A 114,306-nucleotide genomic window follows, 5' to 3' on the forward strand; every position below is an offset into this window, starting at 1 on the left:
TCTCGCCGATGCGTTGCGTCGGTCCGACGTCGTCGGCACGTTCGCCGGGCTCCGGCCGCTGCTGACGGCCGGGCACGAGCAGGACACCGAGACGAGCGACCTGTCCCGGCGGCACGCGATCCTCGAGTCGGCGGACGGCGTGCTCACGGTCGTCGGGGGCAAGCTCACCACCTACCGCCGAATGGCTCAGGACGGCGTCGATGCGGCGATCGCCCGTCGCTTCGCACGCGGTGAGGCGCCGGCATCCCGCACCGCGTCTCTGCCCCTCGTGGGCGCGTGGCCGCGCGCCCGGTCGGCCGAGATCTCGGCCGCGCCGCGCCTGGTGCGACGGTACGGCGCCGAGGCGCCCTTCGTCGCCGCGCTGGCCGACGGGCCTGCCGCCGCTCGCGGGGTCACGGCGCAGGAGCTGCGCTGGGGGGTCCTCGTCGAGGGTGCCCTCACGGCCGACGACCTGCTCGATCGGCGCACGCGGCTGGGTCTGGTGGCCGAAGACCGGGCCGCGTCGATGGAAGCCGCAGAGGCCGCGCTCGACTCCTGACGGGTGTCTGAGGATCCGGCTAGGGTGAGCGGATGTCCCTGTGGAAGAACGCCCCCATCGACTCCCGAGCCCACGCCGCGGTCGCGGCGAACGGGCTCGACTACCGCGTGATCGACACCGCCGACCGAGCCGAGTTCGATCCCTATCTGCAGGCCGAGATGCGCGGGTTCCTCGCCGGCGAGCAGACGGACGAGCAGATCGGCGGCGCGCGAGACGGGCTCTCCTTCCGACGGTTCATCGGGGTGTACGACCCCGCGTCGGCGCACCCCGAGCAGCCGGTGGGCACGGTCAACTCCTGGGTGACCGATGTGACGCTGCCGGGCGGGCGGACGCTGCCGATGTGGGCCGTGAGCGGTGTGACGGTCGCCCCCACGCATCGGCGGAAGGGCATCGCCCGGGCGATGCTCGAGGGCGAGCTGCGCACGGCAGCCGACGCCGGGCTCGCGATCGCCGGGCTCACCGTATCCGAGGCGACGATCTACGGCCGCTTCGGATTCTCCCCGGCCACGTACGCGACCGACTGGAGGATCGACACGCGCCGGGCCGCCTGGGTCGGCCCGCGGCCGGACGGTCGGCTGGATTTCGTCAGCCGCGAGCGGCTCCGCGACGAACTCGCCGATCTGCACGGACGCATCCGCACCGCGCGCCCCGGTGAGATCGAGGCGTGGCCGGGGCTGTGGCGGCGCATGTCGGGTCTCGTGCCCGGACAGCAGGATGCCCAGAAGCTCCGCGCCGTCCGTTACGCCGACCCGGCGGGCGCCACCCGCGGGCTCGTGGTCTACCGCCTCGCGGACGAGGGCGAGGACTTCACCAAGCACGAGCTGCAGGTGCACTACCTGCTCAGCGAGACGGCCGATGCGTACGCGGCGCTGTGGCGATTCGTGCTCGAGCACGATCTTGTGAGCGTCGTGCAGGCCTCGCTGCGCAGCGTGGACGAGCCGGTGCGCTGGATGATCGCTGATCAGCGCGGGGCTCATGTCACCACGAGCGAGCACGGCTGGCTTCGGATCCTCGACGTGCCGACCGTGCTGGGCGCGCGCACGTACGCGTGCGCGGCGTCGCTCACGCTGCGGGTGACGGACCCGCTGGGCTTCGCCGACGGCACCTGGACGCTCGAGATCGACGGTGAGGGTGCGCCCACGGTGCGTCCGACGGATGCCGAGCCCGACGTGACCCTGAGCGTGAACGCCCTGTCGTCGCTGGTCCTCGGGGGCGTGCGCGCGTCCGTGCTGAGCGCGGCAGGCCTCCTCGCTGCGGAGCGGCACTCGGCGGTGGCGATGGATCGGGCCTTCGCGTCGGTGGACACCCCGTTCCTCAGCCTCTGGTACTGACACGACGAGCGGGGCACCGGAATCCGGCGCCCCGCTCGTCGTCGGACGTCAGAGGGTGAGGGCCTTGTTCAGGATCGCCGCCTGCTCGACCGCGTGCACCTTCGGTGAACCCGTCGCCGTCGAGGCCGCCGATGCGCGCGAGATCCGACGGATCGTCCGACCGTGGAGGTGCTTGACGACCTCGAGCGCGATGAACGGCCAGGCGCCCTGGTTCTCGGGCTCGTCCTGCACCCAGTACAGCTCCGCGTCCGGATACGTGTCCAGGACCGCGTTGAGCTCCTCGATCGGTGCCGGGTAGTACTGCTCCAGGCGCACGAGGGCGATCTCCGGGTTCGGGTTCTTCTCCAATTCCGCCTTCAGATCCCAGTGGATCTTGCCGGCGTGCAGAAGGACGCGCTTGACGGACGCGCGGTCCAGGTTCCGGTCGTCGTCCAGCACCGGTTCGAAACGTCCGCCGAGGAAGTCCTCGACCGGGCTCGTGGCTCCCCGCAGGCGCAGCATCGCCTTGGGCGTGAAGACGATGAGCGGCCGGCGCGGGCGGGCGTACGCCTGACGGCGCAGCAGGTGGAAGTAGGACGCGGGCGTGGACGGCCGGGCGACCGTCATGTTGTCCTGCGCGCACATCTGCAGGTAGCGCTCGATGCGCGCCGACGAGTGGTCGGGTCCCTGGCCCTCGTAGCCGTGGGGGAGCAGGAGCACGACGCTGGACTGCTGGCCCCATTTCTGCTCGGCCGAGGAAATGAACTCGTCCAGCACCGACTGCGCGCCGTTGACGAAGTCGCCGAACTGCGCCTCCCAGAGCACGAGTGCGTCTGCGCGCTCGACCGAGTAGCCGTACTCGAACGCGAGGGCGGCGTACTCGCTCAGCAGCGAGTCATAGACCCAGAACCGGCCTTGGTTCTCGCCGAGGTTCGTCAGCGGGATCCATTCCTGCCCGTTAGCGCGGTCGTGCAGGACCGAGTGGCGCTGCACGAACGTGCCGCGGCGGGAGTCCTGCCCGGCGAGGCGGACGGCCGTGCCCTCCACGAGCAGTGAGCCGAACGCGAGGAGTTCGGAGAAGCCCCAGTCGATTCCGCCGTTGCGGCTCATGTCCAGCCGCTTCTCGAGGAGCTGCTGGAGCTTGGCGTGCACCGTGAAGCCTTCCGGCTTGTTCACGAACGCGTCGCCGATCATGTGCACGATCTCGCGAGAGACCCCCGTCGTCTCCGGAGCCCCGACCGCCTGCTCGACCGCCGTGTCCTCGACGACCTGATTCGTTCCGGTCTCTGCCGCGTGCGTCTCGGCGAAGGCGATCTCCAGGCCGTTCTGGAAGTCTCGCTTGGCTTGCTCGTACTCCTCTTCGGTGATGTCGCCGCGACCGACGAGCGCCTCGACGTACAGGCGCCGGACCGAGCGCTTCGCCTCGATGAGGTTCGTCATGAGGGGCTGCGTCATCGAGGGGTCGTCCCCCTCGTTGTGGCCGCGTCGGCGGTAGCAGACCAGGTCGATCACGACGTCGCGGTGGAAGCGCTGGCGGTACGCGAACGCGATCTGCGACACGCGGACCACGGCCTCCGGGTCGTCGCCGTTCACATGGAAGATCGGCGCCTGGATCGTCTTGGCGACATCCGTCGCGTACACCGAGGTGCGCGCGTCCTGCGGCACGGTGGTGAAGCCCACCTGGTTGTTCACGACCACGTGGATCGTGCCGCCCGTGCGGTACCCGCGCAGCTGCGACATCTGCAGCGTCTCGACGACCACGCCCTGCCCTGCGAACGCCGCGTCGCCGTGGACGAGGATCGGGAGCCAGGCGAACGTGCCGATGGGCTTGCGGTCCTGCTTGGCGCGGACGATGCCCTCGAGCACGCCGTCGACGGTCTCGAGGTGCGAGGGGTTCGCGGCGAGGTAGACCGGCAGCTCTTCGCCGCGGTCGTCCACGAACGTGCCCTCGGTGCCGAGGTGGTACTTCACGTCTCCGGAACCGCTCTTGCTGCCGACGGCGACCGAGCCCTCGAATTCGCGGAAGACCTGTCCGTAGGTCTTGCCGGCGATGTTGGTCAGCACGTTCAGACGACCGCGGTGGGCCATTCCGATCGCGGCACCGTCCAGCCCGGCCTCGGCCGCGCCCTGCAGGATCTCGTCCAGGAGCGGGATGAGGGATTCGCCGCCCTCGAGGCTGAACCGCTTCTGGCCGACGTACTTCGTCTGCAGGAACGTCTCGAACGCCTCGGCCTCGTTGAGCTTGCTGAGGATGCGGAGCTGCTCGTCGTGGCCGGGCTTCTGGTACTTCAGCTCGACGTTCTCCTGGAACCACTGACGCTGCGTCGGGTCCTGGATGTGCATGTACTCGATGCCGATCGTGCGGCAGTAGGAGTCGCGCAGCACCCCGAGGATGTCACGGAGCTTCATCTGGCGCTTGCCGCCGAATCCGCCGGTGACGAATTCGCGGTCGAGGTCCCAGAACGTCAGTCCGTGGTTCTCGATCTCGAGGTCGGGGTGCGTGCGCTGCACGTACTCGAGCGGATCGATGTCGGCCATCAGGTGACCGCGGACCCGGAACGAATTGATGAGCTCCTGCACGCGAGCGGTCTTGTCCACGCGCTCGGCGAGGTCGACGTTGATGTCGCTGCCCCAGTGGATCGGGGCGTACGGGATGCGGAGCGCGGCGAAGATGTCCTCGTAGAAGTTGCGCTGGCCGATGAGGAGCTCGTGCACCTTCTTCAGGAACTCGCCGGAGCCCGCACCCTGGATGACGCGGTGGTCGTACGTGCTCGTCAGCGTGATCGTCTTGCCGATCGCGAGCTCGTTGAGGGTCTTCTCGCTCGCCCCCTGGAACTCGGCCGGGTACTCCAGGGCACCGGCACCGACGATGCAGCCCTGCCCCTTCATCAGACGCGGGACGGAATGGACCGTGCCGATGCCACCGGGGTTGGTCAGCGAGATCGTCGTCCCCTGGAAGTCCGCGGCGGTGAGCTTGTTGTTCCGGGCGCGCGTGACGAGGTCCTCGTACGAGGCCAGGTACTCGTTGAACGTGAGCGTGTCGGCGCGCTTCAGGCTCGGCACGAGGAGCGCGCGCGTCCCGTCCGGCTTGGGCAGGTCGATCGCGATGCCGAGGTTGATGTGCGCGGGTGCGACGACCGACGGCTTGCCGTCGATCTCGGCGTAGAAGACATTCTGACTCGGGAACTCCTTGAGAGCGCGGATGAGCGCCCACCCGATCAGGTGCGTGAAACTCACCTTGCCGCCGCGGGTGCGCGACATGTGGTTGTTGATCACGATGCGGTTGTCGATCATCAGCTTGGCCGGGATCGTCCGCACGCTCGTGGCGGTCGGGACGGTCAGCGACTCGTCCATGTTGACCGCGAGCGTCTTGGTCATGCCCTTGAGGACGGTGACCTTGTCTTCTTCCGAGTTCGCCGCTCCCGCGGACGGCGCCGCGGTCGGCGCCTGGGCCGGGATCGGCTGGCGGGCCGCGGGACGTGCCGTCGTCCGGGCGACCGGCTGACTTCCGACGACAGGGATCGGGGCCGTCACCGGGTGGGCGTCGCTCGGGGCGGCGCCCTCCGAGCGGGTCTGGGTGGGCGGGGCCGACGGGGCGGCCGCTGCCGGCTGCGTCGTGGATGCCGCCGGCGCGGGGGGAGCGGCATCCGGTGCCGGCGTCCCGTCCGCGGGCCGGTAGGCCTCGAGGATCGGCCACCAGGCCTTGTCTACTGAGTTCTTGTCGGCCGTGTACTGCTCGTAGAGTTCTTCGACGAGCCACTCATTGGCTCCGAACTCGCCTTCGCTCGACACCCCGACGCCCGTGACCTGGCTCGACACGCTCGATCGCCCGCTTTCGTGAAGTTCGTGGGAGCGCGCGGCACCCGATTCAGCGGCATCCGCGCACGACTGTCAAGCCTAACCCCATCGTGGGCGGCGCCGCCGGGACGAAACCGGTTGTGATACGCAGGATCGGGCATCGTTATGCCCGCGGAAAGAATCACTAATCTGGCCAGCATGGAGTTCTACGGCGAGCAGCCCGATGTCGATCTGACCTACTCCGATGTCTTCCTGGTGCCGCGGCACTCCGACGTCACCAGTCGCCTGGACGTCGACCTGGCGCCGAACGACGGCACGCCGGCGACGATCCCGCTCGTCTCCGCGAACATGAACTCCGTCACGGGCGCGCGCCTGGCAGCGACCCTCGCTCGTCGCGGCGGGCTCGGGGTGCTGCCGCAGGACATGCCGCTGCAGGAGCTCGACGCGGCGATCCGCTGGGTGAAGGACCAGCCGGTGCGCTGGGACACGCCGCTGGTGCTGCCGGGGGATGCGACCGTGGCGGATGCCGCGCGCCTGTTGCCCGCCACCGAGGGCCACGGCATCGTCGTCGCCGACACCACGGGCCAGCGCCTGCACATCGACGACGTGCAGGGGATCGTCCCGGCCATGCGGCTCGGATCGGCGCTGCCGGACGCGCGCTTGGGGGATCTCGTCCGCGGAAGGGCGGCATCCCTCGACGCCGACGACATGGAGAGCGCGCGGCACGCGTTCGACCTGCTCGTCGCCGCGGATGCCGAGACCGTCTGCGTCCTGCACCACGGCTTCGTCGTGGGGACGCTGTCGCGCCGCAGCGCGCTGCGCTCGACGCTGTACCGACCGGCCGTCGACGCGTCGGGGCGCCTGGGTGTCGCCGCGGCGGTCGGCATCAACGGCGATGTGGCGGCGAAGGCGCAGGCGCTGACCGCCGCCGGTGTCGACGTGCTCGTCGTCGACACGGCGCACGGGCACCAGGACGGCATGCTCCGGGCGCTGCGCACCGTCGCCGACCTCGATCTCGGCATCCCGATCGCCGCGGGCAACATCGTGACCGCCGACGGCGTACAGGACCTCGTCCGCGCCGGCGCGACGATCCTCAAGGTCGGCGTGGGGCCGGGCGCGATGTGCACGACCCGCATGATGACCGCCGTCGGCCGCCCGCAGTTCTCCGCCGTGCTCGAGACGGCGGAGGCCGCGCGCGTGCTCGGCGCGCACGTCTGGGCCGACGGGGGCGTCCGCTACCCCCGAGACGTCGCCCTCGCGCTCGCGGCGGGAGCGGCATCCGTCATGATCGGCTCGTGGTTCGCCGGGACGATCGAGGCTCCGGGCGAGCTCCTGGTCGATGAGGCGGGGCGCGCATACAAGGAGTCCTGGGGCATGGCATCGACCAAGGCCGTGCACGGCCGGTTCGGCCGGCTGGATCCGTACGAGCTCGCCCGCAAGGAGCTGTTCGCCGAGGGCATCTCGTCGTCCAAGATCTATCTGGATCCGCTGCGGCCGGGGCTGGAGGATCTGCTCGACATGATCACCTCGGGCGTGCGGTCCTCGTTCACGTACGCCGGCGCTTCCTCGGTCGCCGAGTTCCGCGAGCGTGCCCGCGTCGGCCTGCAGTCCGCCGCCGGGTACGAGGAGGGCAAGGCGCTCCCGGTCTCCTGGTAGCGCTCTCCCTCCCGCCCGCCCGCCCTCCTCCCGCAGATTGGCGACACCTTCCTGCGATCGCGATTCAGTTTTCGTAGGGCCATCGCAGGCATCTGGCGCCATCGATCGCGGACGGACGCTCAACGCCCCGGGCGGGGCGTGGCGCTCGGCAGGCCGGCGCGCGTCAGGATGTCCCACAGCTGTGCCGGCCGTTGCAGCTGGGGAGTGCGCCACCGGGAAACTCGGCGCACGATGCGCCGCAGCGCGTCCTCGCGATCCTTCTCCTCGATCAGGGCCTGCGCGGGGGTTCGTCCGCGCAGGATCGCCGCGTCGATGTACTTCCCGACTCCGTCGAACTCGCCCACGTGGTCCCACTCCTGCCAGAAGAAGTCGGTGCGCACGACCCGCCCATCGGGCAGGACGAATGGATGCTGCAGCTCCGGTGACGGGAAACCCAGCGCATCGATCACGATCCGGCTCTGCGACTCGCGCACACTGTCCGAGTCCGCGGAGGCGAATTCCGCCATGCGGCGCGCACGCACCTCGCCGCGTCCGCGGTACTCATCCGCTCCCGCACGCAGTTCGCCCAGGCTGAGCAGTGGGCCGCCTGTCCGCCGGGACCAGAGGGCTCGGTCGGCGACGACGACGCCCATGGTGAACGAATGTGCCGCCGCCATGTCGAGGATCGTCTGGCCGGGCGTGGTTATCCAGTGGTCGCCCCAGGCTGTGACCTGGACACGCGCCATGTCCCGGGTGTGCCGCCGCAGGTTGCCGGTCGTGCGTCCGCCGCTCGTCCGCTCCACGCTGACATCGACGCGGTCGCCGGCGTCGCCGAGCATGTCGATGCCCCAGAGCGCGCACGCCGCCGCGTGGGAGAAGACCGTGCCGCGCGATGTCCGACTCGCGGCTTCCCAGACGCGCTGCGCGTACTGATCGATCGGCTTCAGAACCGACCACGTCGAGCTCGTGACGAAAGACCCGGGTGCGACGCGGATGAGTTCGCCTCGCTCGATCCGGCGGGCGAGCCGCCGTTCGTTGACTCCGTCGATCGACTCGCGCCGTCGGTAAACGCGGTCCAGCGGGGGCTCGAGAAGGTTCGTCATCCGTGAATCCTCGGCGACGGTGATCTGCGCGGTGCCATGACCCACGCATGTGTGGATGGCACCGGTTCGCCCGACACCTGGGGAGGAGCCGGGGATGCCGCGCCGAGCCGCCATGGTCGGATCCCCGTTCGGCGCCACATCTCTGCGATGGCGGCTGAGGTTTCATAGGGCCATCGCAGTTCGGTGTAGCCAACGTGCGAATCGGAATCGCGGGCGTCGACGGGGAGTGCCTGCCGTAGACTGGGCGGCACGATGGACGACCCCCCCAGTAGACGCTCGCCCCACTGCCGCGCCTCCCGAGAAGGGGGTGATGCGTGATGGATTACGTCATGCTCGGCGTGGGGCTCCTGCTCACGGTCGGCACCGGTCTCTTCGTCGCCAGCGAGTTCGCGCTGGTCAACCTCGATCGCGCCGATCTGGAAGCGCGACGGGATGCCGGTGAATCGCGTCTCTCGCTGACGATCAGCGCTCTGCGCATCACCTCGACGCACCTCTCCAGCGCGCAGCTCGGCATCACGCTGACCACGCTCCTGACCGGTTATGCGATGGAGCCGGCGATCTCGAACCTGCTCCGACCCGTGTTCACCGCATGGGGCATGCCCCCGAGCCTCGTCTCGCCGCTCGCGGTGATCATCGCGATCACGATCGCGACCGTGCTGTCGATGATCCTCGGCGAGCTCGTGCCGAAGAACTTCGCACTCGCGATCCCGCGGCAGACCGCCAAGCTCGTCATGCCCTTCCAGGTCGCGTTCACGACGGTGTTCCGTCCCGCGATCGTCGTCCTCAACGGCAGCGCGAACGGCGTGCTGCGGATGATCGGGATCGAGCCGAAGGAGGAGCTCTCGGGCGCACGCACCGCCGAGGAGCTGTCGAGCCTCGTCCGCCGATCGGCTTCGGCCGGCGTGCTCGAGGAGGACACGGCCACTCTGCTGAACCGCAGTCTCACGTTCGCCCGGCTGAGCGCCGCCGACGTGATGACGCCGCGGCCCAGCATCCACGCGCTCTCCGTCGAGGATTCGGCCGACGACGTGATCCAGCTCGCCCGCCGCACCGGCCACAGCCGGTTCCCCGTGTACGACGAGTCGATGGACGACATCACCGGCATCGTGCACCTGAAGGCCGCCGTCGGCGTCCCGCGCGGGCGCCGGGCCGACGTCCCCGCCGCGGCGCTCGCGACGGAACCGCTGCGCGTGCCCGAAGCCGTGCACCTGGACACCCTCGTCGCCGAGCTCCGTGCCCGCGGCTACCAGATGGCGATCGTCGTGGACGAGTACGGCGGCACCGCCGGCGTCGTCACCCTCGAGGACCTCGTGGAGGAGATCGTGGGCGAAGTGCTCGACGAGCACGACCGCCGCCGCGCGGGCATCGTGCGCACCGACACGTCGGTCACCTTCCCCGGCGATCTCCGACCCGATGAGGTGCTCGATCGCACCGGCATCCGCATTCCCGAAGGCGACGTGTACGACACCGTGGGCGGCTACATCATGAGCGTGCTCGAGCGCATCCCGGTCGTCGGCGACCGGGTCGAGGTGGAGGACGGGACGCTGGACGTGCAGCGCATGGACGGCCGGCGCATCGACCGCGTCCGCTTCACGCACACCCCGACCGCGGACCAGCGCGAGGCGGCCGAGGCGGGTGAGCGCTCATGAGCGACTGGGCAGGCATCGCGTGGCTGTTCGTGCTGCTGGCGTTCAACGCGTTCTTCGTCGGGGCGGAGTTCGCCGTCATCTCGGCGCGTCGTTCGCAGATCGAACCGCTTGCCGAGAAGGGTTCGCGCGCCGCGAAGACCGCGCTGTACGCGATGGAGCACGCCACGCTCATGCTCGCGACGAGCCAGCTGGGAATCACGATCTGCTCGCTGCTGATCCTGAACGTCTCGGAGCCGGCGATCCACCACCTGCTCGCGGAGCCGCTCGGACTCACCGGGCTCGCCGAGGGCACCGTCGACGTCATCGCGTTCGTCGTCGCTCTCCTGCTCGTGTCGTACCTGCACGTCGTCTTCGGTGAGATGGTGCCGAAGAACCTCGCGTTCTCCGTGCCGGACCGTGCCGTGCTGATGCTCGCGACCCCGCTCGTCTGGGTCTCCCGGCTGTTCCACCCGGTGATCGTGTCGCTCAACTGGATCGCCAACCACATCGTTCGGCTGTTCCGCGTCGAGCCGAAGGACGAGGCCGCGTCGACCTTCACGCTCGAGGAGGTCACCACGATCGTGAACCAGTCGCGCATCGAGGGCATCCTCGACGACTCGGCCGGAACGGTGTCGGCGGCGCTGGAGTTCACCGACAAGAAGGCGAGCGACATCGCGGTGCCGCTCAGCCAGCTCGTGACCCTGCCCGAGACGGTCACCCCGGCGACGATCGAGAAGGCGGTCGCGCGGTACGGCTTCTCGCGGTACGTGATCGTGGATGCCGAGCAGTCGCCGGTCGGGTACGTCCACCTGAAGGACATCCTGCGTGCGGCGGAGGGGCCGGACGCGCCGGAGGACGTGGCGCGGTCGATTCCGAGCAAGCGCATCCACCAGATGGTTCCCGTGCTCGAGACGACCGACCTCGAGGACGCGCTCGCGCTCATGCGACGCGCGGGGCGCCACCTCGCGCGCGTGCGGGACACGGAGGGGCGGACCACCGGCGTGCTGTTCCTCGAGGACATCATCGAGGAGCTCATCGGCGAAGTGCAGGACGCGACGCGCCGCCGCGCGTGAGCGCAGAGCCATCGACGCGCCGCCGCGCGTGAGCGCGGAGATTCAGGGGCGGGCGCGGAGGTACTGGGCGGGCCAGTAGTCGATCTGTTCGCCCAGTTCGGTCGACGCGCGCAGGGCGAAGTGCGGGTCGCGCAGCCACTCGCGCGCGGCCAGGACCGCGTCGGCGTCCCCGGCCTGCAGGATCTCTTCGGCCTGCGTGCCCGAGGTGATCAGGCCCACGGCGCCGACCGGCACGCCGGCACCGGCCCGCACGGTAGACGCGAAGGGCACCTGATAACCGGGTCCGATCACGACCTCCTGGTGCGCGGCGAGTCCGCCGCTGGAGATGTCGGAAAAATGCGCGCCGTGCTCGGCCGCCCAGCCCGCGACCTCGGTCGTCTCGGGAACGTCCCAGCCGCCCTGCGCCCAGTCGGATGCCGAGAACCTCACCAGCAGCGCGACGCCGGGCGCGGCATCCCGAACCGCGTCGACCACGCGCAGCAGCAGGCGTGCCCGGTTCTGCAGCGACCCGCCGTACTCGTCGTCGCGCACGTTCGACAGCGGGGAGAGGAACTGGTGCAGCAGGTATCCGTGAGCGGCGTGGACCTCGATCACCTCGAAGCCGGCCTCGACGGCACGTGCGGCGGCGGCGGCGAAGTCGGAGACGACCCGATCGATCTGCTCGGCATCCATCGCCGCCGGCTCGGCATACCGGCCGAACGCGATCGCCGACGGCGCGAGGGTCGGCCACCCGCCCTCGGTCTCGGGCACCGAACCGCGGTGCCCCGAGAACGGCGACCAGGTCGAGGCCTTGCGGCCGGCGTGACTCAGCTGGATGCCGGCGAGGGCGCCACGCGCGCGGATCGCCGTCGCGATCGGGGCCCATGCGTCGCGCTGGGCGTCGTTCCACAATCCGACGTCCTCGGGCGAGATCCGGCCCTCGGGGGATACGGCCGTCGCCTCGGCGATCACGATTCCGGCGCCGCCGGACGCGAACTGCGCGAGGTGCGTGTGGTGCCACTCCTGCGGCACGCCGTCGATCGCGCTGTACTGGCACATCGGCGCGACCCAGAGTCGGTTGCGCGCCGTGACGGGCCCGATGGTCAGGGGTGAGAACAGGATGCTCATCGATCGACTCCCGAGGGTAGGGTGACGCCATGCTCGGACAGGACAGGCCCGCACCGTGGACGAGGGCGGACGCCGCGCGCGTCCTGCGAAGGCCAACCGACGAGGACGACAAGTATTCCCGCGGGGTCCTCGGCGTCCGCACCGGCTCCGAGCGCTATCCGGGAGCCGCGGTCCTCGGCGTGGAGGCAGCGTGGCGCACCGGGATCGGCATGGTCCGATATCTCGGCCCCGACCGGCCGACCGCGCTCGTGCTGCAGCGTCGCCCCGAGACGGTGGCCGCGGCCGGTCGCGTGCAGGCGTGGCTCATCGGCTCGGGAACCGACGCGGGTGACAGATCGGATGCCGAGACCGCGGCGCTCGCGGAGATCCTGGCGGGTGCGGAGCCGGTCGTCGTCGATGCGGGTGCCTTGGACCTCGTCGGACCGTCTCGTGCCCCGCGGGTGATCACCCCGCACGACCGGGAGCACGCGCGCCTGCGGGCGCGGCTCGGATTCGGGCCGGAGAAGGGCCGGACGGATGCCGAGCGAGCGGCATCCGCTCTGCAGACGGCGGCCGCGCTCGGCGTGACCGTCGTGCTCAAGGGCGCGGTCACGATCGTGGCCGCGCCGGATGGCTGGGTGCGCTCCGTCCAGGCGGGCACGCCGTGGCTCGCGACGGCCGGCACGGGCGATGTGCTCGCCGGCGCGATCGGCGCCGTGACCGCCGGGGCGGAACCGGGCACGACACCGGCCGCGGCCGCGGCGACGGGGGTCTGGCTGCACGGTCGCGCAGCGAGCCTCGCCGCCGGCCGTCTCGGGCCCGCGGGCGGTCCGATCACGGCGCTCGATGTCGCCGAGGCGCTTCCGTACGCGGTGGCCGAGACGTCGTCCTGACAAGGCGACCGTAGAATCGTCGCGTGTCCAGACGCGCGATGCTGTGGATCGCGTTCCTCGCGGCCCACGTCCTGGTCGCCGTTCTCGGCTTCACGCAGCCGAACCAGCCGATGGGCGACGTCTACAACGTCTACGAGCCGTGGTCGACGGTGGCCCTTCAGGGGCGGGGGATCGTCGGGATCACCGAGGCGTGGGTCTATCCGCAGCTCGCCCTCATCCCGATGCTGCTCGCTCATGCCCTCGCGTGGATCGCCGGCTACGAGGTCGCCTGGGCGATCCTCGTCACGGTGTGCGACGCGCTCGCCTTCGCGCTGCTGGTGGGGTCGGCGCGCTCCCGCGGCAGGGTCTTGGCCGCCTGGTTCTGGCTGGCCTTCATCGCGCTCCTCGGCCCGGTGGGGATGTACCGGCTCGACGGCATCACGGTGCCGCTCGCGATCACCGGATGTCTGTGGCTCGTCGGCCGCCCGCTGCTCGGCTCGATCCTGCTCGCGGTGGGCACCTGGATCAAGGTGTGGCCCGCCGCGCTCCTGGCCGCCGCGGTCATCGCCGTCCGCCGCCGGCTCGCGATCATCGGCGGGGCGGTCCTGGTCTCGGCGCTCACGCTCGGTGCGGTGGTCGCCGCGGGCGGTCTGCCGTACGCGTTCGGCTTCGTCACCGATCAGACGGGGCGCGGTCTGCAGCTGGAGGCGCCGGTGAGCGCGTGGTACCTCTGGCGCGCCGTGCTCGGCATCCCCGGCTCGTACATCTACTACGCCCGCGACATCCTGACGTTCCAGGTGATGGGCCCGGCCGAGCAGGCCGTTTCGGCGGCGATGACGCCGCTCCTGGTGATCGCCGTTCTCGCGATCGCCGGGCTCGGGCTGTACAAAGCGCAGCGGGGAGCCGGCTTCGTGCGGCTGTTCCCGCCCCTCGCGCTCGCGCTCGTGCTCGCGTTCATCGTGTTCAACAAGGTCGGTTCGCCCCAGTACATGACCTGGTTCATCGCGCCGCTCGTGGTGGGCCTCGTGATCGATCGTGATCGGTGGCGGCGACCGGCGCTGGTGGGCCTCGTGATCGCTGCGGTCACTCAGGTCGTCTACCCGCTGCTGTACAACGAGCTCTTGAACGCCCAGGTCCTTCCGGCCGTCCTGCTGACCCTGCGCAACCTGCTGCTGGTGGTGCTGCTCGTCTGGGCGGTCGTGATCCTCGCACGCGTGCGCGTTCCCGCTGTCCGCTCCGCCCGCCTGTCCGTCCGCGCACTGGACGCCTGAACAACCCGGAGGTCCATATGATCGTCGCCTTCTCCGTCGCTCCGAGCGGCGCCCCGACGGATGCCGCCACCGACGCGCCGGACGGGTCGGTGCACGATGCCGTCGCGGCGGCCGTGCGGGTCGTGCGCGCCTCCGGCCTGCCGAATCGCACGAGCTCGATGTTCACCGAGATCGAGGGGGAGTGGGACGAGGTCTTCGCCGTGGTCAAGGCCGCCACCGAGGCCGTGCTGCCGTTCGGCTCGCGGGTCTCTCTCGTGCTCAAGGCGGACATCCGGCCCGGATGGACCGGCGAGATCGACGGCAAGGTCGCGCGTCTGGAGCGCGCGCTCGACGACGACGGGATCTGAGTCGCACATCTCGCCCTCTCGAATCGATTCGACTCCCTGCGTCCGCCCGGCTACCATGACCGGGTGACTCCCTCGAACTCTCCGAGGGGTGCGGCGAAGTGGGCGCTCCTCTCCCTCGCCGTCGGCAGCTTCGGCATCGGCATGACCGAATTCGTCGTGATGGGCCTTCTGCCGGACATCGCGGCCGACGTCCTCACGCCCGCGTGGACCGCCGACCAGGCCGACGCGATCGCACAGGCCGGCTGGCTGATCACCCTCTACGCCCTCGGAGTCGTCGTGGGCGCTCCACTGATCGCCGGTTCGGTGGCCCGCTTCCCGCGGCACCGGGTGATGGTGGCGCTCGCCCTTGCGCTCACGGTGTTCAACGCGCTCACGATCGTGCTCCCGACCTTCGAACTCATCGCCGCCTCGCGCTTCCTGGCGGGCCTCCCGCACGGCGCGTACTTCGGAATCGGCGCGCTCGTCGCCGCCGACGTGCTCGGCCCCGGGAACCGGGCGAAGGGCGTCGCCTTCGTCCTCACCGGGCTCACCCTCGCGAACGTCGTCGGCGTGCCGCTCGGCACGTTCCTGGGTCAGCTCGCAGGCTGGCGCGTCGCCTTCATGCTCGTCGCGGGGATCTTCGCCGCCGCGACGGTGCTCATCGCCCTGTTCGTCCCCCCGCACTCGGGCGAACCCGGCCGCACGCTCCGTTCCGAACTCGGCGTCTTCCGCACCGTGCAGGTGTGGCTCGCCCTCGGCATCGGAGCGATCGGGTTCGGCGGCTTCTTCGCGATCTACAGCTACGTCGCCCCGCTCGTGACGCAGATCGCCGGGTCGCCGGCCTGGGTCGTCCCGATCGTCCTCGTGCTCATGGGTCTCGGCATGACCGTCGGCAACCTCGTCGGCGGGCATCTCGCCGACATCGACCTCAAGCGCACCCTCGTGGGCGGGCTGATCGGGTTGGCTCTGGTCCTGGTCCTCCTCGCACTGACCGCGCAGTGGATCCTCGCCCTCGGGTTCTTCGTCTTCGCGACGGGATTCGTCTCGTCCGTGCTGAGCCCCACGATCCAGACCCGTCTGATGGACGTCGCGGGCGACAACCAGTCGATCGCCGCCGCTCTGAACCACTCGGCGCTCAACATCGGCAACGCACTGGGCGCGTTCCTCGGCGGCGCGGTGATCGCGGCCGGCTTCGGCTTCATCGCGCCGGCCTGGGTCGGCGTCGCGCTCGCTCTCGCCGGCCTGGTGATCGCGCTCGTCAGCCTGCGCCTGGAACGCGTGCGTCGAACCGTCACGGTCTGAGCTCGTCCGGCGCCGGTTAGCATTCCGGAGTGACCTCGATCCTGCCGCGCAGCACGCCGTCCGCCCACGGGATCGATGCGGTCGGCATCCTCGATCTGCTCGACGCGCTCGAGCGCGCGCCCGGAGTCGAGACGCACAGCCTCATGCTGCTCCGTCATGGTCACGTCGTCGCGGAGGGCTGGTGGGCGCCCTACTCGCCGGACCGGCCGCACCTGGTCTACTCGCTGAGCAAGAGCTTCACCTCGACCGCGCTGGGTCTGGCCGTCGCGGAGGGCCTCGTCAGCCTCGACGACACCGTCCTCTCGCACTTCCCCGATCTCGACGCCGAGGTCACCGATCCCCGCGCCCGGCGGATCCGGGTGCGGCACGTCGCCGCGATGGCCAGCGGGCACCTCTCCGATACGATCGACGCCGCCCGCGCGATCGACCCCGACGACCTGGTCCGAGGGTTTCTGATGATCCCGCCTGACCGAGAGCCGGGCTCGGTGTTCGCCTACAACCAGCCGTGCACGTTCTCCGTCGCCGCCATCATCCAGAAGGCCGCCGGCATGCCGCTCACCGAGTACCTGCGTCCGCGGCTTCTCGATCCGCTCGGCATCGGCGAGGTCGGCTGGCTCACCGACCCGCGCGGCCTCGAGCTGGGCTTCAGCGGTCTGCACGCCACGACCGACGCCGTCGCGGGGCTCGGGCAGTTGTACCTCCAACGTGGGCGCTGGGAGGGGGAGCAGCTGCTGCCGCAGGCGTGGGTGGACGAGGCCACGCGCGCGCACATCGAGAATCCCCACGAGCCCAACCCGGACTGGCGTCAGGGCTACGGCTTCCAGTTCTGGATGGCCCGGCACGGCTATCGTGGCGACGGCGCGTACGGGCAGTTCTGCGTCGTGCTCCCGGAGGCCGATGTGGTGCTCGCGATGACGGGACAGAGCGAGGACATGCAAGCGGTCCTCGACGCGGTGTGGGAGCACTTGCTTCCGGCGATCGACCGAGCGACGACGAAGCCGGATGCCGAGTACCGGCTGCGGGATCGGTTGGCCGCCGCCGCCCTGCCGTCCCCTCCCGGCGGTCCGGTGACGTCTCCGCAGCGCACCTTCGCGCCGGGGCCGCAGAACGCGGTGCCGAGCATCACCGAAGTGCGAGTGACGCCGGGACCGGGCTCGACGGCGCTCTCGATCCATCAAGCGGGCGAGGAGATCACGGTGCACGCGGGGGTCGGTGCGTGGCACGACGCGGATGTCGTCGCGGCTGCAGGCGGGGAGCAGCAGTCGGGCGAACTCGCGTTCGATCTCGTCTTCGTCCAGACCCCGCACCGGCTCCGCATCGTGTGCGCGGCATCCGAGGATCTCTTCGCCGCGCGGTGGGTCACCGAGCCGCTGCACCCGCTCGCGCTGTCGGACATGCGGATGCCGCGTGGCTGACGACGACGCGGCGCTGCGCGCGCTCCGGGTCATCGCCGATGCCGCCGGGCGATCGCGACCGCGCACGGCCGCCGATTTCTCCGATCCGGACGTGCCGGTCGCGGCGACGGTCGTCCTGCTGCGCGAGGGCGATGCCGGGCCGGAGGTGCTCATGATCCGACGGCCCGACCGCGGCTCGTTCGGCGGTGCATGGGTCTTCCCGGGTGGCAGGCTCGACGCCGCAGACGGCGACCCGGCCATCGAGGAGGCGGCCGCGCGCGCGGCAGCGCGGCGTGAGACGCGTGAGGAGACCGGGCTCGAACTCGACGCCGGTGGGCTGGTTCCCCTGTCGTGCTGGGACCCGCCGCCGGGGATCGCGCTGCGGATCCGCACGTGGTTCTTCCTCGGGTCGGACCCCGGCGGTGAGCTGGCGCCGGAGCCGCAGGAGGTCGACGCCGTGGAATGGACGCGGCCGGCGGACGTCCTCGCTCGCCACGCCCGCGGCGAGCTGACGCTGTACCCGCCCACGTTCGTGACGCTGGACGATCTGGCCGGACACGCGGATGTCCAGGCGATCCTCGAGACGGCGCGGATCAGCGGCCTGAAGCGGTACGCGACGGTCGCTCGAGAGGGCGCCGGTGGCCCGATGCTCCTGTGGCACGGCGATGCGGACTACGAGGATGACCGGTCATCGGCCGTGGGCGCGGCATCCCGTCACCGCCTCGACCTTTCGCGACTGCCGTGGGTCTACACGCGGACCCCGTGAACTCAGGCGGCCGGCGCGTCCAGGAGCCGGCGCAGGTGTCGGCCGACGGCCGGTGTCTCGATCAGGAAGCCGTCGTGGCCGAAATCGCTCGAGAGCACGACGGCGCCGTCGTCGATCGTGCTGCGGATTCCGCGAGCAATGCGGTGCTGACCCTCCACCGGGAACAGCCGATCGCTGTCGATGCCCAACACGAGCGTGGTCGCGGTCACGCGGGCGAGGGCGTCCTCCACCCCGCCGCGATCGCGTCCGATGTCGTGGGAGTTCATCGCCTCGACGAGCGTGATGTAGCTGTTCGCGTCGAAGCGCCGGGTGAAGCGGTTGCCGTGGAAGTCGAGGTACGACGCGACCGCGAATCGCCCGCCGTGGCCGAGCGGGCTCACTCCCGACTGCCATGACCTCTGGAAGCGCTGGTTCAGCTCGGTCGGCGAGCGGTAGTTCAGCAGCGCCATACGCCGCGCGAGCGCGAGCCCGCGGTGGGGTCCGTCGCCGTCGCCGGAGTCGTAGTACTCGCCCCCCTGGAAGCGCGGGTCGATGTGAATCGCCTCCAGCTGCACCGAGTTCAGGGCGATCTGGTCGGCCGTGTTCACCGGCGGTGCGGACAGGATGCCGACCCGCGCGACCCGGTCGGGCTGGCCGACCGCCCACTCCAGTGCGTGCATCCCGCCCATGGACCCGCCGATCACGCCGGCCCACCGTTCGATGCCGAGGGCGTCGGCGAGCCGGACCTGCGCGTGCACTTGGTCGCGCACCGTCAGGTACGGGAAGCGCGACGCCCACTCGTATCCGTTCGGTGCGATGCTCGAGGGCCCCGTCGATCCCTGGCACCCGCCGAGCATGTTCGGGGCGATCACGAACCAGCGATCGGTGTCGATCGGGGCGCCGGGTCCCACGATGTCCTCCCACCAGCCGTCGGTGGGGTGCCCCGGTCCGGCCGTGCCGCGCACATGGCTGTCGCCGGTGAGTGCGTGCAGCACGAGCACCGCGTTGTCGCGCGCGGGGGAGAGCTCGCCCCAGCTCTCGTACGCGAGCCGATAGCCGGGGAGCTCCTGGCCGCCCTCGGTGCGGAAGGCGCCGAAGCTCGCGAAGCGGCGATCGCCGATCGGATCGCCGTCGCGCCACGCGCCGGTCGCGGGCGGGCGGCCCAGAAGCAGGCGGGCGTCCGCCTCGGTCACGGGCGCGCTCGGCACCGTGTCCTCCGAGGTCTGCCAGTCCATGCGTCTCATTCTCCCGTCCGCCGGGACCGGGTGCCGTCGTGTTACGCCTGTCGGCGCCGCGAGGAGGAGAAGCCCGGGAACAGACGAAGCGACTCGGAGACCCCAATCTCCGAGTCGCTCGGGATCATCTCGAGCGTGTCAGGCGATCACTCGCCGCACGCTGCCCGGGCAACCTCGTTCTTGCCCTGACCGCCGAGCAGCTTGACCGCCTGGCCGACGTTGTCGAGTCCGAGGAGGCTCTCGGTGTTGATGGCCTTGTGGATGCTGCCGAAGCAGGCGTTGGCGTTCGGCGCGGCGTTCGCGGCACCGGCGAAGCCGAAGACCGAGAGGGCGGAGATGGCTCCGATGGCGAGAATGCGCTTCATTGGACTTTCCCTTCTGACAGCGGGTGCGTTTCACCCGGCACGCTAGGTTCTTCCCCGCGGGGGGCGAGGCCGGATGCAGGAGCGGGCGACTTTTTCCGAACGGGATCCGGCCCTCGGGGTGGCCCTGGCGCACCAGAATGGCGGCATGGCGAGATTCCTGATCATCGCGGCGACGAGCGGCATCGGCTCGGCGGCCTGCGACCTGCTGCGGCAGAGCGGACACGACGTCCTCGCGACGGCGCGAGGGGCGGCATCCGGAGTCGACATCGTGCTCGACGCGACCGATTTCGACGCGGTCGACCGCGCGGTCGCCGAGGCGGGGCCGCTCGACGGCGTCGCGTGCTTCGCGGGTTCGATGCTGCTCAAGCCCGCGCACCTGACTTCGCGCGACCAGTACGACGACGTGATCGCCGCGTCGCTGACCACGGCGTTCGCGACGGTGCGCGCGGCGGGCAGACACTTGCGCTCGGGCGGATCCGTCGTGCTGGTGTCGTCCGCGGCGGCGATGGCGGGTCTGTCCAACCACGACGCGATCGCCGCCGCGAAGGCGGGGGTGATCGGTCTGATGCTGTCGGCCGCTGCCAGCTACGCGAGCCAGGGCCTGCGGATCAACGCGGTCGCCCCCGGCCTGACCCAGACGCCGCTCACGGCGGGGCTCACGGCGAGCGAGGGCTCCCGCAAGGTGTCGGAGGCGATGCACGCGCTCGGTCGTCTGGGTGAGCCCGCCGATGTCGCGCGCGGGGTCGCGTTCCTGCTGGATCCCGCGAACGACTGGATCACCGGCCAGGTCCTCGGCATCGACGGCGGCCTCGGACACGTGCGTCCCAAGGTGCGCGCATAGGTCGGAACTCAGTCGGGGCACGTGCCCGCTGTCGCGGCCCGTGTGGCAACACGGGCCGCGACGCGGAGCACGTGCCCCGAGCGTGGTTGTCGCGTTAGGCGCGCGCAGCCTCGCTGACCCGGCGGGCGGCCGCGAGCGCCTGCTCGAGGTCGGCCTTGAGGTCGTCGATGTTCTCCAGGCCCACCGAGAGGCGGACGAGCCCGGGCGTCACACCCGTCGTCAGCTGCTGCTCGGGCGTGAGCTGCGAGTGCGTGGTGGATGCCGGGTGGATCACGAGCGAGCGTACGTCGCCGATGTTGGCGAGGTGGCTGAACAGCGTGAGGGTGTTCACGAACTCGCGGCCGGCCTCCACGCCGCCCTTCAGCTCGAACGACAGCACCGCGCCCACGCCCTTCGGAGCGTATTCGTTCGCCTTGGCGTACCACGGCGAGGACGGGAGACCCGAGTAGTTCACCGACGCGACGTCGGACTGCTCCTCGAGCCACTCCGCGATCTCCTGCGCGTTCTGCACATGACGCTCGATGCGCAGCGACAAGGTCTCGATCCCCTGGATGAGCAGCCAGGCGCTCTGCGGCGAAATCGCCGCGCCGAGGTCGCGCAGCAGCTGCACGCGCGCCTTGATGATGTACGCGAGGCCGTCGCCGACGGCGGCGGTGTACGACGCGCCGTGGTAGCTCGGGTCGGGAACGGTGAGCCCGGGGAAGCGGTCGACGTTCTCCGACCACGCGAAGGTTCCGCCGTCGACGATGACGCCACCGATGACCGTGCCGTGACCCCCGAGGAACTTCGTCGCCGAGTGCACGACGATGTCGGCGCCGAACTCGAACGGCTTGATCAGGTACGGGGTCGCGATCGTGTTGTCGACGATGAGCGGGACGCCGGCTTCGTGTGCGACGTCGGCGACGAGGCGGATGTCGAGGATGTTGATCTTGGGGTTGCCGATCGTCTCGGCGAAGAAGAGCTTGGTGTTGGGGCGGACCGCTGCCGCCCACTCCGCCGCGTCGTCCTGGTTCTCGACGAACGTGACATCGATGCCGAGCTTCTTCAGCGTGTACTTGAAGAGGTTGTACGTGCCGCCGTAGATCGAGCTCGACGAGACGATGTGGTCGCCGGCCTCGGCGATGTTGAGCACCGCGAACGTCTCGGCCGCCTGGCCGCTCGCGACCAGCAGTGCACCGGTGCCGCCCTCGAGCGCCGCGATGCGCTGCTCGACGACATCCTGCGTCGGGTTCTGGATGCGGGTGTAGATGTTGCCGAACTCGGCGAGGGCGAACAGGTTCGCCGCGTGGGTCGTGTTGTCGAAGACGTACGAGGTCGTCTGGTAGATCGGCGTGGCGCGGGCCTTCGTGACCGGGTCCGGCTGGGCGCCGGAGTGGATCTGCTTGGTCTCGAAGCGCCAGTTCTCGGGTGCGGACATGTGCGTACTCCATCGGGTGTCGTCCAGGCGGCGGCGGACGCTGCGGCCTGTGTCGAGAGTAGGGATGCCGTCCTCTGTCAACAATCGACGGGAAATGTGACGTAACACCGGGTGTCGGTAGCGTGGAGGCATGGTGACACGGCGCGCAGTGGTGACAGGGGCGAGTTCGGGGATCGGTGAGGCCGCGGTCCGCGCGCTGCGCGCGAGCGGCTGGGATGTCGTCGGTGTCGCACGGCGTGCCGACCGTTTGCACGCTCTCGAAGAGGAGACCGGAGCCGTCGCGTTCGCGGCGGACCTCACCCGCCAGGAAGACGTGGATGCGCTGTCCGCCTGGCTCGCTGAGACCGGGCCGGTACATGCCCTCGTGCAGGTCGCCGGTGGCGCGCGCGGCACCGACCGGGTCGAGGATGCGCGCCCCGCGGACTGGCAGTGGATGTTCGATGCGAACGTCCTGTCCAGCCAGCGCCTGGTCGCCGCGCTCCTGCCGCACCTGCGCGGCGCCGCCGCGGTGGACGGGCACGCGGACACGCTCTTCGTGACCTCGACGGCGGCGTTCACGCCGTACCCAGGCGGTTCCGGGTACAACGCGGCGAAGGCCGCCGAGGCCATGCTCGCCCACGTCCTGCGCCAAGAGCTCAACGGGGAGCCGATTCGCGTCACCGAGGTAGCCCCGGGAATGGTGTTTACAGAGGAATTCACGCTCAATCGGTTGGGTGGCGACCGGGATGCCGCGGAGCGCGTCTACGAGGGCGTCGAGAACCCGCTCACCGCCGACGATGTCGCCGACGTGATCGCGTACGCCCTGAACGCGCCGGGGCACGTCAACCTCGATCTCGTGACGATGCGACCGGTCGCGCAGTCCGCGCAACACCTGCTCGCCCGCGGGCCGCTGCGCGTCCGCGGCGGCGTCGACTGATGGCACGCACGCTCGCCGAGCTCGCCGCCGACGGACTGATCGATCCGGCGTGGGCGGACGCCCTCCAGCCGGTGGCCCCTCGGATCGCCGCGCTGGGCGACCGGCTCCGCGAAGAGGTCGCGGCCGGCCGCGGCTATCTCCCCGCCGGCGAGAACGTGCTGCGCGCGTTCCGGCGCCCGTTGGCGGAAGTGAAGGTGCTGATCGTCGGGCAGGACCCGTACCCCACGCCCGGGCACCCGATCGGGCTGTCTTTCGCGGTCGACTCCCACGTGCGCCCACTGCCGCGCAGCCTCGGCAACATCTACCGCGAGTTGAACGACGACCTCGGCATCCCGCCGGCGGCCCACGGTGATCTGTCGGCGTGGAGCGACCAGGGCGTCCTGCTCCTGAACCGCGTGCTCACCGTCGCACCCGGCGCCCCCGCGTCACACCGGGGGTGGGGATGGGAGAAGGTCACCGAGCACGCGATCCGCACGCTCGTCGCGCGCGATGCGGCTCTCGTGGCGATCCTCTGGGGGAAGGATGCCGCAAGCCTGCGTCCCCTCCTCGGATCGACGCCGATCATCGAGTCGCCGCACCCGTCGCCGCTCTCCGCGAGCCGTGGCTTCTTCGGTTCGCGTCCGTTCTCGCGCGCGAACGCGCTCCTGGATGAGCAGGGCGTGCCGGGCGTCGACTGGGCGATTCCTGCGCGCGTAGGCTGACGGCATGCTCGAGGAGGAATACGACCGGGATCGCCGCCGCCTTCCCCGGCACCTGCGCAAGCCCGCGCCGCCCGAGCCAGGCTTCTCCTTCACGATCAGGCCGTTCCAGGAGCGCGACCTGCCGGATGTCCGTGAGATCTACAACTACTACGTGACGAACTCCGTCGTGACCTTCGACGAGAAGAAGTGGACGCTGACGCAGTGGCGCGAGAAGGCGGCGCTCCTGCACAAGCTCGGTCTGCCGTTCCTGGTGGCGGAGTCCCCGTCCGGTCAGATCCTCGGGTACGCCCTCGTCCAGCCGATGTCGAGCAAGTCGGCCTATCGGTATTCCGTCGAGAACTCGATCTACCTCGGTCACGCCGCCGCGGGCAAGGGCCTGGGCAGGGCCCTCCTCGAAGCGCTGATCACGGCGTGCGAGGAGGCCGGCATCCGCGAGATGGTGGCGGTGATCAGCGACAAGGGGGCCGAGGCGTCGATCGCCCTCCACGAGAAGCTCGGCTTCGTCGAGGTCGGACGGATGGGCCGGGTGGGCTTCAAGTTCGGTCGGTGGCTCGGCACGATCTACCTGCAGAAGCACCTCAAGCCGGTCAAGAAGAGGAAGGGCCTGTTCGGCCGCTGAGATCGTCGCGCACGGCGCGCACCGCGTCGATCAGTTCGCGCCACGGTCCCTGCACCTCGGTGTCGGGAAGCGCCGCTTCCCGCGCGGTCGGTCCGCAGACCGCGCCGACATGCCACATGAAGCGGTCCGCCCCGGTCGGGACGATCGGCCGCGCCGGGTCCGCCGCGTCCCACGGGCAGCGGTCGATCAGCTCGGCCCAATGACCGGCATCCGCCGTCTCGGGCTGCGCCTGCCACGTGCGCTTCGCGCCGGCGATGCCGCCCGTGCGGGTGACGGTCACCGACAGCCGATTCGCGCGCGCAGGCTCCGCATCAGGTCGTTGCTGCTCCGTCATCCATCACGCCGACGCCGATCCAGCCCCTCCGGACCGCGTCGAGGACCTCCGAGTCTTCACCGTACTCCGCCGCGGCCGTGGAAACGGTGGCCCGGGCGAAGGCGGCGAAGTCGGCCGTCGGCGAGAGTGCGCCCGAGGTGAGTGTCAGATACCAGACGCGCCCCGCGCGTTCCCAGGCCTTCCCGCCGAGCCGCTGCGCGGTCAGATAGAACGCATGGTTCGGGATGCCGGAGTTGATGTGCACGCCCCCGTTGTCGTCCGTGGTCTGCACGTAGTCGTCCATGTGCGCCGGCTGCGGGTCGCGTCCGAGCACGTCATCGTCGTAGGCCGTGCCGGGCGCCCGCATCGATCGCAGCGCCACGCCCTGGACGGCGGCGGTGAAGATGCCCTCGCCGATGAGCCAGGACGCGGCATCCGCATCCTGCCCCGCCCGGTGCTGTTCGGTCAGCGCGCCGAACACGTCGGACATCGACTCGTTCAGCGCCCCGGACTGCCCCTGGTACTCCAGCCCGCCCGCGAACTCGGTCACGCCGTGGGTGAGCTCGTGCGCGATCACGCTGAGCGAGCCGGTGAACCCGACGAACACCTCGCCGTCTCCGTCGCCGAACACCATGCGCTCGCCGTTCCAGAACGCGTTGTCGTAGTCCCGCCCGTAGTGCACGGTCGCCAGCAGCGACCCGCCGACTCCGTCGATGCCGTTGCGCTGATATGCGTCCCAGTAGAAATCGAACGTCGCCCCGAGCCCGTCGTACGCGTCGTCGACGGCGGCGTCGGAGGTGGGCGGGTCGTCCTCGCCGCGGACGCGCGTTCCGGGCAGCTGCTCGCGCTGCTGCGCGTCGAAGATCGTGCGATCCGGCGCCGGTGCGCCCTCGAAGACGAGGGTCCCGCCGTCCTCGACCGACATGCGGATGCGCGATCGCGTCGGCCGGTATGGGCGCGGGGTCAGCAGCGTCGCCTGTGCGGCCTGCGCCGCGTGCGCCCACGCCGGCTCCTGGACGGCGGCGATCCGCGCGAGCAGATACGGGGGGATGATCGCGTGCGTCATGCTCAGAGACTAACCGCCCCCGCCGACGCCCGGATCGATGACGGGTATCGAGGCGAGCAGTCGCCGCGTGTAGGCGACTTGGGGGTCGAGGAGCACCTTCTCGGTGGGCCCGTCCTCGACGATGCGCCCGTCCTTCATCACGATGACCTCGTCGCACAGGTTCTGCACGACGCCGATGTCGTGGGAGACGAGCACCAGCGTGAGGGCGTCTCGGGAGCGCAACTCCGCCAGTAGCTCGAGGATCTGCGCCCGCACGGTGACATCGAGCGCCGACAGCGGCTCGTCCCCGACGAGCAGGGCCGGGCGGTGCACGATCGCGCGGGCGATCGCGATGCGCTGTCGCTGCCCCCCGGAGAACTCGTGCGGGAAACGGTCGGCCATCTCGGCCTCGAGCCCCACCTCGGTCAGCACCTCGCGGACGCGGGCGCGCCGGTCGCCCTCGATCCCCAGTGCCCACAGCGGTTCCCCGACGATCCGGCCGACGCTCATCCGCGGGTCCAGGGACGCATACGGATCCTGGAACACGATGCCGGTCTGCCGGCGGAGCCAATGCAGACGCCGCGCCGCGGCCGCGGCATCCACCGGCTCGCCGTCGAACTCGACCGTGCCGGCCGTCGGCGCGTCCAGCCCCAGGAGGAGGCGCACGAGGGTCGACTTGCCCGATCCGGACTCGCCGATGATCCCGACCGCCGAGCCGCGGCGGACGACGACGTCCGCGTCCTCGAGTGCGGTGGTGAACGTACGAGGCTCGAACAGGGTCGTGCGGGGGACCGGATGCCGCCGGGTCAGGCCTCGGGCGCGGACCAGGATCTCGCTCATCGGTCACCCCGATCCGGAGACCACAGCGTCGCCGTGGCATCGCGCAGAAGACCACGGGTGACCTCGGATGCGGGCGAGGTCAGGAGCGTGGAGATCGGACCGGTCTCCACGACCCGGCCGTCCTCCAGGACGACCGCGTGCGTGGCGATCTGCGAGAGCACCGCGAGGTCGTGCGTGATGAACACCAGGGACATCCCGTCGTCCGTCACGAGCGAGAGCAGGAGCTCCAGGATCTCGGCCTGGATCGTGACGTCCAGAGCGGTCGTCGGTTCATCGGCGATCAGCAGGCGCGGGCGGCAGGCGAGGGCCATCGCGATCGCGGCGCGCTGTCGCTGGCCGCCGGAGAGCTGGTGGGGATAGCGCGAGACGATGCGCGCCGGATCGGGCAGGGCGACGCGCGCCGCTTCGGCGACGGCGCGTGTGCGCACCTCGGAGCGCGACAGGCCCTCGTGGATGCGAACCGACTCGCCGATCTGCCGCCCGATCGTGCGGATCGGGTTCAGCGCGGTCTGCGGCTCCTGGAAGACGATGCCGATCTCGTCGCCGCGCAGGTCGGCGAGCTCCCGGTCGGGCAGGCCGATCAGTTCGCGGCCGTTCCAGCGGACACTCCCTCCCGCGACCGCCGCGTCCGGCAGTAGCCCGAGGATCGCGAGAGCCGTCAGGGACTTGCCGGATCCCGACTCGCCGATGAGCCCCACCCGCGCGCCGTCCGGCACATCGAACGAAACGCCGTCCACGACGCGGCGGTCGCCGATGTCGATCGTGAGGCCGGTCACCTCAAGGCTCACGCGACCACCTCCGGCACGTGGCGGATCGCTCCGCGCGGCGGATGCAGCCGGTCCCGCCCGCGGGAGAGCGTCGGGTCGGTGGCCTCCCGGAGTGCGTCGCCGAGCAGGTTCAGTCCGAGGACGGTGAGGGTGATCGCCAGGCCCGGCCACAGCACGGACAGCGGGTAGACGCTGATGTACTGCTGCAGCTGTGCCAGGAGAACGCCCCACGACGGCTCGGTGATCGGGGCGCCGAACCCGAGGTAGGACAATCCCGCCTCGGCGAGCACCGCCACCGCCATGCCCCACGAAAGCTGCACGATGAACACGGGTGCGACGTTCGGCATGAGGTGCCGCCACAGGTTCTGCAGCGGGGTGAGACCGGACGCGCGGCCCGCGAGGACGAAGTCGCTGTGCAGGACCCGGCGCAGCTCCGGTCGGGTGACTCGAGCGATGTTGACGCCGAATCCGATGCCCACCGACCAGATGACGACGCCGAGCGATCCTCCCCACACCGCGCTGATCATCATCGCGATGATCAGCACCGGGAACGCGATGAGGATGTCCACGAGCACCGCGACCGACTCGCGCAGCCAGCGGGCGGTCAGTGCGCCGAGCGCGGCGAGCGCCACGCCGATCACGGTGGCGATCGCCCCGGCACCCACCGCCACGAGCACCGTCGTGCGCGAGCCCGCCATGAGGAGACTGAGGATGTCCCGGCCGGTGCCGTCGGTGCCGAGCGCATGCGGCCAGCCGGGAGCCGCCCAGCGCTCGGCGATCGAGACCTGCTGCGGGTCGAAGGGCGTCCAGAACAGGGAGACGAGAGCGGTCAGGGCGACCACGGCGACGACGATCAGGCCGAACCGGCCGGTGGACAGCGCCCACAGCCTGCGCAGCCACGGTGTGCGCGGCGTGCGCGCGGTGTGTCGGGCCATCAAGGCGCCTCCCTCTGGCGCGGGTCGATCACGCGGTGCAGCAGGTCGACGGCGAACCCGACCACGAGGACGAAGCCGGTGAGCACGAGCAGTTCACCCTGCACCTTCGGCAGATCCCGTGCGCTCACATCCGCCACCAGCATCCGTCCGATCCCGGGGAGCGAGAAGAGCTGCTCGATCACGACGGCTCCGACGATGATGCCGGCGACCTGGAGTCCGAGGACGGTGATGACGGAGAGGGCCACGTTGGGAAGCCCGTGACGGATGAGCGCCGTGGTGCGGGTGAGGCCCTTCGCGGCGGCCGTCCGCACGTAGTCCTGACCGATCGCCTGCATCGTGGCGCTGCGGACGAACCGCATGAGCATCGCCCCCTCGACGATGCCGATCGTCAGCGCGGGGAGCAGCAGGGAGCGGATCGCGGCCGCCGGGTCGTTCCATCCGCTCCGCGGAAATCCCTGGGCGGGCAGCCAGCCGAGCCAGACCGCGAAGACGACGACGAGCATCATTCCGGCCCAGACGACGGGAACCGCGGCGAGGGTCTGCGCGCCGATGCTCAGGAACGTGCCGTCCCCGTGGCCGCGGCGCATCGCCGACAGCACGCCCAGCGGCACGGCGAACAAGACCGCGATCGTGAGCGCCATCAAGCCCAACGGCACCGTGACCTGCGCCTTCTGCGCGAGTTCGGCCGCGACACCGGACCCGTTCAGGAGCGACGTACCGAGATCCCCGCGGAAGATTCCGCCTATCCACTCCAGATACTGGAGAGGGAGCGGCTGGTCCAGGCCCAGCCGCTCCCGGATCGCGGCCACCTGCTCGGGCGTGCCGTTCGTGCCGGCGATCAGCTGGGCGATGTCACCGGGAAGTACTCGCAGGGACAGGAAGATCAGCACGCTGGCGACGAGGAGCCCGAGCAGAAGCAGGGCCGCCCGCGTCAGCGTGTACTTGATCACCCGTTGCTCTTGGTGAGCTCTGCGAGGTTGAGGCGTTCGTTGACGTTGATCGAGGGAAGGCCGGTGAGGTTCGTGCCGACGGCGACGACGGACGCGCCGTTGTAGAGCCAGTCGCCGGCGGCGTCTTCGGAGACGATCTTCGCTGCCTGCGCGAGGAGGTCGGCGGCTTCGGCTTCATCCGTCGCGGCGAGGGACTGCGCGAACAGGTCCTGCACCTGCGGGTTGTCGTAGGTGAAGTAGTAGTCCGGGTTCGCCCAGTTCTCGAAGTCGTGGGCCTCGGTGTGCAGGACGAAGCTGAGGTCGTAGTCCTTGTTCACGTAGACGTCGTTGATCCAGGTGGGGAAGTCCACCGAGTTGACCTCGAGGGTGATGCCGACCTCGTTCAGGTCCGACACGAGGATCTGGGGGATCGTCGTGGAGTAGAACGAGGGGATCGTGAGCTGCAGGGTGAGGTCTTCCGCTCCGGCCTCGGCGAGCAGCGCCTTGGCCGCGTCCGGGTCGTACGGTGCGACATCCGACAGGTCTTCGTACCCGGGATCCAGCTCCGGGATCGGCCCATAGAGGGTCTGACCCGAGCCGAGGGCCTCCACCAGGGCGTCGTGATCGATGGCCTGCCGGATCGCCTGCCGGATGCGCTTGTCGGCGAGCGGGCTGCCCGGTGCCTGGTTGAACGCGAGCGTGCCCTTGTCGGTGGACGCGCCGAGGACGAGCTCGAAGTCACCGGTCGCCTCGACCTGCTCCTTCAGGTTCGCGTCGAAACCGGTGACCGCGTCGACCTCGCCGGCGAGGGCGGCATTCAGCGCCGCCTGGTTGTCGGGGATGTAGTCGAACACGACCTCGGCGATCTTCGCGGGCTCACCCCAGTAGTCCTCGTACCGGTCGAACGTGATGCTGTCGCCCTGCTTCCACGACGAGAGGGTGAAGGGCCCGGTGCCGTTGGCCTTCGTCTGATAGTCGACCGTGTCACCCTCCTTCAGGATCAGTCCGGCACGGCCGGTGAGGTTCCACAGCAGCGACGAGTCCGGCTCGGTCAGGGTCAGGGTGATCTCCTGCCCGTCCGCCGTGATCGAGGACACGTTCGCGAGACGCGCCGAGTCCGACCATTCCGGGGTGTCCTTGCGGGTCTGCAGCGACCAGACGACATCCTGCGCAGTCAGCTCCTGACCGTCGTGGAACGTCACGCCCTCGCGGAGCGTGAACGTGTACGTCAGACCGTCGTCCGAGACCTCCCAGTCCGACGCCAGCGCGGGAACGATGTCCTGCTCGGGCGTGCGCGAGACCAGCCCCTGGTAGATGTTGTCGACGAGGATCTGATCCAGCGCCGCACCGGCCGTCTCCCGGATGTCCAGATTGCCCGGCTCCAGCACCAGCCGGATCACCGCCGACGCATCCGGGTCGGGAGCGGTCGTCGCCGTGGGATCGGGTGCCGCGCCACCTCCCGTGCATGCGGACAGCAGCAGGGCGCCGGCAGCCAGCACGGCGGCAGCGGCAAGGGAGGTACGGCGGAACATGGGGGTCCTTTCGAAAGATCACCCGCGATACGGATGTCTCAGACGGCGACTCGGACGAGATCGGGTCGATCCGGTAGTCCAGCCTAGAGAACGCCCGCACCGAGGCATGCGCCCGCTACACGGAACGCAACACAAGCGTTAACCCTTCCCGGCGATCTCCCGCAGTCGAGCGCCGAGTTCGCGGGGCCTCTCCTCCTGCACGTTGTGGCCGGTCGGCGCGATCTCGACGCTCGCTCCGGGCAGGCGGCGGGAGAACTCCGCGGCGTCGGCCTCGGTCACGTAGCCGCGGTCTCCCCGGATCAGCGTGATCGGGGCGGCGACCGCGGCCAGGTCGTTCCAGCCCAACGCCGACAGGACGTTCGCGACCGCGTCCTGCCGCGCGGGCGCGTCCGCGGCCCGGTCGGGCGCGGCGGCAAGATGCGCGAAGTGGTGCTTCCACTCGACCCGGCCGTCCGGACGGATGCGCGAGTTGAGGAACACCCCGCGCTCGGCGGCCGCCCGCGTCCCTCCGAGGCCGAAGGCGAGTGCGCGGTCGACGAGCTCCTCGCGGGTCGCCCAGTCGGTGGGGCCGGCGAAGAACTCCCGTATCTGCGTCGGACCCGCGTTCGGGTCGACTCCCGGTGTGATGTCGATCACGACGAGCTGCGCGACGGCGGCGGGGGCGGATGCCGCCACCGCGGCCGCCGTGAGGCCGCCGAGCGAGTGACCCACGAGCAGCTGCGGCCCGTTCGTCCACTCCCGCAGCCCGGACACGACGTCGGGAGCGAGCACGCGCGCCGTGTAGGCGGCGTCCTCGCGCCAGGATGAATCGCCGTGGCCGGGGAGGTCGATCGCCAGCGCGGGCAGGCCCAGCGCGAGGATCGTCGTATCCCACGTGTGGGCGTTGAGTCCGGCACCGTGCAGGAACGTGACGGCGGGCGCACCGTCGCCGTAGCGCAGCGCACTGAGCGTGCGTCCGTCCTCGAGCGTCACGTCCACGCGTTCGCCGCGGGGGAGAGGCGGCGCGACCCCGATGTCGGCGGCCTGGGCCGGAAGGAAGGAGAACTCGTCGGTGGGTGCGCTCACCCTGACATCATGCCCGCTCCCCACTCCTCCGACGCGGTGCTGGGTAGGCTGACGTCATGAGCCAGCCAGCGCGCGTGCACCTGTCGAAGTCGGCGCCGGATGCCTACAAGGCACTCGCCGCGTTCTCCAAGACGGTGGGCGCGATCGCCGACGATGCAGGCATCGACGAGCGACTGAAGGAGCTCGTCCAGATCCACGTGTCGCAACTGAACGGATGCGCATTCTGCGTGCGCGTCCACGTCGAGCGGGCGGCCAAAGCGGGGATCTCCGCCGACACCATCGCCCAGGTCGCGGTGTGGCGGGAGTCCGGGGTCTTCTCCGAGCGGGAGCGGGCCGGACTCGAGCTGGCAGAGTCGTTCACGTTCATCTCGGATGACGGCGTCCCGGACGATGTCTACGACCGTGTGGGCGGCATCCTGAGCGAGCCCGAGTATGTGGGTCTCAGCTGGATCCTCGTGGCGATCAACGCATTCAACCGGGTCGCGATCGCAGGGCGCTACAGCACGCCGCCGCGCGATGACCTGGTCCGAGAGGATCACGACGCCGCATCCGGCGCGGCCTGGTGAGCGCGGGCGCCGATCCGTCCCGCCCGCTCGTCGCGGGTGCCGTCAACTTCCGCGACACCGGCGGTCTCCCCGTGCGCGATGGTGGTGCGACCCGTGCCGGTGTGCTGTTCCGCTCCGGCAACCTCGCTCAGCTCGAGCAGCCGGGTGTGGACGCGCTCCGCGAGCTCGGCATCCGTCGGATCATCGATCTGCGCGCCGATGACGAAGTCGATCACGCCCCGAGCCGCGTGGCCGGGCTGGACGTGCGCACGCAGCGTGTTCCGCTCTTCCTCGGCTCGGTGGCGTCCTTCTTCGCCGACGACATCCCCCTCTCCGAGATGTACCGTCGCCTGACCGACGACTCGGCGACCGGTGTCGTCGAGGTCGTACGGGGAGTCCTGGCCGATCAGCCGGTCCTCGTGCATTGCACGGTGGGCAAGGACCGAACCGGGGTGACCGTGGCGCTCACGCTCGCCGCCGCCGGTGTCGACACCGACGCCGTGGTCGCCGATTACGCCCGCACCGAGTCGCTTCTGCCGCAGTGGCGCAACGAGCGGGTCGTCGGGATGCTGCGTCGCATGCATCCGGAAGCCGTCCACCTCGAGGACCTCGCGACGCGGTCTCCGGCGCCGGTCATGCGGGACCTGCTCGCCGACCTGGTGCGGCGCTTCGGGTCCGTCGCCGACTATCTGCGTGCCCAGGGGATGACCGACGAGGAGCTCGCCGAGCTGCGGCGCGTGCTGGTCGCCCGGTCGTAGACGACGGTTTTTCACGGCCCGACCAAGGTTAGGCAAACCTTCCCTGCGGTATAGTCGACGTGTCATGTCCTCCACCACGCAGCCTTTCGCGATCGAGCACAGTGCCTCCGCCTGCCGCTCGTCGCGTCACACGCGCGTGCAGCATCTGATCGCCGCCGACGAGTCCTCGCTCGCCGAGCTCGAGGTGCTCCTGGCCACCCTGCCGCTGTGCTCGACCGGCCGCGTGTTCATCGAGATCCCGGATGCCGGCCACCAGGTCGCCTTGACCGCTCCGACCCGCATGGTGATCACCTGGCTCGACCGCGCCTCGCGCAGCGGCGCGCCGGGGACGTCGCGCTCGTGTGCTCCCGGGGAGGCTCTCTCCCGAGCGGTCACGGCGTGGGCCGACGAGATGCTGTGCGACGACATTGACCACACCCGGGTCTTCCTACTCGGCGGCTACCTCGGCACGGCCGACATCGTCGATCACCTCATGGATCGCACGGGCGTCGACGCCGGAGCGATCCACACGCCTGCGCGCTTCGGTCTGCCGACCGCGCGCTGAAGACCGCTCAGGAGCGGCGGGCTGCTGCGCGCGGCACGTAGTTGCCGTCCTCCAGACCGGCCTCGATCTCGAAGCGGTTGCGCAGCGGGTCCCGCCCTGCCAGCGCGTACAGGACCGGCATCAGGAACCCGTACCGACGCCATTGGTCCGCGTGCACCGACTCGTGCGCCAGCACGCGATCTGTCACCGGTTCGTCTCCAGTGAGGTAGCAGCCGCCCACGCACACGCCGCCGCGGCGATACGCCCAGCGCGGCATCCCGCGGAAGATCCACATGCCCGCGCGACGCTCGACGCGACCGGTGCTCCAGATCGAGCCCCAGATCCATCCGACCACGGTGCCGTAGACGTAGCCCGCGCGACTGAGCGGCGAGTCGAGGAAGGGCAGGAAGCGGTCCAGACGTCGTCCACGGGCCACGGCGAGATCTGCGCGCTCCCGCCAGCCGACCGGGGGAGTGGGAATCGGGCTCACGCGAGCGCCCCGACGATCCGCAGGATCGCGCCGAGGTCGTCCACCGCCGCCGCGGGCGATGGCGGAGCGAACCCGGTGATGCTCGAGCCGGCGAGTGGCCACCGCTCGCGGACGCGACCGATCGACGCGATCAGGTCCGGAAGGCTCACTCCGAAGGGAACGGATGCCGTCACCCCGCTCATCGCGGCAGGATCGAGCACGTCGAGGTCGACGTGGATGAAGACCGCATCGGCACCGGTTCCGGCCACCGCCGCCGCGAGCGCGTCGGCATCGGTGAGGGCCGCGGCGTCGACCGTGTGCACACCGAGGGCGGTGACCGCCTCCTCTTCGGGCGGGTCGTACGCGCGGGCGCCGGCGAGCACGACGCGGCTCGCGGGGATCCCGGTGTGCAGCGCGAGTCCCTCCGCGCCGTCGCCGAGCACGGCGCGCAGGGCCATGCCGCTGAAGGCGCCGGAGGGCGAGGAGTCCGGCGTGTGCAGATCGGGGTGGGCGTCCAGCCAGATCACGGCGAGCTGCGGATGCCGCGCCGCGGCGTGCCCGACGGCGCCGACCGCCGCGCCGCAGTCACCGCCGATGAGCATGACCGGCTCGGCGATCGGAGCGAGCTCCAGCTCGAGGAGTTCGCGGCTGCGTCGCAGCGCGCTGAACCGGTGCACGCCGGTCTCGACAGCCTCGCCGGCCTCGAGAGGGATCTCGACGGTCGTGCACGACGAGCGCGGCAGATCGCCGGCGATCGCCTGCGCGCCGTCGATGAGCTGCATCGCGCGCGAGGACGGTGAACCCTGCCACTGCGGGACGATCACGAATCGGGCCATGCCCTCATCATCCCTCAGCCCCGGCTCCCGCGCGGCCCCGCCGCGGCACTCCCGACAGCACGGAACCCTCCGGGCCGGCGGCGCCGGCCCGGAGGGTTCCGTCGTGCGATCAGGGCGTGTACGGCGCCGTGGGGGCGTCGATCGCGGCCTGGGACGGCGTGCCGCCGGCCTTGAGCTCGGCCAGGCGCGCCTCGACCTCGGTCAGCTCGCCCATGTCTTCGAGGCTCTCGAACTGCGCGTCGAGGGTCGACGCGGCCAGTTCCTGCTTTCCGGCGGCGAGCGCCTCCTGGCGGCGCACCTTGTCCTCGAAGCGACCGAGCTCGCTCGTGGGGTCGAGGACGTCGATCGACTTGACCGCGTCGTGCACCTTGTTCTGCGCCTCGGCGGTCTTGGCCCGCGCCAGCAGCTCGCTGCGCTTGCTCTTGAGCTGCTCGAGCTTCTGCTTCATGCCGTTCAGGCCGTCTTTGAGCTTGTCGACGACCTCGGTCTGCGATTCGATCGTCGGCTCGACGGCCTTGGCCTCGCGCTCCGAGCCGATCTGGCGCTGCAGGGCGATCTTGGCGAGGTTGTCGAACTTGTCCGCATCGGCGGTGTTGCCGGCCGCGCGGAGCTGGTCGGCCTTCTTGCTGGCGGCCAGAGCCTTGTTGCCCCATTCAGCCGCCTGCTGGACATCCTCTTCGTGGTCGCGCTCGAGGAGGCGCAGGTTGCCGATCGTCTCGGCGATCGCGGACTCGGCGTCGGCGATGCTGTTGGAGAAGTCGCGGACGAGCTGGTCGAGCATCTTCTGCGGGTCCTCGGCGGAGTCGAGCATCGAGTTGATGTTCGCCTTCAAGAGGGTAGAGATGCGACCGAAGATGGACTGCTTTGCCATCGGGATTTCCTTCCTATCGATGAGTGGGGACGCTTGCGTGCTGAATCGAAGTGCGCTGCGGGCCGGTCAGAATCGTCCTCCTCCGCGGCGACCGCGCGTGCCGCCACCGCCGAAGCTGCCGGGGCTCATGCGACCGCTGCTGCGTCCGCCCCCGCCGAACATGCCGCCCATGCCGCCGGACGAGCCGCCGCGGCCGCCACCACCGCCGAGGAGCGAATTGATCACGATGCCGCCGAGGACGGCGCCCATCATGTTCCCGCCTCCTCCGCCGCCTCCGCCGAACATTTCGCCGCCCTGAAACGCGTTCACGTCGTTCTGCGCGTACTGGATCGCCTGACCGGCGAGCTGGTTGGCCCGTTGCGCGTACTGCAGGGCCTGCTCGGGGTCGGCCGTCTGCAGCTGCTGCGCCTGCACGAGCGCAGCGCCGGCTTCAGCGAGCCGGGTGCGGGCTTCCGCGCCGATCGCGCCGCGCCGCGCGACGACGTAGTCCTCGGCCGCGGAGACCTGCGCCTGCGCCTGCATGATCTGCTGGCCGATCAGCTGCTGAGCGCGCTGCGCCTTCGCGGCGGCGTCGCGCACGCCCGCGACCACGCTGTCGATCTGAGCGTTGGCCGCCTCCAGGCTCTCCAGGGTGACCAGAGGCCGGCGAGCCGTGCTCGACAGATTCGTGCGCGCGGCATCCACTTGGGCGGACGTCGCGGCGATCGCGGTGGCGACGCGCCCATCCGGGTCGGGAAGAGCGGATGCCGCGGCGATGTCCGCGGTCAGTTCGGTGATCAGCGCCGCAGCGCTGCGCTCGCCCTCGGCGAGGTCGCGCCCGAGTTTGTCGATCGCCTCCTCGAGCAGGACGGCCTGCCCGACGGCCTCCTCGGCCGCGCGGATGCTGACCGCGGCCTCGCCGCCCTTGCCGGCGCCGATCGCGGTCTGCGCGGCGGCGAGCTGCTCATCGGCGAACGCGATGCGCTGCCGGGCCTGGTCGGGATTGTCGGCGACGGTCGCGAGAGCCTCCGGCGCGTAGGTCGTCGCGAGCGTGGACAGGTGCGCGTCGGCGGATTCGATCGCGGCCGCGGCGGCGGCACGCTGCTCCTGCACCCGCGCCAGGGACTCGGGCGCGTTCTGCTCGAGGCGTCGCAGTTCGTCGAACGCCGCGGCCTTCTCATCCAGACCGGCGTTCGCCTCGTCGCACAGCCGGATGATCTCGCTGTTCCACGCCCGGGTCTGCTCCTCGGAGTCCGGCGTCGAGTCGTCCAGCTGCTGCTTGATCGTGAAGGCGCTGTTGAGGTTCTGCCGCGCCGTGGCCAGCGCCTGCTCGAACTCGCCCGTGGCGGCGTCCCCGAACTGCGCGCGGGCGAACCCGAGCTCCTGCTCGCTCGTCTTCACGGCGTCATCGGTCGCGACGAGAGCCGAGGAGGCGCGGCGTGACAGCTCCTCCGTATTGATCTGCGGCGCGCCCGGACCCGCTTGGGCGCCCACCTTCTTGCGGCGGCTGCGGACGATCACCACGACGATCACGATCGCGATCGCGGCGAGAGCGACGAACACCAGGAGTCCCACCGGGAATCCCGAGCCCGAAGACGCCGGCGGTGAGACCGATCCGCCGCCGGCCGCATCCTGCAGACCATCGGCGGCGGCATCCACCGCGCCGACCCAGTCCTCCGCCGCGAGCCGCGGCTGGATGAGCCGCTGTTCGATCTCGCTCAGCTGGTCGCCCGAGACGGGGCCCGCGGAGTCGCCGGACAGGTAGAACTGGCGCGACTGGGTCGCCACGGCCAGGAGGTACTGCGTGGGCCCCAGGCCGTTGATCTCTGCGGTCGTGTTCGCCCACTCCTCCGACGCGGCCGGATCGGTGAACTCGTCGACGTAGACCACCCAGAGATCCAGCCCGGAGTCGGTCTTGAGCTTCTCGAGCCGGCTCTGCGCCTCGGCCTCCTGGCCGGCGGACAGCGCTCCCACATCGTCGAGCACATAGCCGGATCCGAGCGTCACGGGGTCGGTGGCCGACGCCGCTGCGGCTGACGTGAGCACGAGGACGGTGGCGAGCGCGGCGCTGAGCGCCGTCGTGAGCGTCGATGCCCATCGCGAACGCATGTTGCCCTCCTCCGCGGCGTGCAGCGCACACCCCGGACCATCGAGTCTATTCATCTGCGGGCATGCGACGGTAGGCGCGGTACGGCCCGCCGGGCGGGTCGTGCCGTCACCCGTCGCGTCCGACGGGTAGCGTGTCGATTTCGACGCACACGCCGGGATCCCGCCCGCGATCGGTGCGCGCACCTTCGGAGAACCATGGACGATCGCTATCCCGCCGATGTGCTGGCCGGCGACTGGCGGGCGAGCCGTCGGCGCGTCGTCCCGAGGATCGCGGCCACGCACGACCTGGTCGTCGAGGTCGCGGCGGACGGCTTCTGCGGCGCGGTCGTCGGGGTCGCCTCGGGCCTGGTCGAACTCGAGGATCGCGGCGGTCGCCGCCGGCTCTTCCCGCTCGGCCCGGGCTTCCTCATCGACGGAGCCGATGTCGTGCTCGACCCGCCGGTGCGTGCGACCGAGCAGGCGCCCCGCCGGACGGCATCCGGATCGTACGCCGCCCCCGAGTCCCGCGCCCGCGTCGCGCGGGCGAGCCGCATCCTGGTGGAGGGCAAGCACGACGCGGAGCTCGTGGAGAAGGTGTGGGGCGATGACCTGCGCGCCGAGGGCGTCGTGGTCGAGTTCCTTCAGGGAGTCGACCTCCTCGAGTCCGCTCTGCGCGCCGAGCCGCCCAGCGCGGAGCGCCGGTACGGCGTGCTCGTGGACCACTTGGTGCCGGGGTCCAAGGAATCCCGCATCGCGGACGCGATCGCACGCGGGCCGCACGGCGCTCACGTCCTGATCGTGGGTCATCCGCACGTCGACGTCTGGCAGTGCGTCACCCCGCGCGCGATGGGCATCGCCGCGTGGCCGGCGGTGCCGCGCGGCGTCGACATCAAAGTCGGCACCTGCCGCGCGCTCGGCTGGCCGAGTGAGACACCGGCGGATCTCGCCCGCGCGTGGCAGCGCATCCTCGGGCGGGTCTCGAGCTACCGTGACCTGGACCCTGCGCTCCTCGGCCGTGTCGAGGAACTCATCGACTTCGTGACGGCCTGACCCGTACGAGCGCACCGCCGCGCTGGCTAGCCTGGAGGGGTGTCCGAACCCGTCTCCTTCCGCGACCGCCCGCTCTCCTTCGTCCGCCGCAGCGGCCGCATGACCGACGGTCAGGAGCGGGCCTGGGCCGACCTCGCGCCGCGCTACGTCCTGGAGGCGCCGCGCGACGAAGCGGCCACGAGCGTGCGGCCCGGCGCCGTGATCTCGCCGCGCGACGTGTGGGGGCGGGATGCCGCGCTCATCGTCGAGGTCGGCTCGGGGCAGGGACATGCGATCATCCATGCGGCGTCTTCGCGGCCGGAGGACGACTTCCTCGCGGTCGAGGTCTTCACCGCCGGGCTCGCGCGCACGATGCTGAACGCCGAGCAGGCGGGCATCGAGAACCTCCGGCTCGTGGAGGCCAACGCGCCCGAAGTGCTCGCCCACCTGCTGCCCGCGGCGTCGGTGACCGAGCTGTGGGTGTTCTTCCCCGACCCGTGGCACAAGAACAAGCACAACAAGCGCCGCCTGGTCACGGCCGAGTTCGCGTCGGTCGCCGCCACCGCGCTCCGCGACGGGGGAGTTCTGCGCCTCGCGACCGACTGGGAGCAGTACGCGCGACAGATGCGGGACGTCCTGGATGCCGCGCCGGAGTTCACGCGCGGGTTCGAGGGCGACTGGGCCGATCGGTTCGACGGTCGCATCCTCACGGCGTTCGAGCGGAAGGGCGCCCGCGCCGGTCGTGAGATCCGCGACCTCGCCTACGTGCGGCGGTCACGGACGTGACCGAGCCCGAAGCCTCGGCATCCGTCCCGGCGCCCGAAGCCTCGGCGGCCCTCCCGGCCGACGGGCCGGCCGTCGCGAAAGACCGGTGGCGCATCGTGCGTCCGCTCGGCCACCGCGACTTCCGGGCGCTGTTCAGCGCCGTGGTGCTATCGATCTTCGCCGCCGGAATGTGGGCGGTCGTGATGGTCTACGCGGTGATCGCGGCCGGAGGCGGACCGCTGCAGCTCTCGCTCGTCGCCGCGGCGAACGCGACCGGTCTGCTCGCGTGTGCGATCCCGGGCGGGATCGTCGCCGATCGGGTGTCCCGTCGCCTGATCGTGCGCATGGTCTCGCTCGCGGACTTCCTCGCGATCAGCTCGGTCGTGGTCGTCGGCGCGTTCGGCGAGGTCGGCATCCCGCAACTCACGATCGTCGCGTTCGTCCTCGGCGCCGGTGCCGGTTTCTTCTTTCCGGCCTACAGCGCGATCCTGCCGCGCATCCTGCCGCCCGGACAGCTGCTCGCCGCGAACGGGCTCGAGGGAGCGATCCGGCCCGCGCTGCAGCAGGCCGCAGGACCCGCAGCCGCGGGACTCATCCTCGCGGCGCTCATCCCCGCGCAGGCGGCGATCGTGATCGCGCTCGCGCACGGGGCGGCGTTCGTGATCCTGCTGTTCCTCCGACCCGAGCCGGCCGCCGCCGAGCACGAAGAGCCCTCGACCCGCAGCGTGATGCACGACCTCCGCGAAGCCGTCGTCTTCACGGTGCGCACGCCGTGGCTGCTGTGGACGCTGCTGTTCGCCACGATGTGGGTCCTGGTCGTGGTCGGGCCCGAGGAGGTGCTGCTGCCGTTCCTGACGCGCGAGCGGATCGGCGAGGATCCCCGCCTGTTCGGTTTCCTGCTGGGGGTGTACGGCGCGGGCGGAGTCGCCGGCTCGATCGTGGTCTCCTCGCTCCCGCTGCCGCGCCGGTACCTCACGACGATGAACCTGGTGTGGGGCATCAGCACGCTGCCGTTCATCATCGTCGGGATCACCGACCAGTACTGGCTGCTCCTCGCCTCGCTCTTCGTGGTCGGGTTCGGGTTCAGCTACGGCAACGTGATCTGGGGCACCCTGCTGCAGCGCCGCGTCCCGCGGCACATGCTGGGACGCATCTCGAGCCTGGACTTCTTCGTCTCGCTCGCCCTCATGCCGCTGTCGATGGCGGTGGCGGGACCCCTCGCCGAGGTCGTCCCGATCCAGACGATCTTCATCGCGGCCGGCATCCTTCCGCTCGTCTTCGGCCTGATCGCCATCGCCGCAGCACGGATGCCGAAGGACGAGATCGCGCATCCGCTGACAGACTGAACACATGCCCGCACACGCATCGACGGTCCTCGGCATCCGCCCGACGCTCTCGGTGGGGTTGATCCCGGCACTGCTGATCTGCCTCGCGGCGCCGGCCTTCTTCGTGGTCCGGCTGCCCTGGCTGGGGTGGGCGCTGCTCGCGGCGGGCATGCTGATCGCCTGGCTCGTGCGTGCACGGACGGATGCTGAGGCCGATGCGGCACGGTCGCCCCAGACACCGGCCGGGGTGCGCACGCCGAGTCTCGTCCGCGACCTCTCGCTCATCACGGTCGGAATGCTGATCGTGAGCGTGATCGACCTGAAGGCCGAGCTCGACAACCTCGCCTTCCTCCGCTTCACCCTCGCGCTCGGCGGGGCCGTGGTCGTGCCGTACGTGATCTCGCGATTCGTCTACCGGGACTACGCGATCCGGTTCCCGTGGCGCGGCGGAGGCCGGTGGACGGCGTTCCAGTGGAGCTGGCTCATCGGCGTGCTCGTGCTGGGCTGGCTGATCCTGCCGTTCTACTTCATCACGTCGGGCGTCTACATGAACTGGCCGGTCGTGGACACGCCCGACCTGATCGCACGGCTCTTCGTCGGCGTCGGCGCGGTCGGCATCTGGGACGAGCTCTTCTTCATCTGCACGGTCTTCGCTCTGCTGCGCCGGCACTTCCCGGACTGGCAGGCCAACATCCTGCAGGCGATCGTGTTCGTCTCATTCCTGTGGGAGCTGGGTTACCAGGCGTGGGGTCCGCTGCTGACGATCCCGTTCGCACTCGTCCAGGCCTACATCTTCAAGCGCACCCGCTCGCTCGGATACGTCGTGACCGTCCACCTGCTGTTCGACGCGGTGGTGTTCCTGGTCCTCGTGCACGCGCACAACCCGGGCCTGCTGGATGGGATCTTCCTGGTCTGAGCGCTCGTCCGCCGCGCTGCGCGCGCGGGCGTGGACGGAGAACAGGTGATTCGGCCAACGCAGGACGATCCGGCGCGGAAAGGGCCTGCCCTGCGCGAAGCTCCTGTTCCGGGCGGCATGGATGTCCGGCGCGCGTGCCAGACTGCGGGAATGCGCTCGAGGGACTTCCGACAGCCTCCGGTCGTCAAGGTCGTTCCCCGCGAGGACGCGCCTCGCGGGACGCCGGGGCGGTGGCCCGACTCGATCCCCGCCGTCCGAGAACTGCTCGACGCGGGCCTCGACCTCCAGCCGGGCGTGACGTTCCTCGTCGGCGAGAACGGCTCAGGCAAGTCGACCCTCCTGGAGGGCATCGCGATGGCGTACGGCTTCTCGGCCGAGGGGGGATCCGCTTCCGCACAGCACCGCACTCGTCCGAGCGAGTCGGATCTGTCCGAGCGGATCCGACTGCAGCGCGGCATCGGCGCACCCCGGTGGGGCTTCTTCCTCCGCGCCGAAACGATGCACGGCTTCTACTCCTATCTGGAGGAGAACCCGACGAACAGTCCCGAACCGGTTTTCCACGAGATGAGCCACGGGGAGTCGTTCCTGGCCGTCCTCGACACCAGGTTCGACTCGCCCGGCTTCTACTGCCTCGACGAGCCCGAGGCGGCGCTGTCGTTCTCGTCGACCCTCACGCTGATTGCGACGCTCCGTCGGATCGCGGATGCCGGTGGGCAGGTGCTCTGCGCGACGCACTCGCCGGTGCTCGCCTCGCTGTCCGGCGCGCACATCGTCGAGGTGGGGGAATGGGGACTGCGCACGTCGGCGTGGGAGGACCTCGAGCTCGTCACCCACTGGCGTTCCTACCTCGCGGCTCCGGAGCGCTACCTGCGCCATCTGCTCGACTGACCGGCGGCGATTCTCGACCGTCGCGTAATGGAATGCCGTCCGGGGCGTCCTGGAAGTAGCGGAGGGGTCGAACCCTCGCTTGCCACTCCGTGTGGCTGCTCGTTCCAGCTCATGGGTCGGCGTCGTTTCTGGGGGAACGGCGCCGACCCACCCCGACCGTGCGCGCAACAGTCGGGAACAAGGAAAGCCGGCCCTCAGGGGACGGCTTTCCTTGCTGGTGCCCGCGACGGGGATCGAACCGATCAGTCGCGCGGTGGCCGGGACTCCGTATCGCCGTCGCCCAGCGTCGCTCGTCCGGAGAACTGTCCAACCCCCGCCGATCGAATCCCGAGCGGCGAGTCGCCCAGAGGCACAGCCCGATTCACTCCGGCGCGCTGCATCGGGACGAGATGCCCATGCGGATGAGGCCGTCGATCGTCGTGGAGTCCCGGATGCTCATCTTCTCGACGGGCAGGGTTCCGCTATAGCGGATGTCTTCCTGCATGGCGCGGTCGGGAGAGTAGCCGGCCGCATCCCAGACCTGGAGGATTCGTGCGAGCGAGGCGGCGTTGTCGTCCGTTGTGAACTCGATTCCGACCCCGACGCGGGTCCCGTCCTCGCCGCACGCGGTTGTCACGAGTTCGAGCTCTTGGGCGTCGATGATGGCTCCCGTGGCGTTGCGGGCTGACCCCGCAGTTGCGGAAAGCGAGGCAGCCACCATCTCCGCGACTCCTGCGCGAGCCTCGTCGGCGGTGTAGACGGGCGGGGGCGGCGGTGTCGGCGAGGGCTCGCGCGTGCCCGCGCTGAGACCGCATGAGAAGGCTCGGTCGGTTCGTGTGGGGAGAGTGAAGGCGGGCTCGCCGTCGGTCGCTGTCGGGGCGGCCAGGTAGTCGAAGCTGGAGGAGTACCAGACCCGAAGCGCATCACCGTCGCCCGCCACGGCATAGGCGCCGTCGGCGAATGGGTGATAGCCGTCGTCGCCACCGGTGCGCTCGACGGCGGTTGCGAAGATGCCATCCGTTCGGTACACGGTGCCCCAGCCGGCGAGGAGGAAGGAGTCCTCCTCGATCACGTATCCGGTTTCGCACCCGGCGCTGATCAGCGGTACGACCGTCGCGGAAGAGGTGAGCACCCAGACGAATCCGGCCAGACACGCGGCAGCGATCGCGGCGAGACGCGCCGGAACCATCACGAGCAGCCAGATCCGCGACACCGGGATCAGACACAGTCCCACCGCAAGAGACGTCAGAGCCGCGACGACGGCCACCGTCCCGATCCGCGAGGACCCCATCGTTCCGATCAAGACGGACACCTGGCCGTTCGATCCGGTGGAGATCGCCAGCAAGAACACCAGTACTGCGACGGCCGCAGCGAAAGTCGCTCCTGCTGCCAGAACCACCCGACGTCGCAATCGAGACGGGGATGCGGGACCTTCCGCGTCCTCTTCCGTCGAAACCGGCGCGCTGGACACTCCTCGAGCCTAAGAGGCCGGCACCGCCCGGGAGATGCCCGCCGACTCACCATCGCCCGCAGATGAGGATGCCGACATCATCCGCCGCCCGGATCCGTTCAGGAATCGGGGTCGGAGACTGCGTGAATCACGCCGGGTCTTTGCGCTCGCGCATCAGGTTGTATTCGGGGCGGTTGTCAGGGGTGCGTCGGTGGTCGCGGCCCACGTGGCGAGAAGTGTGAGGGCGTCTTCGGATGGTGAGCCGGGTTCGGCGGTGAAGGTCGAGAGTTGCAGTCCTGGGTCGGCGGGCAGCTCGAACGCTTCATAGGTGAGTTCGAGGTCGCCGACGAGGGGGTGGTGGATGCGCTTGACGCCGGTGCGGTGGTAGCGGACGTCGTGTGCGGCCCAGAGGGTCCGGAACGTTTCGGAGCGGGTGGCGAGTTCGCCGACGAGGTCGGTGAGGCGTTTGTCGAACGGGTTGCGGCCGGCGTCGCCGCGCATGGCGGCGACGAATTCCTGCACGACTTTGTCCCAGTCGGGGTAGAAGTCGTGCGCGGCAGGGTTGAAGAAGGCGAACCGGGCGCTGTTGGGAGCGGGTTCGGCGAACACGGGTGAATAGAGGGCGCGGCCGAGGCGGTTCGCTGCGACGTAGTCGTAGTAGTTGTTGCGGACGATCGCGGGTGCTTCGGTGATGGCGTCGAGAAGACGCTGGATGCTGGGTCGAAGCGTCGTGGTGCTCTTGCGGGGCTTGCGCGCGACCGGGGAGGTGTTCGCGGCGTGGGCGAGGTCGTGAAGATGAGCGGTTTCAGCGTCGTCGAGGTGCAGGGCGCGGGCGAGGGAGTCGAGGACGCCGGGGGAGACGCCGGAAAGGTCGCCGCGTTCGAGGCGGGTGTAGTAGTCCACACTCATCCCGGACAGCAGGGCGACTTCTTCGCGGCGCAATCCGGGGACGCGCCGGTTGCCGCCGAATGCGGGGAGTCCTGCGGCGTCGGGCGTGATGCGTGCGCGGCGCGTGGTGAGGAACTCCTTCACCTCGCTGCGATTGTCCATGCCACGACCGTACGCCGCTCATCGCGGGCGAGGGAGGGACTGGCAGTACCGGTGACGGCCGCCACTCCCACGTGACATGGGGACGCGGTTGTCTGGAACCACACCGAGGAAAGGCGGACCAGGCATGCACACGAGGACGTTGGGTCAGGGGCTCGAGGTCTCGGCGATCGGTTTGGGGGCGATGGGCATGTCGATGTCATACGGCCCCAATCCGGGCGACCGGGGCGACATGATCGGCGTGCTCCGGTACGCGGTCGCGCAGGGCGTGACCTTCATCGACACCGCCGAGGTGTACGGCCCTTTCGTGAACGAAGAGCTGGTGGGCGCTGCGATCGCCCCGATCCGCGATGACGTCGTGGTCGCGACGAAGTTCGGGTGGCGCATCGTCGACGGGACCATGCAGGGTACGGACTCGCGGCCGGACCAGATCCGCCGCGTCGCCGACGCGTCGCTGCAGCGGCTCGGGGTGGAGGCGATCGATCTGTTCTACCAACACCGGGTCGACCCCGCGGTTCCGATCGAGGACGTCGCCGGCGCCGTCGGGGAGCTGGTTGCGGCAGGCAAGGTGAAGCATTTCGGGCTGTCCGAGGCCGGCGCGGAGACGATTCGCCGCGCGCACGCGGTGTTTCCGGTGACGGCGGTCCAGAGCGAGTACTCGCTGTGGACGCGGGACCCCGAGGCGGCGGTGCTGCCGGTGTGCGACGAGCTGGGCATCGGGTTCGTGCCGTTCAGTCCGCTCGGCAAGGGCTTCTTCACCGGGACAGTCACCCCTGACACGACCTTCGCGCCCGGCGAGATCCGGGCACGGGTGCCCCGGTTCGAGGCGGAGAACCTCGCCGCGAACCAGGCCCTCATCGACCACATCACCGCCCTCGCCACCACGCGCTCCGCATCTCCCGCGCAGGTCGCGCTGGCATGGCTTCTCGCCCAGCGCCCGTACATCGTCCCGATCCCGGGGACCCGTCGGCGGGAGCGGATCGACGAGAACGCCGCAGCCACCACTGTCGGGCTGTCGGCGGACGACCTCGCCGACCTGAACAGCCTGGTCGACCGGCTCGGGGTCGCGGGGAACCGGTACGACGACGCAGGCATGAGAATGGTCGGCCGGTAGCCGGCGACCGCACACATCACCGACTGCCTGGAGGCATGCGGAACGGAACTCACGCTCGACAACGACATGCGGATGCCGGCTCTCGGGTTCGGGGGTGTTCCAGACCACACCCGACGAGACCGTGGCGGCGGTGCACGCCGCCCTTGAGACCGGATACCGGCTCATCGACACCGCCGCCGCGTACGGCAACGAACGCGAGGTCGGCGAGGGGATCCGCCGCTCTGGTCTGGCGCGGGACCAGGTGTTAATCCAGGCGAAGGTATGGATCAGCGACTACGGCTACGACCACACGCTCCACGCCTTCGGAAAGAGCGCCGCCAAGCTCGGCGTCGAGCAGATCGACCTCCTGCTGCTGCACCAGGCGCTGCCGTCCCGATTCGACCTCACCCGCGGTGCGTACAACGCCCTCGAGACCCTCTTCGCCGAGAAACGGGTGCGGGCGATCGGGGTCAGCAACTTCATGCCCGACCATCTCGCCGCCCTCCTGGACCAGACCAGCATCGTGCCCGCGGTGAACCAGGTCGAGGTGCACCCGTACTTCGCGCAGCACATGATGCAGGAGGCGGATGCCGCATCCGGCGTGCCCGCTCAAGCCTGGTCGCCGATCGGCGGGATCACCGCCCATCGCGACGGCGGCGCGAACGCCCTCCAGGACCCGACGATCACCGCGATCGACGCATTGGATACCGGAATCCGCCGCGGCCCCGAACCTGCGGACATCACGCTCGAGACCTTCGGTCGCGAGATCCCCGAAGCCTGAGAAGCAGCGGCGGTGCCCGGGCGCGCGGGGCAGTGATAACGGGGCGTCGCCCGCCGCTTCGAAGGCTTCCTCCGCAGCCCCGGGACCACACAACAGGTGGTCTTCATCCTCGATCACACCCACGACGACCCGCGGCCTGCTTCGACGACGATCTGGATGCCGGTGCCGCAGCGCTCGATCGCCTGGGCGAATCGCATGTGGTCAGATGCAAAAGATCGCGAGTCCTGAAGACCCGCGATCCCTTGTGTTCACTGGTGCCCCCGACAGGAATCGAACCTGCGACCTTTGGTACCGGAAACCAACGCTCTATCCCCTGAGCTACGGAGGCGCACCGATCGAGGTTATCACCGGGTCAAGGTGTCGACGGACCCTGGTGTGGAGCATCGGCGATCACCGGCGCCTCGTCGCCCATCGCCGCGAGCGCCTCCGCGAGGCGCGTCGCGAGGTACGCGTGTCCGGCGGTCGAGGGATGGTAGCGCCCGATCGTCGTGTCGATCACCTCGGTGTAGTTCTCCGTCGTGATCCACGCCTCCGCGATCGGCGAGACGTACCACCAGCCCCGCTCTGCGGCGAGGGCCGCCAGGTCTGCGTCGATGCGGGCGGTCGACTCCTCGACGGGCAGGACCTGCGGCGCCGGCCCCATGATGACGACGGATGCCGCCGGATAGAGCGCGGCGAGGGCATCCCACGCGGCGCTCACCGCTTCGCGATAGCCCTCTGCGGGCAGGCGCCGGTCGTTGATCGACCCTTCCACGATGATGAGGTCGGGATCGAGCCCCGGATCCAGAGCGGCGATGCGCTCGCCGTAGGTGCCGCCGTCCAGACCCGGCTTGAGGTACCCGCTGCCGCGCACACCGTCGACCGTGCTCTGCCAGTCCAGGCGTTCGCCGAGCACGTACGCATAGCCGAGCGTGGGGAGCGACGCGGCGGAGCCGTACGTCCACGAGTCGCCGAAGATCAGCACGCGCGGCTGATCGGGGAGAGCGAGCGGGCGGGGGGCGATGACGCCGGATGTCGACTCCTCGGCCGTCGCCGTGACGGGGGCCGCGGCATCCGTCCAGGGGTGCAGCGCAGCGAGCAGGCACACCGCCGCGACGGCGGCCGCCACCAGTGCGACCGCGGCGAATCCGCGCCGTCGACGCACGGGAGTCCCGTGGGTTCGCGGAGGGGTGGCGGGCATGCTCACGGTCCGAGGGTAAGCGAACTTTCATCCTCCGCCGAACGCACCCGATCCGGCGTGCGAGGATACTTCGGTGCAACGCGTCGTGACCGCCGAACTGGACCTCGAACTGGGGTCGTCCGTCGACCTGATCTTCCAGGTGGCGGCCGCGCAGCATGTGCCGATCGTGAGCGAGGAATTGACGTTCACGCAGGGCGAGCGCGTGTACACCCCGACCGAGATCGTCGACCAGTCCGGAAGCCGCCTGCACCGCCTCACCGGCGAGGCGGGGCGACTCGAGGTGCGCTACGAGGCGACCGTCGACGGGCAGGCCGCGACGAGCCGCACGAGCGACCTCGAGGCGATCACCTACCTGCGTCCGAGCCGGTACTGCCAGTCCGACGAGGTGTTCGGTCAGGCGCGGCGGCAGTTCCGGGGGCTGCAGGGACACGATCTCATCGCGGCGGTGTCCGATTTCGTCTCGGCGAGCACGACCTACACGCCGGGACTCAGCCAGGGCACCGACAGCGCGGTGACGACCCTCATGACGGGGCAGGGCGTCTGCCGCGACTACGCGCACGTCGTCATCTCGCTGCTGCGGGCGATGGACATGCCCGCGCGCTACGCCGCCTGCTACGCGCCGGGACTCCAGCCGATGGACTTCCACGCCGTGGCCGAGGCGTACCACGACGGCGCCTGGTACGTGATCGACGCGACCCGGCTCGCGAACCGACGCTCGCTCGTGCGCATCGCGACCGGCCGTGATGCGGCGGACTGCGCCTTCTTGAGCTACCACGGCGGCCACGTCGGCCTCTCGCACATGCGCGTGGATGCGTGGGTGATGCCGGACGCCGTCTCATCGGAAGGGCTCGAGGGCGAGGGGCGCGCGCCCTCGGCGGATGAGGAACTCTCGGAGGACCCGTCGCTCGATGACTTCACCTCTCTGATCCAGCTCGCCTGACAGCGCGACGGCAGGGGCGCCCAGGCCCGCGTACGTAGACTGGTGCGGTTATGAACCCCGAAGAACTCGCCGCCGCCTTGCTCGCCGTCGTCACGCCGATCGCGGAGGCGCGACGAGAGGGTTCGACGGACGGCCTCACCGCGGGTGATCTGACCGTGGAGCGCCCGAAGAACCGCGACCACGGGGACTGGTCCTCCAATGTCGCGCTCAAGCTCGCGAAGACCGTGGGCGCGAACCCGCGCGAGCTCGCCACAGAGATCGCCGCCGGACTGGAGGCCACGCCCGGGATCGCGAGTGTCGAGGTCGCGGGGCCCGGCTTCATCAACGTCCGTCTGGATGCCGCCGCCGCAGGTGCCCTGGCGAAGACGATCGTCGACGCCGGTGCCGCCTTCGGCACGGGGACCGCGCGCGCGGGCGAGATCATCAACCTCGAGTTCGTCTCGGCGAACCCGACCGGCCCGATCCACCTCGGCGGAACCCGCTGGGCTGCGGTCGGCGACTCCCTCGCCCGGATCTTCGCCTCGCAGGGCGCCCAGGTGACGCGTGAGTACTACTTCAACGACCACGGCGCGCAGATCGACCGGTTCGCCCGGAGCCTGGTCGCGGCGCACGAGGGCCTGCCCACGCCGGAGGACGGCTACGGCGGCGGGTACATCCTGGACATCGCCAAACGCGTCGCCCTCGCGTACGACGGCGACATCGACGAGCTCGAACCGGCGGCCAAGCAGGAGGCCTTCCGCGAGATCGGCGTCTCGTTCATGTTCGAGGAGATCAAGGCGAGCCTGCACGAGTTCGGCGTGGACTTCGACGTCTACTTCCATGAGAACGACCTGCACGAGTCAGGGGCCGTGGACCGGGCGATAGCGCGACTGCGGGACCTGGGGCACATCTTCGAATCCGAGGGTGCAACCTGGCTGCGCAGCACCGACTTCGGTGACGACCGGGACCGTGTCATCATCCGTTCCAACGGGACGCCGGCCTACATCTCGGGAGACCTCGCGTACTACCTGAACAAGCGCGAGCGCGGCTTCAACCGCTGCATCATCATGCTCGGCGCCGACCACCACGGCTACGTCCAGCGGATGATGGCGATGGCAGCAGCCTTCGGGGACGAACCGGGGGTGAACCTTCAGATCCTCATCGGGCAGATGGTCAACCTCGTCAAGGACGGCCAGCCGCTGCGCATGTCCAAGCGCGCGGGCACCGTGGTGACGCTCGAAGACCTCGTCGAGGTCGTGGGGAAGGATGCCGCCCGCTACGCGCTCGTGCGCAGCTCGACCGATTCGAACCTCGACGTCGATCTGGACGTGCTGCAGAAGCGCACGAACGACAACCCCGTCTTCTATGTGCAGTACGCGCACGCGCGCACGCACAACGTCGGGCGCAACGCCGCGGCGTCCGGAGTGGACCGCTCCGCGTTCGCACCCGAGCTGCTCGCTCACGAGACGGAGTCGGCGCTCCTCGGCGCTCTGCAGGAGTTCCCGCGCATCGTCGCCTTCGCCGCCGAGGTGCGCGAGCCGCACCGGATCGCGCGCTACCTCGAGGAGCTCGCGGGCCTGTATCACCGCTGGTACGACAACTGCCGTGTGATCCCGCTCGGTGACGAGCCGATCGAAGACCTGCACCGCAGCCGGCTGTGGCTCAACGACGCGACGGGGCAGGTGCTGCGCAACGGCCTGACCCTCCTCGGCGTCGACGCGCCCGAGAGAATGTAGGACCGCCATGACCTCCGGCGACGCCCAGCCGACCCTGCCGCTGCCCCGCAACGCACCGGCCCCGACGGCCCCGCGTCGTCGGCGCCGAGCGTGGCCGTGGATCGTCGCTCTCATCGTCGTGGCAGGCCTCGCCGTCGGGGCCTGGTTCGCCGGTGAGGCGATCGCCCGAGACGTCGTGACCAACACGATCCGCGAGCAGGTCATCACGCAGCTCTCCCTGCCTGCCGACCAGAAGATCGACGTCGAGGTCGCCGGCGCCGTCCTGCCGCAGCTGATCGTGGGCACTCTGCAGGATGTGACGATCTCGTCGGAGGACGTGCAGCTGCAGGCGTTCGCGGGCGACGTGACCGTGCACGCGCAGGACATCGCGATCCGCGGCGATGCCGGTGCGGGATCGGCATCCGCCACCGTGGTCCTGGACGAGGAGCAACTGCGGGGCCTGATGTCCACCGTCGAGAACTTCCCGGTGGACTCGCTCGGACTCGCCGAGCCGAATGTGACCTTCTCGAGCGCCCTCAGCCTGTTCGGACTGACCCTGCCGGTCGGCGTCGCGCTGACGCCGAGCGCCGTGGACGGGGACATCGTGCTGAGTCCCACGTCGCTGCAGCTCGCGGGTAGCGACATCTCGGCGGCGGCGCTGAGAGAGCAGTTCGGCGGCCTCGCCGACACGGTCCTCCGCGACTGGACGGTGTGCATCGCGAAGGACGTCCCGGCGGGGGTCACCCTGTCGTCGATCGCCGTGACGGGCGAGCAGGTGACGGCCGACCTCGTGATCGACCCCGCGATCGTCACGGATCCCGCGCTGCAGGAGAACGGGACCTGTCCCTGACCGCCGGAGCGCAGTCCGAGCACGGCATACGGCGTGCTCTAGACTTCAGGGACCGCCCGGCGCGTGAATGCACCGCTGCCGCGGCATCCCGCTCGACCGAGCACCGCCCGCAACAGTCGCGCTGAAGCCTCCTTCCCACGATTGGTCCGAGTTGTCCGCCTCCACCACGCTCGCCCCGGAGTGGCTCCTGCCGCCCGCTGACGCGAACGCGCTCACCGAGTCGGTGTGGCCGGCATCCGCACAACGTGACGAGCACGGCGTGCTGTCGATCGCGGGTGTGCCCGTTTCGCAGCTGCAGCGCGACTTCGGCACCCCGCTGTACGTCGTGGACGAGGGCGAGGTCCGTGCGAACGCCCGCCGGACTCTGGCGGCGTTCCGGGCGGCAGCCGAGCCGCACGGCGTGCAGGCGCGCGTGTACTACGCAGGCAAGGCCTTCCTGTGCGCCGAGGTCGTCCGCTGGGTCACCGAGGAAGGCCTGGCCGTCGACGTCTGCACCGGCGGTGAGCTGGCGGTCGCTCTCGCGGCGGGGGCGGACCCGGCCCGGCTCGGCTTCCACGGAAACAACAAGAGCGTGGACGAGATCGAGAACGCGGTCGGGGTCGGCATCGGCTCGATCGTGATCGACAGCTGGGCGGAGCTGGATCGCCTGACCGGCATCGTGCAGCGCGGGACGGCGACGCAGGCCGTGCTGGTCCGCGTCAACAGCGGCGTCCACGCCGAGACCCACGATTTCCTCGCGACGGCTCACGAGGATCAGAAGTTCGGCTTCACCCTCGACGAGGCGCCGGGGGTCGTCGCCCGCATCCGCGCCACGGCCGGACTCGACTTCGTCGGCCTGCACTGCCACATCGGTTCGCAGATCTTCGGCACGAGCGGTTTCGAGGAGTCCGCGGCGCGCATCGTCGCCCTCCACGCGCAGCTCAGCGCCGGGGGAGAGATCCCGGTGCTCAACCTCGGCGGCGGCTTCGGCATCGCCTACACCTCGGTGGATGACCCGACGCCGATCGAATCCCTCGCGTCCGGAATCGTCGACGCCGTCGCGCGCGAATGCGCCCGGCACGCAATCCCGGTGCCGAACCTCGCGTTCGAGCCGGGCCGGGCGATCGTCGGTCGCGCGGGCGTGACGCTGTACGAGGTGGGCACGACCAAGGCGGTCGACGTCGACGGCGGCGCACAACGGCTCTACGTGAGCGTGGACGGCGGAATGAGCGACAACGCCCGCCCGGCTCTGTACGGCGCGGATTTCTCGGCGCGCATCGCCTCCCGGCGCAGCGACGACGAGCCCGTCCTCGTCCGCGTCGTGGGGAAGCACTGCGAGTCCGGTGACATCGTCGTCGATGCGGAGTACCTCCCGGGTGACATCACCCCCGGCGATCTGCTCGCCGTGCCCGCGACCGGCGCCTACTGCTTCTCGCTCGCGAGCACATACAACTACGTGCCGCGACCGCCGGTGATCGCGGTGCGCGACGGCGCGGCGCGCACGATCGTGCGCGGCATCACCCTGCGCGATCTGCTGTCCTTCGACGCGGGATTGGATGCCGCTCCCGCGCATCCCGGATCAGACCAGACGAATGAGGGAGCCGGATGATCGACTACCGCCGACTGAGGGTCGCGCTGCTGGGCGCGGGGTCCGTGGGCTCGCAGGTGGCCGCCCTCCTGCTCAAGCACGGGGACGAGCTGGCCGACCGCGCCGGTGCTGCGCTCGAGCTCATCGGGATCGCCGTGCGCGACCTCGATGCGCCGCGTGAGACGGACCTGCCCAAGGAGCTGTTCACGACGGACGCGGAGTCGCTCATCGTCGGCGCCGACATCGTGATCGAGCTCATGGGCGGCATCGAGCCCGCCAAGACCTACCTCTTGCAGGCGATCAACTCCGGGGCGGACGTCGTCACGGCCAACAAGGCCGTGCTCGCCACGCACGGACCCGAGATCTTCGACGCGGCCGACCAGGTCGGCGCGCAGGTCTATTACGAAGCGGCCGCGGCCGGTGCGATCCCGATCATCCGGCCGTTGCGCGACTCGCTGGCCGGAGACCGCGTGCAGCGGATCATGGGGATCGTCAACGGCACGACGAACTACATCCTCGACCGGATGGACACCGAAGGCGCCGAGTTCGCCGATGTCCTCGCGCAGGCTCAGGCCCTCGGGTACGCCGAAGCGGACCCCACCGCGGACGTGGAAGGCTATGACGCCGCGCAGAAGGCCGCGATCCTGGCGAGCCTCGCCTTCCACACCACGGTGCCGCTCGAGGCGGTGCACCGCGAGGGCATCACCACGATCGACAAGACCGCGATCGACGCCGCGCGTCACGCCGGTTACGTCATCAAGCTCCTCGCGGTGTGCGAGCGGCTGGAGAACGAGACCCAGGCGTCGGCCAGCGGTGAGGCGATCTCGGTGCGCGTGTACCCGGCGCTCATCCACCGCGACCATCCTCTCGCGAGCGTGCACGGCGCGAACAACGCCGTGTTCGTCGAGGCGGAGGCCGCCGGGAACCTGATGTTCTACGGTGCCGGCGCCGGCGGCGTCCAGACCGCGTCGGCGGTCCTCGGCGACGTCGTCTCGGCCGCGCGTCGCCACATCGCCGGCGGCGTCGGCGTGGGGGAGTCCACCCGGGCGAACCTGCCGATCGTCGAGATCGGACGCGTCACGACGCGCTACCACATCACCCTCGAGGTCGACGATCAGCCCGGTGTCCTCGCGACGGTCGCCGGCATCCTCAGCGAGGGACGCGTGTCCATCGCGACGGTCGAGCAGACCGTGATCGATCATCCCGAATCGGGCGTGCCGGTCGCGCGCCTGGTCATCGGAACCCACAGAGCCCGTGAGCAGGATCTCAGCGACACCGTGGATCGACTCGCCGCCAGCGGCGTCGTCGAGCGGGTCGTGTCCGTCCTGCGCGTAGAAGGAGATTGACCATGGCCCATGTCTGGCGCGGAGTCCTGCGCGAATACGCCGATCGTCTCGGTGTGACCGACGCCTCCACCGTCATCACGCTCGGCGAGGGCGGCACGCCGCTGCTGCCCGCACCCGCGCTGTCCCACCGCACCGGGACGGACGTCTGGGTCAAGTTCGAGGGCATGAACCCGACCGGATCCTTCAAGGACCGCGGCATGACCGTCGCCGTCTCGCGCGCGATCGAGCACGGCGCGAAGGCCGTCATCTGCGCCTCGACCGGCAACACGTCGGCATCCGCCGCCGCGTACGCCGCCCACGCGGGCATCACCGCGGCCGTTCTGGTGCCGGAGGGCAAGATCGCGATGGGCAAGCTCAGCCAGGCCGTCGCGCACAACGGCCAGCTCATCCAGATCCGCGGGAACTTCGACGACTGCCTCGAGATCGCGCGCGAGCTGGCCGATCACTACCCCGTCCACCTGGTGAACTCGGTCAACCCCGACCGCATCGACGGTCAGAAGACCGCCGCCTACGAGGTCGTCGAGCAGCTCGGCGACGCCCCCGACTTCCACTTCATCCCGGTGGGCAACGCCGGCAACTACACCGCGTACACGCGCGGCTACCGCGAAGAGGCGGAGGCCGGCGTCTCCACCCGCGTTCCGCGCATGTTCGGGTTCCAGGCCGAGGGCAGCGCGCCGCTCGTCCGCGGCGAGATCGTCCGCAACCCCGAGACGGTCGCCAGCGCGATCCGGATCGGCAACCCCGCTTCGTGGGACCTCGCGCTGCAGGCGCGCGACGCGACCGACGGCTATTTCGGCGCGATCGACGACGAGCGGATCCTCGCCGCCCAGAAGCTCCTCTCCGGCGAGGTGGGGATCTTCGTCGAGCCGGCATCGGCGATCAGCGTCGCGGGTCTGCTCGACCGGGTCGAGGCCGGTGTCGTGCCGCAGGGCGCGCGCGTGGTGCTGACGGTCACGGGCCACGGCCTGAAGGACCCGCAGTGGGCCCTCCGCAACGCGGACGGCACGCAGGTCGAGCCCACCGTCGTCGACGCGACCACCTCCGATGTCGCCTCCGTCCTGGGCCTGCGTCCGAGCGAGCCCGTCCCGACGGGGACGAACGCGTGACCGCATCCGCCTCGCGTCAGGCGGAAGTGCCTGTCGAGGGGCGCACCGTCGCGGTGCGGGTTCCGGCGACCAGCGCGAATCTCGGTCCGGGTTTCGACACCTTGGGACTCGCGCTGAGCATCTACGACGAACTGATCGTGACCACGCTCCCCGAGGGTGAGCTCGAGGTGCTCGTCGAGGGGCAGGGTGCCGACGACGTGCCGCGCGATGCGTCGCATCTCGTGGTGCGGACGATCGCGTACGCGTTCGACGCGGTCGGGCGGCGGATGCCGGGCCTGCGGCTGCAGGCACGCAACGTCATCCCGCACGGGCGGGGGCTCGGCTCCTCGGGGGCCGCTGTCGTCTCCGGGCTGCTCGCGGCCAAGGGCCTTCTCGCGGGGGATGTCGAACTCGGTCCGGATGCGCTGCTGCGCATGGCGACCGAGCTCGAGGGGCACCCGGACAACGTCGCACCGGCCCTTTTCGGCGGGCTCACGATCGCCTGGGTGGACGAGTCCGGCCCGCAGCACAAGAAGCTCCTCGTGCACCGCGGGGTCTCCCCGTTGGTGTTCGTCCCCGAGCACACGATGTCCACGAGTGTGGCGCGCAGTCTTCAGCCGCTGCAGGTGCCCCGCGAGGACGCCGTGTTCAACGTGTCGCGCTCCGCACTGCTCATCGCCGCGCTGACGCAGAGTCCCGAGCTCATGCTCGCGGCCACCGAGGACAAGCTGCACCAGAACTACCGTGCGCAGGCCATGCCCGAGACCGACCGGCTCGTGCGGACGCTGCGCGCCGCAGGCTTCGCCGCCGTCGTCTCCGGCGCGGGACCGAGCGTGCTCGTGCTCGCCGACGGACCCGGACAGCGGCTGGAGGCGGCAGCCGCTGCGGCCGCCGCCACGGGCTCGTCATGGGACGCCCAATTACTGGCCGTCGACTTCAAGGGTGGTACAGTGAGGGACATAACGGAGGGTTCCACGTAGCTACGTGAATCTGGCCTCCATTCGCAATCTGCGAACCCCTGCACGACCCCCTGCCTTCACCATTCGTCCAGTCTGCTGAAGTGCGGCGCGGGTGCACGGCCGTTGTGGCGGACGTTTCGCGCAGTCACAATCATCCACACGTTTACGAGGGAGAACTCGTGGAGTCCATCTCCGAGATCCAGAACAACGACGCCCCCGAGCAGGAGCGCACCGACGCGCCCGAAGGCGCCGACACCACCACCGAGGACGCGGCCGCGCAGACCCCGGCCGTGACCGAGGACGACGCACCCGCGGCGGATGCCGTCGCCGACGCGTCCGCTCCGGCCGAGGAGCCTGCCGCGCCCGCTCCGGCTGAGGAGCCCGCCACCGCTGACGACTCCGCGCCCGCGGACGCTCAGGCTGCGGAGGCCGCCCCGGCCGAGGAGCCCGCCGCAGCTGAGGAGACCGCGCCCGCCGATGCTCCGGCCGACTCGCCGGTGGACGCCACGCCCGCCGCCGATGAGGCGCCGGTCGAGCCCGCGCCGGTCAAGGCGCCGCGCAAGCGCGCCCCGCGCCGCGCCAAGAGCGCCGACGTCGCCGCCGAGCCCGCGCCGGACGCAGCCGCCACGACCGAGGAACCGGCATCCGACGCCTCCTCCGCGGAGGCGGCCACCGACACCTCGAACACCGCCGACGCCGCGGATTCAACCGACGCCGGTGACACCGCGAATGCCGAGGCTGCGGCATCCGACGCCTCTGCGACGAAGGATTCCGACGCCGCCGTCGATGCGCCCGCCGCCGACGGCGACCGGGAGAACAGCGACAGTGGCGAGAACGGCGAGGAGACCCCGTCTCGCGGTCGCAGCCGCAGCCGCAACCGCAACCGCAACCGCAACGCGCAGGATCGGCAGAACGGCCAGAACCAGGGCGGCCAGAACGCGCAGAACGCGCAGGCACCCGCCCCGGCGGCGGACGCCGACGACGACGCAGGGCAGAACGGCCGGGGCCGCCAGCGCAACAAGCGCCGCGGACAGGGCGCCGGTGACGAGTTCGACACCGAGATCGGCGAGGACGACGTCCTCATCCCGATCGCCGGCATCCTCGACGTGCTCGACAACTATGCGTTCGTCCGCACCACCGGCTACCTGCCGGGCACGAGCGACGTCTACGTCTCGCTCGGACAGGTCAAGAAGTACAACCTCCGCAAGGGAGACGCGGTCGTCGGCGCGATCAAGCAGCCGCGCGAGGGCGAGCAGTCGGGCCGTCAGAAGTACAACGCGCTCGTCAAGGTCGATTCCGTCAACGGTCTCTCCGTGGACGACGCCGCGGAGCGTGTCGAGTTCGGCAAGCTCACGCCGCTGTACCCGCAGGAGCGCCTGCGCCTGGAGACCGCGCCCGAGAAGCTCACGCAGCGCATCATCGACCTGGTCGCCCCGATCGGCAAGGGACAGCGCGGCCTGATCGTCGCGCCGCCCAAGGCCGGCAAGACGATCGTGCTGCAGCAGATCGCGAACGCGATCGCGACGAACAATCCCGAGGTCCACCTCATGGTCGTGCTCGTCGACGAGCGTCCCGAAGAGGTGACGGACATGCAGCGAACGGTCAAGGGCGAGGTCATCGCCTCGACCTTCGACCGCCCGGCCGAAGACCACACGACCGTCGCAGAGCTCGCGATCGAGCGCGCGAAGCGCCTCGTCGAGCTCGGTCGCGATGTGGTCGTCCTCCTCGACTCGATCACGCGCCTGGGCCGGGCCTACAACATCTCGGCGCCGACGTCCGGACGCGTGCTGTCCGGCGGTGTGGACGCCTCGGCGCTGTACCCGCCGAAGCGCTTCTTCGGCGCTGCGCGCAACATCGAGAACGGCGGATCGCTCACGATCCTCGCCACGGCCCTCGTGGAGACCGGGTCGAAGATGGACGACGTGATCTTCGAGGAGTTCAAGGGCACCGGCAACAGCGAACTGCGCCTCTCGCGCCAGCTGGCCGACAAGCGCATCTTCCCGGCGGTCGACGTCAACGCGTCCTCCACGCGCCGCGAAGAGATGCTGCTCTCGCCCGACGAGGTCAAGATCACCTGGAAGCTGCGTCGTGCGCTCGCGGGCCTGGACCCGCAGCAGGCTCTCGAGGTCGTCCTCGGCAAGCTCAAGGAGACCCAGTCCAACGTCGAGTTCCTGGTGCAGATGCAGAAGTCGATCCCGACGCCGACCGGCGGCGGCCACAGCCACGGGCACGAGAACAGCATCCGCTGATCTAGCCGTTCGGAGCATTCATGTTCGAATCGGTGAAGACCCTCATCGAGGAGCACAAGGCCGTCCAGGAGGAGCTCTCCGATCCGGCCGTGCACGCCGATGCGGCGCGCGCGAAGCGCGTCAACCGGCGCTACGCCGAGCTGTCGCGCATCGTGGCCGCCTACGACACATGGATGGCGGCATCCGATGATCTGGATGCCGCACGCGAACTCGCCCGTGAGGATGCGGCGTTCGCCGAGGAGGTCCCCGCGCTGGAGGCGCGGCTCGCCGAGACGCAGGAGAAGCTGCGGCGCCTGCTGATCCCGCGGGATCCCGACGACGCGCGCGACGTGATCATGGAGATCAAGGGCGGTGAAGGCGGCGCCGAGAGCGCGCTGTTCGCGGCCGACCTGCTGCGCATGTACCTCCAGTACGCGGCATCCCGCGGGTGGAAGACCGAGCTGCTCGAGCGCAACGAATCCGACCTCGGCGGCTACAAGGACGTCCAGGTCGCGATCAAGGGGGCATCGACCGATCCGGCGCAGGGCGTGTGGGCGTCGCTGAAGTACGAGGGCGGCGTGCACCGGGTGCAGCGGGTCCCCGCGACCGAGTCGCAGGGGCGCATCCACACCTCGACGACCGGGGTCCTCGTCTTCCCCGAGGTCGACGAGCCCGATGAGGTCGACATCAACCCGAACGACCTGAAGATCGACGTGTTCCGCTCGTCCGGTCCGGGCGGCCAGTCGGTGAACACGACCGACTCGGCCGTGCGCATCACGCACCTGCCGACCGGCATCGTGGTGTCGATGCAGAACGAGAAATCGCAGCTGCAGAACCGGGAGGCGGGAATGCGTGTGCTCCGCGCCCGCATCCTCGCGAAGCAGCAGGAGGAGATCGACGCCGCGGCATCGGATGCCCGCAAGTCGCAGATCCGCGGCATGGACCGCTCCGAACGCATCCGGACGTACAACTTCCCCGAGAACCGCATCGCCGATCACCGCACCGGCTACAAGGCGTACAACCTCGATCAGGTGATGGACGGCGCGCTGCAGCCGATCATCGACTCGTGCATCGCGGCCGACGAGGAGGAGCGTCTGGCCTCCCTCGGCGCCGATTCCTGATCCGGCATCCGCTCCCGCTCATCTCGACGCGGTGCCCGCGTGCGGCGAGGTGGGGCGGATGCCGGGCCGATAGGCTCCGAGGGTGATCACGTTCCTCATCCGCGCCGCGATCTTCGTGTTCTCGGCGGCCCTCGGCCTGATCGTCGCCGATCTGATTCTGCCCGGCTTCCACATCGACTGGTCGGACTGGTGGGGATTCGTCCTGGCCGTGCTGATCTTCGCCGTGATCCAGAGCGTGCTCGCCCCGTGGGTGTTCAAGATCACGCGCCGCCATGCCCCGGCGCTGCTCGGCGGCATCGGCATCATCTCGACGTTCGTCGCGATCCTCCTCGTCGTCCTGATCCCGAACGCCGGCATCGGCATCTCCGACCCGCTCGCGTGGGTGCTCGCACCGGTCATCGTCTGGATCATCACCGCTTTGGCGACCTGGCTCCTGCCGCTCGTGTTCCTGAAGAAGCAGGTCGCGCAGCGCCGGGCGGACTGAGCCGGCTCAGATGCTGTACTCGGGCACCGTCAGGATCGCCCGGGTGTCCAGGCCTTCGCGCTTGACGCGCGGCTTCGCGGGAACACCGACCAGGATGCTGTCCGCGGGCGCATCGCGGGTCACCACGGCGTTCGCCCCGATCACCGAGCCCGCCCCGATCGTGATGGGTCCCAGCACTTTCGCGCCCGCCCCGACGGCCACGCCGTCGCCGATCGTGGGGTGGCGCTTGCCGCCCTCGCGCTGACGCCCACCGAGCGTCACGCCGTGGTAGAGCATGACGTCGTCCCCGATCTCGGCGGTCTCGCCGATCACGACGCCCATGCCGTGGTCGATGAAGAAGCGGCGCCCGATCGTGGCCCCGGGGTGGATCTCGATGCCCGTGAGCCAGCGGGTGAGCTGCGAACCCAGCCGCGCCACGAAGCGCAGGCGGCGGACCCAGAGGGCGTGCCACAGCCGGTAGGCCCAGACGGCGTGGAGACCGGGATACAGCAGCGCGATCTCGAGGCTTCCCCGTGCGGCGGGGTCCCGCAGCTTCGCGGCGGCGAGGTCCTCGCGCACTCGCGCCCACACGCTCACGCCGTCACCGCCTCGTCCTCGCGGAGGTGCTCGTACAGCGCCGTGGAGAGGTACCGCTCCCCGGCATCCGGGACGATCACGACGATGCGCTTGCCTGCGGCTTCGGGCCGCGCGGCGATCTGCAGGCCCGCCCACACGGCGGCACCGGCCGACATCCCGGCGAGGATGCCTTCGCGCGTCGCGAGCTCGCGGGCCACCCGGATCGCATCGTCGAACTCGACGTCGAAGATCTCGTCCACGACCGAGCGATCCAGGACCGCGGGGACGAAGTTCGGCCCGATGCCCTGGATCCGGTGACCGCCGGCGCGGCCCTCCGTGAGCACGGGGGAGTCCTTCGGCTCGACCAGGGCGACGCGCACATCGGGATTGCGCTGCTTGAGCACGCTGCCGACGCCGGTGATCGTCCCGCCCGTGCCCGAGCCGGCGACGAAGTAATCCACCCGCCCATCGGTGTCGCGCCAGATCTCCTCCGCAGTCGTGCGGCGGTGGATCTCGGCGTTCGCGGGACTGTCGAACTGGTGGGCGAGGATCGCCCCAGGCGTCTCGGCCGCGATGCGCTCCGCGGTCGCGACGGCCTCGGTCATCCCCAGGTGGGGGTTCGTGAGGACGAGCTCGGCGCCGTACGCCTTGAGCAGGGTTCGGCGTTCCTTCGACATCGACGCGGGCATCGTGAGGATCACGCGCTAGCCGCGCGCGGCGCCGGTCAGCGCGAGGGCGATGCCGGTGTTGCCGCTCGTGGACTCCACGATCGTGCCGCCGGGCTGCAGCTGCCCTGAGGCCTCCGCCGCGTCGATCAGCGCGATGCCGAGACGGCACTTCACGCTCGCACCGGGGTTGTAGAACTCGAGCTTGACCAGGACCTCGGCCGCGAGGCCCGCGGTGAGCGCGTTGAGCCGGACGAGCGGGGTGTCGCCGAACGCGGACGTGATGTCCGAATGGATGCCGGGCACGGGGTGCCTTTCTCGCGGAAGCGCTCAGTCCTCGCGGAGGTGTTCGTACAGCGCCGTGGAGAGGTAGCGCTCCCCGAACGACGGCACGATCACGACGATGTTCTTGCCCTCGGCCTCGGGGCGCGCGGCGATCTGCAGCGCTGCCCAGATCGCCGCGCCGGAGGAGATGCCGACGAGGATGCCGTCCTTCGTCCCGACGGCGCGAGCGGTGTCGATCGCGTCGGAGAACTCGACGTCCACGACTTCGTCGATGACGCTCTGATCGAGGATCGCCGGGACGAAGTTGGGGCCGATGCCCTGGATCTTGTGGGGTCCGGGCGTTCCCTTCGTCAGCAGCGGAGAGTCGGCGGGCTCCACGGCGATCACCTTCGCGCCGGGTACGCGTTCCTTGAGCACCTGACCGACACCCGTGATCGTGCCGCCCGTCCCGATGCCGGCGACGAAGTAGTCGACCGCGCCGTCGGTGTCCCGGATGATCTCCTCCGCGGTGGTCTTGCGATGGATCGCGGGGTTCGCCTCGTTCTCGAACTGGCGGGCGAGGACGGCACCGGGGATCTCGGCGACGAGCTCCTCGGCCTTCGCGACGGCGCCCTTCATGCCTCCGGCGGGATCGGTCAGCACGAGCTCGGCGCCGTACGCCTTCAGCAGCAGACGACGCTCGACCGACATCGAGGACGGCATCGCCAGGACGACGCGGTAACCGCGCGCGGCGCCCACCATCGCGAGGGCGATGCCGGTGTTGCCGCTCGTGGCCTCCACGATCGTGCCGCCGGGCTGAAGCAGGCCGGAGGCCTCGGCGGCATCGACGATCGCGATGCCGAGGCGGTCCTTCACGCTCGAGGCCGGGTTGTAGAACTCGAGCTTGGCGAGGATGTTGCCGCCCAGACCCTCTGCGACGCGGTTGAGGCGGACGAGCGGAGTGTCGCCGAAGGCGGAGGTGATGTCGGAGTGGATACCGGGCATGTCGGAGCCTTTCGAGGGGTCAGCGGGTGCGGGTCAAGCCTAAAGGAGCGTGCACGCCCCGGACCTTGTGTGACGACCGCGGGTGCCCGCGCCGGCGAGCCGTAGGCTGGGGTCGCCATGTCTGCGATGCCCCCCGATTCCGTGCCGCTCGGTGATGCCCTCCGGCGCGCCGCCGCGCGCCTGGGCGCCGCGGGCGTGAACGATGCGCAGGTGGATGCCGAACTCCTCGCCGCGCACGTGCGGGGCACCGGGCGGGGCGCGATTCAGGCAGCTGCCGTGCGCGGAGACGCCCTGACGGCCGAGGAGGCCGCGCGCCTGGAGGACCTGGTCGCGCGGCGGGCGACGCGCGTTCCCCTGCAGCACCTCACCGGCAGCGCTCCGTTCCGTCATCTCGAACTGCGGGTGGGGCCGGGGGTCTTCGTGCCGCGACCCGAGACGGAGATGGTCGCCCAGCTCGCGATCGACGCGCTGTCGGCGGCGGCGTCCCCGTCGCCGATCGCGGTGGACCTCGGCACGGGCAGCGGGGCGATCGCGCTCTCGATGGCCACCGAGGTCCCGCACGCCCAGGTCTTCGCGGCGGAGAACTCCGTCGATGCTTTCGTGTGGACCACCGAGAACTTCGCCCATGTCGCCGCGCAGAACGCTCGGCTCGCCTTCATCGACCTCGAGCGCGCCTTCCCCGAACTCGACGGTCGCGTCTCCGTCGTCGCCTCCAACCCGCCTTACGTCCCCGACGAGGCGATCCCGCGGGATCCGGAGGTCAGGTTCTTCGATCCCCCCGAGGCGCTGTACGGCGGCCCGGACGGCCTGGACGTCGTCCGCGTCCTCAGCCGCACGGGACTGCGCCTGGCCCACCCCGGGGGGACGATCGTCATCGAGCACGGAGAATGGCAGGGGGCCGCCGTCCGCGACCTCCTCACCGCGGACGGCTGGCGCGCGGCATCCACTCACCCCGACCTGACGATGCGGGACCGCGCGACGACGGCCGTGCGCCCCTGACCTGCCCAGGCGTCCCGGTGTCGCCGGTTAGACTGACCGCGTCATGTCTCCCGTCTTCGACTGCCACGACGAGGCCCAGCTGCTGGCCGGAATGCGCCAGGCGCGTCAGGCCATCGGCCGCGGCGAACTCGTCGTCCTCCCCACCGACACGGTCTACGGCGTCGCCGCCGACGCCTTCAGCGCGCGAGCGGTACATGGCCTGCTCGAGGCCAAGGGGCGCGGTCGTCAGTCGCCGCCTCCCGTCCTGGTCGCCGGGGTTGCGACCCTGCGGGCCCTGGTCGCGGAGGTCCCCGAGCCTGTCGAGCGACTCGTCGAGGCGTTCTGGCCCGGCGGCCTGACGATCGTGCTGCCCGCGCAGCCGTCGCTGTCCTGGGACCTCGGCGACACCTTCGGCACCGTCGCGGTGCGTATGCCGGCGAACAACCTCGCCTTGGAGCTCTTGGAGGAGACCGGGCCCCTCGCCGTGTCCAGTGCCAATCTGACCGGCCAGGCGGCTGCGATCACGGCGGCGGACGCCCAGCGGATGCTCGGCGACAGCGTCGCGGTCTACCTCGACGGCGGACCGTCGCTCACCGGGATCGCCTCGACGATCGTGGACGCCACGAGTCTGGTGGGCAGCGGGTCCGCGCCGCTGGTCCGGGTCCTCCGCGAGGGCGCGGTGGCGCGCACCGACTTGCGCGGCGGCCTCGGCGACCTGCTCGAGCCGGATCCGACGCCGGGGGACAGCCCCGGCGAGCAATCGTGAAGCAATATCTCTTCACGATCCTCTTCACCGCCGCGATCACGCTTTCGCTCTCGTGGGCGGTCTGGCGATTGAGCCTCAAGTACAAGCTGTACCCCGGCATCCGCGAACGGGACGTGCACAAGACACCCACCCCGCGCCTGGGCGGTGTCGCGATGTTCCTCGGCGTGGTGGCGGCCTTCGCGGTCTCATCGCAGCATCCGTACTTCGCGATCTTCTGGCAGGACCCCGCCCCGGTCTACGCGATCCTCGGTGCGACGCTGCTCATCGTCGTGGTCGGCGTGGCGGATGACCTCTGGGACCTCGACTGGATGATCAAGCTCGGCGCGCAGTTCCTCGCCGCCGGCATCATCGCGTGGTTCGGCCAGCTGCAGATCTTCACGCTGCCGATCGGCGGCATCATCGTCGCCTCCAGCTGGGTGAGCTTCACCCTGACGGTGTTCGCGATCGTCGTCGTCATGAACGCCGTCAATTTCATCGACGGACTGGACGGTCTCGTGGCCGGAGTCTGCCTCATCGCGAACGGCGTGTTCTTCGCCTACACCTACATCCTCGTGCGCGACACCGGCGCGAGCACGTACTTCAACCTCGCCTCCTTCATCGCCGCCGTGCTCATCGGCGCATGCATCGGGTTCCTGCCGCTGAACTGGAGCCCCGCGAAGCTGTTCATGGGGGATTCCGGAGCGCTGATGCTCGGGCTGCTCATGGCGACGTCGGCGATCGCGATCACGGGTCAGCTGAATCCGGCGACGCTGGATCCGGAGGGTTTCGGACGCTCGCAGCTGCTCGGCGCGTTCATCCCGATCCTCCTGCCGGTCGTTGTCGTGCTCCTGCCGCTGCTGGATTTCGGTCTCGCCGTCATCCGGCGCATGAGCGCGGGCAAATCGCCGTTCTCTCCGGATCGCAAGCATTTGCATCACCGGATGCTGGACATGGGCCACTCGGATCGCGATGCCGTCCTGATCTTCTATGCATGGACCGCCGTCATCAGCATCGCCGTGCTGCTGATGTACATCGGCACCCGCGAGAACTGGCCGGGTCAGTACGCGCTCGGCGTCCTGTTCGGCCTCGTGGGCGCCGCCGCCTGCCTCACCGTCACCCTGCTGCCCTCGCGGCGGCGCAGACCGCCCGTCGTCGTGCCGCACGGCGACACCCAGACCCTGGAGTCCGCCCGATGAGTTCGCCCCGCAGTTTCACCGTCCTGTCCAGCCTCAAGTGGCCGGCGATCGCGATCGGCATCCTCGCCGTCGGGGGAGCGGTCGTCGGATACCTCGTCGCGGGTGTCGAGGGCATGGTCAGCGGCCTCCTCGGCGCCGCGATGTGGCTCGTCTTCCTCGCCCTCACCTCGCTCAGCATCCAGCTCGCGATCAACTCGACGCGCAACGACCCGGGATCCCCCCTGTTCTTCGGCATCGTGCTCGGCTCGTGGGTGCTCAAGCTCGTCCTTTTCGTCGTCCTGGCCATCTGGCTCCGCTCACAGACGTGGCTGGATCCCACGGTGTTCTTCGTCACCGTCATCATCGCCGTCGTCGGCTCCCTCGTCTTCGACGTCATCGCGTTCCAGCGGGCGCGCACGCCGTACGTGGGTGACGTCGAGCTGCCCGCGAGTGCCCCCGAGGACACTGCGCCGGACGCCCGCTGAACCGGCCGCCGCCCGGCGGCCGAGGCCCAGGATGTGTCCTCTGGGCCCTGAGAGTTTTGCTAGGCTGAACTCATAAGCTCCCCCTGATCGCCAACGTCTCGGACGCCCGACGCCGGAGAATCTCCTGATTACCGCAACGCTCCTCCCCGCACTGTCGCTCGTCATGGCCGACGAATCAGATGGTGGCTTCGTCGGCCCCTCGATCGGCGAATTCGTCCCGGAAGGCCTCCTGTTCGTCGGGACGCCGTTCGAGCTCAACCGGGTCATGCTGATCCGCCTGCTCGTGGTCGCCGCCCTCGTGCTGTGGCTCTGGATCGGCACCCGCAACATGAAGCTCGTGCCGACCCGCGGTCAGGCCGCGCTCGAGTACATGCTGGGCTTCGTCCGCAACTCGATCGTCTTCGACACGCTCGGTGAAAAAGAGGGCAAGCGGTTCCTGCCCATCCTGATGACGTTCTTCTTCCTGATCATCGGGATGAATCTCACCGGTATCTTCCCGGGCCTGCAGATCGCCTCGACGGCCGTGATCGGCTTGCCGCTCATCCTCGCGGTCGTCGCGTACGTGATGTTCGTCTACGCCGGTTTCCGTCGTCACGGCTTCGGATACCTGAAGAACGCCCTCATCATCCCGGGTGTCCCGTGGCCGCTGCACATCCTGCTGATCCCGCTCGAGTTCCTCTCGACGTTCATCCTGCGTCCGATCACGCTCGCCCTCCGACTCCTGATGAACATGGTCGCCGGGCACATGCTGCTCGTGCTCTGCTTCACCGCGACGAACTTCTTCTTCTTCACGGTGCTCGCGGGTGGCAACCTCATCGGCCTGCTCGGCATCGGCACGTTCGCGTTCGGCATCGCCTTCACGGTGCTCGAGCTCTTCGTCGCCGTCCTGCAGGCGTACGTCTTCACGATCCTCACCGCCATCTACATCCAGATGTCGCTCGCCGACGGACACTGACCCGTCCCCGGCTGCAAGACCCACCAACCCCTTCGAAAGGAATCCCTGTGAACGTCGTCGGACAGCTCGCACCCCTCGCCTTCGGACTCGCCGCCATCGGCTCCGGTATCGGCGTCGGCATCATCGTCGGCAAGACCATCGAATCGGTCGCGCGTCAGCCCGAGCTTCAGGGTCGCCTCAGCGGCCTGATGTTCCTCGGTATCGCACTGACCGAGGCCCTCGCGTTCATCGCGATCGCGGTCGCCTTCATCCCGTTCCCCGCGCCGTAACCACCCGCTGCTGACCGAAGGAGTCCGAATGCTCGTCGCATTCGCCGAAGAAGGCCACGCGGGGGAGATCAATCCGCTTCTCCCCACGCTTCCGGACCTGGTCTGGGGCACGCTGGCGTTCCTCATCATCCTCGCGCTGTTCGTTTGGAAGATCCTTCCGAACCTGAACAAGCTGCTCGACGCGCGCGCCGAGGCGATCGAGGGCAGCATCAACTCCGCCGAGGCCGCTCAGGCCGAGGCTCAGGCCGCACTCGAGAAGTACACCGCCCAGCTCGCCGACGCGCGCGCTGAGGCGGGGGAGATCCGCGAGAAGGCCCGCGCCGACGGTTCTGCCATCGTGGCGGAGATGCGCGAGCAGGCCACGGCCGAGGCGGCGCGCATCACCTCGAACGCGCACGCGCAGATCGAGATGGAACGTCTTGCGGCCCTGGCCTCCCTGCGGTCCGACGTCGGCAGCCTCGCTCTCGACCTGGCCGGCGGCGTCATCGGGGAGACCCTCTCCGAAGATGCGAAGGCTCAGGCGGTCGTGGACCGCTTCCTCGCCGAGCTCGAAGCCTCCGAGAAGGCGAAGAGCTAGTGGGAAGCGCAACCACTCAGGCCCTCGCGGCGACGACGTCGGCGCTCAACGCCGCGGCGTCGGTCGACCTCGACACGTCGCGCGAGCTGTTCGCCGCGTCGCGCATCGTGGGCGAGTCGCCGCAGCTGAGCGGTGCGCTCGCGGATCACGCTGCGGCTCCGGCCGCTCGTCAGCGTGTGGTGACCGACGTCTTCGGCGCCGCATTCAGCGCGACGACCGTCGCGCTGCTCAGTGCCGCCGCCGCGCAGCGCTGGTCCAGCGCGCGTCAGCTCGTCGACGGAATCGAAGAGCTCGCGGTCCGTGCGGCCGCGATCGCGTCGCCCGACGTCGACGTCGACGGTGAGCTGTTCCGCACCACGCGACTCATCGCCGACAACCCCGAGGTCGAACTCGCGCTCGGCAGCAAGCTGGGCGACGACTCCGCGAAGGGCGCGCTCGTGGAGACGCTTCTGCGCGGACGCGTGAGCGACGCGACGGTCCTGATCGTCTCCTCGCTCGTGCAGCAGCCGCGCGAGCGGCGCGTGCGCCAGATGCTCACGGAGGCGATGGACCTCGTCGCCGATCAGCGCGACAGCATCGTCGCCACCGTCGTGACCGCGACCGAGCTCCAGCCGGCTCAGGCCGAGCGTCTGAGCGCGGTGCTCACGCAGCGCTACGGCAAGAAGGTCGCTCTCAACCCGATCATCGACCCCACCATCGTCGGCGGACTGCGTGTGCAGATCGCGGACGACGTCATCGACGCGAGCGTCGCAGCGCGGCTCACCGACCTGCGCCAGCGCCTCGCCGGATAACTCGAGATTTCCCGCTCCGGCGGAAGCTTCTGGGGCCGTGGCCCCTCGAAACGAAGGAACACAATGGCAGAACTAACGATCAGCCCCGATGTCATCCGTGACGCGCTGAAGGACTTCGCCGCCGCGTACGAGCCCACCGGCGCCGCGGCGACCGAGGTCGGCACGGTCGTCGACGCGGCCGACGGCATCGCGCACCTCGAGGGCCTGCCCGGTGTCATGGCCAACGAGCTCGTGACCTTCGCCGACGGCACGTCGGGCCTCGCGCTGAACCTGGACGAGCACGAAGTCGGTGTCGTCGTCCTCGGCGAGTTCTCCGGCATCGAAGCCGGACAGGAAGTCCGCCGCACGGGTGAGGTCCTCTCCGTCGCCGTGGGTGACGGCTACCTGGGTCGCGTCGTCGACCCGCTCGGCAACCCGATCGACGGACTCGGGCCGGTCGCGACGGTGGGGCGTCGTGCTCTCGAGCTCCAGGCGCCGGGCGTCATGCAGCGCAAGAGCGTGCACGAGCCCATGCAGACGGGCATCAAGGCGATCGACGCCATGATCCCGGTCGGTCGCGGGCAGCGTCAGCTCATCATCGGCGACCGCCAGACCGGCAAGACCGCGATCGCGATCGACACGATCATCAACCAGAAGAGCAACTGGGAATCCGGCGACGTCGACAAGCAGGTGCGCTGCATCTACGTCGCGATCGGCCAGAAGGGCTCCACGATCGCCTCCGTGAAGGGCGCGCTCGAGGACGCCGGCGCGATGGAGTACACCACGATCGTCGCGGCCCCGGCATCCGACCCGGCCGGCTTCAAGTACCTCGCCCCCTACACGGGATCCGCGATCGGTCAGCACTGGATGTACGAGGGCAAGCACGTCCTCATCATCTTCGACGACCTCACCAAGCAGGCCGAGGCCTACCGTGCCGTTTCGCTGCTGCTGCGCCGCCCGCCGGGCCGCGAGGCGTACCCCGGCGACGTCTTCTACCTGCACTCCCGTCTGCTGGAGCGTTGCGCGAAGCTGTCCGACGAGCTGGGCGCCGGCTCGATGACGGGTCTCCCGATCATCGAGACGAAGGCCAACGACGTCTCCGCGTACATCCCGACGAACGTGATCTCGATCACGGACGGCCAGATCTTCCTGCAGTCCGACCTCTTCAACGCCAACCAGCGTCCCGCGGTCGACGTGGGCATCTCGGTCTCCCGCGTCGGTGGTGACGCTCAGGTGAAGTCGATCAAGAAGGTCTCCGGAACCTTGAAGCTCGAGCTGGCGCAGTACCGCTCGCTCGAGGCGTTCGCGATGTTCGCGTCCGACCTGGATGCGGCATCCCGTCGTCAGCTCGCCCGTGGTGCGCGCCTGACCGAGCTCCTCAAGCAGCCGCAGTACTCGCCGTACCCGGTCGAGGAGCAGGTCGTCTCGATCTGGGCCGGAACCAACGGCAAGCTCGACACGATCGAGGTCGAGGATGTCCTGCGGTTCGAGCGCGATCTGCTCGACCACGTCCGCCGCAACACGACGATCCTGGATCGCCTGCGCGAGACGAACGTCCTGGACGACGACACCGTCACCGAGCTCGGCAACGTGGTGGACGCGTTCGTGAAGGACTTCCGGGCCGGTGAAGGCCGTCACCTCGATGACCCCGGTCACGAAGAGTACGCCGCCGCCGATGCCGAGGACGTCAACCAGGAGCAGATCGTCAAGGGTCGCCGCAAGTAACGCGGCGACGGATACGAGACCATGGGCGCACAACTACGGGTCTACAAGCAGAAGATCAGCACTGCTCAGACGACCAAGAAGATCACCAAGGCGATGGAGCTGATCGCCGCTTCGCGCATCCAGAAGGCGATGGGACGCGTCCGCGCGTCCGCTCCCTTCGCGCGTGCGGTGACCCGCGCCGTCTCGGCGGTGGCGACGCACTCGAACATCGATCACCCGCTGACCTCGTCCCGCGAGGTGTCGCGGTCGGCGGTCGTCATCTTCGCGTCGGACCGCGGTCTCGCCGGAGCGTTCAACTCGCAGATCATGCGAGAGGGGCTGGAGCTGGCGGCGCTGCTGGAGTCGCAGGGCAAGGAAGTCACGTACTACCTCGTCGGGCGCAAGGCCGTCGCGTTCTTCCAGTTCCGTCGCATCGCCAGCGCCGCCGAGTGGACCGGTGACACCGACACCCCCGAGTTCCGCTTCGCGGAGCAGATCTCGGAGACGCTGCTGGAGGCCTTCGCTCGTGGGGGCGACAACGGCGGCGTGGACGAGATCCACCTGGTGTACAACCGCTTCGTCAGCATGATGACCCAGACGCCGGAGACGGTGCGCCTGCTTCCGCTCGAGGTCGTCGAGGCGACCGAAGCGCAGGCCGAGACGCACGCGTTCCCGCTGTACGAGTTCGAGCCCGACGCCGCGACGGTTCTCGACGCCCTCCTGCCGGTCTACATCCAGAGCCGCATCTTCAACGCGCTGCTTCAGTCGTCCGCGGCGAAGCACGCCGCGACGCAGAAGGCGATGAAGTCCGCCAGCGACAACGCCGACAAGCTCATCACCGACTACACCCGCCTGCGCAACAACGCGCGTCAGGCCGAGATCACCCAGCAGATCGCCGAGATCGTCGGCGGCGCCGACGCCCTGTCCTCGACGAACTAGAAACCACCTGCGAAAGAGAAGAAGACAATGACCCTCACCGCTACCGCCGAAGAGACCTCGGTCGTCGGGCGCGTCGCGCGCGTCACCGGTCCGGTCGTCGACATCGAGTTCCCGCACGACTCGCTCCCCGAGATCTACAACGCGCTCAAGACGACCATCACGATCGGCGACGAGTCCACCGAGATCACCCTCGAGGTCGCGCAGCACCTCGGTGACGACCTCGTCCGCGCGATCGCCCTCAAGCCGACCGACGGCGTCGTCCGCGGCCAGGAGGTGCGCGACACCGGCGGCCCCATCACGGTCCCCGTCGGCGACGTCACCAAGGGCAAGGTCTTCAACGTGACCGGCGAGGTCCTCAACGCCGCTCCCGGTGAGACCGTCGAGGTCACCGAGCGCTGGGGCATCCACCGTCAGGCGCCGAGCTTCGATCAGCTCGAGTCCAAGACGCAGATGTTCGAGACCGGAATCAAGGTCATCGACCTCCTCACGCCGTACGTGCTCGGCGGGAAGATCGGCCTGTTCGGCGGTGCCGGCGTCGGCAAGACCGTCCTCATCCAGGAGATGATCCAGCGTGTCGCGCAGGATCACGGTGGTGTCTCCGTGTTCGCCGGTGTCGGCGAGCGCACTCGTGAGGGCAACGACCTCATCCACGAGATGGAGGAGGCGGGCGTCTTCGACAAGACCGCGCTCGTGTTCGGCCAGATGGACGAGCCGCCGGGGACGCGTCTTCGCGTGGCACTGTCGGCTCTGACGATGGCGGAGTACTTCCGCGACGTGCAGAAGCAGGACGTGCTGCTGTTCATCGACAACATCTTCCGCTTCACGCAGGCAGGCTCCGAGGTCTCCACGCTGCTGGGCCGCATGCCCTCCGCGGTGGGCTACCAGCCGAACCTCGCCGACGAGATGGGTGTGCTCCAGGAGCGCATCACCTCGACCCGCGGTCACTCGATCACCTCGCTGCAGGCGATCTACGTCCCCGCCGACGACTACACCGACCCGGCTCCGGCCACGACGTTCGCCCACCTGGACGCGACGACCGAGCTCAGCCGCGAGATCGCCTCGAAGGGTCTGTACCCCGCCGTCGACCCGCTGACCTCGACGAGCCGCATCCTGGACCCCCGCTACATCGGCGCCGACCACTACCGGGTGGCCACTGCCGTGAAGCAGATCCTCCAGAAGAACAAGGAACTGCAGGAGATCATCGCGATCCTCGGTGTCGATGAGCTCTCCGAAGAGGACAAGGTCGTCGTGTCGCGCGCACGCCGCATCCAGCAGTTCCTGTCTCAGAACACCTACATGGCGAAGAAGTTCACCGGTGTCGAGGGATCCACGGTACCGATCGCCGAGACGATCGAGTCGTTCGACGCGATCGTGAAGGGCGACTTCGACCACGTGGCGGAGCAGGCCTTCTTCAACGTCGGCGGCATCTCCGACGTCGAGGCGAACTGGGCACGCATCCAGAAGGAGAACGGCTGATCATGGCGCTCACGGTGAACCTCGTCGCGGCCGACCACGAGGTCTGGTCGGGCGAGGCGAGCCTCGTCGTCGCGAAGACCACGATCGGCGAGATCGGCATCATGACCGGTCACGAGCCCGTTCTGGGTGTGCTCGCGGCCGGCGAGGTGCGTATCACGCTCGAGGACGGCAGCAAGATCATCGCGAACGCGCAGGACGGCTTCCTTTCTGTCGAGGGTGACATCGTCACCATCGTCGCGGGCAACGCCGCACTCATCAGCTGACTTGCTGATCATGCTGCCCCCCTCCGAGACCAAGCGGTCCGGAGGGGGTCGCTCGTCTCTGGACCTCGACGCGCTCTCGCTTCCTTCCTTGCGTCTGCAGCGTGAGCGGATCCTGGATGCCCTCGCCGGGCTCTCGGCGAAGCCTTCGACCGCTGCGCGTGTGCTGGGTCTCAGTCCGCGCCAGCTCGGCGAGATCGAGGTCAACGCTCGCGTGCGCTCCGCCGGGACGATGGCTGCGATCGACCGGTACACGGGTGTCCTCTACGACGCCGTGGATGCTGCATCCCTCGCCCCCGCGGAGCGACGCTGGCTCGGCGCACACGTGCTCATCCACACCGCCCCGCTGGGTCCGGTGGGCGCGCTCGATCGCATCCCCGCCTACCGGATGGGGGCGAGCGTGTCGCTGCCGGGTGCTCCGACGCTCAAGCGCGTGTGGGCGGACGCGGTCACGGAGGCTCTCGCGCAGGCTGCGCCGCGCTTCGTGCTGGACCTGCGCTCCGAGGCGTACGTCGCACTCGGCCCCGTCCCCGCCGGGAGCGCCTCCGTCTACGTGCGGGTCGTCAGTGATGCCGGCGGGGGAGCGGTGCGGGCGCTGAACCACTTCAACAAGCACGCGAAGGGTGCTCTCGTGCGCGCTCTCGCCGAAGATCGGCCCCGCCTGTCGACCGGTCGCGGGCTGGCACAGTGGGCCGCCGGGCGCGGCCTGCGCATGAGCGAAGGCGCGCCCGGCGAGATCCTGCTGTTCGCGTAGCCGCTCAGCGCCCGCGCGTGTTCTCCGCGGTGCGCTCGGTGTTCTCCGCGATCGCGATCAGCGCGACGACGGCCTCGATCAGGAACCTCAGGATCACGATCGACAGGAACGCCGCGATCGGCACGATGATCAGCGTCGCGATGATGAGCGAGATGCCCGCACCGACATTGAAGAACAGTGCGTTCACGCCGCTGACCAGTCCCGAGACGAAGTACACGATGAACCCGATCGCGATCGCGATCAGACCCACGAGGTAGAAGACGCTCGCCAGGCGACGGGTGATGAAGGTCCGGAACGACAAGTCGAAGAGCGCGCGGAGGAAGCCGCGGCCCACGTCGTCGATCTCACCGTGCAGCGACGTCGGAACGCCCGTGTCATCCGGATCGCGGGCAGGATCGTAAGCGGGTGCGGATGCCGGTGCACCGGAGTCCGCCGCGCGGGCGGCTTCGTCCGCGGGCTGCGACGGCAGCGGCGGCACGGCGCCGGGGGTGTTCTGGCTCATGGAGTCCTTCTGTCGTTCGGACGTGTGTCACGCAAGAGTAGCGACGGGCGACACGTGTTGCGAGTATCGCGGAATCACCTGTTCGCGGGCACGCGCCGTCGCTAGCATGTGAGACGCACGGCGAGGCGCCGTGCCGACGTGAGCCTGCGTCGTGGTTCACACATCAGGGGGAACACCCATGAACGACTATTCGGACGGGGCAGGTCTCGCGGTTCTCGCGGGTGTCTACCTGCTCTTCTTCATCTTCGCGATCGCGTTCTACATCGTCGGCTCGATCTTCCTCATGAAGATCTTCGAGAAGGCCGGCGTCCAGGGCAAGTGGCGCGCGTGGGTGCCGATCTACAACTACATGGTCTTCAGCAAGCTGGGGGATCTGAGCCCCTGGCTGATCCTGATCGCGATCGGCGCGAGCATCGTCCTCGGCTGGATTCCGGTCATCGGCCAGATCATCGGCGTCGCGGCCTTCGTCGTGACGCTCCTCGCCGCCTGGCGGGTCGGGCTCAAGCTCCAGAAGGAGCCGGTCTGGCTGATCCTCTACTTCTTCCTCCAGCTCGTCTGGCTCGGCATCCTCGCGTTCGACAAGTCGCGCTGGAACACCGCGATCCCCGCCGCACCATGGGCGGGCAACGGCTTCCTCTCCGACCGCACGTCGTGGGCGGGGATCCCCGATCAGACGCCCGCGGGCGGATACCCGACCAACCCGGTGACCCAGCCCGGCGCCTACCCGCCGCCGGCGGGCTACCAGCCCCCGCCGCCGCCCGCCGGCTACGCGCCGCCGCCGGCCGCCACGCCCCCGGCTGCCACGCAGCCTCCCGTGACGCCGCCGTCCGCCACGCCGCCGGGAGCTCCCGAGCCGCCGACGACGCCGCCCGCGCCGCCGACGACGCCCGCTTCGTAATCGTTCCGCACTCGAGCCCTCACCCGTCCGGGTGGGGGCTCGAGTGCGTCCGGCATCGGCGGAGCACCGGACGCTCGGGTTAGCGTGGAGGCGTGAACACCACCGATACCGCCGTCCCCGTCCGCCGCGTCGGAAGCTCCGGCCTTCTCGTGTCGGCGACCGGGCTCGGCTGCAACAACTTCGGCCGGCCGGGGACGCGCACCGCGACGCTCGACGGGACGATCGAGGTGCTGGATGCCGCGATCGAGGCGGGTGTCACGTTCCTGGACACCGCCGACATGTACGGCGGCGAGCCGGGTCTCAGCGAGACGCTCATGGGCGAGGCACTGCAGGGACGCCGCGATCAGGTCGTCCTGGCCACCAAGTTCGGTCACCCCGGCCGCGACATGGGATACCGGATCTCCGCGGCGAAAGGCTCACGGTCCTATGTGCGCGTCGCGGTGGAGGAGTCGCTGCGACGTCTGCGCACCGACTGGATCGATCTGTATCAGCTGCACGTCCCCGACCCGCAGACGCCGATCACCGAAACCCTGTCGGTTCTGGAGGATCTGGTCCGCGAGGGCAAGATCCGGTACTTCGGTCACTCGAACCTCTCCGGATGGCAGATCGCGGATGCCGATCACCGCGCGACGGATCGCGGAAGTCGCTTCGTCTCGGCGCAGAACCACTACAGCCTGCTCGCACGGGCGGCCGAGCGTGAAGTGCTGCCGGCGGCGCTTCGGGCTGGGGTTCTTTCCGTTCTTCCCGCTGCACAACGGGCTGCTCACCGGCAAGTTCACGCGCGACGGCGGACCGGAGGGCAGTCGCATCATGATGCAGCGTCGTCATGTGTGGCAGGACGCCCCCTGGGACGCGCTCGAGCAGTACCAGCGGTTCTGCGACGAGCGCGGCATCTCGATGCTGCAGGCGACGTTCGGTTGGCTGCTCGCGCAGCCGGCGCTTTCGAGCGTCATCGCCGGTGCGACGAGCCCTGAGCAGGTGCGCGCCAACGCCGAGGCCGCTGCGGCGTGGAAGCCGTCCGACGCCGACCTGGCGGTCATCGACGGACTCTTCCCGCTCGTGGAGGACCCCGCCGCGCGCGTGTGACCGGGGCCGCCGTCGGCAATGTCAGTAGGATATGAAGACGTCGACAGGACCGCTCGGGTTCCGTCGCCGCTGATGTCGGCTAACGGGAGGACGGGGCGTGCCCGAGGAATCCACCCACTCCCATTCCGTGCCGACGCCGGACGGGACGATCGAGCTCACCTGGGCGGGTGTGACGCACACCGGGCGCCGACGCGAGATCAACCAGGACGCCCTGCTCGCCAGCTACCCGCTGTTCATCGTCGCCGACGGCATGGGCGGGCACATCGGCGGGGAGATCGCCAGCGCCAGCACGGTCGATCGGCTCGGTGGTGTCGTCGCGGACGGTCCGGTGAACCCGAAGACGATCGAGAAGGCGCTCACGCGCGCGGTGCGCGACATCGCCTCGCACCCGGAGACGACCGACGACGGCACGGGGACGACCCTGACCGGCGTCTACCTCGACCTGAGCGACGGCCCTCCGCAGTGGGTGACGCTCAACATCGGCGACTCGCGGGTCTACCTCGTCCGCGAGGGGGACATCGAGCAGATCACGACGGATCACTCCGTCGTCCAGGAACTGATCGCCGCGGGACGACTGAGCCCGGAAGAGGCGGAGAACCACCCCTACGGCAACGTGATCACGCGCGCCGTCGGTCCCAGCGAGAGTGTTGCACCCGACTACGTGCGGCTGGACGTGGTGGACGGCGACCGCTTCGTCATCTGCTCGGACGGGCTCACGAAAGAGCTCACCGATTACGGGATCCAGCACTTCCTGAGGGAGAACGACGATCCTGCCGCCGCTGTCGAGGCGATGCTGGATGCCGCGCTCGAGAACGGGGGGCGTGACAACATCACGATCATCGTGCTCGATGTCACGGTGCGCGTGACGGCGGACGATCCGGAGAACGCTCCCGCGACGATCGCCGACTCCTCCCCAGCCTGAGCGCCGTCGCACTTCTTCCCCGATCCCTCCCGAGCCGTCCTGCAGAGCGGCAACACGTGATGTGCTCGGGACGTGAGCGCGTCCTTCTCCCCGCCGCAGGCTCTGCGGGTCCGCACCGTTGCACCGCCACCGGAGCCGCTCGAGTTGCCCCCGCCGTGGACCGAGCCCGCTCGGCCGGCTGTCCCTCTCCTCGCCTCGGTCGTCCCCGTGGTCGGTGCAGTTGCGCTGTGGGCTGTGACCGGCTCGATCCTCGCTCTCTGGCTGGCAGCGCTCGGGCCCCTCATCGCGGGCGCGAGCATGCTCGACGGAGCGCGCAGCAGCCGACGTGACAAACGACGCGCGGAGCGCGCGGCGAGCATCGCGCGCGCCCAGGTCGGTCACGACATCGACGAGCGTCACGCCGACGAGCGCGAACGACTCCGCGCTCGGCATCCGGATCTCGCAGGGTTCGCCGACCGGCCGGCCGAGGTCTGGCGGGTCGTGCCCGGTCGCGCCGAGGCCCTGGTGCTCGGGAGAGGCGAGCGTCCGAGCGCGCTTCGGGTCACGGGGGGCGGTGACGATCCCGCGAGCGCCGACCTGCGGCGACGCGCGATTCTGCTGGCGTCGGCTCCGGTCGCGGTACCCCTTCCGTCGGCTCTCGCTGTCGTCGGCCCGCCGGTGCTCGCCCGCGCGGTCGTCCGCGCCGTCGTGCTCCAGCTCGCCCTGATCAGTCCACCGGGAGCCCTCCGCGTCGTCGGCCCCCTCCGTGGCGAGAATGCGTGGGCCGAGATGCTTCCGCACCGACGCGCGACCGCGGGCCTCGGGCTCGCCCTCGCGGCGCCGGGGGAGGCGATTGCACACGACGCCGACGTCATGATCATCCGGACCCGAACCGAGGATCCGCCGCCCGTCGCGGATGTCGTACTCACGGTGCGCACGCCGGACGATGCCGTACTGGACGTCGGCGGCGAGGTCGTGCCGGTCGCCGTGGAGGCGATCGGCGAAGCGCAGGCGCGACGGCTGGCGACCTGGCTCGTGCGCCGCGCCGGAGACGAGGGGCGCGAGGAGGGCCGGGTCCCGGTCATCGCCCTCGCCGGTCTTCTGCTCGATGCCCCGCCGTCCGTGCCGGGGCGCCTGTGCGCTCCGGTGGGACTCGAAGCGGACGAGCCCTGCGTGATCGACCTCGTGGACGACGGGCCGCACGCGATCGTGGCGGGGGTGACCGGTTCGGGAAAGTCGGAGTTGCTCATCACCTGGGTGCTGGCGCTGAGCGCGCGCCACCCGCCCGGCGAGGTGAGCTTCCTCTTGGCGGACTTCAAGGGCGGAACCGCGTTCGATGCTCTCGCGGGAGTCCCGCACGTGACCGGCGTCATCACGGACCTCGACGGGACAGGGGCGCGTCGCGCGATCGAGAGCCTTCGTGCGGAGGTGCGGTGGCGCGAAGCGCAGCTCGCGCGGGTCGGCGCGCGCGACATCCGCGACCCCCGGGTTCGGATTCCCCGCCTCGTGATCGTCGTGGACGAGTTCGCGGCGCTGCTGGGCGAGCACCCCGAACTGCATGCGGTCTTCACCGACGTCGCCGCGCGCGGCCGCGCGCTCGGGATGCACCTCATCCTGGGCACGCAGCGACCGTCGGGGGTGATCAGGGAGAGCCTGCTCGCCAACTGCCCGCTCCGGATCAGTCTGAGGGTGACCGATCCTGCTGACAGCAGGGCTGTCATCGGCACCGAGCGGGCGGCGCTGCTGCCCGGCGATCCGGGCTCGCGCGGCATCGCACTCGTGCGGACGGCAGCCGACCCCTCGGCGCGGCGTGTGCGCGTCGCGCTGTCCGCGCCGGCGGACGCCGCCGCGATCGCCGAGTCCGCTGCGGCGGAGCCGCCCCCGAGACGCCCCTGGCTGCCGGAGCTTCCGGTGTCCGTGCTGCTGTCCGAACTGCCCGGGCCCCCAGGAGGCCTGGCCGAACCGGGTTTCCTGCCGTTCGGGCTGGCCGACGAACCGGAGCGGCAGAGCCAGTGCACGGTGGGGCTCGCCGCATCGGAGCGCGGCTTGCTGGTCGTCGGCGCGGGCGGAACGGGGAAGTCCACCGTGCTGCGCTCGCTCCTGGCCGGCTCGACGGATGTCGTCCGCGTGGCCGGGTCGGGAGAGCAGGTCTGGGATGCCGTCGCGGACGCGTCCCGCGCGACGCCCGGGACCCTCGTGGTGATCGACGACCTCGACACCCTGACCGGAGACCTGCCTGCCGAGTACGGCCGAGAGCTCCTGGAGCGGATCGAGCGACTGACCCGCCGAGCGGGGGAGAGCGGCATCCGTGTCGTGGCCGCCGCGCAGCGGCTCGTCGGCGGGGCCGCGCGCATCGCCGAACTCCTCCCGCGTCGACTCGTGCTGGGGACCTCTTCGCGCTCGGAGCACATCGCCGCCGGGGGCGACCCGGCCGTGTACGCGCCCGCGCTGCCCCCGGGGCGCGGCTGGCTCGACGGTCGTGCCGTGCAGGTCGCCGTCGTCCCGGACGCCCCCGTGCCGGTCGCGCCGGAGTCGGCTCCGTGGATCCCCGAGGGTCCGCTGACCGGGATGATCCGTCGCGGTTCCGTCCTGCGCCCGCCGGACGCCTGGGTGGGAGCCGGCGTGTGCATCGTCGGCCTCGAGGAATTCGTCCGGGGCGAGTGGGCGCGCTCCGGCCGCGTCGTCGTGACGGGAGACCCCGACGACTGGCAGCGTCAGTGGCGCTGGCTGCACACGTTCCGCGCCGACCACGACCTCGTGGTGGACGCCGGCTGCGCCGCCGACTACCGGCTGCTCACCGGCGATCGGGATCTCCCGCCGTATTGCGAACCCCGAGCCCACCGGGCCTGGCTGATGCGCGCGGGGGGACCGGCGCAGCGCGTCGTGTTGCCCGCACCGGGTTGACCGCCCTGATGCCACCCCCTACGGTCACTGTGTGACCACAACACCGATCTCCCTCGACCGACCCGAAGGCAAGGGACTCGCCGCCGGCACACTCGGACTCTGGGGATCCACGGTCATCGGGCTCGCCTCGACTGCTCCGGTGTATTCGCTCGTGGCGACGCTCGGCTTCGTCGTGCTCGCCGTCGGCGCCCAGGCCCCGGTGATCTTCATCCTCGCCTTCGTGCCCATGCTGTTCATCGCCTTCGCCTACCGGGAACTCAACAACGAGATCCCGGACTGCGGCACGACTTTCACCTGGGGCACGAAGGCGTTCGGCCCCTGGGTCGGCTGGCTCGGCGGGTGGGGTGTCGCGGTGGCGGGGATGGTCGTGCTGGCCAATCTCGCCCAGATCGCCGGCATCTACTTCTGGGCTCTCGTGGACGGGATCATCCAGAACCCGTCGGACGCCCTGCTGGCCGACAACGTTCCGCTGGTCACTGTGACCGGAGTGGTCTTCATCGCCGCGATGACGTGGATCAGCTGGCGAGGAGTCGAGATCGGCGAGCGCGTCCAGAACATCCTGCTCGGCATCCAGTACCTCGCTCTGGCGATCTTCGTCGTCGCGGCGCTCTGGCACTTCTTCGCCGGGACGGCGCCGGACCCCACCCCGTTCGATTGGGCGTGGTTCAACCCGTTCGCGCTCGGGGACTGGAGCAGCTTCATCGAGGCGATCCTGCTCGCCCTGTTCATCTACTGGGGGTGGGACACCTGCCTGGCGCTGAACGAGGAGACGAAGGATCCCAAGCGCATCCCCGGACGCGCAGCCCTTCTCACCACGGTGTTCCTGCTGATCACCTACGTCGGCGTCACGGTCGCCGCGATGATGTACGCGGGTCTCGGGGACACCGGGACGGGCCTGGGCAACGAGGCGAACGCGGATGACTTCTTCCTCGCGATCAAGGACGGACTGCTGGGTCCGGTCGGCTGGATCCTGGTGGTGGCCGTCATGATCTCCGCGATTTCGTCCACGCAGACCACGATCCTCCCGACGGCGCGCGGCACTCTCGCGATGGCGGCGTACAAGGCGCTGCCCAAGCGGTTCGCCACGGTCCACCCGCGCTACAAGACGCCGTCCTTCTCGACGCTCGTCATGGGTGTGGTGGCATCGGTGTACTACATCGGCATGACGCTGATCAGCGACAACATCCTTCAGGACTCGATTCTCTCGCTCGGGCTCGCGATCGCCTTCTACTACGCCGTGACGGGCTACGCGTGCGTCTGGTACTTCCGGCGGGACCTCTTCTCGTCGGCGCGCGACTTCTTCTACAAGGGCCTCTTCCCGCTGCTGGGCGCGCTCATGCTCACGTACGCGTTCGTCCAGTCCGCGATCGACATGTACGACGTCGACTACGGCTACTCCGTGCTGTTCGGCATCGGCGGCACGTTCGTCCTGGGCATCGGATCCCTCGCGTTCGGGGTCGTCCTGATGCTCATCTGGTTCGCGTTCCCGCGGTCCAAGGCGTTCTTCCGCGGGCAGAGCCTCAATCGCGAAACGCCCGTTCTCGTTCCCGACGACCCCGCTGCCTACATCCGCTCGGTCGACGGCGGCGTCTGACCGCCGCCGTCGACCGGCGTCTCAGCGGAGGGCGTCGGCGAGCGGGACCGGCGCGATCCCGTGCGCGTTCGCGACACCCGGATTCACGACTGCTCCGCCGTGGGTGTTCAGACCGCCTGCGAGCGCCGCGTCGGCCCGCAGCGCGTCCCGCCAGCCGTGCCGTGCGATCTGGCGGATGTACGGCATCGTGGCGTTCGTGAGGGCGGACGTGGAGGTGTTCGGCACGGCGCCGGGCATGTTCGCCACGCAGTAGAACACGCTGCCGTGCACCGGGAACGTCGGATCGGCGTGCGTGGTGGGGTGCGTGTCCTCGAAGCAGCCGCCTTGATCGACCGCGATGTCCACGAGCACGGAACCGGGGCGCATCCGGGAGACCATCTCGTTCGTGACGAGCTTGGGTGCCTTCGCCCCCGGGATGAGAACGGAGCCGATCACGAGATCGGAATCGACCACCGCACGGTCGAGATCCAGGGGGTTGGAGGCTGCGGTCTTCACACGCCCCTGGAAGTGGTCGTCGAGGTAGCGCAGGCGCTGGACGTTCGTGTCGAAGATCGTCACGTCGGCCCCGAGTCCGACGGCGATCACCGCGGCGTTCGCACCCGCCACGCCGCCGCCGATCACGGTCACGCGGGCCGGTCGCGTGCCCGGCACACCCGACATGAGCAGCCCGAGACCGCCCGCGGAACGCATGAGGGTCGACGCGCCGACCGTCGGTGCCAGACGCCCCGCGACTTCGCTCATCGGTGCCAGCAGGGGCAGACCGCCGCCGGCGAGCTGCACGGTCTCGTACGCGATCGCGGTCACTGCGTCTGCGACCAGCCGGTCGGTCAGCGGTCGGTCGGCGGCGAGGTGGAGGTAGGTGAACAGCACGAGGTCGTCGCGGAAGAAGCCGTACTCGCTCTGGATCGGCTCCTTCACTTTCAGGAGCAGCTCGGCGCGGGCCCACACCTCCGCGGCCTCGTCGAGCATCGTCGCTCCGGCGGCCTCGTATTCGGCATCCGGCATGGACGAGCCCGCGCCCGCGCCCCGCTGCACGAACACCTCATGACCCGCCTGCGCGAGGTCGTGGACGCCCGCGGGCGTGAGGGCCACACGATACTCGTTGTTCTTGACTTCGGTGGGGACGGAGATCCTCATCGTCGAGATCCTTTCCGCTCCGGGTCGGAGCGCCTCTAGAAAGCGGGGCGGATGGCCCCGACAACCTGGTCGCCGCCCGAGACGGACAGCGCGAGTTCTGCGGTGGCGGCGGCGACGTCCGCGGCGGCCAGGGCGCCTTGCTGCTCGAGCAGTCGCAGCGCCACCACCGTGGCCGCCCGTCCGCTCCCGTCCAGCATCTTCAGTGCCACGGTCGTGCCGTCCGGGGCGACCATCACCATGACGCCTTCGGCGCCGCCCTTCGCGAACACGCCGAGGCGTTCGATCACGACCGTGTCCGCGCGCCCCGGGCCGTCGATCGTCCATGGGTTCTCCCGGACGGCGCGAACGAGCATCCCCGCGCTGCGGTGCAGTGCGAAGGGGGAGCGCTCCAAGGACGTTCCGACCCGATGGATCGCCTTGACGAGCCCGCCGAGGCTCATGGCATAGACCGGAGCGCCGCATCCGTCGATCGCGGTCGCCGCGAAGCGCTCGCCCACGAGACGCTCGGCCACGTCGCGGATGTGGACCTGAAGCGGGTGCTCGGGGGAGAGATAGCTCTCGGTCGGCCACCCGTTCACGGTGCACGTGAGGAGCATCGCGGCGTGCTTGCCCGAGCAGTTCATGCGGATGCGCGACGGTGCGCCACCTACGCGTACGACCTCATCCCGCGTGCTCTGGTCGCCGGGCCATGCCGGCGGGCAGCGCAGCGCGTCCTCGGAGAGGCCTGCCGCGTCCAGCACGTCGCGCACGACCGAGACGTGTCGGTCGGTGCCGGAGTGGCTCGCCGTCGCCATGCCGAGTCGCTCGCCGTCGAGCGGCGCACCCGCGGTCAGGCACGCCAGTGCCTGCAGCGGCTTCAGGCTCGAACGGGGGAGGATCGGCGCGGAGGTGTCGCCCAGCACCCGCACCGGAGTACCGGCGGGATCCACCACGATCGCGGCGCCCGCGTGCCGGGATTCGACGAAGCCGCTGCGTTCGACGACGGCGAGTTCGACGGCATCGGCGACGGCGAAGGTCTGCGGCACCCCGCCAGCCTACCGCCCGCACCCCGCCGATCCCGGGCGTGTCAGACTGGGACGATGTTCGGCGAGCACCGGTACGCCCTGCGCACCATCTGGACCGGGAACCGCGGTGCGGGCACCCGCGGCTACCGCGATTACGATCGCAGCGTCACGATCGAAGTCGAGGGGAAGCCCGACCTGCTGGCCTCGTCCGACAAGCCGTTCCGCGGTGACCCGGCGCGCTGGAATCCCGAGGATCTCCTGCTCGCCGCGCTCAGCGAATGCCACCTCCTGTCCTATCTGCACGCGTGCGTGCAAGCCGGGGTCGTGGTGGTGGCCTACCGCGACGAGGCGACCGGAGTGATGGTCGAGGACGGCAGGGGCGGCGGGGCTTTCCGCGAGGTCGAGCTGCGGCCGCACGTCGTCGTCGCGGACGCCGCGATGGTGGATGCCGCGACCGCCGCGCACGCGCAGGCGAACGAGTGGTGCTTCATCGCGAACTCCGTGAACTTCCCGGTGCGCCACGTCCCGACGATCGAGGTGTCCGCCTCGGCGAGCGTCGTATCGGAGTGACCGCTCAGCGACGCTCGTGCGGCAGGACCTGGCGGATGCGCTCGATCGGATTCTGAGCCGGTGCCTCGTTGTAGGCGCCCGCGAGCTCCTGGCCCGAGAGGGCGTGGATCGCCGCCATGATGTCATCGGTCGCGAGGCGACGCGCCCGGCCGGAATCCGCGCCGCCGTGGTGGGAGAGATCGAGAGGTTCGCCGAACTTGACCGTGACGCGTTCGCGCAGCGACGGGAGGCGTGCCCCGACCGGCATGACCTTGTCCGTGCCGATCAGCCCCACGGGGACGACGGGGGCACCGGTCTGCAGCGCGAGGAACGCCACGCCGGTCCGGCCCTTGTACAGCCGGCCGTCGAGGGAGCGCGTGCCCTCCGGATAGAGCGCGACCGCGTTGCCGGCGTCGAGGAGCCGGCGCTGCTGATCCAGCGCGTCCAGGGCGGCCTGTCCGGCTCCGCGTTGGACGGGCACGGCTCCGATCGCGGTGAAGAACTCCTTGGACAGCCAGCCGGAGAATCCGGGGCCGTCGAAATAGCTCGACTTCGCGAGGAAGTGCACCGGGCGCGGCGCGGCGACCGGGATCGCGATCGAGTCGATGAACGAGAGGTGATTGCTCGCGAAGATGACGGGTCCGGAGCGCGGCACGTTCTCCCGACCCTCCACGCGCGGACGGTAGACCATGCGGGCCAGCGGAGCGATGACGAAGCGGCCGAGACCGTACGTCGCCCCCATCTGTCGGGGGGCGAGCGCGGAGCCGGCTTCTGTGGAATCGGGAGCGTCCGCGGAAGTCACCCGTCGAGGGTACTCCCGATTCCATACCCTCACCGGCATGGTCTCCTCTCAGCCGGGACAGAGGAATCGTGGGGGAAGATGGTCACTTCCCTTCCCTTCATCCTGAGGATCACTGTGCGCATTCGCCCGCTCGTCGCCCTTTCCGCCATCGCGCTGTCCGGCGTCCTCCTCGCCGGGTGCGCGTCCAGCGCGCCGACGGCCGACGAGAGCCCCACGGCCGCACCGGTCGTGGACCTGTGCAGCGCCGCGGCGCCGTCCGGCGCGGCATCGGATGCCGTCACCGTGGAGGGTGAGGTGGGCCAGGAGTCGACCGCGACCTTCACGTCGCCGCTGGAGATCACGAACCTGCAGACCACCGTCGTGGAAGAGGGATCGGGCGAACCGGTGGAATCCGGCGAGCTGGTCACGTACGCGCTGAGCGCCTTCAATGCGGAGACCGGCGAGAAGCTGGGCGCGATCGGATACGACGGCAACCCGGTGCTGCCCGTGCAGATCTCGCCCGACAACCCGATCGGCCAGATCCTCGGGTGCGCGACTCCCGGAACGCGGGTCGTCGTCGCCTATCCGCCCGCCGACCCCAACCCGGGCCAGGTGTACGTGTTCGACTTCGTCTCGACGGTGCCGGATGCCGCATGGGGCGAGCCGCAGGAGCCCCAGGCCGGACTGCCGGAGGTCACCCTCGCCGATGACGGCGCCCCGACCATCGAGATCCCGAGCGGCGACGCGCCCGCCGATCTGCAGCTGGAGACCCTGAAGAAGGGCGACGGCGCCACCGTCGAATCGGGCGACACCGTCCTCGTGCAGTACACCGGCGTGAAGTGGTCGGACGGTTCGGTGTTCGACTCGAGCTGGGAGAACGGGGCACCCGCGTCCTTCCAGACGACCGGGGTCGTGGACGGCTTCCGGCGGGCGCTGGAGGGCCAGACGGTCGGTTCGCAGGTGCTCGTGGTCATCCCGCCTGCGCTCGGCTACGGCGAGGCCGGCTCGTCCGAGAACGAGCTCGCCGGTGAGACGCTCGTCTTCGTCGTCGACATCCTCGGCACGCAGCACCAGGCGCCCGCTCAGTAAGCGCGGGCTGGCTAGTCTGGCCTCATGCGTCGCGTCCTCATCCTCGGTTCCACCGGTTCGATCGGCACGCAGGCGCTCGAGGTGATCCGCGCGAACACGGAACGCTTCGAGGTCGTGGGGCTCGCGGCCGGATCCGACCGTGTTCAGCTGCAGACGCAGGCCGAGCAGTTCGGCGTGGAGCACACGGCGCTCGGCGCCGCGGAGGCCGAGCAGCTCGTCCGCGACGTCGACGCCGATGTGGTGCTCAACGGGATCACCGGGTCGGTCGGTCTCGGCCCGACGCTCGCAGCACTGGAGAGCGGACGCACGCTCGCCCTCGCGAACAAGGAATCGCTCATCGTGGGCGGTGACCTCGTGACGGCGATCGCGCGCCCGGGTCAGATCGTCCCGGTCGACTCCGAGCATTCCGCGATCGCGCAGGCGCTTCGGGCGGGGGAGCGCGGCGAAGTGCGACGGCTGGTGCTGACCGCGTCCGGCGGCCCCTTCCGCGGACGCAGCCGTGCGTCCCTCGAGGCCGTCACTCCCGCCGAGGCGCTCGCCCACCCGACGTGGGACATGGGCCGCGTCGTCACGACGAACTCGGCGACCCTGGTGAACAAGGGGCTCGAGGTCATCGAGGCGCACCTGCTGTTCGACGTCGACTACGCGCACATCGACGTCGTCGTGCATCCGCAGTCGGTCGTGCACTCGATGGTCGAGTTCGTCGACGGTTCGACGATCGCCCAGGCCTCACCGCCGGACATGCGGCTGCCGATCTCGCTCGGCCTCGATTGGCCGCATCGCGTGGCCGGCGTGGGCCGCCCGATCGACTGGTCGGTCGCGACGTCGTGGACCTTCGAACCGCTCGACGACGAGGCGTTCCCCGCGGTCCGGCTCGCCAAGAAGGTCGGACGGGCGGGCGGCAGCTATCCCGCCGTCTTCAACGCCGCGAACGAACAGGCGGTCGACGCATTCCACGACGGGCGCCTGCCGTTCACCGGCATCGTCGAGCTCATCGAGCGCGTCGTGGAGACGCACGACCCCGAGGCGACGGTCGGTTCGACGCTGACGCGCGACTCGCTCGCCGAGGCGGAGCGGTGGGCGCGGGATGCCGCGGATCGGGCGATCGCGGCAGGCTGAGTCCGCTCAGTCGGGATACGGCACCGGCCAGTGCGGCTCGGGGACGGGCCACCCGGCGTCGCGCAGCGCGCGGCGGGCGAGTTCGCGCGCCGAGTAGGGCGTGCGGACGCCGCGGATGTCGCGATAGTCCTGATGACCAGGCCCCGCCCACAGGATCGCGTCGCCGTCGCCGACGAGGGCGACCGCCTCGACGATCGCGACCTCGGGGGGTGAGAACTCGTGGATCTCGGCATCCGGTCGCGCACGCCTCGCGCCCTCGATCAGCGTCGCGCGGATCGAGTCGATGTCCTCGAAGCGCGGGTGGTGGTCGGTGACGACCAGGATGTCGCTGCCGAGGACCGCGGTGCGGCCCATGTCGTGGCGCTTCGTGGCGTCGCGGTCGCCGTCTGCTCCGAAGAGCATGACCACTTTGCCGGGCGTGACCCGGCGGACGGCGGCGAGCGTCTTCTCGAACGCGTCCGGTGAGTGGCCGAAGTCGACGTACACCGCGGGCCCTCGTTCCCCGGACACTCGCTCCGTGCGGCCGGGAAGGTAGGCCCGGATCCCGCCGTCGCCCGTCAGGGTCGCCACGATCCGCTCCCACGCGTAGCCGGCCTCGAGCAGCATCACGATCGCGAGACCCGCGTTCGCGGCCATGTGCCGGCCGATCACGGGCACGATCGTGGTGAGTGTGCGACCGTCGGCGGCCGTCAGGCGGAATTCCGTCCCGGTCTGACGCTCGTGCACGATCTCCACGACCCAGTCCGCCCGCGCGGCCGCATCCGGGTCCGTGGCGATCGCCGGGGTGCCGACGGTGACGAACGGGATCTCGCAGCGCTCCTGCACTTCGGCGGCGGCATCCGAATCGAGCGAGATCACGGCGCGGCGCGCGCGATCGGGACGGAAGAGGGGGAGCTTGGCCTCGAGGTACTCGCGCATGTCGGCGTAGTCGTCGAGGTGGTCGTGCGTGAGGTTCGTGAACGCGGCGACGTCGAAGACGATGCCGTCCACACGTCGACGGCTGAGCGCCTGCGCGCTGACCTCGACCACGACCGCCTCGACGCCGCGTTCGCGCATGAGCGCCAGGAGCGCGTGCATCTCGTACGCCTCGGGCGTCGTCAGCCGCGAGACGACGATCTGACCGGCGATGTGCCGCTCGGCGGTCGAGGACAGACCCGTGACGACTCCGAGCTGGCCGAGGATCCCTTCGAGCAGGTGGGACACGCTCGTCTTGCCGTTCGTGCCGGTCGTTCCGAACAGCAGCGGCAGATCGTCGTCGCGGCCGGTGCCGTAGACCCATGCGGACAGGTCGCCGAGGATGCCGCGTGGGTCATCGACGACGATGACCGGGAGCCCGGTCCCGGCGGCGGCGTCCGCGCCCTCCGCGTCCGTGACGACGGCGACCGCGCCCTTCGCCGCAGCGGATGCCGCGAAGTCGGCGCCGTGCCGGTTCACCCCGCGGACGGCGACGAACACATCACCCGGACGCAGGTCCGCGGTCGCGAGGGTCAACCCGGTGAGGGAGGCGTCGCCGATCTCGCCGCGGACGTCCCGGGCGTACCGATCGGCCAGCTCCCGCAGAGGGTGGGTCGGCGGGTGGTCCGGGCGCAGCACGGGGGGCAGGTGGGAGGGAAGGTCGTTCGCCATGGCCTGACCATCCTCTCATCCGCCTGCTCGGCTGACTCAAAGCCGCCGCGAGTACCGTGGGCGTGTGGAAGCCATCGCGTTCGTCATCGGCGTCGTGCTCATGATCGTGGGCCTGGCGGTCTCGATCGCCCTGCACGAGATCGGGCACCTCGTCCCGGCCAAGAGATTCGGCGTGCGCGTCGGGCAGTACATGATCGGCTTCGGCCCCACCCTGTGGTCGCGCCGCTACGGCGAGACGCAGTACGGCTTCAAGGCGATTCCGCTCGGCGGCTACATCTCGATGGCGGGGATGTACCCGCCGTCTCCCGCCGAGCGCGCGGCGACAGGGCGCGCCGGAGGCGGATTCTTCGCCACGATGGTGCAGGACGCGCGGGCCGCGAACGACGAGACGCTGCAGGGCGACGACGACCGGGTGTTCTACAAGCTCCCGGTGTACAAGCGGGTCATCATCATGCTCGGCGGTCCGGTGATGAACCTGCTCTTCGCGATCGTGCTGTTCTCGATCCTGTTGACCGGGATCGGAGTGCAGACGGCCACGACGACCGTCAGCGCCTTGAGCGAGTGCGTGCCGCAGGCCGGGGTGACCGAGTGCACGTTTTCCGATCCGGCGCCGCCCGCCGCCGCGGCGGGCATCGAGCCGGCCGACACGATCGTGTCGGTGAACGGCACTGCGGTCACCGGGTTCGACGAGGTGTCGAGGATCATCCAGGCCTCGCCGGGCGAGCAGCTCACCCTCGTGATCCAGCGCGACGGTGCGGAGCGCACGGTCACCGTCGTCCCGGCCGCGATCGATGCCACCGGGGCGGACGGGTCGGCCGAACGGATCGGATTCCTGGGGGTGCGCCCGACCGTCGAGTACGAGCGCCAGCCGATCTGGGCGGGGGCCGCTGCGGCGGGCGAGAACGTCGGCGCGGTCGCCGGCATCATGTGGCAGCTGCCCGTGAAGGTGTACCAGACGGCGACGACGCTGATCACGGGTGAGGAGCGCAGCGCCGACAGCCCGCTCAGCATCGTGGGTGCCGGCATCCTGTCGGGGGAGGTCGCCGCCGCGGAGGCGCCGGTGCTCAATCGCGTCGCCGGATTCCTCGGGCTCCTGGCGTCGCTGAACATCGCGCTGTTCGTGTTCAACCTCATCCCGCTGCTTCCGCTGGACGGCGGCCACATCGTGGTCGCCCTGTGGGACGGGCTCAAGCGGTTCCTCGCCAAGCTCTTCCACCGGCCGCCGCCGAAGCCGGTGGATGCGACCAAACTGGTCCCGGTGACGTTCGTCGTCGTGATCGGACTCATCGTGATGGGCGCCGTGCTGATCCTCGCCGACATCTTCAATCCGCTCTCGATCATCTGATTTTCCGCTGTGGTGTCGAAAACGGTCTTGTCCGTTCGCTGAAGGGATGAAACGGTCTCCCTGACGAAAGGACCACCACCGTGAAGTACGTCATCATGTTCACCAGCACTCCGGAACTGGATGCGGCCGTGCCGCCGGAGCGCCAGCAGGAGGTCTACGCCCGCGTCTACGAGTGGTTCGGCGAGCACGCTGCCGTCATCTCCGACTCCGGCGCCGAGCTGCAGCCCGTGGAGACCGCGACCACCGTCCGGCACGCGCCGGAGGGCCCCGTCGTGGTCGACGGGCCGTTCACCGAGGCCCGCGAGGCGGTCGGCGGGTTCACCGTCATCGACGTGGCGGATCTGGACGCGGCGATCGCCCTGGCCCGCAGCTGGCCGATGCTCGAGATCCCCGGAACGTCGGTCGAAGTCCGGCCGATGGTCGTGGACTACAGCCAGTTCGAGGAATGACCGACGCGGATGCCGCGGCGCCGGGCGCCTTCGACGGCGCCCGGGCTGCGGCATCGGATGTCCTCCTCTCGCGGATCGTGCGTGAGGAGGCCGGCCGGATCGTCGGGTCGCTCACGGCGTGGACCGGCAGCTTCGACGTCGCGGAGGACGCCGTGGCCGAAGCTGTGCTCGAAGCGCTCCCACAGTGGCGGCGCCGGGGGATCCCGGCGAACCCCGGTGGCTGGCTTCTCCAGGCGGCACGGCACAACGCCCTGGACCGCCTCCGTCGCGAGAAGCGTTATCGCGAGAAGCTCGCGCAGCTCGTGGCGGAGCCGACCGTCACGGCAGGCGGACCCGACGTCGACGAGCGTCTGCCGCTGCTGTTCGGATGCTGTCACCCGGCGCTCTCGGCGGACGCGCAGCTCGCCCTCACCCTGCGGGCGGTCTGCGGTCTGACGACGGATCAGATCGCGCGCGCGACGTTCAGTACGCAGGAGGCGGTGGCGCAGCGCATCGTCCGCGCCAAGCGCAAGATCGCCGCGGCCGGGATCCCGATCCGCATCCCGGAGGCGGAGAGTCTGCTCGCCCGCGTGGACATCGTGCTCACCGTCATCTCGGTGATGTACTCCGAAGCGCACCTCGTGGCCGGTGGGGATGCGGGCGCGGACCGCGATCTCGCGGAGGACGCCGTCTGGCTCGCCCGCGTGGTGGCGGCGGCGCTTCCCCGCGAGGCGGAGGCGCAGGGGCTTCTCGCCCTCCTTCTCCTGCACCGGGCCCGCGAAGGCGGGCGCGCCGTCGACGGGGAACTCGTTCTCCTGGCGGCTCAGGACCGCTCACGATGGGACTCCCGGCTCATCGCTGAGGGACAGCGGGCCCTCGCGCGCGCGGCGACGCTCCGCCGCCCCGGCCGATGGCAGCTGCACGCGGCGATCGCCGCCTGTCACTGCGACGCGCGGACGGCGGCGGAGACCGACTGGCTGCAGGTGCTCACGCTGTACGACATGCTCCTCGCGTATGACGCGACGCCCGTCGTCCGCCTCAATCGGGCGGTCGCGCTCGCCGAGGTGGCGGGACCGGCTGCGGCGCTCACCGAGGTCGATGCCCTGCGCACAGCACTGGAGCGTTCGCACTTGTGGCACGCCGTGCGCGCACGCATGCTGCGTGAGGTCGGTCGGCAAGACGAGGCGCTGGCCGAGGACCTCGTCGCCCTCGAACTGACCGCGAACGAGGCCGAGCGACGACTGCTGGCGGCGCGGGTCGGCGGCGGTCAGGCCTGAACGGGCACGAGCGCGCTCGCGACCAGACGCTCCAAAGTGCTCATGCCGTCGCGCGACAGGATCGACTCGAGGTGGCCCTGGATCGAGGCGAACCCGGGCCCGCGCAGGGCGTACACGTCGCCGTCCGCGTCCGCGGACACCTCCGCATCGCCCACCGTCGTCGTACCGGGTTCGACCCGCGCGGTGAATGTGTTGTAGAAGCCGATCGAGGCCGACTGCCCGAACACGTCCACGGTCTTCTGGAGGCCCTGATGCGGAGCATCCAGAGGAGCGAGCGCGATGCCGAACCCGTCGGCGAGGATCTGGTGGCTGAGGCAGACGGCCAGGAGCGGCCGACCCGTCGCGCGGCGGTGGGCGACGACCTCTCGCATGCGGCGCATCCGGGGGGTGCCGGGATCCCGCGGGTCGCCGGGGCCGGGACCGGCGACCACCAGTTCGGCGGCATCGATCTCGTCATCGGTGACCGCGCTCCACGGTACGATGCGGGCATTCAGCCCCAGATGGCGCAGCTGGTGGGCGAGCATCGTGGTGAAGCGATCCTCGGCATCGACCACGACAGCGGAGCGTCCGTGGAACGGACCGCCGCCGGCGAGCGCGTGCTGCGGGTTGAGCCAGAACGACGCGAGTCGCTCGTTGCGGGAGGCCAGGAGCGCCGCGATGCCCGGGTCGTCCGCGAGCGGCAACGGGTCGGCCGTCGGCGCATCCTCGTCGATCACGTCGGCACGCACCTCCAGCGGCCGGTCGCGCGGCACCGCGCCGATCGCGCCCAGCACGCCGGCGGCCTTGCCGTGCGTCTCGCTCACTTCGCCGTAGGGGTCGGAGTGGCGCACGAGCGTCGCGCCGACCGGCACTCGCAGACGTCCGTCCTGCAGATAGGCGGTGCGGATGAGGATCGGCGCGTCCAGATCGTGCGTGGACTCGCCCGCGAGGATCGCGTCGGTGCGCGGGGTGAACAGCGCGGCCACTCCCGAGTAGTAGCCGCGCGGCGACCGCTCGTGCCGCGTGATGACGGTGCATGCGTTCTGCATGGGGGAGCCGGTCACTGTCGGCGCGAACATCGTCTCGCGGAGGATCTCGCGGGGATCCAGGCGGCTGCGTCCCCGCAGAACGTACTCCGTGTGGGTGAGCCGCGACATCTCCTTCAGGTGCGGACCGGTGATCCTCCCGCCGTCCGAGCACACGGCGCTCATCATCTTGAGTTCCTCGTCGACGACCATGAAGAGCTCCTCGGTCTCCTTCGTCGACTCCAGGAACTCGGTGAGCGTCTCGATCGTCGCGCCGCCCGCGGGGTGGCGGAACGTGCCCGAGATCGGGTTCATCGTGACCACGCCGTCGCGGGCGCTCACGTGCGCTTCGGGGCTCGCGCCGACGGCCACGTGGTCGCCGGTCACGATCGCGAAGGTCCAGTACGCACCCCGCTCGCCCTCGAGCAGCGCACGGAACCACGTCAGGGCCGCGGTGGCGGCATCCGTGGTCACGCCCGCGGTGAAGTCGCGGCGGATCACGAAGTTCGCGCCCTCGCCCAGACCGATCTCATCGGCGATCACCCGGCGGACGATGTCGGCGTACTCCTCATCGGCGATGTCGAAGCCCGGGTCGGCAAGCGGCACCGGGGCCGACGGCAGTTCCGCGATCGTGGCCTCGCGGTCGACGACGCGGCGTTCGCGGACGATCAGGCAGCGCAGCGGCGCCCCGTCGTCGTGGCACTCGAAGCCGCGCTCGCGGACCTGGCGGAACGGCACGAGGGCGAGCACCTCGAGCGGCGCTCCCGCGGCGTCGTGCAACGGGATGTCGCCCAGAAGCTCGACATCGACGACGTCGCCGGTGAGGACTTCGATCGAGCCGGCGTCGCGAGCGATGAGCGCGAAGGGCACGCCGCGGGCGGCGAGGTCGATCAGATCGGCAGGACCGGCGTCGGTCATCGGGGCCTCCGGTGTGGGCGGGCGGTCGCCACGAAACGAAAAAGACCGCCCGGTGGGCGGTCTGTGGTCAGAGAATGCGAACACACCGCCTAGAAGGCGGGCCACCAGGTGCGGTTCGTGCGCATGCGGTCACGATATCAGACCGACGGATGCCGCGATCGCCCGTTCCGAGCCGCTCGCGTCGTAGGCTGGAGGGGTGCCAGCAGTCAATCTCGGGATGCCCAAGGTCCCCGAAACCCTCGCCCCCCGCCGCAAGTCCCGGCAAATCAAGGTGGGCAAGGTGCTCGTCGGCGGCAACGCCCCGATCAGCGTCCAGTCCATGTGCACGACGCCGACCACCAACATCAACGCCACGCTTCAGCAGATCGCCGAGCTGACGGCATCCGGCTGCGAGATCGTGCGCGTCGCCGTCCCGTCGCAGGACGATGCGGACGTGCTGCACATCATCGCGAAGAAGAGCCAGATCCCCGTGATCGCGGACATCCACTTCCAGCCGAAGTACGTCTTCCAGGCGATCGACGCCGGGTGCGCGGCGGTGCGTGTGAACCCCGGGAACATCCGCAAGTTCGACGATCAGGTCGGCGAGATCGCGAAGGCCGCCAAGGATGCCGGTGTCTCGCTGCGCATCGGGGTGAACGCCGGCTCGCTCGATCCGCGTCTGCTGCAGAAGTACGGCAAAGCCACGCCGGAGGCGCTCGCCGAGAGCGCTCGCTGGGAGGCGTCGCTGTTCGAGGAGCATGACTTCCACGACTTCAAGATCTCGGTCAAGCACAACGACCCGGTGATCATGGTGCAGGCCTACCGGCTCCTCGCGCAGATGGGTGACTGGCCGCTGCACCTCGGAGTGACCGAGGCCGGTCCCGCGTTCCAGGGCACGATCAAGAGCGCCACGGCGTTCGGCATCCTGCTCGGCGAGGGCATCGGCGACACGATCCGCGTCTCCCTCTCCGCCCCGCCCGCCGAAGAGGTCAAGGTCGGGCATCAGATCCTCCAGTCGCTGAACCTCCGCGAGCGCAAGCTCGAGATCGTGTCGTGCCCGTCGTGCGGCCGCGCGCAGGTGGATGTCTACACGCTCGCCGACGACGTGACCGAGGGCCTCAAGGACATGACCGTTCCGCTGCGCGTCGCCGTCATGGGCTGCGTCGTGAACGGGCCGGGCGAGGCCCGGGAGGCCGACCTCGGTGTCGCCTCCGGCAACGGCAAGGGGCAGATCTTCGTGAAGGGCCAGGTCATCAAGACCGTGCCCGAGGCGGACATCGTCGCGACGCTCATCGAGGAGGCCAACCGCCTTGCCGCCGAGATGGGGCCGGACGCCCCGCTCGGGACGGCTCAGGTGCTGACGCCCTGAGCCTCCTGCACCTCGCGAGAGGGCAGTAACGCACCTCCCGCGCGGCGTGTCGCCCGGCATTCGCGCCCTTTCGCGGCGAGCAGGTCAGGTGAGGGAGAACTCGGCGCGGATCCGGTCCCTGATCTCGACGTACTCGGGGACGTCCCAGAAGAACAGCAGCTTCTCGGCCACCGGCGACGAGTCCTCCGGGCGATCCTCGAGCACGAACGTCATGAAGCTCTCAGCGAAGTCTTCGACGACGTTGGTGGCCGCGTAGTCCGACACGAAGTCTTCCTCATGCGCGGCGTAGAACGCCGCGGCCGCATCGGGGTCATCGTCGTCCGGTGTCGGCGCGTCCGACCCGTACGGCAGCCAGAAGCGCTCGTCGAACGCGAGGAGCAGCGAATCCGGGGCGAGGCACCCCTCGGACAGTTCGAGCGTGTCGCACGAGGTGACGTCGGGATCGGCATCCGCGACGCCGAGGCTGAGGATGTGGCCGTATTCGTGGATCAGGGTCGACAGCAGCAGATCCTGATCGTCCGCGAACGCAAGGTTCGCTGCGAGCACCCAGTACTCGGGGTCGTCGGCGCGGTGCACGTAGGCGAGCGTGTCGCTGTCCGCGTCATCGCCCGCACGGTATTCGCTCATGGATGACGCCGCGAAGGCGGGGGTGACGACTCGTACGAACAGGTCCCAGACGGTCGCGGCACGCTCGTCGGGTGCCGGCTCGAGGTCGCCGTCCTGCACGGCGTAGACCTCGGCCGTGCCGAAGTCGTCGTCCTCCTGCACCACGGCGCCGCGGGTGCCGGTCGCCGCGCAGCCCGCGAGCAGCAGCACGGCGGTGACGATCGCCGCGACGGCGGCTCCGGCAACCCGGTGCGAGGTCACGGGACTCAGCTCCAGAGCGAGTGGTACGCGTTGATCGCGGGCTGGCCGCCCAGGTGCGCGTAGAGCACGTGCGAATCCTTCGGGATGTCGCCGCCCTGCACCAGGTCGATGAGCCCCGCGAGGGACTTTCCCTCGTACACGGGGTCGGTGATCATCGCCTCCAGCTGTGCGCCGAGGGCCATCGCGTTCATCGTCGACTCCACGGGGATGCCGTACAGATCTCCCGCCCAGCCTTCGAGCACCTGGATCTCGTCGTCGCGCAGGTCACGGCCGAGCTCGATGAGCGCTGCCGTGTTCCGCGCGATGCGCTCGACCTGATCGCGCGTCTTCGACAGGGTGGCCGAGGCGTCGATCCCGAGCACGCGGCGCTTCACGCCGGTGAGGTCCTCCAGGGCCGCGAACCCGGCGATCATGCCGGCGTGCGTCGAGCCGGTCACCGTGCAGACGATGATCGTGTCGAACGTGATGCCGAGGGCCCTCTCCTGCTCGGCGACCTCGAACGCCCAGTTGGCGAAGCCGAGTCCGCCGAGCGGGTGCTCGGAGGCCCCGGCGGGGATGGGGTACGGCTTGCCGCCGGATGCCTCCACCTCCGCGAGCGCGTTCTTCCACGAGTCGCGCACGCCGATGTCGAAGCCGGCGTCGTCGAGGCGCGAATCCGCGCCCATCATGCGCGAGAGCAGGATGTTGCCGACCTTGTCGTTCACGGGGTCGTCCCAGGGCACCCACTTCTCCTGCACGAGGCGTGCCTTCAGCCCCAGGTGGGCGGCGACGGCGGCGACCTGCCGGGTGTGATTCGACTGGTATCCGCCGATCGAGACGAGGGTGTCGGCGCCGGACGCGAGGACGTCGGGCACGATGTACTCGAGCTTGCGCACTTTGTTGCCGCCGTACGCGAGGCCGCTGGAGACGTCCTCGCGCTTGGCCCAGACCTGGGCCCCACCGAGATGCTGGGTCAGGCGTTTCAGGTGCTGCAGGGGGCTCGGCCCGAAGGTCAGCGGGTAGCGGGGGAACTCGGCCAGTCTCATGCGTCGGGTCCTTCGATCGGGGCGGGTGCGGCAAGGCTCTGCCAGGTCTGTTCGGCGACGCGAGCGGCACCCTCGGCGTCGCCGGCGGCGCACAGGTCGATGAGCGCTCGGTGGCGGGCGACGGATGCCGCTCCTTCGTGCGACGCGAAGCGCAGGCGCTCCGCGCGGTGCAGCACCGGCTCGTACTGCGCGATCACCGCCGCCGCGGCGGCGTTCCCGGACACCTCGACCGCGATGCGGTGGAAGGCCTCGTCGGCGCGGAGGGCGGCATCCGTGTCGCCGGCCCGCTGCGCGGCCGCGAACGCGTCGTTCGCGGCACGCATGCGCTGCAGGTCTTCGGCATCGAGCCGGGGGACCGCTTCGCGGACGACCAGGGCGTGCATCGCGGCGACCACGGCCTGCGCGTCGCGGACCTGGCGATCCTCCAGCGGCGCGACCACCGTCGACCTGCCGGGGACGGCGCGCACGAGTCCCGCACGCGCGAGCTCCAGCAGCGCCTCGCGCACCGGCGTGCGGCTCACGCCGAGCCAGGTCGCCAATTCGGTGTCGCGCAGCTGCTCCTGCGGGGCGAGCGTGCCGTCGACGATCGCGTCGCGGATCCGCGCGTACACGTCATCGCGGAGGAGGGGACGCGGAGGGAGGGCGACGGAGGGAACCGGCATGCAATATATTGCACACCACGCGCGGCCGTCGCGTCAAACCCGATCAGTGCAGCGTGCCGCCGGGGCGGTGCTCGTCCACCTGTGCGTCGAGGCTCACCCGGACGATGATCTCGACCGCCCGTGCGATCGCGTCCGCCGTCAGGGCCGGTGCGCCCTGGGGGGCGTGCTCGATGCTCCACGGGACGTGGACGAACCCGGCGCGCACACCCTCCGGCGCGGCGTCCAGCAGGGCGAAGAACGTGTGGTTGCAAACGAACGTCCCTGCCGAATACGACACTTCGGCGGGCGTGCCGGAGGCGAGCACGGCGTGGGCCGCGGACTTGACGGGCAGAGTCGAGAAGTGCGCGGCCGGAGCCCCGGGGACGCTGGGCTCGTCCGTCGGCTGGAACCCGGCGTTGTCGGGGATGCGGGCATCCGCCAGGTTGATCGCGACGCGCTCGACGCCGATCCCGCTCCGCCCGCCCGCGAGCCCCGTCGCGACCACGACGTCCGGCCGATGCTGCGCGAGCAGCTCGCGCATCCGCGCCGCAGCGCCGGCGAACGTGACCGGCAGGACCGCGGTGATCAGCTCCTCCGGGCCGCTCCAGCGGGACTCGACGAGGTGGACGGCCTCCTCTGACGGGTTCACCGCATCGCCGGCGAACGGCTCGAAACCCGTGAGGAGCACTCTGGTCATCGACTCAGGCTACGTCGGCGGGGGCCGGCGAGCGGGCGTCGGCGTGATCGGCGGAGCCCGGGACGAGGTCGCGCCTAGACTTGACCCTCGTGGTCACACGTCTCTCGCACTACTTCCTCCGCACGCTCCGCGAAGACCCCGCCGACGCCGAGGTCGCCTCGCACCGGTGGCTCGTCCGCGCCGGGTACATCCGCCGCCAGGCGCCGGGCATCTTCGCGTGGCTGCCGCTCGGCCTGCGGGTCAAGGCGAAGGTCGAAGGCATCATCCGCGACGAGATGACGGCGGCGGGCGCGTACGAGGTGCATTTCCCCGCGCTCTTGCCGCGCGAACCGTACGAGGTCACGGGCCGCTGGGAGGAGTACGGCGACGGCATCTTCCGCCTGCAGGATCGCAAGGGCGCCGACTACCTGCTCGCTCCCACGCACGAAGAGGTCTTCACGCTGCTGGTGAAGGACCTGTACTCGTCGTACAAGGACCTCCCGCTGTCCATCTACCAGATCCAGGACAAGTACCGCGATGAGGCGCGTCCCCGCGCCGGGCTTCTGCGCGGCCGCGAGTTCACGATGAAGGACGCGTACTCGTTCGACTACACGGATGCCGGGCTCGACGCGTCCTACATGGCCCAGCGCGACGCCTATGAGCGCATCTTCGCCAGGCTCGGCCTCGAGTACGTCATCGTTCAGGCGGATGCCGGGGCCATGGGCGGCTCGCGCTCGGAGGAGTTCCTGCACCCGACCGCCGTCGGCGAGGACACGTTCGTCCGGTCCGCCGGCGGCTATGCCGCGAACGTCGAAGCGTTCACGACGGTCGCTCCCGACCCGATCGCCCTCGAGGGCCTGCCCGAGCCCGTGATCTTCGACTCGCCCGACACGCCGACGATCGCGACGCTCGTCGACCACGCGAACGCCCACCTCGACGCACCCGCCGAGGGGGAGTGGACCGCGGCGCACACGCTCAAGAACGTGGTCTTGGCCCTCACCCACCTCGACGGCGCGCGGGAGCTCGTCGTCATCGGCCTCCCGGGTGATCGCGACGTCGACGACAAGCGCGTCGATGTCGCGTTCGCCCCCGCCGAAGTCGAGCAGGCCACGCCCGAGGACTTCGAGAAGCACCCGCTCCTGGTCAAGGGCTACATCGGTCCGTGGTCGCCCACGGGCGCGATCCTCGGCGAGGAGTCCGCCACCGGCATCCGCTATCTGCTGGACCCCCGCGTCGTCGACGGCACGAGCTGGATAACCGGCGCGAACATCGATCAGAAGCACGTGCACTCGCTCGTCGCCGGCCGTGATTTTGCAGGCGACGGCTTCGTCGAGGTCGCATCGGTGCGCGCGGGCGACCCCGCCCCCGACGGCTCCGGTCCGGTGGAACTCGCGCGCGGCATGGAGATCGGCCACGTCTTCCAGCTCGGCCGAAAGTACGCCGACGCGCTGGGGCTGAAAGTCCTCGATGAGAACGGCAAGCTCGTCACCGTCACGATGGGCTCGTACGGCATCGGGGTCACACGCATCCTCGCGATCATCGCCGAGCTCAACAACGACGAGAAGGGACTCATCTGGCCGGCATCCGTATCACCGTTCGACGTCCACGTCGTGGCGGCGGGGCGCGACGCCGTCGCGTTCGACGTCGCCGAGGACCTCGCGAAGGAACTCGAGGCCGCCGGCAAGGATGTCCTGCTCGATGATCGACCGAAAGTGTCGCCGGGTGTGAAGTTCGGCGATGCCGAGATCGTGGGCGTGCCGAAGATCGTCATCGTCGGGCGAGGTGCCGCGGACGGTCAGGTCGAGCTGTGGGATCGCCGCAGCGGGGATCGCGAGACCATCTCGATCGCGGATGCCGTCGGCCGACTGACCGTCGGCTGATCCGCACACGCGCGGAGCGTGCGAGGCTGGAGGCGTGTCCGAATCCGGTGCCCCCATCCCCGCCGAGGTCACCGAGGCCGTCCGCGGAGTGCTGGAGCATGCCGGCATCACGACCGACGCGGACCTCGTCGCCCGCATCCTCACCACGGGCGTCGGGCTGGGGATGGATCGCACCAGTCGGCTTGATCTGAAGATCACTTCCGCCGCACTGACGGAGATGCGGGCAGCGTTCCGGCTGTTCGCCCCCTTCGAGGACGTGCCGAAGGCAACGATCTTCGGGTCGGCGCGGACTCGACCGGATGACGAGCTCTACATCGCCACGATGCGGGTCGCACGTGCCCTGGCCGAACGCGGATGGATGGTGGTGACCGGCGCGGGTCCCGGCATCATGCAGGCGGCCGCGGAGGGGGCGGGCGTGGACCACTCGATCGGGGTGTCGATCCGGCTGCCGTTCGAGGACAAGCCGAATGCACTCCTGGCGCGCAGCGCCAACAACGTCGCGATGAAGTACTTCTTCACGCGCAAGCTCATGCTGGTGAAGGAGTCAACCGGCTTCGTGTGCCTCCCCGGCGGCTTCGGCACGCTCGACGAGATGTTCGAGCTGCTCACCCTGCAACAGACCGGGAAGGCCGAGCCCACTCCGATCGTGCTGCTGGACGAACCCGGCGGCACATTCTGGGCGGGGCTGCGACGCTTCGTCGACGAGCAGCTCGTGACGTCGGGCGTGATCTCGCCGCACGATTTCGATCGGGTGCTCATCACGGATTCGGTCGAGGCCGCCGCCGACGAGCTGACCGGCTTCTGGCGGAACTACGATTCGCTGCGCTGGGTCGGCGGCCGGCTCGTCCTCCGTCTGCGCGCAGAGCCCACGCCTGACGAAGTGGACTCGCTCAACGAGCAGTTCGGGTCGCTCGTGCGGGAGGGCCGGATCGAGGCCGGGACGGCGCTCCCGCAAGAGCTGGCCGATGCGGACCGGCCGGACCTGCCTCGTCTGATCCTCACTCCGGATCAGTTCCAGGTGGGGTCCCTCCACCGACTGATCCGCGCGATCAACGAGCTCGGCAGCGCGCCGTCCACCCCGGGAGCGGTCAGCAGCTGATCTTCTCGTGCCGCATCGTGTCGTCGGGGGTGTCCTTCGTCACGAGGGCCTTGAGCATGCCCGCCGCCATCACGAGCTTTCCGTGCTTGGGTTCCCAGAACTCGCACTCCACGGGCGTGACCTTCAACAGCGCGATGTCGGGGGTCTCGAGTCCGTCCTCGAACCAGATGTCGAGGGACGCGGTGTACAGCTCCTCCATCTTCGCGCGGTCGTGCACGACGGCAGCGCGGCCCGCGACGGAGACGAAGCGCATTCCTTTCGCGTCGAGGTAGGACAGGCCCACCTCGTGGTCGGCCCGCACTTCGTCCGCCTTCTTCGAGTCGTCCGCCGTGAAGAACCAGATGTCGCCGTTCTCATCCATCTGGCGCGTGCTCATGGGCCGCGAAACGAGGTTGCCGGCGGCATCCTGCGTCGTCAGCATCGTGAAGTCGATGTCCTCCACGAGTTCCTTCAGGCGCACGATCGCCTCGGTCTGGGTCATTCGATCATCGGTCATGCACCGAGGCTCGCACCCACCTCCGAGGGAGCCAAGGGCTTGACACGGCGATGATCACAGACGCGCGAAGCGCGCGCGGAACAGGCAGAAGACCCCGTAGGCGATGAACCCGGCTCCCACGATCGCGACCAGCAGCGGACCGAGCGGAAGCCTCAGGAGCGCCTGCAGGGCACCGTCGAGACCGCCGGCTGTATCGGCGTCCGCGTCGACGGCCGCGATGACCAGCAGGATGCCGACGATGCCGAGCGCGATCCCCTTCGCGACGAAGCCGATCAGGCCGAGTCCGGCGACCCCACGCCCCGGGCCCACTTCGGGGATGTCGACCTTGCCGCGGAACGAGCGTCGCACGCCCATGACGATGAACGCGATGCCGCCGATCCCGATGCCGATCCCCGCGAGCACGAGCACGACAGACCCACCGGGGATCGACAGAAGACCCGCGCTCGCCGCCTCGGCAGCGGACTCGGCGTCCACGCGGGCGCCGAGCGCCACCGCCGCGGCGATCAGGCCGAGCGCGCCGAAGATCGCCGCCTGACCCCACGCGCCGATGCGCCGGCCCCACTTGCTGAAGAATCCGGTGGCGTTGTCGGCGGGGGCACGCTGCAGGATGCCGTCCACGAGCTGCCAGACGGCCAGAGCCCACAGCGTGATCGCCGCCGTCCACAGCAGGATGAACCCGAACGGCACGGCGGCGATCGCCATGAGGGCGCCGGACTGGTCGCTCGCGCCGTCGCCCCCGAAGGCGACGATGACGGCGATCGCGCCGATCAGGATGTGCAGCAGTCCGTTCGCCGCGTAGCCCCCACGGGCCAGGGCGCGAAGCGGAGCGCTGCGCTCCACCTCGCGCGCCACGCGGCGAGGGGCTGTCGCGTCCATCAGGCCAGGCTACGCGGGCAGGACGGCGTGGCGGTCCGATCTAGGATGGCCCGAGTGAGTGTGCCGTCCCCTCCCGCGGTGCCGAGGCCCCGTCTGCGGCGGGCTCTCCGGCTCATCGAAGCGGCGCCCGCGCCGGCGGCACTCGCGATCGGCATCTCCGTCTTCGCGCTCGGCGTCTTCATCGTGACGCGCCCGCTCACCTCGCTCTGGCTGCTCGCAATCGTGGTCGGGGTCGCTGCGATCCTCGCCGGGGTCCTCGATCTCGCCGACTCCGAGCGCTCCCGCACCGTCTGGTATCGGATCGTGTGCGTTCTGTGGATCGTCGGCGGTCTCGCTGTGCTGCTCTTCGTCGGGCGCAGTCTCGAGATCCTTCCGGCCGTCCTCGCGGTCCTGCTGATCATCGGCGGCCTCGGGTCGCTGGCCGGCGTCCTGCGCGGCCGGGTGAGCGAGCGAGTGCTGTCGGGTGCATCGGGTGTCGCGCAGATCGTCTTCGGAGTCCTCGCGCTCGCGTGGCCCGACCTGACACTCCTGATCGCGGCGGTGCTGTTCGGCGTGCGCACGATCGTCTACGGCGGATCGCTCGTGTGGCGTGCGGGGCGTCGGCTCGCGGGGCGCACGCCGACTCTGGGCGATTCCGGTCGCGGACCGCGCGGTCGCAGGCTCGCGGATGCCGGCCGCTACGCGCTCGCCGTCGTCCTGGTGGTCCTCGCCGGGACCGCCTGGAGCGTGAACGGGTGGCTCGCGGAGGGTGCGCCCGTGATCGACGCGTTCTACAACGCCCCGGCGGATGCTCCCGACGGACCGGGGGAGCTGATCCGCTCGGACGCGTACGCCGGCTCCGCGCCCGCGGACGGCACGGTGCGCCGGATCCTGTACAGCACGACGGATGCCGTCGGCGTGCGCGCCGTGGCCAGCGCTCTGGTCATCATCCCGACCGACCTGCCTCCGGGCCCACGGCCCGTCGTGTCCTGGAACTGGGGGACGACCGGGGTCGCACGCGGATGTGCGCCGAGCCTGATGGACTCCACCGCGACCCGGTGGGCGATCCCCGCGGTCTCGGAGGCGCTGCGTCGCGGCTGGGTGGTCGTGGCATCGGACTACACCGGTCGAGGAGCGGCGGGTCGCTTCCCGTATCTGATCGGCGAGGGCGAGGCGCGGTCGAGCCTGGACGCCATCCGCGCGGCGGGCGAGTTGGAGGACGTCCGTCTCTCCCGCGACGTCGTGGTGTGGGGGCACTCACAGGGCGGGCACGCCGCCCTGTGGACCGATCCGGTCGCGGCCGAGTACGCGCCCGAGCTGCGCATCCTCGGCACGGCGGCGCTCGCTCCGGTGACCGATCCTCTGGCGATGGCGCGCGAGCTCGCGGGCCGCGATGCCGGCGCGGAGCTGTCGATCCTCGTTTCCTGGGTGCTCGTGCCGTACGCGGACGTGTACCCCGACGTCAACGTCGAGGATTACGTGGTCACCTCCGGCCGATCGATCGTCCGGGAGATGACCCAGCGGTGCCTCAGCGAACCGGGTCTGTTCGTGTCGGCGATCACGTCGCTCGGTGTGTCCGCCGACAGGCCCCTGTATCCCGCGAACCTGACCGCGGGCGCACTCGGCCGACGGCTCGAACAGAACCGTGCGATCGGTCCGTGGCGCGGCCCCGTGCTGATCGGATGGTCGGATCAGGACGAGGTGATCCCGTCCGATCTGCCCGAGCACTTCGTCCGTGACGCCTGTGCGGCGGGAGTGCCGGTCCGGTGGGTGGAGTTCGCGACCGGCGACCACCGCTCGCTCATCGTCCCCTCATCGGGATTCCTGCGGACGCTCGTGCGCTGGACGGATGACCGGTTCTCCGGGTCCGACGCACCGGCTTCCGATTGCGCCCGCTACGCCGTCGACGCCGAGGAGTGACGGGCTAGCCGAAGGGGTCGGCGTCGCGATCCGCGGTGGCGCGGTGCAGGTGATCGCGGTGCTTCTGAGCCTCGTGGTCCCTCGTGGGAAGGTCCACCGGCCCCGTGACGGACAGCTCGTCCTCCCACACCGCGATCCCGTCCACATCGGGCATGAGCGCGCGCGTGAAGATGGGGTTCCGCCCGGCGCGACGCTGAGCGGTGTAGTCCTTCAGCAGTCGGAAGGCGATGCCCGACAGCAGGGCGATCGCGATCAGGTTGACCAGCGCCATGAGCCCCATCGCTCCGTCGGCGAAGTTCCAGACCACGTCGGCCGAGATCACCGATCCGACGAAGACCGCCACCACCGCCAGCAGCCGGTACGCGGTCAGCACGGCCGGACGCGGCGTGATGAATTCGATGTTGGATTCGCCGTAGTAGTAGTTGCCGAGGATCGAGCTGAACGCCAGAAGGAAGATGATCACGCTCAACAGCACGTTCGACCACTCGCCGAGCGTGCTCGTCATCGCGCCCTGTGTGAGTCCGATCCCGCGCCCGGCCTCGGAGAGATCGGGAACGGAGACCAGGATGATGAACGCCGTGATCGAGCACACCAGGAAGGTGTCGAAATAGACGCCGAGGGTCTGGACGAGGCCCTGCTTGACGGGGTGGGTGACCGCCGCCGTCGCCCCGGCGTTCGGAGCGGAACCGAGACCCGCCTCGTTGGAGAACATCCCACGCTTGACTCCGGTGAGGATGATGTAGCCGAGACTCGCCCCCACGACTTCGTTGAAGCCGAACGCCTCCGTGAAGATCGAGGCGAAGGCCGCGGGGATGCGGTCGGCATGGATCACGAGGATGACGATCCCGACGATCAGGTACAGCAGCGCCATGGCAGGGACCAGCAGCTGTGTCACCGAGGCGATCCGACGGACGCCGCCGAAGATGACCAGGGCCATCAGGACCGCCAGCCCGATGCCGACTCCCCAGGGCAGCCAGCCTGCGGAGTCCTCACCGAAGCTGCCGGCGAGGGTGGCCTGGATCGTGTTGGCCTGGAGGGAGCTGAAGGCGATCGGGAAGCAGACGATCAGGATGACCGCGAACAGGACGCCCATCCAGCGTGCCTTGAGCCCCCGCTGCATGTAGTAGGCGGGTCCGCCTCGGAAGCCGTCCTTGTCACGGATCTTGAAGAGTTGGGCGAGGGAGGACTCGATGAAGCTCGAGGAGCCTCCGATGAAGGCCATCAACCACATCCAGAACACCGCTCCCGGGCCGCCGATGGCGATCGCCGTGCCCACCCCGGCGATGTTGCCGACTCCCACCCGTGAGGCCGCAGAGATGGTGAAGGCCTGGAATGCCGACACCGACTGCGGGCGCCCGCCCGCATCGCGCGGGGTCTTGTCGGTGAGGGTGCGGAACATCTCGGGGATGAGCCGGAACTGCACGACCCCGGATCGCAGCGTGAAGTACAGGCCGAGCAGGATCACGACCGGCAGGACCACCCACGTCCACAGCGCGTCGCCCCAGGTCAGCAGCCATTCGTTGATCGCATCCATGGGGTCAGTATGGCGGGCGGGCGCTGAGGCTGACCAGCAGCCGCCCAGAACACCGCGGCCGGCATCCGGTACCCTGGACGGATGCCGCGCGCCGCTCGCGCGACGGCGACAGCTGAATAGGGAGGTCACGCATGGACATCGATCTGTCACTCTTGCGGACGATTGAGCGAGAGAAGGAGATCCCCTTCGATGAGCTCGCGCGCATCATCGAACAGGCGATCCTGACCGCCTACGCCAAGCACACCTCGCCGACCGGCGAACTGCCCGCCGGCGCCCGCGCGGTCCTCGATCGCAAGACGGGTCACGTCGCGGTCTTCTTGCCGCTCACCGACGACGAGGGCGCGATCATCGGCGAAGAGGAGAGCAGCCCGGACGACTTCGGGCGCATCGCGGCTTTCGCGGCGAAGCAGGTCATCAGCCAGCGGCTGCGGGACATCGCCGACGACGCGGTGCTGGGCGAGTTCCGGGGCAAGGAGGGCGACATCGTCGCCGGTATCGTGCAGCAGGGGCCCAACCCCCGCATGGTGCACGTCGATCTCGGATCCATCGAGGCGATCCTCCCGCCCGAGGAGCAGGTCGCGGGGGAGGACTACGCGCACGGCTCCCGTCTGCGCGTCTACGTCACGTCCGTGGCCAAGGGCACGAAGGGTCCGCAGATCACGGTGTCGCGGACGCACCCGGGGCTCGTGCGCAAGCTGTTCGCGCTCGAAGTGCCCGAGATCAATGCGGGGCTCGTCGAGATCGTCTCGCTCGCCCGCGAAGCCGGGCACCGCACGAAGATCGCGGTGCGGGCGACGGATCCCACGATCAACGCGAAGGGCGCGTGCATCGGTGAGCTCGGTCGACGCGTGCGGGCGGTGACCGAGGAACTGGGCGGCGAGAAGATCGATATCGTCGATTACGACGCCGAGCTGGCGAAGTTCGTCGCGAACGCGCTGTCGCCGGCGAAGGTCACCTCGAGCTTCATCCTCGACGCCTCCACGAAGGCGGTGCGGGCGCTCGTCCCCGACTACCAGCTGTCGCTCGCGATCGGCAAGGAGGGGCAGAACGCGCGCCTCGCCGCCAAGCTCACAGGCGCCAAGATCGACATCCAGCCGGACAGCGTCCTGGAGTCCTGAGGCATGCCCCGTCCGCCCCGAGGTGTAAGATAGAGCCCGTACGGACGTGCGTCGGATGCCGCACGCGTGCCCCCCGGTCCGCACTCCTCAGAGTCGTGGCCGTCGATCACACCCTCATCGCAGATGTCGGCGCGTCGATGCCGGGGCGGGGCGCGTGGGTGCACGACAGCACGGAATGCATGGATGCCGCTCTGCGGCGACGCGCTTTCGTACGGGCATTGCGTGTGTCAGGTCCTCTGGATACGCAGACCTTCGAGAAACGGCTGAACGGCTATGGAAACAAAGTGAACGGCTCGAAATGAGACCCGTCCGCGACTGAGGTCTGCCCTGCCTGGGTGGACCAACCCCAGACAGGAGAATTGTGGCTGCCAAACCACGCGTACACGAGATCGCTTCCGAACTCGGTGTCGACAGCAAGATCGCTCTTGCAAAGCTCAAGGAGCTCGGCGAATTCGTCAAGAGCCCCTCATCCACCATCGAGCCCCCCGTGGCTCGCAAGCTCCGCGCCGCCCTCGAGGCGGACGGCGCCGGTAAGCCGGCCGCCGCGCCGGCTGCGGCATCCGCTCCGGCGGCAGCCACCGCCGCGCCGAGCGCCGCCAAGCCCGGTGCCGCGCGCCCGGGCGCGCCGCGCCCGGCCGCGCCGGCACCCGCCGCTCCCGCGGCGCCGACCCCGGCTGCGGCATCCGCCCCCGCGGCGTCCAGCGCTCCGGCACCCGCGCCGAGCGCGCCCGCGCCTGCCGCGAGCACGCCTGCGGCGGAGACCGCCGCACCGAGCGCACCGCGTCCCGGTGGCGCGCCCGGCGCTCCGCGCCCGGGCAACAACCCGTTCTCGAGCGCTCAGGGCATGGGCCAGCGGCCCGCCGGACCGCGCCCGGGCAACAACCCGTTCGCGAGCGCACAGGGCATGGGCCAGCGGCCCGCGCCGAGCCCCGGCAACATCCCGCGTCCGCAGGCCCCGCGTCCCGGTGCCCCGCGTCCGGGTGCACCCGGTGCGCGTCCCGGTCGCCCCGGTGCGGGCGGTCGTCCCGGTGCGCCCTTCCAGCAGCGACCCGGCGGTCCCGGCCGTCCGGGAGGTGCCGGTGGGGGCTTCCAGCGTCCCGGTGGTGCCCCCGGCGGTGCGCCCGGCGGCTTCGCCGGTCGTCCCGGCGGCGGCGGCGGCCGTGGTCGTGGCCCCGGCGGTGGCACCGCGGGTGCCTTCGGCAAGGGCGGCGGCAAGTCCAAGCAGCGCAAGTCGCGTCGGGCGAAGCGGCAGGAATTCGAGATGCGGGATGCCCCGCAGGTTGGTGGCGTCAACGTCCAGAAGGGCAACGGCGAGATCATCCGTCTGCGCCGTGGCGCGTCGATCGCCGACTTCGCCGACAAGCTCGAGGCGATCCGCGGTTACACCGTGCAGCCCGGCACGCTCGTGACGATCCTCTTCAACCTGGGTGAGATGGCCACCGCCACCGAATCCCTCGACGAGGCGACCTTCGAGGTCCTCGGCGAAGAGCTCGGCTACAAGATCCAGATGGTCTCGCCCGAGGACGAGGACAAGGAGCTCCTGGAGGGCTTCGGTCTGGACCTCGACGCCGAACTCGAGAACGAGGACGAGGACGACCTCGAGATCCGTCCGCCGGTCGTGACCGTCATGGGTCACGTCGACCACGGTAAGACCCGACTGCTCGACGCAATCCGCCAGACCAACGTCGTCGCCGGCGAGGCCGGTGGCATCACGCAGCACATCGGTGCCTATCAGGTCTGGACCGAGCACGAGGGCATCGAGCGCGCGATCACCTTCATCGACACCCCGGGTCACGAGGCGTTCACCGCCATGCGCGCCCGTGGTGCGCAGGTGACCGACCTCGCGATCCTCGTGGTCGCCGCCGACGACGGCATCATGCCGCAGACGGTGGAGGCGCTCAACCACGCGCAGGCTGCGAACGTGCCGATCGTGGTGGCCGTGAACAAGGTCGACAAGCCCGACGCGAACCCCGCGAAGGTGCGCCAGCAGCTCACCGAGTACGGCCTGGTCGCCGAGGAGTACGGCGGCGACGTGATGTTCATCGACGTCTCGGCGCGCGCCGGGACCGGCATCCAGGAGCTTCTGGACGCCGTCCTGCTGACGGCGGATGCCGGGCTCGACCTCACTGCGAACCCGAACAAGGCGGCCCGCGGCGTCGCGATCGAAGCGAAGCTCGACAAGGGCCGCGGTTCGGTGGCGACCGTGCTCATCCAGTCCGGAACGCTGCGCGTCGGTGACGCGATCGTCGCGGGAACCGCGTACGGCCGCGTGCGCGCCATGGCGGACGAGAACGGCGAGCCCGTCCTCGAAGCCTGGCCGTCGCGACCCGTGCAGGTCCAGGGGCTCAACTCCGTGCCCCGTGCCGGTGACACGTTCATCGTGACCGACGAGGACCGCCTCGCCCGCCAGATCGCCGAGAAGCGTGAAGCGGCCGAGCGCAATGCGCAGCTGGCCAAGGCCCGCAAGCGCATCTCGCTCGAGGACTTCACCCGTGCTCTGCAGGAGGGCAAGGTCGAATCGCTCAACCTCATCATCAAGGGTGACGTGTCGGGTGCCGTCGAGGCGCTCGAGGAGTCGCTTCTGAAGATCGAGGTCGACGACTCCGTGCAGCTGCGGATCATCCACCGCGGCGTCGGTGCGATCACCGAGTCCGACGTGAACCTGGCGACGATCGACAACGCGATCATCATCGGCTTCAACGTCCGCCCCGACACGAAGGCGCGCGAGCGTGCGTCCCGCGAAGGAGTGGACACCCGGTTCTACTCGGTCATCTACAACGCGATCGACGACGTCGAGCAGTCCCTCAAGGGCATGCTCAAGCCGGAGTTCGAAGAAGTTCAGTCCGGTGTCGCCGAGATCCGCGAGGTGTTCCGCTCCTCGAAGTTCGGCAACATCGCCGGTGTGATCGTCCGCTCCGGGACGATCACGCGCAACGCGAAGGCGCGGGTCATCCGCGACGGCGTCGTGCTGGCGGACGGCCTGCAGATCGAGTCGCTGCGTCGTTTCAAGGACGACGTCACCGAGGTGCGGACGGACTTCGAGGCCGGTATCGGCCTCGGCAAGTTCAACGACATCCAGATCGGCGACGAGATCGAGACCACGGAAATGGTGGAGAAGCCGCGCGGCTGATCTGCTGACGCTGCGGCGACGGATGTCCCTCCCCGGCAACGGGAACCCCCAAGACCCCGACTGCCGGGGAGGGACATCCGTCACCTCCGCTGACCCTCACCCCGCGGTGAGTGAAGAAAGGCGAGTGAGGAAATGGCTGGAGAACGACAGGCGCGCGTCGCCGACCGCATCCGCGTGGTGCTGGCGGAGCGCCTCGAGAGAGGGCTGCGCGATCCGCGGCTAGGATTCGTCACGATCACCGACGTCAAGGTGACCGGCGACCTCCAGCACGCTTCGGTGTTCTACACCGTGATGGGCGATGAGGCGCTGCGCGCCGACACGGCGGCGGCACTCAAGTCCGCCACCGGCCTGCTGCGCTCCGAGGTCGGCAAGAACCTCAACACCCGCCTCACGCCGACGCTCGAGTTCATCCTCGACGCGATCCCCGAGAACGCCGACCACATCGCCTCGCTGCTGCGTGAAGCGCGTGAGCGCGACGCGGCGGTCGCGGGTCTTGCGGCATCCGCTCAGTACGCCGGCGACGCCGATCCGTACGTCAAGCCCCGCGAGCTCGACGAGGCCGAAGACGAAGCCGACGACGAGGGCGCCGCCCGCGAGGGGTGACCTCAGTGCGGGAGCCGCGCGCTCCCGTCCACGAGTTCGATGAGTCCGTCGTCGGCGAGCGAGGTGATCGCGCGGTCGCGCTGGTGCGGATCCGACCACTCGGCGAGGAGTTCGTCCGTGCGGATGCCCGCGGCATCGGCATCCCGCAGCGTCTTCAGCACCGCGCCGCGAGCCTGCCGGTCGCTGCCCTCATAACGCGCCTGGCGCCGTCGGTCGTCACCGGTGTCGGGGTAGCCGGCGGTGCGCCACGCGCAGATACGCGTGATCGGGCATGAGTCACAACGCGGCGCGCGTGCCGTGCACACCACGGCGCCGAGTTCCATCGTCGCGGCGTTGAACGTCGCGGCGTCCTCGCGTCCGGCGGGCAGGAGCCCGGCCATGTCCGCGAGGTCGCTGCGCGTCGGAGGCCCGGGCTGCGAGCGTCCGCCGACCGCGCGGGCGATCACGCGGCGCGTGTTCGTGTCGACCACCGGATGCCGCTCCCCGTACGCGAACACCGCGACCGCGCGGGCGGTGTAGTCGCCGATCCCGGTGAGGGCGAGGAGGTCATCGACGTCGCGCGGCACGACTCCTGCGTGGCGATCGCGGATCTCGACCGCGGCGCGGTGCAGCCACAGCGCACGCCGGGGATAGCCGAGGTTCGCCCACTGCCGCACGGCGTCCGCCGGAGCGGCGGCGGCGAGGTCGGTGGGTGCCGGCCAGCGCGCCAGCCACGCCTCGAGGTGCGGGATCACGCGGTTGACGGGTGTCTGCTGAAGCATGAACTCGCTGACCAGCGTCCCCCAGGCGCCGAATCCCGGTGCCCGCCACGGGAGCTCCCGGGCGTTCTTCCGGTACCACTCGATGAGCGGGGCGGCGAGCTCGGGCATGCCGACCAGCCTACGAGCAGGGGGCGGTCGCGGATGCGGAGGGGATCTCGGTCTCGGAGGGTGATCGGAGCCCTCGGTCCCTCTGAATCCTCGACGCGGCGGGCGGGATCATGCGTGCCCGCTCGCTCGGATTGCACGGTCACAGCGACCATCACGTCCGCACCGCCGTGGCGCGCGGTGAGATCGTGCGGGTGCGCAAGGGCTGGGTGACGGTGGCACGAAGTGCAGGATCTCGTGATGCGTGCGGTCGCCCAGGGCCTTCGCGGCAGGGAAGGCGCACAGCCCGCGCGGATAGGCTGAGAGCCATGCGCCTGCCCACCACCCCGGTCACCACGCTGCTGCGCAGCCTCCGGGACGAAGTGCGTCAGCACAATCGCGGTGGCCGGGTGATCATCGCGGTCGACGGCATCGACGGTGCGGGCAAGACCGTGTTCGCCGACTCCTTCGCCGATGTCTTCGCCGAGGACGGCTCCGCGGTCTTCCGCGCCTCGATCGACGACTTCCACCGCCCGCGGGCGGAGCGGTACGCGCGTGGCAGGCAGTCGCCCGAAGGCTTCTACCGCGACTCCTACGACCTCACGACCTTCCGTCGTGTCCTGATCGACCCGTTCCGGGAGGGTGGGCAGACCGGGGCGAGCACCGGGTTCCAGCTCGCCGCGTTCGACGTCGTGCGCGACCAGCCCGTCGAGTCGGCGTGGACGACGGCGCCGCGGGATGCCGTCCTCATCGTCGACGGGATCTTCCTGCACCGTCCCGAGCTGAGGAACCTCTGGAACTGGTCGGTCTGGCTCGATGTCCCCATCGATGTGGCCGCACAGCGACTAGCGCTGCGGGACGGCTCCGATCCGAGCCCCTCCGCGCCCTCGAACGCGCGCTACCGCCAGGGCCAGGAGCTGTACCTCAAGGAGGCGAATCCGCGGGCTGCGGCATCCGCGATCGTCGACAACACCGACCTCGCGCATCCGTCCCGCGTCTGGGCGGACTACTGCTGATGGTCGCCGCCGGAATCCTCCTGGTCGACAAGCCGGGAGGCATCACGAGTCATGACGTGGTCGCCCGCGCGAGGCGCGCCCTGGGCACCCGCAAGATCGGACACGCGGGCACGCTGGATCCGATGGCGACGGGTCTGCTCGTGCTCGGTGTGGAGGGCGCGACGCGACTGCTGACCTACATCGTCGGCCTCGACAAGACCTACGAGGCGACCATCCGGCTCGGCGCGTCCACCGACACCGATGACGCCGACGGGCAGATCCAGCGGGTGACGGATGCCGCATCCCTCGACCCCGCGCGGATCGACGCCGAGATCGCCGCGCTGACCGGCGAGATCTCACAGGTGCCGAGCCGCGTGTCCGCGATCAAGGTCGCCGGGCGCCGCGCGTACGACCTCGCTCGTGCGGGGGAGGAGGTGGAGCTCTCCGCCCGCAGCGTGACGGTGTCCCGCTTCGAGGTCCGCCGCCGTCGCGTCGACGGCGGCTTCACGGACCTCGATGTCGTGGTCGACTGCACCAGCGGCACCTATATCCGCGCGCTCGCCCGCGACCTCGGCGCCGCGCTCGGCGTGGGCGGACACCTCACGGCGTTGCGGCGCACGCGCATCGGCCCGTTCGAGGTCGCCGGTGCGGCATCCGTCGACGCGATCTCGGCCGCCGCGCTCGCAGACCCCGCCGGCGCGGCCCGCGCGGTCCTGGGCGCGATCGAGGTGACCGGCGAAGAGGCCCGTGATCTGCGTCACGGCAAGCGGATCGCCGGGGCGGCGACGCGCATGACACGGAACCCGACCGCGGCGATCGATCCGTCGGGCGTCCTGGTGGGGATCGTCGAGCGCCGCGGCACCGACCTCAAGAGCGTCATGAACCTCCCCGAGGAGACGAGCGCATGATCCTGTGGTTCACCTTCGTCCAAGTCGGGGTCGCCGTGATCGCGGGCCTGCTGTGCGTCGTGCTCGGCCTTGCCGGCCGGCGCCCGAGCGACCTGAGCGTCGCCGGTCTCGCGCTGCTCGAACTCCTGCTCATCGCGCAGATCATCGTCGCGATCATCGCTCCGCTCGCCGGCAACCCGCCTACGGGGAGCCTGCTGGAGTTCTGGGTCTACCTGGTCTCGGCTGCGCTCA

General features: G+C 70.0%; 105 protein-coding genes, 1 tRNA gene and 3 pseudogenes (2 of these 109 cut by a window edge). 70 read left to right on the forward strand and 39 right to left on the reverse strand.

Annotated features, from left to right (window positions below; translation table 11 throughout):
• Both AB0P18_RS08035 and AB0P18_RS08040 read left to right on the forward strand, forming a co-directional pair.
• Positions 1–538: the end of a glycerol-3-phosphate dehydrogenase/oxidase gene (locus AB0P18_RS08035; protein WP_363359619.1), read on the forward strand. Its footprint begins 1,004 nt before the window's first position; the window shows 538 of its 1,542 coding nt (coding positions 1,005–1,542); its start codon lies off the left edge, out of view; the stop codon is at positions 536–538.
• A 32-nt stretch (positions 539–570) separates the two neighbouring features.
• Positions 571–1,869: a GNAT family N-acetyltransferase gene (locus AB0P18_RS08040; RefSeq protein ID WP_363359620.1), complete on the forward strand. Its 1,299-nt coding sequence runs from the start codon at positions 571–573 to the stop codon at positions 1,867–1,869.
• A 48-nt stretch (positions 1,870–1,917) separates the two neighbouring features.
• Here AB0P18_RS08040 and AB0P18_RS08045 read toward each other — a convergent pair whose 3' ends face one another.
• A complete protein-coding gene (locus tag AB0P18_RS08045) occupies positions 1,918–5,667 on the reverse strand; it encodes a multifunctional oxoglutarate decarboxylase/oxoglutarate dehydrogenase thiamine pyrophosphate-binding subunit/dihydrolipoyllysine-residue succinyltransferase subunit (protein WP_344052510.1) in 3,750 nt (1,249 codons plus the stop codon).
• A 177-nt stretch (positions 5,668–5,844) separates the two neighbouring features.
• Between AB0P18_RS08045 and AB0P18_RS08050 the strand changes: the two genes are divergently transcribed.
• Positions 5,845–7,302, forward strand: a complete 1,458-nt coding sequence (locus tag AB0P18_RS08050; protein ID WP_363359621.1) for a GuaB1 family IMP dehydrogenase-related protein — start codon at positions 5,845–5,847, stop codon at positions 7,300–7,302.
• Positions 7,303–7,421: 119 nt separating this feature from the next.
• On the opposite strand, the gene AB0P18_RS08055 is transcribed toward AB0P18_RS08050, so the two are convergent.
• The gene (locus tag AB0P18_RS08055) at positions 7,422–8,384 is read right to left on the reverse strand and encodes a hypothetical protein (RefSeq protein ID WP_363359622.1); all 963 of its coding nucleotides are present in this window, start codon (positions 8,382–8,384) and stop codon (positions 7,422–7,424) included.
• Between the two features lie 317 nt (positions 8,385–8,701).
• Between AB0P18_RS08055 and AB0P18_RS08060 the strand changes: the two genes are divergently transcribed.
• Both AB0P18_RS08060 and AB0P18_RS08065 read left to right on the forward strand, forming a co-directional pair.
• The gene (locus AB0P18_RS08060) at positions 8,702–10,033 is read left to right on the forward strand and encodes a hemolysin family protein (protein ID WP_344055800.1); all 1,332 of its coding nucleotides are present in this window, start codon (positions 8,702–8,704) and stop codon (positions 10,031–10,033) included.
• Positions 10,030–11,085: a hemolysin family protein gene (locus AB0P18_RS08065; RefSeq protein ID WP_344052516.1), complete on the forward strand. Its 1,056-nt coding sequence runs from the start codon at positions 10,030–10,032 to the stop codon at positions 11,083–11,085. Before AB0P18_RS08060 ends, AB0P18_RS08065 begins: the two co-directional genes overlap by 4 nt.
• A gap of 42 nt (positions 11,086–11,127) precedes the next feature.
• Here AB0P18_RS08065 and AB0P18_RS08070 read toward each other — a convergent pair whose 3' ends face one another.
• Entirely contained in the window at positions 11,128–12,192 is a 1,065-nt protein-coding gene (locus AB0P18_RS08070; RefSeq protein WP_363359623.1) for an NADH:flavin oxidoreductase/NADH oxidase, read from the reverse strand.
• Between the two features lie 29 nt (positions 12,193–12,221).
• On the opposite strand from AB0P18_RS08070, the gene AB0P18_RS08075 reads away from it, so the two are divergent.
• The 6 genes from AB0P18_RS08075 to AB0P18_RS08100 all read left to right on the forward strand — a co-directional run bounded on the left by AB0P18_RS08075 (position 12,222) and on the right by AB0P18_RS08100 (position 18,102).
• The gene (locus AB0P18_RS08075) at positions 12,222–13,064 is read left to right on the forward strand and encodes an ADP/ATP-dependent (S)-NAD(P)H-hydrate dehydratase (protein WP_363359624.1); all 843 of its coding nucleotides are present in this window, start codon (positions 12,222–12,224) and stop codon (positions 13,062–13,064) included.
• 23 nt (positions 13,065–13,087) lie between these two features.
• Positions 13,088–14,314, forward strand: a complete 1,227-nt coding sequence (locus AB0P18_RS08080) for a hypothetical protein (protein WP_363359625.1) — start codon at positions 13,088–13,090, stop codon at positions 14,312–14,314.
• 17 nt (positions 14,315–14,331) lie between these two features.
• A complete protein-coding gene (locus tag AB0P18_RS08085; RefSeq protein ID WP_363359626.1) occupies positions 14,332–14,661 on the forward strand; it encodes a thiamine-binding protein in 330 nt (109 codons plus the stop codon).
• A gap of 63 nt (positions 14,662–14,724) precedes the next feature.
• On the forward strand, positions 14,725–15,942 hold the full coding sequence (locus AB0P18_RS08090; RefSeq protein ID WP_363359628.1) for an MFS transporter: 1,218 nt from the start codon (positions 14,725–14,727) through the stop codon (positions 15,940–15,942).
• Positions 15,943–15,971: 29 nt separating this feature from the next.
• Positions 15,972–17,357 (forward strand): serine hydrolase domain-containing protein, encoded by a 1,386-nt coding sequence (locus AB0P18_RS08095; protein ID WP_363359629.1) that lies wholly within the window; start codon positions 15,972–15,974, stop codon positions 17,355–17,357.
• Entirely contained in the window at positions 17,350–18,102 is a 753-nt protein-coding gene (locus tag AB0P18_RS08100; protein ID WP_363359630.1) for an NUDIX domain-containing protein, read from the forward strand. The genes AB0P18_RS08095 and AB0P18_RS08100 overlap by 8 nt, the downstream gene beginning before the upstream one ends.
• 2 nt (positions 18,103–18,104) lie before the next feature.
• Here the strand turns inward: AB0P18_RS08100 and AB0P18_RS08105 are convergent, their stop codons facing one another.
• Positions 18,105–19,316 (reverse strand): homoserine O-acetyltransferase, encoded by a 1,212-nt coding sequence (locus tag AB0P18_RS08105; RefSeq protein WP_344052531.1) that lies wholly within the window; start codon positions 19,314–19,316, stop codon positions 18,105–18,107.
• Positions 19,317–19,462: 146 nt separating this feature from the next.
• Positions 19,463–19,681 (reverse strand): hypothetical protein, encoded by a 219-nt coding sequence (locus AB0P18_RS08110; RefSeq protein WP_363359631.1) that lies wholly within the window; start codon positions 19,679–19,681, stop codon positions 19,463–19,465.
• 145 nt (positions 19,682–19,826) lie between these two features.
• Between AB0P18_RS08110 and AB0P18_RS08115 the strand changes: the two genes are divergently transcribed.
• Positions 19,827–20,522, forward strand: a complete 696-nt coding sequence (locus AB0P18_RS08115) for an SDR family oxidoreductase (RefSeq protein ID WP_363359632.1) — start codon at positions 19,827–19,829, stop codon at positions 20,520–20,522.
• Positions 20,523–20,616: 94 nt separating this feature from the next.
• On the opposite strand, the gene AB0P18_RS08120 is transcribed toward AB0P18_RS08115, so the two are convergent.
• On the reverse strand, positions 20,617–21,939 hold the full coding sequence (locus AB0P18_RS08120; protein ID WP_344052535.1) for a bifunctional o-acetylhomoserine/o-acetylserine sulfhydrylase: 1,323 nt from the start codon (positions 21,937–21,939) through the stop codon (positions 20,617–20,619).
• 130 nt (positions 21,940–22,069) lie between these two features.
• Between AB0P18_RS08120 and AB0P18_RS08125 the strand changes: the two genes are divergently transcribed.
• The 3 genes from AB0P18_RS08125 to AB0P18_RS08135 are packed head-to-tail and all read left to right on the forward strand — an operon-like array spanning position 22,070 to position 24,175.
• Complete coding sequence (locus tag AB0P18_RS08125) at positions 22,070–22,855, forward strand: SDR family oxidoreductase (protein ID WP_363359633.1); 786 nt, start codon at positions 22,070–22,072, stop codon at positions 22,853–22,855.
• Complete coding sequence (locus tag AB0P18_RS08130; protein WP_363359634.1) at positions 22,855–23,556, forward strand: uracil-DNA glycosylase; 702 nt, start codon at positions 22,855–22,857, stop codon at positions 23,554–23,556. The genes AB0P18_RS08125 and AB0P18_RS08130 overlap by 1 nt, the downstream gene beginning before the upstream one ends.
• Before the next feature lie 4 nt (positions 23,557–23,560).
• Positions 23,561–24,175: an N-acetyltransferase family protein gene (locus tag AB0P18_RS08135; RefSeq protein WP_344052542.1), complete on the forward strand. Its 615-nt coding sequence runs from the start codon at positions 23,561–23,563 to the stop codon at positions 24,173–24,175.
• Here the strand turns inward: AB0P18_RS08135 and AB0P18_RS08140 are convergent.
• From AB0P18_RS08140 to AB0P18_RS08175, 8 genes are all read right to left on the reverse strand, one after another.
• On the reverse strand, positions 24,144–24,455 hold the full coding sequence (locus tag AB0P18_RS08140; RefSeq protein WP_363359636.1) for a protealysin inhibitor emfourin: 312 nt from the start codon (positions 24,453–24,455) through the stop codon (positions 24,144–24,146). The two genes, AB0P18_RS08135 and AB0P18_RS08140, sit on opposite strands and share 32 nt — an antisense overlap.
• A gap of 31 nt (positions 24,456–24,486) precedes the next feature.
• A complete protein-coding gene (locus tag AB0P18_RS08145; protein WP_363359637.1) occupies positions 24,487–25,554 on the reverse strand; it encodes a M4 family metallopeptidase in 1,068 nt (355 codons plus the stop codon).
• Between the two features lie 9 nt (positions 25,555–25,563).
• The gene (locus AB0P18_RS08150) at positions 25,564–26,373 is read right to left on the reverse strand and encodes an ATP-binding cassette domain-containing protein (RefSeq protein ID WP_344052547.1); all 810 of its coding nucleotides are present in this window, start codon (positions 26,371–26,373) and stop codon (positions 25,564–25,566) included.
• The gene (locus AB0P18_RS08155) at positions 26,370–27,161 is read right to left on the reverse strand and encodes an ABC transporter ATP-binding protein (RefSeq protein WP_363359638.1); all 792 of its coding nucleotides are present in this window, start codon (positions 27,159–27,161) and stop codon (positions 26,370–26,372) included. The genes AB0P18_RS08150 and AB0P18_RS08155 overlap by 4 nt, the downstream gene beginning before the upstream one ends.
• Positions 27,158–28,075, reverse strand: coding sequence for an ABC transporter permease (locus AB0P18_RS08160; protein ID WP_344052552.1), 918 nt, complete (start codon positions 28,073–28,075; stop codon positions 27,158–27,160). Before AB0P18_RS08160 ends, AB0P18_RS08155 begins: the two co-directional genes overlap by 4 nt.
• Positions 28,075–29,025, reverse strand: coding sequence for an ABC transporter permease (locus tag AB0P18_RS08165; protein WP_344052555.1), 951 nt, complete (start codon positions 29,023–29,025; stop codon positions 28,075–28,077). Before AB0P18_RS08165 ends, AB0P18_RS08160 begins: the two co-directional genes overlap by 1 nt.
• Positions 29,022–30,536, reverse strand: a complete 1,515-nt coding sequence (locus AB0P18_RS08170; protein ID WP_344052557.1) for an ABC transporter substrate-binding protein — start codon at positions 30,534–30,536, stop codon at positions 29,022–29,024. The genes AB0P18_RS08165 and AB0P18_RS08170 overlap by 4 nt, the downstream gene beginning before the upstream one ends.
• 138 nt (positions 30,537–30,674) lie before the next feature.
• Positions 30,675–31,601 carry an alpha/beta hydrolase gene (locus AB0P18_RS08175; protein ID WP_363359639.1) on the reverse strand — a complete coding sequence of 309 codons (927 nt, stop codon included), beginning with the start codon at positions 31,599–31,601 and terminating at the stop codon, positions 30,675–30,677.
• Positions 31,602–31,657: 56 nt separating this feature from the next.
• Between AB0P18_RS08175 and AB0P18_RS08180 the strand changes: the two genes are divergently transcribed.
• From AB0P18_RS08180 to AB0P18_RS08190, 3 genes are all read left to right on the forward strand, one after another.
• Positions 31,658–32,167 carry a carboxymuconolactone decarboxylase family protein gene (locus tag AB0P18_RS08180; protein WP_363359640.1) on the forward strand — a complete coding sequence of 170 codons (510 nt, stop codon included), beginning with the start codon at positions 31,658–31,660 and terminating at the stop codon, positions 32,165–32,167.
• Positions 32,164–32,904 (forward strand): tyrosine-protein phosphatase, encoded by a 741-nt coding sequence (locus tag AB0P18_RS08185; protein ID WP_363359641.1) that lies wholly within the window; start codon positions 32,164–32,166, stop codon positions 32,902–32,904. The genes AB0P18_RS08180 and AB0P18_RS08185 overlap by 4 nt, the downstream gene beginning before the upstream one ends.
• 64 nt (positions 32,905–32,968) lie before the next feature.
• Positions 32,969–33,448 carry an SIP domain-containing protein gene (locus AB0P18_RS08190; RefSeq protein WP_344052565.1) on the forward strand — a complete coding sequence of 160 codons (480 nt, stop codon included), beginning with the start codon at positions 32,969–32,971 and terminating at the stop codon, positions 33,446–33,448.
• 7 nt (positions 33,449–33,455) lie between these two features.
• On the opposite strand, the gene AB0P18_RS08195 is transcribed toward AB0P18_RS08190, so the two are convergent.
• The 4 genes from AB0P18_RS08195 to AB0P18_RS08210 all read right to left on the reverse strand — a co-directional run bounded on the left by AB0P18_RS08195 (position 33,456) and on the right by AB0P18_RS08210 (position 37,691).
• Positions 33,456–33,917 (reverse strand): Fe-S oxidoreductase, encoded by a 462-nt coding sequence (locus AB0P18_RS08195; protein WP_363359642.1) that lies wholly within the window; start codon positions 33,915–33,917, stop codon positions 33,456–33,458.
• Positions 33,914–34,732 (reverse strand): arginase family protein, encoded by an 819-nt coding sequence (locus tag AB0P18_RS08200; protein WP_363359643.1) that lies wholly within the window; start codon positions 34,730–34,732, stop codon positions 33,914–33,916. The genes AB0P18_RS08195 and AB0P18_RS08200 overlap by 4 nt, the downstream gene beginning before the upstream one ends.
• Before the next feature lie 109 nt (positions 34,733–34,841).
• Positions 34,842–35,603 (reverse strand): PspA/IM30 family protein, encoded by a 762-nt coding sequence (locus AB0P18_RS08205; RefSeq protein ID WP_344052573.1) that lies wholly within the window; start codon positions 35,601–35,603, stop codon positions 34,842–34,844.
• Between the two features lie 66 nt (positions 35,604–35,669).
• Positions 35,670–37,691, reverse strand: coding sequence for a TPM domain-containing protein (locus tag AB0P18_RS08210; protein WP_363359644.1), 2,022 nt, complete (start codon positions 37,689–37,691; stop codon positions 35,670–35,672).
• A 195-nt stretch (positions 37,692–37,886) separates the two neighbouring features.
• On the opposite strand from AB0P18_RS08210, the gene AB0P18_RS08215 reads away from it, so the two are divergent.
• The 5 genes from AB0P18_RS08215 (at position 37,887) to AB0P18_RS08235 (ending at position 42,593) form a co-directional block, all read left to right on the forward strand.
• Entirely contained in the window at positions 37,887–38,720 is an 834-nt protein-coding gene (locus AB0P18_RS08215; protein ID WP_363359645.1) for a DUF3097 domain-containing protein, read from the forward strand.
• 99 nt (positions 38,721–38,819) lie between these two features.
• On the forward strand, positions 38,820–39,485 hold the full coding sequence (gene trmB / locus AB0P18_RS08220; protein WP_363359718.1) for a tRNA (guanosine(46)-N7)-methyltransferase TrmB: 666 nt from the start codon (positions 38,820–38,822) through the stop codon (positions 39,483–39,485).
• Between the two features lie 95 nt (positions 39,486–39,580).
• The gene (locus AB0P18_RS08225; protein WP_363359719.1) at positions 39,581–40,810 is read left to right on the forward strand and encodes an MFS transporter; all 1,230 of its coding nucleotides are present in this window, start codon (positions 39,581–39,583) and stop codon (positions 40,808–40,810) included.
• Between the two features lie 4 nt (positions 40,811–40,814).
• The gene (locus tag AB0P18_RS08230) at positions 40,815–41,705 is read left to right on the forward strand and encodes a CPBP family intramembrane glutamic endopeptidase (protein ID WP_363359646.1); all 891 of its coding nucleotides are present in this window, start codon (positions 40,815–40,817) and stop codon (positions 41,703–41,705) included.
• Between the two features lie 150 nt (positions 41,706–41,855).
• Positions 41,856–42,593, forward strand: a complete 738-nt coding sequence (locus AB0P18_RS08235; protein WP_363359648.1) for an AAA family ATPase — start codon at positions 41,856–41,858, stop codon at positions 42,591–42,593.
• A 361-nt stretch (positions 42,594–42,954) separates the two neighbouring features.
• Here the strand turns inward: AB0P18_RS08235 and AB0P18_RS08240 are convergent, their stop codons facing one another.
• Together AB0P18_RS08240 and AB0P18_RS08245 are read right to left on the reverse strand one after the other, a co-directional pair.
• Positions 42,955–43,971 (reverse strand): hypothetical protein, encoded by a 1,017-nt coding sequence (locus AB0P18_RS08240; protein WP_363359649.1) that lies wholly within the window; start codon positions 43,969–43,971, stop codon positions 42,955–42,957.
• 225 nt (positions 43,972–44,196) lie between these two features.
• Positions 44,197–45,072 (reverse strand): helix-turn-helix transcriptional regulator, encoded by an 876-nt coding sequence (locus AB0P18_RS08245; protein ID WP_363359650.1) that lies wholly within the window; start codon positions 45,070–45,072, stop codon positions 44,197–44,199.
• 124 nt (positions 45,073–45,196) lie between these two features.
• Here AB0P18_RS08245 and AB0P18_RS08250 point away from each other — a divergent pair, with 124 nt between their 5' ends.
• Entirely contained in the window at positions 45,197–46,183 is a 987-nt protein-coding gene (locus AB0P18_RS08250) for an aldo/keto reductase (protein ID WP_363359651.1), read from the forward strand.
• Between the two features lie 72 nt (positions 46,184–46,255).
• A pseudogene (locus AB0P18_RS08255) lies at positions 46,256–46,943 on the forward strand (aldo/keto reductase).
• 252 nt (positions 46,944–47,195) lie between these two features.
• On the opposite strand, the gene AB0P18_RS08260 reads toward AB0P18_RS08255, so the two are convergent.
• Positions 47,196–47,271 (reverse strand) — tRNA-Arg (locus tag AB0P18_RS08260).
• A 24-nt stretch (positions 47,272–47,295) separates the two neighbouring features.
• Positions 47,296–48,123, reverse strand: coding sequence for an SGNH/GDSL hydrolase family protein (locus AB0P18_RS08265; protein ID WP_363359720.1), 828 nt, complete (start codon positions 48,121–48,123; stop codon positions 47,296–47,298).
• 73 nt (positions 48,124–48,196) lie between these two features.
• On the opposite strand from AB0P18_RS08265, the gene AB0P18_RS08270 reads away from it, so the two are divergent.
• The 10 genes from AB0P18_RS08270 (at position 48,197) to AB0P18_RS08315 (ending at position 60,397) form a co-directional block, all read left to right on the forward strand.
• The gene (locus AB0P18_RS08270; protein ID WP_344052665.1) at positions 48,197–49,063 is read left to right on the forward strand and encodes a transglutaminase family protein; all 867 of its coding nucleotides are present in this window, start codon (positions 48,197–48,199) and stop codon (positions 49,061–49,063) included.
• Positions 49,064–49,113: 50 nt separating this feature from the next.
• Entirely contained in the window at positions 49,114–50,778 is a 1,665-nt protein-coding gene (argS, locus tag AB0P18_RS08275) for an arginine--tRNA ligase (RefSeq protein ID WP_363359652.1), read from the forward strand.
• 7 nt (positions 50,779–50,785) lie between these two features.
• Positions 50,786–51,607 carry a DUF2993 domain-containing protein gene (locus AB0P18_RS08280; RefSeq protein WP_363359653.1) on the forward strand — a complete coding sequence of 274 codons (822 nt, stop codon included), beginning with the start codon at positions 50,786–50,788 and terminating at the stop codon, positions 51,605–51,607.
• 151 nt (positions 51,608–51,758) lie between these two features.
• Complete coding sequence (gene lysA / locus AB0P18_RS08285; RefSeq protein WP_363359654.1) at positions 51,759–53,195, forward strand: diaminopimelate decarboxylase; 1,437 nt, start codon at positions 51,759–51,761, stop codon at positions 53,193–53,195.
• Positions 53,192–54,520, forward strand: coding sequence for a homoserine dehydrogenase (locus AB0P18_RS08290; protein WP_363359655.1), 1,329 nt, complete (start codon positions 53,192–53,194; stop codon positions 54,518–54,520). Before lysA ends, AB0P18_RS08290 begins: the two co-directional genes overlap by 4 nt.
• A gap of 2 nt (positions 54,521–54,522) precedes the next feature.
• Positions 54,523–55,626: a threonine synthase gene (thrC, locus tag AB0P18_RS08295; protein ID WP_344052675.1), complete on the forward strand. Its 1,104-nt coding sequence runs from the start codon at positions 54,523–54,525 to the stop codon at positions 55,624–55,626.
• Between the two features lie 26 nt (positions 55,627–55,652).
• Positions 55,653–56,585: a homoserine kinase gene (gene thrB / locus AB0P18_RS08300; RefSeq protein WP_363359721.1), complete on the forward strand. Its 933-nt coding sequence runs from the start codon at positions 55,653–55,655 to the stop codon at positions 56,583–56,585.
• A gap of 158 nt (positions 56,586–56,743) precedes the next feature.
• The gene (gene rho / locus AB0P18_RS08305; RefSeq protein WP_363359656.1) at positions 56,744–58,813 is read left to right on the forward strand and encodes a transcription termination factor Rho; all 2,070 of its coding nucleotides are present in this window, start codon (positions 56,744–56,746) and stop codon (positions 58,811–58,813) included.
• A 20-nt stretch (positions 58,814–58,833) separates the two neighbouring features.
• Entirely contained in the window at positions 58,834–59,913 is a 1,080-nt protein-coding gene (prfA, locus tag AB0P18_RS08310) for a peptide chain release factor 1 (protein ID WP_363359657.1), read from the forward strand.
• Positions 59,914–59,995: 82 nt separating this feature from the next.
• Positions 59,996–60,397: a hypothetical protein gene (locus AB0P18_RS08315; RefSeq protein ID WP_363359658.1), complete on the forward strand. Its 402-nt coding sequence runs from the start codon at positions 59,996–59,998 to the stop codon at positions 60,395–60,397.
• 6 nt (positions 60,398–60,403) lie between these two features.
• Here the strand turns inward: AB0P18_RS08315 and epsC are convergent, their stop codons facing one another.
• The 3 genes and pseudogenes from epsC to cysK (AB0P18_RS08330) all read right to left on the reverse strand — a co-directional run bounded on the left by epsC (position 60,404) and on the right by cysK (AB0P18_RS08330) (position 62,886).
• A complete protein-coding gene (gene epsC / locus AB0P18_RS08320) occupies positions 60,404–60,973 on the reverse strand; it encodes a serine O-acetyltransferase EpsC (protein WP_363359659.1) in 570 nt (189 codons plus the stop codon).
• A pseudogene (cysK, locus tag AB0P18_RS08325) lies at positions 60,970–61,923 on the reverse strand (cysteine synthase A). Before cysK (AB0P18_RS08325) ends, epsC begins: the two are co-directional and overlap by 4 nt.
• 24 nt (positions 61,924–61,947) lie before the next feature.
• The gene (gene cysK / locus AB0P18_RS08330; RefSeq protein ID WP_344052687.1) at positions 61,948–62,886 is read right to left on the reverse strand and encodes a cysteine synthase A; all 939 of its coding nucleotides are present in this window, start codon (positions 62,884–62,886) and stop codon (positions 61,948–61,950) included.
• A 117-nt stretch (positions 62,887–63,003) separates the two neighbouring features.
• Between cysK (AB0P18_RS08330) and prmC the strand changes: the two genes are divergently transcribed.
• The 13 genes from prmC to yaaA all read left to right on the forward strand — a co-directional run bounded on the left by prmC (position 63,004) and on the right by yaaA (position 73,973).
• Positions 63,004–63,885, forward strand: coding sequence for a peptide chain release factor N(5)-glutamine methyltransferase (gene prmC, locus AB0P18_RS08335; RefSeq protein WP_363359661.1), 882 nt, complete (start codon positions 63,004–63,006; stop codon positions 63,883–63,885).
• 43 nt (positions 63,886–63,928) lie between these two features.
• Positions 63,929–64,630 carry an L-threonylcarbamoyladenylate synthase gene (locus AB0P18_RS08340; protein WP_363359663.1) on the forward strand — a complete coding sequence of 234 codons (702 nt, stop codon included), beginning with the start codon at positions 63,929–63,931 and terminating at the stop codon, positions 64,628–64,630.
• The gene (locus tag AB0P18_RS08345) at positions 64,627–65,805 is read left to right on the forward strand and encodes an MraY family glycosyltransferase (RefSeq protein ID WP_344052692.1); all 1,179 of its coding nucleotides are present in this window, start codon (positions 64,627–64,629) and stop codon (positions 65,803–65,805) included. The genes AB0P18_RS08340 and AB0P18_RS08345 overlap by 4 nt, the downstream gene beginning before the upstream one ends.
• The gene (locus AB0P18_RS08350; RefSeq protein ID WP_363359664.1) at positions 65,802–66,269 is read left to right on the forward strand and encodes a hypothetical protein; all 468 of its coding nucleotides are present in this window, start codon (positions 65,802–65,804) and stop codon (positions 66,267–66,269) included. Before AB0P18_RS08345 ends, AB0P18_RS08350 begins: the two co-directional genes overlap by 4 nt.
• Positions 66,270–66,432: 163 nt before the next feature.
• Positions 66,433–67,224 carry a F0F1 ATP synthase subunit A gene (gene atpB, locus AB0P18_RS08355; RefSeq protein WP_344052696.1) on the forward strand — a complete coding sequence of 264 codons (792 nt, stop codon included), beginning with the start codon at positions 66,433–66,435 and terminating at the stop codon, positions 67,222–67,224.
• A 41-nt stretch (positions 67,225–67,265) separates the two neighbouring features.
• Entirely contained in the window at positions 67,266–67,493 is a 228-nt protein-coding gene (gene atpE / locus AB0P18_RS08360; RefSeq protein WP_091705404.1) for a F0F1 ATP synthase subunit C, read from the forward strand.
• A gap of 28 nt (positions 67,494–67,521) precedes the next feature.
• Positions 67,522–68,070 (forward strand): F0F1 ATP synthase subunit B, encoded by a 549-nt coding sequence (locus AB0P18_RS08365; RefSeq protein ID WP_363359665.1) that lies wholly within the window; start codon positions 67,522–67,524, stop codon positions 68,068–68,070.
• Entirely contained in the window at positions 68,070–68,861 is a 792-nt protein-coding gene (locus tag AB0P18_RS08370) for a F0F1 ATP synthase subunit delta (RefSeq protein WP_344052700.1), read from the forward strand. Before AB0P18_RS08365 ends, AB0P18_RS08370 begins: the two co-directional genes overlap by 1 nt.
• A 63-nt stretch (positions 68,862–68,924) precedes the next feature.
• Complete coding sequence (gene atpA / locus AB0P18_RS08375) at positions 68,925–70,565, forward strand: F0F1 ATP synthase subunit alpha (RefSeq protein ID WP_344052702.1); 1,641 nt, start codon at positions 68,925–68,927, stop codon at positions 70,563–70,565.
• Positions 70,566–70,586: 21 nt separating this feature from the next.
• Positions 70,587–71,483, forward strand: a complete 897-nt coding sequence (locus AB0P18_RS08380) for a F0F1 ATP synthase subunit gamma (RefSeq protein ID WP_344052704.1) — start codon at positions 70,587–70,589, stop codon at positions 71,481–71,483.
• A gap of 27 nt (positions 71,484–71,510) precedes the next feature.
• Positions 71,511–72,959: a F0F1 ATP synthase subunit beta gene (atpD, locus tag AB0P18_RS08385; RefSeq protein ID WP_344052706.1), complete on the forward strand. Its 1,449-nt coding sequence runs from the start codon at positions 71,511–71,513 to the stop codon at positions 72,957–72,959.
• Positions 72,960–72,961: 2 nt separating this feature from the next.
• Positions 72,962–73,222, forward strand: a complete 261-nt coding sequence (locus AB0P18_RS08390) for a F0F1 ATP synthase subunit epsilon (RefSeq protein WP_344052708.1) — start codon at positions 72,962–72,964, stop codon at positions 73,220–73,222.
• A gap of 1 nt (position 73,223) precedes the next feature.
• Complete coding sequence (yaaA, locus tag AB0P18_RS08395) at positions 73,224–73,973, forward strand: peroxide stress protein YaaA (RefSeq protein WP_363359666.1); 750 nt, start codon at positions 73,224–73,226, stop codon at positions 73,971–73,973.
• Between the two features lie 4 nt (positions 73,974–73,977).
• Here yaaA and AB0P18_RS08400 read toward each other — a convergent pair whose 3' ends face one another.
• Positions 73,978–74,475: a DUF4282 domain-containing protein gene (locus tag AB0P18_RS08400; RefSeq protein ID WP_363359667.1), complete on the reverse strand. Its 498-nt coding sequence runs from the start codon at positions 74,473–74,475 to the stop codon at positions 73,978–73,980.
• A 178-nt stretch (positions 74,476–74,653) separates the two neighbouring features.
• Here AB0P18_RS08400 and AB0P18_RS08405 point away from each other — a divergent pair, with 178 nt between their 5' ends.
• From AB0P18_RS08405 to AB0P18_RS08425, 5 genes and pseudogenes are all read left to right on the forward strand, one after another.
• A complete protein-coding gene (locus tag AB0P18_RS08405) occupies positions 74,654–75,373 on the forward strand; it encodes a large exoprotein (RefSeq protein WP_344052716.1) in 720 nt (239 codons plus the stop codon).
• Between the two features lie 92 nt (positions 75,374–75,465).
• A pseudogene (locus AB0P18_RS08410) lies at positions 75,466–76,459 on the forward strand (aldo/keto reductase).
• 97 nt (positions 76,460–76,556) lie between these two features.
• Complete coding sequence (locus tag AB0P18_RS08415) at positions 76,557–77,381, forward strand: protein phosphatase 2C domain-containing protein (RefSeq protein ID WP_344052720.1); 825 nt, start codon at positions 76,557–76,559, stop codon at positions 77,379–77,381.
• A gap of 72 nt (positions 77,382–77,453) precedes the next feature.
• Entirely contained in the window at positions 77,454–80,264 is a 2,811-nt protein-coding gene (locus AB0P18_RS08420; protein ID WP_363359668.1) for an FtsK/SpoIIIE domain-containing protein, read from the forward strand.
• A 31-nt stretch (positions 80,265–80,295) separates the two neighbouring features.
• The gene (locus AB0P18_RS08425) at positions 80,296–81,858 is read left to right on the forward strand and encodes an APC family permease (protein WP_363359669.1); all 1,563 of its coding nucleotides are present in this window, start codon (positions 80,296–80,298) and stop codon (positions 81,856–81,858) included.
• 21 nt (positions 81,859–81,879) lie between these two features.
• Here the strand turns inward: AB0P18_RS08425 and ald are convergent, their stop codons facing one another.
• Both ald and AB0P18_RS08435 read right to left on the reverse strand, forming a co-directional pair.
• Entirely contained in the window at positions 81,880–82,995 is a 1,116-nt protein-coding gene (gene ald, locus AB0P18_RS08430) for an alanine dehydrogenase (protein WP_344052726.1), read from the reverse strand.
• A 35-nt stretch (positions 82,996–83,030) separates the two neighbouring features.
• A complete protein-coding gene (locus AB0P18_RS08435; RefSeq protein ID WP_363359670.1) occupies positions 83,031–84,020 on the reverse strand; it encodes an asparaginase in 990 nt (329 codons plus the stop codon).
• A gap of 54 nt (positions 84,021–84,074) precedes the next feature.
• On the opposite strand from AB0P18_RS08435, the gene AB0P18_RS08440 reads away from it, so the two are divergent.
• Positions 84,075–84,569, forward strand: a complete 495-nt coding sequence (locus AB0P18_RS08440; protein WP_363359671.1) for an OsmC family protein — start codon at positions 84,075–84,077, stop codon at positions 84,567–84,569.
• A 4-nt stretch (positions 84,570–84,573) separates the two neighbouring features.
• On the opposite strand, the gene AB0P18_RS08445 is transcribed toward AB0P18_RS08440, so the two are convergent.
• Positions 84,574–85,290, reverse strand: a complete 717-nt coding sequence (locus AB0P18_RS08445; RefSeq protein WP_344055806.1) for a lysophospholipid acyltransferase family protein — start codon at positions 85,288–85,290, stop codon at positions 84,574–84,576.
• 174 nt (positions 85,291–85,464) lie between these two features.
• Between AB0P18_RS08445 and AB0P18_RS08450 the strand changes: the two genes are divergently transcribed.
• Together AB0P18_RS08450 and dxr are read left to right on the forward strand one after the other, a co-directional pair.
• A complete protein-coding gene (locus AB0P18_RS08450; protein ID WP_363359672.1) occupies positions 85,465–86,418 on the forward strand; it encodes an FKBP-type peptidyl-prolyl cis-trans isomerase in 954 nt (317 codons plus the stop codon).
• 24 nt (positions 86,419–86,442) lie between these two features.
• The gene (gene dxr / locus AB0P18_RS08455; RefSeq protein ID WP_363359673.1) at positions 86,443–87,537 is read left to right on the forward strand and encodes a 1-deoxy-D-xylulose-5-phosphate reductoisomerase; all 1,095 of its coding nucleotides are present in this window, start codon (positions 86,443–86,445) and stop codon (positions 87,535–87,537) included.
• Positions 87,538–87,543: 6 nt separating this feature from the next.
• Here dxr and murE read toward each other — a convergent pair whose 3' ends face one another.
• Positions 87,544–89,163, reverse strand: coding sequence for a UDP-N-acetylmuramyl-tripeptide synthetase (gene murE / locus AB0P18_RS08460; protein WP_363359674.1), 1,620 nt, complete (start codon positions 89,161–89,163; stop codon positions 87,544–87,546).
• 64 nt (positions 89,164–89,227) lie between these two features.
• Here murE and AB0P18_RS08465 point away from each other — a divergent pair, with 64 nt between their 5' ends.
• The 3 genes from AB0P18_RS08465 (at position 89,228) to AB0P18_RS08475 (ending at position 92,213) form a co-directional block, all read left to right on the forward strand.
• Complete coding sequence (locus AB0P18_RS08465) at positions 89,228–90,508, forward strand: site-2 protease family protein (protein WP_363359675.1); 1,281 nt, start codon at positions 89,228–89,230, stop codon at positions 90,506–90,508.
• Positions 90,509–90,588: 80 nt separating this feature from the next.
• Positions 90,589–90,957 carry a YciI family protein gene (locus AB0P18_RS08470; RefSeq protein ID WP_344052741.1) on the forward strand — a complete coding sequence of 123 codons (369 nt, stop codon included), beginning with the start codon at positions 90,589–90,591 and terminating at the stop codon, positions 90,955–90,957.
• Positions 90,954–92,213 (forward strand): DUF6596 domain-containing protein, encoded by a 1,260-nt coding sequence (locus AB0P18_RS08475; protein WP_363359676.1) that lies wholly within the window; start codon positions 90,954–90,956, stop codon positions 92,211–92,213. Before AB0P18_RS08470 ends, AB0P18_RS08475 begins: the two co-directional genes overlap by 4 nt.
• Here the strand turns inward: AB0P18_RS08475 and AB0P18_RS08480 are convergent.
• Positions 92,204–94,135, reverse strand: a complete 1,932-nt coding sequence (locus tag AB0P18_RS08480) for a chorismate-binding protein (protein ID WP_363359677.1) — start codon at positions 94,133–94,135, stop codon at positions 92,204–92,206. The two genes, AB0P18_RS08475 and AB0P18_RS08480, sit on opposite strands and share 10 nt — an antisense overlap.
• A 196-nt stretch (positions 94,136–94,331) precedes the next feature.
• Between AB0P18_RS08480 and ispG the strand changes: the two genes are divergently transcribed.
• Positions 94,332–95,483, forward strand: coding sequence for a flavodoxin-dependent (E)-4-hydroxy-3-methylbut-2-enyl-diphosphate synthase (ispG, locus tag AB0P18_RS08485; RefSeq protein ID WP_344052747.1), 1,152 nt, complete (start codon positions 94,332–94,334; stop codon positions 95,481–95,483).
• A gap of 84 nt (positions 95,484–95,567) precedes the next feature.
• Here ispG and AB0P18_RS08490 read toward each other — a convergent pair whose 3' ends face one another.
• Genes AB0P18_RS08490 through pcp form a run of 4 tightly spaced genes read right to left on the reverse strand, consistent with a single transcriptional unit; the run spans position 95,568 to position 98,713 of the window.
• On the reverse strand, positions 95,568–96,350 hold the full coding sequence (locus AB0P18_RS08490) for an NADH:ubiquinone oxidoreductase subunit 4 (chain M) (protein WP_363359679.1): 783 nt from the start codon (positions 96,348–96,350) through the stop codon (positions 95,568–95,570).
• A 5-nt stretch (positions 96,351–96,355) separates the two neighbouring features.
• Positions 96,356–97,375: a 1-aminocyclopropane-1-carboxylate deaminase gene (locus AB0P18_RS08495; RefSeq protein ID WP_363359680.1), complete on the reverse strand. Its 1,020-nt coding sequence runs from the start codon at positions 97,373–97,375 to the stop codon at positions 96,356–96,358.
• On the reverse strand, positions 97,372–98,037 hold the full coding sequence (locus AB0P18_RS08500) for a GntR family transcriptional regulator (protein ID WP_344052754.1): 666 nt from the start codon (positions 98,035–98,037) through the stop codon (positions 97,372–97,374). Before AB0P18_RS08500 ends, AB0P18_RS08495 begins: the two co-directional genes overlap by 4 nt.
• Before the next feature lie 43 nt (positions 98,038–98,080).
• Complete coding sequence (gene pcp / locus AB0P18_RS08505; RefSeq protein WP_363359681.1) at positions 98,081–98,713, reverse strand: pyroglutamyl-peptidase I; 633 nt, start codon at positions 98,711–98,713, stop codon at positions 98,081–98,083.
• 89 nt (positions 98,714–98,802) lie between these two features.
• Between pcp and AB0P18_RS08510 the strand changes: the two genes are divergently transcribed.
• A complete protein-coding gene (locus tag AB0P18_RS08510) occupies positions 98,803–100,572 on the forward strand; it encodes a proline--tRNA ligase (protein WP_363359682.1) in 1,770 nt (589 codons plus the stop codon).
• Positions 100,573–100,606: 34 nt separating this feature from the next.
• Complete coding sequence (locus AB0P18_RS08515; RefSeq protein WP_363359683.1) at positions 100,607–101,671, forward strand: TIGR00730 family Rossman fold protein; 1,065 nt, start codon at positions 100,607–100,609, stop codon at positions 101,669–101,671.
• On the opposite strand, the gene AB0P18_RS08520 is transcribed toward AB0P18_RS08515, so the two are convergent.
• The gene (locus AB0P18_RS08520) at positions 101,661–102,167 is read right to left on the reverse strand and encodes a pyridoxamine 5'-phosphate oxidase family protein (protein ID WP_363359684.1); all 507 of its coding nucleotides are present in this window, start codon (positions 102,165–102,167) and stop codon (positions 101,661–101,663) included. The two genes, AB0P18_RS08515 and AB0P18_RS08520, sit on opposite strands and share 11 nt — an antisense overlap.
• A 54-nt stretch (positions 102,168–102,221) precedes the next feature.
• Positions 102,222–103,043 (reverse strand): DUF1206 domain-containing protein, encoded by an 822-nt coding sequence (locus tag AB0P18_RS08525; protein WP_363359685.1) that lies wholly within the window; start codon positions 103,041–103,043, stop codon positions 102,222–102,224.
• A gap of 78 nt (positions 103,044–103,121) precedes the next feature.
• Here AB0P18_RS08525 and AB0P18_RS08530 point away from each other — a divergent pair, with 78 nt between their 5' ends.
• Positions 103,122–104,942 (forward strand): lipase family protein, encoded by a 1,821-nt coding sequence (locus AB0P18_RS08530; RefSeq protein ID WP_363359686.1) that lies wholly within the window; start codon positions 103,122–103,124, stop codon positions 104,940–104,942.
• A gap of 4 nt (positions 104,943–104,946) precedes the next feature.
• On the opposite strand, the gene AB0P18_RS08535 is transcribed toward AB0P18_RS08530, so the two are convergent.
• Entirely contained in the window at positions 104,947–106,476 is a 1,530-nt protein-coding gene (locus tag AB0P18_RS08535; protein ID WP_363359687.1) for an alanine/glycine:cation symporter family protein, read from the reverse strand.
• A 131-nt stretch (positions 106,477–106,607) separates the two neighbouring features.
• Here AB0P18_RS08535 and nusA point away from each other — a divergent pair, with 131 nt between their 5' ends.
• The 4 genes from nusA (at position 106,608) to rbfA (ending at position 111,327) form a co-directional block, all read left to right on the forward strand.
• Complete coding sequence (nusA, locus tag AB0P18_RS08540; RefSeq protein ID WP_344052774.1) at positions 106,608–107,594, forward strand: transcription termination factor NusA; 987 nt, start codon at positions 106,608–106,610, stop codon at positions 107,592–107,594.
• Positions 107,595–107,623: 29 nt separating this feature from the next.
• Positions 107,624–107,896 (forward strand): YlxR family protein, encoded by a 273-nt coding sequence (locus AB0P18_RS08545; protein WP_344055807.1) that lies wholly within the window; start codon positions 107,624–107,626, stop codon positions 107,894–107,896.
• 59 nt (positions 107,897–107,955) lie between these two features.
• Positions 107,956–110,724: a translation initiation factor IF-2 gene (infB, locus tag AB0P18_RS08550; RefSeq protein ID WP_344052776.1), complete on the forward strand. Its 2,769-nt coding sequence runs from the start codon at positions 107,956–107,958 to the stop codon at positions 110,722–110,724.
• Between the two features lie 132 nt (positions 110,725–110,856).
• Positions 110,857–111,327 (forward strand): 30S ribosome-binding factor RbfA, encoded by a 471-nt coding sequence (gene rbfA / locus AB0P18_RS08555; RefSeq protein ID WP_363359688.1) that lies wholly within the window; start codon positions 110,857–110,859, stop codon positions 111,325–111,327.
• A 2-nt stretch (positions 111,328–111,329) separates the two neighbouring features.
• On the opposite strand, the gene AB0P18_RS08560 is transcribed toward rbfA, so the two are convergent.
• Positions 111,330–112,196, reverse strand: a complete 867-nt coding sequence (locus AB0P18_RS08560) for an A/G-specific adenine glycosylase (protein ID WP_363359689.1) — start codon at positions 112,194–112,196, stop codon at positions 111,330–111,332.
• A gap of 305 nt (positions 112,197–112,501) precedes the next feature.
• On the opposite strand from AB0P18_RS08560, the gene AB0P18_RS08565 reads away from it, so the two are divergent.
• The 3 genes in view from AB0P18_RS08565 to AB0P18_RS08575 are tightly spaced (each overlapping or abutting the next) and all read left to right on the forward strand, a layout consistent with a single transcriptional unit that may run on beyond the window.
• Positions 112,502–113,188, forward strand: coding sequence for a uridine kinase (locus tag AB0P18_RS08565; RefSeq protein ID WP_344052782.1), 687 nt, complete (start codon positions 112,502–112,504; stop codon positions 113,186–113,188).
• Positions 113,188–114,075: a tRNA pseudouridine(55) synthase TruB gene (gene truB, locus AB0P18_RS08570; RefSeq protein ID WP_363359690.1), complete on the forward strand. Its 888-nt coding sequence runs from the start codon at positions 113,188–113,190 to the stop codon at positions 114,073–114,075. The genes AB0P18_RS08565 and truB overlap by 1 nt, the downstream gene beginning before the upstream one ends.
• Positions 114,072–114,306, forward strand: partial view of a hypothetical protein gene (locus AB0P18_RS08575; RefSeq protein ID WP_344052786.1) — the 5' portion only. 134 nt of this gene lie beyond the right edge of the window; 235 of the gene's 369 nt are visible here — the first part of the coding sequence; it begins with the start codon at positions 114,072–114,074; the stop codon falls past the right edge of the window. The genes truB and AB0P18_RS08575 overlap by 4 nt, the downstream gene beginning before the upstream one ends.

Source organism: Microbacterium sp. NPDC064584 (assembly GCF_040687315.1).
Classification (GTDB): Bacteria; Actinomycetota; Actinomycetes; order Actinomycetales; family Microbacteriaceae; genus Microbacterium; species Microbacterium lacus.

Coding starts and splice junctions, on each gene's coding strand:
- AB0P18_RS08040 (WP_363359620.1), top strand. CDS start 571: ATGTCCCTGTGGAAGAACGCCCCCATCGACTCCCGAGCCCACGCCGCG.
- AB0P18_RS08050 (WP_363359621.1), top strand. CDS start 5,845: ATGGAGTTCTACGGCGAGCAGCCCGATGTCGATCTGACCTACTCCGAT.
- AB0P18_RS08055 (WP_363359622.1), bottom strand. CDS start 8,384: ATGACGAACCTTCTCGAGCCCCCGCTGGACCGCGTTTACCGACGGCGC.
- AB0P18_RS08060 (WP_344055800.1), top strand. CDS start 8,702: ATGGATTACGTCATGCTCGGCGTGGGGCTCCTGCTCACGGTCGGCACC.
- AB0P18_RS08065 (WP_344052516.1), top strand. CDS start 10,030: ATGAGCGACTGGGCAGGCATCGCGTGGCTGTTCGTGCTGCTGGCGTTC.
- AB0P18_RS08070 (WP_363359623.1), bottom strand. CDS start 12,192: ATGAGCATCCTGTTCTCACCCCTGACCATCGGGCCCGTCACGGCGCGC.
- AB0P18_RS08075 (WP_363359624.1), top strand. CDS start 12,222: ATGCTCGGACAGGACAGGCCCGCACCGTGGACGAGGGCGGACGCCGCG.
- AB0P18_RS08085 (WP_363359626.1), top strand. CDS start 14,332: ATGATCGTCGCCTTCTCCGTCGCTCCGAGCGGCGCCCCGACGGATGCC.
- AB0P18_RS08105 (WP_344052531.1), bottom strand. CDS start 19,316: ATGGACTGGCAGACCTCGGAGGACACGGTGCCGAGCGCGCCCGTGACC.
- AB0P18_RS08110 (WP_363359631.1), bottom strand. CDS start 19,681: ATGAAGCGCATTCTCGCCATCGGAGCCATCTCCGCCCTCTCGGTCTTC.
- AB0P18_RS08115 (WP_363359632.1), top strand. CDS start 19,827: ATGGCGAGATTCCTGATCATCGCGGCGACGAGCGGCATCGGCTCGGCG.
- AB0P18_RS08120 (WP_344052535.1), bottom strand. CDS start 21,939: ATGTCCGCACCCGAGAACTGGCGCTTCGAGACCAAGCAGATCCACTCC.
- AB0P18_RS08125 (WP_363359633.1), top strand. CDS start 22,070: ATGGTGACACGGCGCGCAGTGGTGACAGGGGCGAGTTCGGGGATCGGT.
- AB0P18_RS08130 (WP_363359634.1), top strand. CDS start 22,855: ATGGCACGCACGCTCGCCGAGCTCGCCGCCGACGGACTGATCGATCCG.
- AB0P18_RS08135 (WP_344052542.1), top strand. CDS start 23,561: ATGCTCGAGGAGGAATACGACCGGGATCGCCGCCGCCTTCCCCGGCAC.
- AB0P18_RS08145 (WP_363359637.1), bottom strand. CDS start 25,554: ATGACGCACGCGATCATCCCCCCGTATCTGCTCGCGCGGATCGCCGCC.
- AB0P18_RS08150 (WP_344052547.1), bottom strand. CDS start 26,373: ATGAGCGAGATCCTGGTCCGCGCCCGAGGCCTGACCCGGCGGCATCCG.
- AB0P18_RS08160 (WP_344052552.1), bottom strand. CDS start 28,075: ATGGCCCGACACACCGCGCGCACGCCGCGCACACCGTGGCTGCGCAGG.
- AB0P18_RS08170 (WP_344052557.1), bottom strand. CDS start 30,536: ATGTTCCGCCGTACCTCCCTTGCCGCTGCCGCCGTGCTGGCTGCCGGC.
- AB0P18_RS08180 (WP_363359640.1), top strand. CDS start 31,658: ATGAGCCAGCCAGCGCGCGTGCACCTGTCGAAGTCGGCGCCGGATGCC.
- AB0P18_RS08190 (WP_344052565.1), top strand. CDS start 32,969: ATGTCCTCCACCACGCAGCCTTTCGCGATCGAGCACAGTGCCTCCGCC.
- AB0P18_RS08200 (WP_363359643.1), bottom strand. CDS start 34,732: ATGGCCCGATTCGTGATCGTCCCGCAGTGGCAGGGTTCACCGTCCTCG.
- AB0P18_RS08205 (WP_344052573.1), bottom strand. CDS start 35,603: ATGGCAAAGCAGTCCATCTTCGGTCGCATCTCTACCCTCTTGAAGGCG.
- AB0P18_RS08210 (WP_363359644.1), bottom strand. CDS start 37,691: ATGCGTTCGCGATGGGCATCGACGCTCACGACGGCGCTCAGCGCCGCG.
- AB0P18_RS08215 (WP_363359645.1), top strand. CDS start 37,887: ATGGACGATCGCTATCCCGCCGATGTGCTGGCCGGCGACTGGCGGGCG.
- trmB (WP_363359718.1), top strand. CDS start 38,820: ATGACCGACGGTCAGGAGCGGGCCTGGGCCGACCTCGCGCCGCGCTAC.
- AB0P18_RS08230 (WP_363359646.1), top strand. CDS start 40,815: ATGCCCGCACACGCATCGACGGTCCTCGGCATCCGCCCGACGCTCTCG.
- AB0P18_RS08235 (WP_363359648.1), top strand. CDS start 41,856: ATGCGCTCGAGGGACTTCCGACAGCCTCCGGTCGTCAAGGTCGTTCCC.
- AB0P18_RS08245 (WP_363359650.1), bottom strand. CDS start 45,072: ATGGACAATCGCAGCGAGGTGAAGGAGTTCCTCACCACGCGCCGCGCA.
- AB0P18_RS08250 (WP_363359651.1), top strand. CDS start 45,197: ATGCACACGAGGACGTTGGGTCAGGGGCTCGAGGTCTCGGCGATCGGT.
- AB0P18_RS08265 (WP_363359720.1), bottom strand. CDS start 48,123: ATGCCCGCCACCCCTCCGCGAACCCACGGGACTCCCGTGCGTCGACGG.
- argS (WP_363359652.1), top strand. CDS start 49,114: ATGAACCCCGAAGAACTCGCCGCCGCCTTGCTCGCCGTCGTCACGCCG.
- AB0P18_RS08280 (WP_363359653.1), top strand. CDS start 50,786: ATGACCTCCGGCGACGCCCAGCCGACCCTGCCGCTGCCCCGCAACGCA.
- AB0P18_RS08290 (WP_363359655.1), top strand. CDS start 53,192: ATGATCGACTACCGCCGACTGAGGGTCGCGCTGCTGGGCGCGGGGTCC.
- thrC (WP_344052675.1), top strand. CDS start 54,523: ATGGCCCATGTCTGGCGCGGAGTCCTGCGCGAATACGCCGATCGTCTC.
- prfA (WP_363359657.1), top strand. CDS start 58,834: ATGTTCGAATCGGTGAAGACCCTCATCGAGGAGCACAAGGCCGTCCAG.
- cysK (WP_344052687.1), bottom strand. CDS start 62,886: ATGCCCGGTATCCACTCCGACATCACCTCCGCCTTCGGCGACACTCCG.
- prmC (WP_363359661.1), top strand. CDS start 63,004: ATGTCTGCGATGCCCCCCGATTCCGTGCCGCTCGGTGATGCCCTCCGG.
- AB0P18_RS08340 (WP_363359663.1), top strand. CDS start 63,929: ATGTCTCCCGTCTTCGACTGCCACGACGAGGCCCAGCTGCTGGCCGGA.
- AB0P18_RS08350 (WP_363359664.1), top strand. CDS start 65,802: ATGAGTTCGCCCCGCAGTTTCACCGTCCTGTCCAGCCTCAAGTGGCCG.
- atpB (WP_344052696.1), top strand. CDS start 66,433: ATGGCCGACGAATCAGATGGTGGCTTCGTCGGCCCCTCGATCGGCGAA.
- AB0P18_RS08365 (WP_363359665.1), top strand. CDS start 67,522: ATGCTCGTCGCATTCGCCGAAGAAGGCCACGCGGGGGAGATCAATCCG.
- atpA (WP_344052702.1), top strand. CDS start 68,925: ATGGCAGAACTAACGATCAGCCCCGATGTCATCCGTGACGCGCTGAAG.
- AB0P18_RS08380 (WP_344052704.1), top strand. CDS start 70,587: ATGGGCGCACAACTACGGGTCTACAAGCAGAAGATCAGCACTGCTCAG.
- atpD (WP_344052706.1), top strand. CDS start 71,511: ATGACCCTCACCGCTACCGCCGAAGAGACCTCGGTCGTCGGGCGCGTC.
- AB0P18_RS08390 (WP_344052708.1), top strand. CDS start 72,962: ATGGCGCTCACGGTGAACCTCGTCGCGGCCGACCACGAGGTCTGGTCG.
- AB0P18_RS08400 (WP_363359667.1), bottom strand. CDS start 74,475: ATGAGCCAGAACACCCCCGGCGCCGTGCCGCCGCTGCCGTCGCAGCCC.
- AB0P18_RS08405 (WP_344052716.1), top strand. CDS start 74,654: ATGAACGACTATTCGGACGGGGCAGGTCTCGCGGTTCTCGCGGGTGTC.
- ald (WP_344052726.1), bottom strand. CDS start 82,995: ATGAGGATCTCCGTCCCCACCGAAGTCAAGAACAACGAGTATCGTGTG.
- AB0P18_RS08440 (WP_363359671.1), top strand. CDS start 84,075: ATGTTCGGCGAGCACCGGTACGCCCTGCGCACCATCTGGACCGGGAAC.
- AB0P18_RS08445 (WP_344055806.1), bottom strand. CDS start 85,290: ATGGGGGCGACGTACGGTCTCGGCCGCTTCGTCATCGCTCCGCTGGCC.
- dxr (WP_363359673.1), top strand. CDS start 86,443: ATGCGTCGCGTCCTCATCCTCGGTTCCACCGGTTCGATCGGCACGCAG.
- murE (WP_363359674.1), bottom strand. CDS start 89,163: ATGGCGAACGACCTTCCCTCCCACCTGCCCCCCGTGCTGCGCCCGGAC.
- AB0P18_RS08475 (WP_363359676.1), top strand. CDS start 90,954: ATGACCGACGCGGATGCCGCGGCGCCGGGCGCCTTCGACGGCGCCCGG.
- AB0P18_RS08480 (WP_363359677.1), bottom strand. CDS start 94,135: ATGACCGACGCCGGTCCTGCCGATCTGATCGACCTCGCCGCCCGCGGC.
- AB0P18_RS08495 (WP_363359680.1), bottom strand. CDS start 97,375: ATGAGACTGGCCGAGTTCCCCCGCTACCCGCTGACCTTCGGGCCGAGC.
- AB0P18_RS08500 (WP_344052754.1), bottom strand. CDS start 98,037: ATGCCGGTTCCCTCCGTCGCCCTCCCTCCGCGTCCCCTCCTCCGCGAT.
- pcp (WP_363359681.1), bottom strand. CDS start 98,713: ATGACCAGAGTGCTCCTCACGGGTTTCGAGCCGTTCGCCGGCGATGCG.
- AB0P18_RS08520 (WP_363359684.1), bottom strand. CDS start 102,167: ATGACCGATGATCGAATGACCCAGACCGAGGCGATCGTGCGCCTGAAG.
- AB0P18_RS08525 (WP_363359685.1), bottom strand. CDS start 103,043: ATGGACGCGACAGCCCCTCGCCGCGTGGCGCGCGAGGTGGAGCGCAGC.
- AB0P18_RS08535 (WP_363359687.1), bottom strand. CDS start 106,476: ATGGATGCGATCAACGAATGGCTGCTGACCTGGGGCGACGCGCTGTGG.
- nusA (WP_344052774.1), top strand. CDS start 106,608: ATGGACATCGATCTGTCACTCTTGCGGACGATTGAGCGAGAGAAGGAG.
- rbfA (WP_363359688.1), top strand. CDS start 110,857: ATGGCTGGAGAACGACAGGCGCGCGTCGCCGACCGCATCCGCGTGGTG.
- AB0P18_RS08560 (WP_363359689.1), bottom strand. CDS start 112,196: ATGCCCGAGCTCGCCGCCCCGCTCATCGAGTGGTACCGGAAGAACGCC.
- AB0P18_RS08565 (WP_344052782.1), top strand. CDS start 112,502: ATGCGCCTGCCCACCACCCCGGTCACCACGCTGCTGCGCAGCCTCCGG.
- truB (WP_363359690.1), top strand. CDS start 113,188: ATGGTCGCCGCCGGAATCCTCCTGGTCGACAAGCCGGGAGGCATCACG.